The organism is Frigoribacterium sp. AC759 (genome assembly GCF_979256015.1).
On record NZ_CEEDMT010000003.1, the window covers coordinates 56637 to 169924 of the forward strand.

Sequence of the window (113288 nt, forward strand, 5' to 3'; positions counted from 1 at the left end):
GTCGTCCACTTCGCCGCGGAGTCGCACGTCGACCGTTCCGTCCGCGACGCGTCGATCTTCGTCGAGACGAACGTGCTGGGCACCCAGCAGCTCCTCGACGCCGCCCTGCGCAACGACCTGAAGCGCTTCGTCCACGTCTCGACCGACGAGGTGTACGGCTCGATCGCCGAGGGGTCGTGGGCAGAAGACCGCCCGCTCGAGCCCAATTCGCCGTACTCCGCCTCGAAGGCGGGCAGCGACCTCCTGGCCCGCAGCTACCACCGCACCCACGGCCTCAACGTCTCGATCACGCGCTGCAGCAACAACTACGGCCCGTTCCACTTCCCCGAGAAGGTCATCCCCCTCTTCGTCACGAACCTCATCGACGACAAGCACGTCCCCCTCTACGGCGAGGGCAACAACATCCGCGACTGGCTGCACGTCGACGACCACACGCGCGGGATCGCCATGGTGCTCGTCGACGGCCGCGCGGGCGAGATCTACAACATCGGCGGTGGCACCGAGCTCACCAACCGCGAGCTGACCGAGATGCTGCTCGAGTCCACCGGCAAGGACTGGTCCTACGTCGACCGCGTCGCGGACCGCCTCGGCCACGACCTCCGGTACTCCGTCGACATCTCCAAGATCCGCGACGAACTCGGCTACGAGCCTCGCGTCCCGTTCGCCGACGGACTCGCGGAGGTCGTGCAGTGGTACCGCGACAACCGTCAGTGGTGGGAGCCCCTGAAAGAGCGCGCGGCCCTCTGATGAGCACTCCGCAGAACCTCCGTTACCTCGTCACCGGCGCCCGCGGCATGCTCGGGTCCGACCTCCTCGAGGCTCTCTTCGGCCGCGAGGTGACCGTGCTCGGTCGCGCCGACCTCGACGTCACGGACCGCGACGCGGTCTTCTCCGCGGTGGCCGGGCACGACGTCGTGATCAACGCCGCGGCCTACACGGCGGTCGATGCGGCGGAGACCGACGAGGAGGCGGCCCGAGCCGTCAACGGGACCGCAGCCGGTCTGCTCGGCGAGGCCACCGCCTCCTCGGGGGCGAGACTCGTCCAGGTCTCGACCGACTACGTCTTCGACGGCACCGCCACGGAGCCCTACGCGGAGTCCACTCCCCTGGCTCCGGTCAGTGCCTACGGCCGCACCAAGGCCGAGGGCGAGCGCCTGGCCCGTGAGGCCAACCCCGACGGCACCTACATCGTCCGGACGGCCTGGCTCTACGGGCAGCACGGTCCGAACTTCGCGAAGACCATGCTCCGCCTGGCATCCACCCACGACACGGTGAGCGTCGTCGACGACCAGATCGGTCAGCCGACCTGGACTCTCGACCTCGCCGAGCAGATCGTCCGACTCGTCGACTCCGACGCACCGGCCGGTGTCTACCACGGCACGAACGGCGGTCGCGCGAGCTGGTTCGACTTCGCCCGTGCGGTCTTCGAGACCGCCGGTCTGGATGCCGACCGCGTGAAGGCGACCGACAGCTCGAGCTTCGTCCGCCCCGCCCCCCGCCCGGCGTTCAGCGTCCTCGGCCACGACGCGTGGACCGCTGCCGGCCTCGCTCCGCTGCGTCCGTGGGACGAAGCACTCCACGACGCCGCCGCGAAGGGGGTCTTCTCGTCCGATGACGACACTCCGAGTGGTCGTTGACCAGGTCCTCGCACCCGTTCCCGGCGGCATCGGCCGCTACACCGTCGAGCTCACGCGGAGTCTCATCGCGAACGCCCCGCGAGGGTGCGACGTCGAAGGCGTCGTGGCGGCCCACCCGCAGGCGGAGTACGACCGGCTCACCGATCTGATCCCCGGTCTCTCCGGGCTGGCCAAGGCGCCGCTCGGTCGGCGGGAGCTCTCGCTCGCCTGGCAGACCGGACTCGCCGGGCTCCCCGGGCGGGGCATGGTGCACTCGACGAGCCTGCTCGCACCGCTGTTCCGGCACGACCGTGCGCTCGAGCCCGCGACGCAGACCGTCGCGACCATCCACGACACGGTCCCGTGGACCCACCCGCACACGCTCACCCCTCGCGGTGTCCGCTGGCACAAGGCGATGGCCCGGCGCGCGCACCGGTTCGCCGACGCCGTCGTCGTCCCGACCCATGCGGTGGCCGACGAGCTCTCCGAGCGCTTCGACTTCGGCGATCGCCTCCGCGTCATCGGCGGCGCCGTCAGCCGGGACCTCACCGTGCCCGCCGATGCAAACGCCGTCGCCGACGAACTGGGTCTGCCCGAGGCCTACGCCCTCAGCATCGGCACGCTCGAACCACGGAAGGGCATCGAGCCCCTCATCCAGGCCATGGGACACCCCGACGCCCCCGACATCCCGCTCCTCATCGTGGGGCCGGCCGGTTGGGGCGACGTCAGCATCGCGGACATCGTCGCCCGCGAGAACCTGCCGGAGGACCGCGTGCGGTCGCTCGGCTTCGTCAGCGACCAGCAGTTGGCCGTGCTGCTGCAGCGCGCGACGGTCTTCGTCTTCCCGAGCCTCGCCGAGGGCTTCGGCCTGCCGGTGGTCGAAGCCCTGAGCCTGGGCACCCCGACGATCATCTCGGACACTCCGGCCCTCGTCGAGGTCGCGGCCGACGCCGCGGCCGTCGTGGCGCGAGACGACCCCGAGCACTACCCCGAGCGCCTCGCTCAGGCCATGTACCAGATCGTCAACGACGTCGAGCTCAGCACGCGGCTGGGAGTGGTCGGCATCGACCGCTCGCACGCCTTCAGCTGGTCGGACTCGGCGGACAAGGTCTGGCAGCTGCACGCCGACCTCTAGACCCGTCGACCCGATCCGTCGGGGCTCGGCCGACGGGGTCGAGTCCGGACGGGCGGAGGCCCGTCAGGCCACGAGCGAGCAGCGCGAGGCCCGTCCGCCCGCGAGCGAGCAGCGCGAGGCCGGTCAGCCCGCGGCGGACGCGGTCGCGGCGGCGACGTCGGCGCGGATGATCGTGTAGTCGGGGTAGACGTTGTCGTAGGTCGGAGGCACGATCTCGAGGTCGCCGATCTCCTGCCCCTTCGTCTTCAGCGCCAGCTCGACGAACGCGCTCAGCGCTCCCCGAGGGATGTCGGTGTCGACGGTCTGCACGCCCGCGCTCGCGACCGCCTGGAACTTCGCCAGGACGGTCGTCGGCTGGAACTGGGTCAGCAGGGCCTGCTGCACCTCACGCTGTCTGACCATCCGGTGGTAGTCGTCCGATCCGTGCCGCGCTCGGGCGTACCAGAGGGCGTGGTAGCCGTCGAGGGTCTGTCGGCCGGGCTCGATCCACCCGTCGACGTTGATGGGCTCACCGGCCGCGTCGACGCCGCCGTTGATCGGGAGACGACCCTCGGTGTTGTCGACCTCGATGCCGCCGAGAGCGTCGATCAACTGCGCGAAGCCCTCCATGTCGATCAGCACGTAGTACTGCAGGGTCAGACCGGTGACGCCGGACACGGCGTCGCGCATAGCCTCGACCCCGGCGTTCGAGCCGTTCTGTTCGGCATCGGGATAGAGCTCGGGGTGCTCTTCACCGTAGGTGTAGAGGTAGCTGATCAGGCAGTCGTCACCGCAGGAGTACCCGTCCGGGTAGACGCCCCAGAGCGGCGATCCCTCGGAGAAGGGCGAGTTGTACAGATTGCGGGGGATCCCGATGAGCGTGGCCGCCCCGGTCTCGGCGTCGATGCTCGCGACCGAGATGCTGTCCGGACGCAGCCCCGTGCGATCGGCCCCCGCATCGCCGCCGAGCAGCAGGATGTTGTACCGGCCGTCGACGGGGTCGGCCGCCTGGGCCTGAGAGGTGAAGAGGTCGTTGAGCAGCCCGTGCTGCACACCCGAGAGATAGGCGCCCCAGGCGGCCGGGCCGACGGTGACGAAGAGCAGCAGGGCCATCACGCCCGCCAGGAAGCCGCGCGACGTCGGATTCGTACGGACGATGCGGAGGAGTCTGAGGGTGTCGAGGGTCAGCACGACCCACAGCACCGCGAAGTAGACCAGGTAGACCTGCACGATGGTCAGGGCCACGACGCTCGTCGCCATCTCGATCAGGGGGCGGCGGAAGAACAGCGCCGAGAGCAGCACGACGACCAGCACGGCCCAGAAGACGAGGGTCGAGGCGAGCCCGATCCGACCCAGTCGCCGGTTGCCGGCCAGGACCTGGGCGGAGCCTGGCACGAGCACGTTCAGCACGACCAGCACCCAGGCCCGCCGGGTCATGAACGGCTCCGACCCGAGGTCGGGGTTGCGGACCGGCAGAGCCGTGCTCACAGCGACCGCTGCAGGGCCGTGTTCTTCTCCTCGACGAGCTCGCCGAGGCTGGTCGCGTAGTCCGTCAGCCGGGCGGCGAGGCCCGGGTCGGAGACCCCGAGGATGCGCGCGGCGAGGAGGCCGGCGTTGGCCGCCCCGCCGATGGAGACCGTCGCGACCGGGATGCCGGCCGGCATCTGCACGATCGACAGCAGGGAGTCGAGACCGTCGAGCTTCGCCAGGGCGACGGGCACGCCGACGACGGGCAGGGTGGTGACCGAGGCGAGCATCCCCGGGAGGTGCGCCGCGCCTCCTGCACCCGCGATGATGACGCCGAGACCGCGCCCGGCGGCCTCGCGCCCGAACCGGATCATCTTGTCGGGCGTGCGGTGCGCGGAGACGACCTCGACCTCGTGCGCGATGCCGAACTCGGAGAGGATCTCGGACGCGCTCCGCATCGTCGGCCAGTCGCTGTCGGACCCCATGACGATCGCGACCCGCGGCGGCGTGCCGGGATCGTTCGCGACGGAGGGGGCGAAGGAGGCGCGGTTCGGGTCGGACACGAGCTAGAGGATAGCGTCAGCCCTCGAAGAACGCCGCACCGGCGCGCGCCCGGTAGGTCGCCTCGTCGAGGTCGTCGCCGGTCGCCGTCACGTGCCCGACCTTCCGACCGGGGCGCGGGTCCTTGCCGTAGTCGTGCACCTTGACCGACGGGTGATCCGCCATGAGCGCGGGGAGCCGCTCGGCCAGGGTGCCCGCCTCGGGCCCTCCGAGCACGTTCACCATGACGCTCCAGGCGTCATGCGGTCTCGTGTCGCCCAGAGGGAGGTCGAGGACGGCACGGAGGTGCTGCTCGAACTGACTCGTCGTCGATCCGTCGATCGTCCAGTGCCCCGTGTTGTGCGGGCGCATCGCCAGCTCGTTGATCAGCAGGCGGTCGTCGTCGGTCTCGAACAGCTCGACGGCCAGCACGCCCGTCACCCCGAGCCGCTCGGCAACCGTGCGCGCGATGGCCTCCGCGGCCTCCGCCAGACGACCCGCGCTCTTCGGCGCCGGCGCGATGACCTCCGCGCAGACGCCGTCGCTCTGCACGCTCTCGACGAGGGGCCAGGCGACGATCTGACCGCTCGGGCGGCGGGCCACCGACTGAGCGAGCTCGCGGCGGAAGTCGACCAGCTCCTCCACGAGCAGTGCCTCTCCGTCGGCCAGGTCGGCGAACCAGTCGTCAGCACCGTCGGCCTCGCGGACGACCCGCACGCCCTTGCCGTCGTAGCCGCCGCGGGCAGTCTTGACGACCGCGCTGCCGCCGTGCTCCGCGAGGAACCGGCCGAGCGCCTCGGCGTCGCGCACGGCCGCCCAGTCGGGCACGGGCAGACCCAGCTCGCTGAGCCGACGGCGCATGACGATCTTGTCCTGCGCGACGGCCAGCGCCTCGGGCGACGGGTGGACGGCGACGCCGGCGTCGACGAGCGCCCGGAGGACGTCCTGCGGGACGTGCTCGTGGTCGAAGGTCACCGCATCGACGTCGCGGGCGAAGGCGAGGACCGTCTCGACCTCGTGGTAGTCACCCACCTGCGTCGCGGCGAGGCGCGCCGAGCTGCCCTCCGTCTCGGCCAGGACGCGGATGTCGAGTCCGAGATGGATGGCCGGGGGGACCATCATGCGGGCCAGCTGCCCGCCTCCGATCACGCCGATCCGGTAGGCCATGGTGTCTCCTCGATGCGGGCGTCCGTCCCGGACCCGGCGCGGGGCCGGTCCGAGAGGGGCGCGGTAGAATCTTCCGGGCTCGTCGAGCCCTCCCCATCTTGGCCGATACCCCGAGGAGGCGCATGCGCCGGCTCGCCCTGCAGCTCGTCCGCTACGGCACCGTCGGCGCCCTCGGGGTCGTCGTCGACCTGGGTCTGTTCAACGTCTTCCGGGCGACGGTCTTCGACCCGGAGCGCATCGCGGCCGGGCCGCTACTCGCCAAGGTCGCCTCGGGAGTCATCGCCATCGTCGTCGTCTGGCTGGGCAACCGGTACTGGACGTTCCGCGCGACGCGTCGCAGCCGCGCCCTCCGCGAGGCCGTCGAGTTCTTCGGCGTGGCGCTCGGAGGTCTCCTGATCGGGCTGGCCTGCCTCGGGGTGTCCCACTACGTGCTCGGATTCCGATCGGCAGCGGCCGACAACGTCTCGAGCAACGTCGTCGGCCTCGCCCTGGGCTCGGTCTTCCGGTTCACGCTCTACAAGCTCTGGGTGTTCCACCCCGCGCGGACCGGCATCGAGGCTCAGGGGCGGCCGAGTCCCCTGTAGTCGAAGCCGGCCGCACGCCAGGCCACGGAGTCGAGCGTGTTGCGGCCGTCGACGACGCGAGGGTGCGACACGAGTCCGGCGACGACGGCCGGGTCGAGCTCACGGAACTCGGTCCACTCGGTGAGGACGAGGACGACGTCGGCGTCGCGGAGCGCCGACTCGACGTCCGTCGCGTACTCGAGCTCGGGCGCCACGCGACCGGCCGTGGCGTTCGCCTCGGGATCGAACGCGGTGACGATCGCGCCGCTCGCCCGGAGGCGGCGCGCCACGTCGAGCGCGGGCGAATCGCGGACGTCGTCGCTGTTCGGCTTGAAGGCCAGCCCCAGCACCGCGACGCGGGCACCGGCGAGGTCGCCGACGAGCTCGCCGGCCAGCGCGACGACGCGATCGCGACGACGGAGGTTGATGGCGTCGACGTCGGCCAGGAAGGCGAGCGAGTCGAGGCCGAGCTCGTCGGCTCGGGCCTGGAACGCCCGGATGTCCTTCGGGAGGCAGCCACCGCCGAAGCCGATGCCGGCGTTGAGGAACTTGCGACCGATGCGCGCGTCGTAGCCGATGGCGTCGGCGAGCTGGGTGACGTCGGCGCCGGTCGCCTCGGCGACCTCGGCCATGGCGTTGATGAACGAGATCTTCGTGGCGAGGAACGCGTTGGCCGAGACCTTGACGAGCTCGGCCGTGGCGTAGTCGGTGACCAGACGCGGCGTCTCGGCCGCGAGCGCGGTCGCGTAGACGGCGTCGAGCTGGGCGGCGGCCCGCTCGCCGGTCTCGCCTCGTGCGACGCCGTAGACGAAGCGATCGGGGGTGAGGGTGTCTTTGACGGCGAAGCCCTCGCGGAGGAACTCGGGGTTCCAGGCCAGATCGGCCCCCGAGGAGGCGCGCACCAGCTCGGAGAGGCGACTCGCCGTCCCGACCGGGACGGTCGACTTGCCCACGACGAGGTCGCCGTCGGCCAGGTACGGGAGGAGCCCCTCGACGGCCGCGTCGACGTAGGTGAGGTCGGCCGCGTGGCTGCCCTTCGTCTGCGGTGTGCCGACGGCGACGAAGTGGACCTCGGCGCCCGCGGCGTCGGCGAGATCCGTCGAGAATCGGAGCCGACCCGAGTCGAGCGCCCGGCCGAGGACCTCGGGGAGGCCCGGCTCGAAGAAGGGGGCGCGCCCCGCCGACAGCTCGGCGACCTTGCGCTCGTCGACGTCGATGCCGACGACCTCGTGCCCGAGCTCGGCCATGCAGGCCGCGTGCACGGCGCCGAGGTAGCCGCAACCGATCACAGAAATACGCATGGAGACACCTTTTGTCGTTCGAGGGTCGGAACGGGTCTAGTCGCCGTTCCAGAGGGGCGCCCCGTCCACCGGGGCCGATTGGTCGTGCTGCCGCCGCTGCGCGACGAAGTTCGTGTTCGATTCCATCATGTCGTGAAGAGTGGACTGCACGAGGTCGGCCCCCGGCACGTCCCACAGCACGACGGGCCGATCGAGACCGCTGTTGATCAGGACGTCGCCGCTGCGGAACAGACTCTGCACGCCGTTCTTCCTGACCGTCAAATCGTAGCCGCGGCTGTGGAGGAGCTCCTGGCGGGTCCGGACGAGCAGCCCCCGCCGCAGGATGATGCGACGCGTCGTGATGACGTAGTGCCGACCGAGCCACACCAGCAGGGGGACGAGCCAGACCAGCACGATGAGCACCCCGGCGGCGGCGAAGACCAGCGTGTTCTGCCAGTCGGCGTCGAAGCGCCCGCCGAGGTACCCCGTCGCGGCGCACACCGCGACGAGCGCGACCGACGGCCAGAACATGACGCGGGAATGCGGCCGGAGGCGCGCGACGACGGCCTCGGGGGCCTGCTGGTCGGCGGTGCTCATGGGGTCATTCATAGCGCAGGTGGGTGACGTCGCCGCTGGACACCGCCGCATCGGCCCCTGTGCGGGGTCGGACCACCAGGCGTCCGGTCGGGTCGATCGCGACGGCGACGCCGTGCAGATCCGTCCCGTCGGGCAGCTCGACGCGGACGTCGCGCCGCAGGGTCGAGCAGTCCGTCGAGACGCGGGCGTGGAGTCCGGACGCCATCGCGTCGCCCCCGTGCTCGACGAGGGTGCCGAAGAGACCGAGGGTCTCGTCGAGGAACGCGGCCAGCACCCGATCGGCGAGGTCGGAGGCGGCGCCGTCGACCCCGTGCAGCGACAGAGACGTGGAGGTCGGAGTCGGCAGGCGTTCCGCCGGCACGGTGAGGTTGACGCCCACGCCGATCACGACTGCGCCGTCCGGTCGGGCCTCGGCCAGCACACCGCAGATCTTCCGGCCGTCCACCTGCACGTCGTTGGGCCACTTGAGACCGACCTCGCCCCGACCGGGCGCCACCAGGGAGGCGAGGGAGGCGCGCATCGCCACCCCGGCCAGCAACGGCAGCCAGCCGAGGGACGACCCGTCGAGCCCCCTCGCGTCGAGCAGCACGCTCGCCGCGAGGGTCTCGTCGGGCGGTGCCGACCACGAGCGGTCGAGTCGCCCACGGCCCGCGGTCTGACGCAGGGTGGCCACCACGCCGCCGTGACGGGAGTCCGTTCGGGCGACCAGGTCGGCGTTGGTGGAACCTGTCGTCCCGACGTGCTCGAAGAACGGGCTCCGTGCCGAGCTGAGTGGGAAGGTCATCGCGTCAGCCTAGGCCGGACGGCGCCGGGTGTTCACGGAACCCACCACGGACGATGCTCCCCACGCGTGGAAACCTCCAACGGTGTCGGACGACGTGGTCAGTAGAGTGAGGCGGGTGACCTCCGACACGACGCCCTCCCCCGAGACCACCGCCGGCACCGAGCCCGACCTGCACACCACCGCGGGCAAGCTGGCCGACCTCCGGGCGAGGTACCACGAGGCCGTGACGGCCAGCGGCGAGGCGGCCGTCGCCAAGCAGCACGCCAAGGGCAAGAAGACCGCTCGCGAGCGCATCGACCAGCTGCTCGACCCCGGCTCGTTCGTCGAGCTCGACGAGTTCGTCCGCCACCGCACGCACGCCTTCGGCATGGAGGCGAAGCGCCCCTACGGTGACGCCGTGGTGACCGGCACCGGCACGATCCACGGTCGTCAGGTGGCCGTCTACAGTCAGGACTTCACCATCTTCGGCGGGTCCCTCGGCGAGGTCGCCGGCGAGAAGATCATCAAGGTGATGGAGCTCGCTCTGAAGACCGGCGTCCCGATCCTCGGCATCCTCGACTCGGGCGGCGCCCGCATCCAGGAGGGGGTCGTCGCCCTCGGCAAGTACGGCGAGATCTTCCGTCTGAACACGGCCGCGTCGGGTGTCATCCCGCAGATCTCGCTGATCATGGGCCCGGCCGCCGGAGGCGCGGTGTACTCCCCCGCGTTGACCGACTTCGTCATCATGGTCGACAAGACGAGCCACATGTTCGTCACCGGCCCCGACGTCATCAAGACGGTCACCGGAGAGGACGTCGGCTTCGAGGAGCTCGGCGGCGCGCTGACGCACAACAAGATCAGCGGGGTGTCGCACTACCTCGCCAGCGACGAGGACGACGCGCTCGACTACGCGCGCTCGCTGCTGTCGTACCTGCCCGACAACAACCTGTCCGAACCGCAGGTCTTCGACCGGGCCGTCGAACTCGAGACCACCGACCACGACCGTGCGCTCGACACGATCATCCCCGACAGCCCGAACCAGCCCTACGACGTGATGACCGTCATCGAGCACGTCGTCGACGACGGCGAGTTCCTCGAGGTCCAGCCGCTGTTCGCGCCGAACATCGTGATCGGCTTCGGCCGCGTCGAGGGTCGCTCGGTCGGCATCATCGCGAACCAGCCCTCGGCGATGGCCGGCACCCTCAACATCGAGGCCGGCGAGAAGGCCAGCCGCTTCGTGCGGTTCTGCGACGCCTTCGGCATCCCCATCCTCACGCTGGTCGACGTCCCCGGCTACCTGCCGGGCACCGATCAGGAGTGGACCGGCGTGATCCGCCGCGGGGCGAAGCTGCTCTACGCCTACGCCGAGGCGACGGTGCCCCTGGTGACCGTGATCACCCGCAAGGCGTACGGCGGGGCCTACATCGTGATGGGTTCGAAGCAGCTCGGCGCCGACATCAACCTCGCCTGGCCGACGGCCGAGATCGCCGTGATGGGCGGCCAGGGCGCCGTGAACATCCTCTACCGCAACGAGATCAAGGCCGCGGAGGCCGCGGGCGAGGACGTCGCGGCCGTGCGCAGCCGCCTGGCGAAGGAGTACACCTACAACGTCGCGAGTCCGTTCCTCGCAGCCGAGCGCGGCGAGCTCGACGGGGTCATCGAGCCGTCCGCCACCCGCGTCGCCGTCATCAAGGCCCTGCGGGCCCTCCGCACGAAGCGGGCCGCACAGCCCGCGAAGAAGCACGGGAACATCCCCCTGTGAGCGGACGGCACGCCGCGCTCCCGGTCGACGGAGACCCGCGCGAGGTCCTCGCCGATCCCGCGCCCGCCCTGCCCGTCATGCTGACCATCGTCTCGGGGCGTCCCACCGACGACGAGCTCGCGGCCATCACGGCCGTCCTGGCGGCCGGCGAGGCCGCGGCGGCCGCGGAGCAGGCCACCCTCCTCGTGCCGCAGCCCGAATCGGCGTGGACGCGCTCGAGACGTCGCCCCCGAGGGCCGTTGACCGTCGGACCGGGCCACTGGCGCTCGTTCTCGGGCTGATCGACCCGACCCGCGCCTCCTCGGCGCCGTTGTCCCCCGCGCGTCATGCGGCTCCGGGTCGACAACCCGGCACATCGGCACCGTTCCGGCCACCCGAACAGGGGTAGACGAGGTTATCGTCCCCTGGTTGTCCCCCTAAATGTCGACTTTGCACTCGGTGCGACGACGGGCATCATTGTTCTTGCTAGGTGTAACTCTTCGAGTCGCACCACCGTTTGAGAATCAACTAGGGTAAGCGGGTTCTCAATCGGGGGCGGGTCAGGGCGGCATTCGGGTTGCCGCCCTGATCCGAAATCTTCCAGAAGGGCCGGACATCGTCCGGCCCTTCTTCTTTTCGGGCGTTCAGGCCGAGAGGGTCCTCGGGATCTGCAGCCAGAGCTGGACCTCGTCGTCGTCGCCCTCGTCGTCGTCCGACGTGCTCGAGAAGCCGCGCCCCAGGGCGCTCGAACTCGGATCCGGCGATCCGAGCCCGACCACGGTCACGGCGTGGTCGCCCCCGCCCGGCACCGTCCTGATGACGATGCGATCGGCGACCGAACCGTGCAGCGCATCGGCCAGAGTCCGATGGATGCGCGCCAGATCCGCACCGTCGACGTCATCGAGGCCGCCCTCGTCGAGCAGGCTCACGACCGCCCCGCGCCGACGAGCCGCCATCACCTCGCGCCGCACGTCGTCGTCGAGCAGACGTCGACCGCGGATCTCGTCTCGGATGGCGCCCTCGAGGTTCAAGCACTCGCGCCGCTGCTCGGCGCTCAGATCGCCGTCCTGAGACACGATGGCGAGCAGCATCGGACGGGCCGTCCGTCCGGTCTGCAGCAGGCGGTACTGACGCTCGTTGACATGGGCCTCCTGGGCCGCCTGCCAGTCGGCCGCCTCGTGCTCGGCGAGGATGAACTCCCGCGTCTCGCGACTCGCCCGCGTCAACGACGACGACATGGCGGTGGCGAACGCGACCCAGGTCACGCTGCCGATCACGCCGAGATCGGCGAGGGTGTCGGCTCCGCTCCAGGCCGCACCGTGCAGCGCCATGAAACCCACCCCGAGCCAGGCGAACGCCTGCCGGTGACGCGTGGCGACGATGACCATCAAGGTGCCGATCGCGGCCACGTACCACGTGGCGTAGCCGTTCCTCCCCGCCGCGTCGAGCTGCGACGTGATCTGCAACGGGATGACGATGCTCACCGCCAGTGCGAAGGCCGCGATCCAGACGGGCATCGCCGGCCCCCTGCCCGGCCAGAGCGCGGCGACGGTCGCCGCCGCGTACGCGACCATGCAGGCGACGACGGGCCAGGGATCGTCGAACCGGTCGAGCGAGACCGAGGCCAGCACGAGGTGGTAGCAGGAGAAGACGGCGGCCAGCAGCACGATGAGCCATCGCGGCACGGAGACCCTCATGAGAGCCGTCCCGGCAACGGCGGAGTGATGTCGCCGCTCGGCCACAGCAGACGGACGATCGTGCCGTCGCCCGGCCGCGAGTCGATGCAGGCACGTCCGCCGGCGTTCCGCAGGCGCTCGACGATGGAGACCCGGACGCCGAGGCGCTCCCCGGGGACCACGGCGGGGTCGAAGCCGTGCCCGGTGTCGCCGACCTCGATCAGAGCCCCGCCGTCCGGGCCCGAGTGGATGCCGACCCATCGACGGACACCGTCCCCGTGGCCGGCGTGCTGCGAGCTGTTGACGAGGGCCTGCACGGCGGCGCTGTACAGGGCCTCGGCCGCGGCGGACGGGACGCTGCACCCCATGAGGTCGCCCACCTTCAGATCGACCGACACCCCCATCTCGGAGCTCACGACGGCGAGCCGCTCGCGCAGGGACTCGAGGGTCGTCGTCGATTCGTCGAACGGCGTCGCCGCCGCCGCCGAGGCGAGGTGCGCCACGGCGTTCCGGGCCATGTTCGTCGCCAGGACGCGCTCGTCGGGCGAGTAGGCGCGAGCGGCCTGGATGAACGTCGTGAGGACGCTGTCGTGCACGATCGCGTCCACCTGGACCCGCTCGAGCTCCGTCGCGTGCTCGCGGATGGCGTTCGAGTAGCGCGCGACGGCGAGAGCCTGCGCCGCATCGACGTTCGCGGCCGCCTGCCGCAGGATCACGACCAGGATGAGCACGGCTCCCCCGAGCAGCACGGCGTAGGTCGAGTCGAGGGCGGCGTGCGCCAGCGACACCGCGCCTCCTGAGGGGGTCAGACGGATCAGGCCGTAGACCAACGGGGCGACGAACAGGTACCCGACCGCGATCCAGGCTGTGAACGCGTACGCGGCCGCAGCCGTCGCGACGGTGCAGAGGTACCAGAGCCACGGCACCGACGTCTGCACCGCGCTGGGGTCGTTCACCGCCAGCGGCCAGGTGATCAGCGCGATGAGGTACGAGATGGCGACGAAGGCCGCAGCGGTCTCGGCGCCGCGGACGACGATGCTCGCGACGGCGACGGCGACGAACCCGCCGAAGATCGAGATGCCGATGAACCACGCCCACGCTTCTTGCATGGACCCGATCTGGTCGACCATCGACGGGATGGTCTGCACGCCGAAGACGATGCCGCCGGCCCCGACGACCCGGCCCACGACCTTCTCGAGGAGCGCCCGACTGATCGGGTTCCGTGACGGACGCGGCGGCGCCGTCGGCCCGACGGAGGCCTGGTCAGCGACCATCCCCGCCGTCCGCGTCGAGACCGGGGAGGATTCCGTCCTCGACGGCACGGCGCAGCAGGTCGACCTTGGTCGGAGCGGGACGACCCACCTCGACGTACTTGACGCGGATCCGGTCGAGGTACTCGCGCGCGGTCGAGTACCCGATGCCGAGCTGCTGCGCGGCGAGCTTGAGCGGCAGTCCCGAGGCGTAGAGGTGCAGGATCTCGCGCTCGCGCCGTCCGAGCTGCGCCTTCGCGAAGTCGCGGTCGGCGTCGATCGCGCTCGCCCACTCGAGGTTGTTCAGCACGTCGCCGCGGGCCACCGTCGCGACGGCGGCCATGACCGTCTTCGTGGCGGACGACTTCGGGATGACGCCGGCGGCGCCGGCGGCGAGCGCCTCGCGGACGGACGCGACGCGGTCGGCGATGCTGTGCACCAGGACGGCCGAGCCGGTCGCCTGGACGCGCTTGACGTTCTCGGTGACGGTAGAGCCGTCGCCGAGCGACAGATCGAGCACGACGACGTCGACCTCACGGCCAGAGAGGTTCTCGACGAGCTCTTGCACGCCGGCGGCCGTCAGCACGACCTCGAAGCCCTCGTTCTGGCACGCCGCCTGGATGCCCAGCCGCACCGACTCGTGATCGTCGACGATCGCGACGCGCACGGGCACGGTCGTCGGGGCGGGCTTGTTCGGATCAGTCGATGTCTCAGACACGGTGTTCCTTCGCTCGGCGTGCGTCCGGGCCCCTGGAAACCCCGGGCGTGCACGGGCCCCATCGTATCGGCATATCGGTCGGGGCTCGGGGTCCGGGGCTCGGGGTCCGCGTCGACGGGTCAGGCCCGGACGAGCCGCGCGACCGTCTCGACGTGGTGGGTGTTGGGGAAGAGGTCGTACGCGGCGAGCGCGTCGACGTCGTACCCGAGGTCGCGGAACAGGGCGATGTCGCGGGCCAGGGCGACCGGGTCGCACGCGACGTACACGATCTGGGCCGGTACGAGCCCGGCGATCTCCGTGACGACGTCTCGACCGGCGCCCGACCGCGGCGGGTCGAGCACCACGGTCGAGGCGGCGTAGCGACCACGGTCGAGGGATCCCGCCTGGGCGGCGGTCTGGCGGATCCAGCGCTCGACCCGCCCGGTCACCGCCGAGGCGCCGAGCCAGTCGGCGAGGTTCTCGGACGCGTGCTCGGTGGCGCGTTCGTCGCTCTCGACGCTGGTGATGCGGGTCCCCGCGCCGAAGGCGTCACCGACGGCCGCGGCGAGCAGGCCGACGCCGCCGTAGAGGTCGAGGTTCGCGGCCTTCGGGTCGAACAGGTCGGGTCGGATCGACTGCTGGACGGCCTCCGTCAGCGTCGTGGCGGCCTCGCGGTGCACCTGCCAGAAGCCCCGGTCGTCGAGTCGGAACTCGCGGTCGCCGACCGTCTCGTAGATCGTGGTGCGCGACTGGTCGCCGATGACGAGACGGGCGCCGCCGACGCTCGGGGCCAGCACGTCGATGTGGGCCTCACCCGGGAAGGCGTCGCCGAGCGGCGCCGCCTCGACGAGCTCGGGAGTCGCGAGCGGGAGGTCGTCGACCTGCACGACCGTGTGCGACCGTGCCGCGTACGGCCCCGTGCGTCCGTCGGCGTCGACGTGCAGTCGCACGCGCGTGCGCCAGCCGGTGCCGCCGCGCTCGTCGTCACCCGGCAGGGCCGCGACCTCGACGTCGGACCGCTCGGCGTCGAGACCGCCGGTGCGGGTCAGCGCATCGCGGAGAACCTGCCTCTTGAGCTCGCGCTGATGGGCCAGGTCGATGTGTCCGAACTCGGCGCCGCCGGCCCGCGCCGAGGGGTCGACCTCGACCGCGGCGGCCGACCAGACGTGAGGCCTGCGGTGCTCGCTCGCCTCGACGACCGACACGGTCTCGGCACGCCAGAACGACTTCTTGCGGTCTTCCGTGATGCGCGCCACGACCCGCTCGCCCGGCAGCGTGTCCGAGACGAAGACGACGCGGCCGTCCAGTCGCGCCACCGAGATCCCCCCGTGTGCGATGCCCGTCACGTCCAGTTCGACCTCTCGGCCCTGCATGTCTCCCATACGACGAGTCTGACAGGCTGGTCGACATGACCGTTCCCCTCTTCCTGGCGAGCACCTCCCCGGCCCGTCTGTCGCTGCTCCGGTCGGCTGGCGTCGAACCCGTCCTGATCAGCCCCGGGGTCGACGAGGAGGCGGCGGTCGCCGTCGCCGAAGCGGCCGCGGGTCGGGCGCTGACGGCGGCCGAGACGGTGGCGCTGCTGGCGAGGGCGAAGGCCGAGGCCGTGCTCGACACCCGGCGCGACGGCCTCCCCCTCGACGGGCTCGTCCTCGGCGGCGACTCCGCCTTCGAGTTCGACGGCGAGGTGCACGGCAAGCCCCACGAGCCCGCGATCGCCCTCGAGCGCTGGCGGCGGATGGCCGAGATCGGTCACGGCACCCTCTGGTCGGGTCACTGGCTGATCGACCATCGGGGCGGGGCGCCCCGTCGGAGCCCCGAGCACCCCGAAGGAGGCGCGGGTCGGGTCGCGAGCGCGACGCTCACCTTCGCCGACGATCTCGACCCCGACGAGCTCGCCGCCTACGTGGCCACGGGTGAGCCCCTCGAGGTGGCCGGGGCCTTCACCATCGACGGGCGAGCGGCCGCCTTCATCACCCGCATCGACGGGACGCCGAGTGCCGTCGTCGGCCTGTCGCTGCCGGAGCTCCGAGCCATGGTGCGCGCGTTCGGCGTGCCGTGGCACGAGCTCTGGAACTCGTCGACCGCGGGTCTCTTGTAGAACTCGTCACGCGCCTCCGGCGCCTTTTTGTGCACGTCAGCCAAAGACCGGTGAGAGGTGCCCAATAGGCTGAGGGACTATGCCGCGTATCAGCAAGGTCCTCATCGCCAACCGTGGAGAGATCGCCGTCCGGGTGATCCGGGCCGCGCGTGACAGCGGCATCGGCTCCGTCGCCGTCTACGCCGACCAGGATCGCGACGCCCAGCACGCCCGCCTCGCCGACGAGGCCTACGCGCTCGACGGCTCGACGAGCGCCGAGACCTACCTCGTCATCGAGAAGATCCTCTCGGTCGCCCGGCGCTCGGGCGCCGACGCCGTGCACCCCGGCTACGGCTTCCTGGCTGAGAACGCCGACTTCGCCCGCGCCGTCCAGGCGGCCGGCCTCGTCTGGATCGGGCCGTCGCCCGAGGCCATCGAGCAGCTCGGCGACAAGGTCTCCGCGAGGCACATCGCCGAGCGCGTGGGCGCGCCCCTGGCCCCCGGCACGCTCAACCCCGTCTCGGGTGCCGACGAGGTGCTCGCGTTCGTCGACCAGCACGGACTCCCCGTCGCCATCAAGGCGGCCTTCGGCGGCGGGGGTCGCGGCCTCAAGGTCGCCCGGACCCGCGACGAGGTCCCCGAGATGTTCGACTCGGCGACCCGCGAGGCCGTCGCGGCGTTCGGCCGGGGCGAGTGCTTCGTCGAGAAGTACCTCGATCAGCCGCGTCACGTCGAGACCCAGTGCCTCGCCGACGAGCACGGCAACGTCGTCGTCGTCTCGACGCGCGACTGCTCGCTGCAGCGTCGGCACCAGAAGCTCGTCGAGGAGGCCCCCGCGCCGTTCCTGACGGACGAGCAGACCGCCGCGCTGTACGAGTCCTCGAAGGCCATCCTCCGCGAGGTGGGCTACGTCGGCGCCGGCACCTGCGAGTTCCTCATCGGCAAGGACGGCACGGTGTCGTTCCTCGAGGTGAACACGCGCCTGCAGGTCGAGCACCCCGTCTCCGAGGAGGTCACCGGCATCGACCTCGTCCGCGAGCAGTTCCGTCTGGCCGAGGGCGGCGTGCTCGACTACGACGACCCCATCGCCCGCGGGCACTCGTTCGAGTTCCGGGTGAACGGCGAGGACGCCGGTCGCGGCTTCATGCCCGCCCCCGGCCCGGTCCACGTCTTCAAGGCCCCGGGCGGGCCGGGCGTGCGCGTCGACAGCGGCGTTCAGGCCGGCGACGAGATCAGCGGCTCGTTCGACTCGCTGCTCGCCAAGCTGATCGTCACCGGCCCCACGCGTGAGGTCGCGCTCGAGCGTTCGCGCCGGGCCCTGGCCGAGTTCGAGGTCGCCGGGCTCCCCACCGTCCTCCCGTTCCACCGTGCCATCGTCGACGACCCGGCCTTCGCGCCGGCCGACGGCGCCCCGTTCTCGATCTACACCCGCTGGATCGAGACCGAGTTCGACAACACCATCCCCGCCTGGAGCGGCGAGGCCGAGGCCCCCCGACCCGACGACGAGCGCACGACCGTCGTCGTCGAGGTGGGTGGCAAGCGGGTCGAGGTCTCGCTGCCGGCCGGTCTCGGTGCCCGCACCGCGCCTCCTTCGGTCGCCCCGAAGCGCCGCGGGGCCTCCCGCTCGGGTGTCGTGACGGCGACCGGCTCGTCCGTCACGTCGCCGATGCAGGCCACCGTCGTGAAGCTCGCCGTGACCGAGGGTCAGCAGGTCGTCAAGGGCGACCTCGTGCTCGTGCTCGAGGCCATGAAGATGGAGCAGCCCGTCGCCGCCCACCGCGACGGCGTCGTCTCGGGGATCGACGCCACGGTCGGCCAGACCGTCTCGTCGGGTCACGTGCTGCTCAGCATCGACTGATCGCCCCCGGCGCCCTCCTCCCCCGATCCGGTGCAGCGCATCCCGACTCAGGGAGGAGCGCCGAGGAGGCGCGGGTCGAGCAGGTCGGGACGGCCGCAGACTCTAGAGTGGTGGGCATGTCCGAGACCACCATGCACCCGCTCGACGACCGCGCCGCAGACCCCTTCGAGGTCGCCCGCACCGCCGCCGCCGAGATCGCCGACAAGACCGGCGTCGCCCACCACGACATCGCCCTGACCCTGGGCAGCGGCTGGGCCAAGGCCGCCGACCTGATCGGCGAGACCGTCGCCGAGGTCCCCGCCACCGAGATCACCGGCTTCAGCGCGTCCGCGGTCGTGGGTCACACGGGCTCGATCCGCAGCATCTTGCTGCCGTCGGGCAAGCACGCGCTCGTGATCGGCGCCCGCACGCACTACTACGAGAACCACGGCGTCCGCCGGGTGGTGCACAGCGTCCGCACCGCCGCAGCGACGGGGGCCACCACGATGATCCTCACGAACGGCGCCGGCGGCATCCGCGAGACCTGGAAGCCCGGCACTCCCGTCCTGATCAGCGATCACATCAACCTCACGGCCGACTCGCCCCTCGAGGGCGCGACCTTCATCGATCTGACCGATCTGTACTCGAAGCGGCTGCGCGACGTCGCCCGGTCGATCGATCCCTCGCTCGACGAGGGCGTGTACACGCAGTTCCGCGGGCCGCACTACGAGACCCCCGCAGAGGTGCAGATGGCCAAGGCCATCGGTGGTCACATCGTCGGCATGTCGACGGCGCTCGAGGCGATCGCGGCCCGTCAGGCCGGCATGGAGATCCTCGGCATGTCGCTCATCACGAACCTCGCGGCGGGCATCCAGACCACGCCGCTCAGCCATCAGGAGGTGCTCGAGGCCGGCCGCGAGGCCGAGCCCGTGATCAGCGACCTCCTCGCCCGCATCGTGGCCGCGCTGTGAGCCGTACCGCGCAGACCGGCGGCGACGCACTGCTCGCCCTCGCCGTCGCCTGGCGCGACCAGGACCCCGACGTCGAGACCCGCGACGAGCTCGACGCCCTGATCACGCGGGCCCGCGACGGCGACGCCGACGCGGCCGACGACCTCGGCGACCGCTTCACCGGGCGCCTCCAGTTCGGCACGGCCGGGCTGCGCGGGGCCCTCGGGGCCGGTCCGCAGCGCATGAACCGCGTGCTGGTCGCCCAGGCCGCCGCCGGTTTCGCGGCGTTCCTGACCGGGCGCGAGAGCGAGCCGTCGATCGTCATCGGCTACGACGGGCGCAGGAACTCCGACGTGTTCGCCCGCGACACCGCCGAGATCATGGCCGCGGCGGGCGTCCGGGCCACGATCCTCCCGCGGGCGCTCCCCACCCCCGTGCTCGCCTTCGCCGTCCGTCAGCTCGACGTCAGCGCCGGCGTGATGGTCACGGCGAGTCACAACCCGCCGCAGGACAACGGCTACAAGGTCTACCTCGGCGGCGTCGACGACGGATCGCAGATCGTGTCGCCCGTCGACGGCGAGATCGCCGCCCGCATCGACGAGGCCGCGCGATCGTCGGTCGCCGACATCGCCCGATCCGACGACTACAGCGTGGCGGGTGACGACCTCGTCATGGAGTACGTCCGACGGACGGCCGCCGTCGCCGGCACCTCGTCGACGGGCCGCCAGCCGAGGGTGGTCTACACGGCCCTGCACGGCGTCGGATGGGAGGTCGCGCGCCGGGTGTTCGCGACCGCCGGGTTCGCCGAGCCGATCCCCGTCAGCGAGCAGAGCGCCCCCGACGCTGCGTTCCCCACGGTCGCGTTCCCCAACCCGGAGGAGCCCGGCGCGATGGACCTCTCCTACGCCACGGCCGACCGGGTCGGCGCCGACCTGATCATCGCGAACGACCCCGACGCCGACCGTCTCGCCGTCGCCGTCCCGTCAGAGGGCGGCTGGCGTCGACTGAGCGGCAACGAGGTCGGAGCGATCCTCGGCTGGCGCGCTGCGGAACGCGCGCGGCGCACCGACACCGACGGCACGCTCGCGGCGAGCATCGTCTCGTCGCCGGCGCTCCGCGAGATCGCCCGGGTCTACGACCTCGACTACGTCGACACGCTCACCGGCTTCAAGTGGGTGTCGCGGGTCGGCGGCCTCCTCTACGGCTACGAGGAGGCGCTCGGCTACCTCGTCGACCCCGAGGTCGTCCGCGACAAGGACGGCATCTCGGCGGCCGTCGACCTGCTCGCCCTCTCCACCGAGCTGCACACGGCGGGCTCCAGCCTGGGCGAGCACCTCGTCGCGTTCGACGAGCGGTTCGGGGCCTACGCCTCGGCGCAGGTCTCCCTCCGCGTCGACGACCTCGCGACGATCGGCGCCCTCACATCGCGCCTCCGGCAGTCGCCGCCCTCGACGATCGGCTCACGACGCGTCGACCGCGTCGACGACTTCCGCGACGGATTCGGTGCGTTCCCCGCCGGGGACATCCTGCGGTACTGGCTGACCGACGGCTCGAGGGTCATCGTGCGCCCGAGCGGCACCGAGCCGAAGCTCAAGGTCTACATCGACGCCTCGAGCACCGAGGGCGATGCGATCACCAGACGCGCAGCCGCCGAGGCCGCGGTCGCCGACCTGGAGGCGGGGATGCGCGCGCTCCTGGCCTGAGGGTCGGGGGCGCGCAGCCCGGGCGTCGCTCAGCCGAGCGACTTCTGCAGCTTCTCGGTGAGCTCCTGCTGGTCGAAGTGGTTCTGGATGACGATCACGTCGGCGAATGTGCTGCCGATCGCCTCCACGAACTCGGCCGAAGTCAGGATGACCTGCGCGTCGTCGGCGACCGTCGAGATGGAGCCGATGTCGGCGGCCACCACGTCGGCCTCGATGTCGAGACGGGCGAGCACCCGCTCGGCGTTGACCTTGAGGATTCCGCTGCTGCCGATGCCGGCCCCGCAGATGGTGACGATCTTCATGACATGGCTTCCGTCTCGGTGCAGCAGGGGTCGGGGCCGGCGCTCAGGCCGGGACGCCCATCAGGCGTCTGATCTCGTCCGAGGTCGTGGCCGCGGCCAGAGCCGGGATCACCGTCTCGTCGTTGAAGACGTTCGCGAGATCGGCGACGGACTCGAGGTGAGCGCCGACGGTCGGCAGAGCGAGACCCAGCACGACCGAGACGGGGTCGTTGTGCGGATGCCCGAAGGGCACCGGCTCGGCGAGGGTGACGACGGCGAGGCCGTCGCGGACGACGCTGTCACCCGGTCGCGCGTGGGCCAGGGCGAGCCCCGGGGCGATGACGACGTACGGGCCGTGCTCGTCGATCATCCGCTCCATCTCGTCGCCGTAACCCTCGAGGGCCGCGCCCGAGGCGACGAGTGCCGCACCGGCGACGTGGACGGCCTCGCGCCAGTCGTCGACCCGGGTCGCGATGACGATGGCGCTGTCGGGCAGCGGTGGGAGCGCCACGTCAGACCGCCTCGAAGCCGCGCACGATGCGGTCGGCGAGGTCGTCGCGGTCCTCCAACGGCAGGAACGACGCCGCGGCGGCGTTCAGCTGGAACGCCTGCAGGTCGGACAGCGAATAGTCGAACGCCTGCGTCAGCAGGGCGAGCTCGCGACTGAGGCTCGTGCCGCTCATGAGGCGGTTGTCGGTGTTGACCGTCACCCGGTAGCCCAGCTGGTAGAGCAGATCGAACGGGTGGTCGTCGAGGTCGGCGCCCCAGGCCGAGATCGCCCCGGTCTGGAGGTTCGACTGCGGCGACAGCTCGAGCGCGATCTCGCGGTCGCGGACCCACGCCGCGATCGGCCCCAGCTCGACGGTCGTCTGGTCGCCGCGGTTGCGGACGACCCGGATGTCCTCTGCGAGGCGGACCCCGTGACCGAGACGCAGCGCCCGGCCGTCGAGGAGGGCCCCGCGGATGCTGTCGAGGCCGTCGGCCTCGCCGGCGTGCACGGTGACGGGGAAGAACTCACGGGCCAGGAGGTCGAACGCGGCTCGATGCGCCCCGGCCGGGTGCCCCTCTTCGGGCCCGGCGATGTCGAAGCCGACGACCCCCGTCTCGCGGTGACGGACCGCCAGTGTGGCGATCTCGAGCGAGCGGTCGCCGTGCCGCAGGGCGGTCAGGATCTGACCGACCGACAGCTCGTGCCCGCCGTCGGCGAGTTCGTCGACCGCATCGTCGATCCCCGACTGGACGGCGGCGACGGCGTCGTCGAGGGAGAGACCACCGCGGAGGTGCTGCTCGGGCGCCCAGCGGATCTCGGCGTGGACGACGCCGTCGGCCGCGAGGTCGAGCACGAACTCGCGGGCCACGCGCTCGAGCGCGGCGGCGGTCTGCATGACCCCGACGGTCACGTCGAACGTGGCGAGGTAGTCGGGCAGATTGCCGGCCGACGCCGACTCGACGAACCAGCGTCCGAGAGCCTGCGCCCCGCCCTGCACCGGCAGATCGAGACCCGCCTCGGCGGCCAGCTCGACGACGGTCTCGGGGCGGAGGCCGCCGTCGAGGTGGTCGTGCAACGACACCTTCGGCAACGAGGCGAGCCTCGGCCCCCCGTCGGGCATGCGGTAGTCCTTGTCCGGTGCGCTCATACGGCTCAATCTACTCGCGCCCGCGACCTCGGATCTGGACGCCGCCTGCTACGCGATGCGCTCCGCGACGATGCGGCGCGCAGCCGGCGCCTCGTCGCCGATCGCCCAGCCGCCCTGGACGGCCTCGAGGGCGCGGTCGAACCGCTCCGGCTCGTCGGTGTGCAGGGTGAAGAGCGGCTGCCCCGCCACGACGGCGTCGCCGGGCTTGGCGTGCAGCTCGATGCCGGCCGCGGCCTGCACCGGGTCCTGCTTGCGCGCCCGCCCCGCACCGAGCCGCCAGGCCGCGATGCCGAACGGCAGGGCGTGCTGCTCGGTGAGGAACCCGGAGCGCTCGGCGGTCACGACCTGGGTCTCGCGGGCGGTCGGCAGCTCGGCGTCGGGGTCGCCGCCCTGTGCTCGGATCATGCGGTTCCAGGCGTCCATGGCGCGCCCGTCGTCGAGGGCGGCCTCGACGTCGGCGTCGGGCAGACCCGCCGACGCGAGCATCTCGCGCGCGAGGGCGACCGTCAGCTCGCGGATGTCGGCGGGTCCCCCGCCGGCGAGGGTCTCGACCGATTCGCGCACCTCGAGCGCGTTCCCGATGGTGAGACCGAGCGGGACGTTCATGTCGGTGAGCAGCGCGGTCGTGGCCACGCCGGCGTCCGTTCCGAGGTCGACCATGGTGCGAGCGAGCAGACGCGACTGGTCGATGTCCTGGATGAACGCCCCCGAGCCGAACTTCACGTCGAGCACAAGCGCGGCGGTGCCCTCGGCGATCTTCTTGCTCATGATCGACGACGCGATCAGCGGGATGGCCTCGACCGTGCCCGTGATGTCGCGCAGGGCGTAGAGCTTGCCATCGGCGGGCGCGAGCCCCGAACCGGCCGCGCAGACGACCGCGCCGCTGTCGGCCATGATCTCGCGCATCCGGTCGTTCGAGATCGACGCCTGCCAGCCGGGGATCGACTCGAGCTTGTCGAGGGTGCCGCCCGTGTGACCGAGGCCGCGACCCGAGAGCTGCGGCACGGCGACGCCGAACGAGGCCACGAGCGGAGCGAGCGGCAGCGTGATCTTGTCGCCCACTCCCCCGGTCGAGTGCTTGTCGACGGTGGTCTTGCCCAGACCCGCGAAGTCCATGGTCTCGCCGCTGCGGATCATGGCGAGGGTCATGTCGCGGATCTCGCGGCGCTCCATCCCGTTCAGGAAGATCGCCATCGTCATCGCGGCCATCTGCTCGTCGCCGACGTAGCCCCGGGTGTACGCGTCGATCAGCCAGTCGATCTGGGCGGTGCTGAGCTCGCCCGACCCGCGCTTGACGCGGATGAGGTCGACGGTGTCGAACGGTTCGACGATGCTGGCCATGATTCTCCTTCGGTGCTGGCGGCTCCCCGGATCCGGTGGCGCGCCTCCGGAATGATGTCAGAACGACGGGAGGAGCAGGGCACCGAGGAGGCGCGGGTCGCCCCGCGCGGTCTGGTTACGGTCGCGAGTCCCTGAACTCGTCGAGCTGGCGGGGCCCGAACGCGTCGGGGATGACCTCGTCGATGGTCTTGAAGCCCGAGACGGTGTCGAGCACCATCGAGGCGTCGGAGTGCTCGTAGAGCAGCTGACGGCATCTGCCGCACGGCATGAGCACGTCGCCGTTCCCGTCGACGCAGGCGAAGGCCACGAGGCGCCCGCCGCCCGACATGATCAGATCGCTGACCAGCGAGCACTCGGCGCAGAGCGTGATGCCGTACGAGGCGTTCTCGACGTTGCACCCCGACACGAGTCGCCCGTCGGTGGTCAGCGCGGCCGCACCCACCGGGAACTTCGAGTACGGGACGTACGCCTTGGCCATCGCCGAACGGGCGGCGTCGCGGAGCGCGGACCAGTCGGTGCTCTCGACGACGCTCACGACTTGATGTAGGGCTTGCCGGACGCCGCCGGACCCCTGGACTGCCCGACGAGACCGGCGACGGCGAAGATGGTCACGATGTACGGCAGCATCAGCATGAACTCGCTCGGGACCGGCGAGCCGATGGCGCCGAGCACGTTCTGCAGATTGCTCGCGAAGCCGAAGAGGAGGGCGGCGAGAGTGGCCCTGATCGGATCCCAGCGACCGAAGATGACCGCGGCCAGCGCGATGAAGCCGGCTCCCGCCGTCATCTCCTTCTGGAAGTTGCCCAGCGAGCCGAGCGTGAAGTAGGCACCGCCGAGCCCGGCGATCGCCCCGGCCAGCGAGACGTTCCAGAAGCGCGTCGCGTTGACCTTGATGCCGACGGTGTCGGCGGCCTGCGGGTGCTCGCCGACCGAACGGAGGCGGAGACCCCAGCGGGTGCGGAACAGACCGTAGAACACCAGCGCGATGGCGATGTACATCAGGTACACGATGATCGTCTGGCGGAAGAACACCGGCCCGACGATCGGGATCTGGCTGAGCACCGGGATGTCCAGCTGCGGGAACCGCACGCCGCGGCTCAGCGACTCGGAGCGCGCCAGCACCTGCGAGTACAGGAAGCTGGTCAGACCCGTCACCAGGACGTTCAGCACGACGCCGACGATGACCTGGTCGACGATGTAGCGGATGCTGAAGACGGCCAGCACCATCGAGACGAGCACGCCGGCGATCATGGCGCCGACGAGACCGACGTACGCCGATCCGGTCGCCGAGGCGACGAGGGCCGACACGAAGGCGCCGGCCAGCAGCTGACCCTCGATGGCGACGTTCACGACGCCCACCCGCTCGGAGATGACTCCGCCGAGGGCTCCGAAGATGAGCGGGGTGCTGAGTGCCAGTGCACCGAGCAGCAGGCCGGGCACGGGGATCGTCGCGCCGGCGCTCGTCCAGGTGAGGAAGGCGACCAGGAAGAGCACGCCGAAGACGGCGACCAGCCAGATCGGCACGCGCTGCGCCCGGACGACCAGGGCGACCGACGCCGCCGTGAGGAGCGCGAGCACGATCGAGAGCACGAGACCCGTGGCTTCCGAGGGCAGAACCGCGTCGGGCAGGGCGAAGAAGTCGCGTGCCGTGGCGAGTCGGAAGGTGCTCGAACCGTCGCGTCCGAAGCCGACGAAGAGGACGAAGGCGATCACCGTGAAGATGGCGAACGCGATGGGGGCCTTGTAGCTGCGGCTCACCGCACGGGCCAGATCGGGCGACGCGGCGGCGGGTGCCGTGGTGTCGGGACTGAGGGTGCTCACTTGGTGACCACCGCCTCCTTGGTCGAGGCCTTGCGCACGGGACGGGCGCCCGGGGCCGGCAGACGGAAGATGCTGCGGACGAGCGGCGGGGCCGCCACGAACAGCACGATGAGGGACTGCACGACGAGCACGATGTCGATCGGCACGCCGTTGGCCGCCTGCATCGAGTAGCCGCCCGCCTTGAGGGCGCCGAACAGGATGCCGGCCGCGAAGACGCCCCAGGGGCGCGAACGACCGAGGAGCGCGACGGTGATGGCGTCGAAGCCGATCCCGGCGTCGATTCCCGACGTGAAGCCCGAGGTGAGCGTGCCGAGCACCTGCGTCGACCCGGCGACACCGGCCAGCGCACCCGAGATGAGCATCGCGTACAGGTAGATGTTCTTGACGTTCATGCCGGCGGTGCGGGCCGCGTGCGGGTTCTCGCCCACCGCCCGGAACCGGAATCCGAGCGTCGACCGGTTGATCAGCCACCAGACGGCGGCCGTGATCGCGATCACGAGGATGAAACCCCAGTTCAGCCCGTAGCTCGGACCGAACAGATCGGGCAGGATCGCCGTCTCGAGGGTCGCGGGCGACTTCGGGTTGTTGCTGCCGGGGGCCTGGAGCAGACCCTGCGTGCGGAGCATGAACGCCAGCAGGTAGAAGGCGATGTAGTTCAGCATGATCGTCAGGATCACCTCGTGGGCGCCGGTGCGGGCCTTGAGGAGACCGACGATGCCGCCCCACAGGGCACCGGCGGCGATGCCCGCCGCGAGGGCCAGGGGCAGGTGCAGAGCGAGCGGGAGGTGGAACGAGAAGCCCACCCAGCCGGCCGCGGCGGACGCCATCAGCATCTGACCGCGGGCGCCGATGTTGAACAGCCCGACCCGGAACGCGACGGCGACCCCGAGCCCGGCGGCGATCAGGGGCACGGCGTAGTTCAGGGTCTCGGTCAGCGGCCGGATCCCGTTCGCGAAGCCGTCGACCCGGAAGTTGTACACCGCACCCTGGAACAGCGAAGAATACGACCCGCCGACCGCCGACCCGAAGGCCTGGAGGAAGTCCGTCGGGCGCGAGAAGAAGTAGCCCATCGTGCTCTGGACGTCCTGATCGGTGAAGCCGATCAGGAGACCCGAGACGATCAGGGCGAGCACGACGGCGAGCACCGAGATCGCGGCGTTGCCGGTCGTGAGCTCCCTCAGGAGGCGCGACCCGCGCGAGTCGCCGCCCTCGGCGCCGGCACCGGGCGTGGCGCCAGGCGTGCTCGGGGGCGTCGTGCCCGACGTCGTGGTGGTGGCGTCGCTCACGCTGCCTGCTCCGTTCCGTGCGGCATCTCGCCGGCCATCATGAGCCCCAGCACCTCGCGGGGCGTGTTCGCCGGCACGATGCCGACGATCGTTCCGCGGTACATCACCGCGATGCGGTCAGCCAGAGCGGCGACCTCGTCGAGCTCGGTCGAGACGACGATCACGGGGACGCCGCGATCGCGCGTCTCGACGATGCGCTTGTGGACGAACTCGATCGAACCGACGTCGATCCCCCGGGTGGGCTGCGCGGCGACGAACAGTCGCAGATCGCGGCTGAGCTCGCGTGCCAGGACGACCTTCTGCTGGTTGCCGCCCGAGAGGCGACCCGCGGGAGTCGCGATGCCCTGGGTGCGGATGTCGAACTCGCGCACCTTCTCGACCGCGAAGGCGGCGAGCTGCGCGAGCTTCAGCGAGCCGCGCTTCACGAACGGACCGGACTGCGAGCGGTCGAGCATGAGGTTCTCGGCGACGGTGAACTCGCCGACGAGTCCGTCCTGGTTGCGATCCTCCGGGACGAAGCCGACGCCGGCGTCGAGCACCTGGCGGACGCTGCGCCCCGTGATGTCGTTGCCGTCGAGCGACACGCGGCCCTCGACACGGGGCTGCAGACCGAGGATGGCCTCGGTCAGCTCGGTCTGGCCGTTGCCCTGCACGCCGGCGATCGCGAGGATCTCGCCGCGGCGGACCTCGAACGAGACGTCGTCGACGACGACCTGCCCGATGGGGTCGACGACACGGAGGTTCTCGACCACGAGAGCCGCGTCGCCGGGCTCGGCCGGGGACTTCTGCACGGTCAGCTCGACGGCGCGACCGACCATGAGCGAGGCCAGCTCGGCGTTCGAGGCGCTCGGCTCGGCCTCGCCGACGACCTGGCCGAGACGGATGACCGTGATGCGGGTCGCGACCTCGCGGACCTCGCGCAGCTTGTGGGTGATGAAGACGATGGCCGTGCCCGCGTCGCGCAGCTGACGCATGATGACCATGAGCTCGTCGGTCTCCTGCGGGGTGAGCACTGCCGTCGGCTCGTCGAAGACGAGCACCTTGGCGTCGCGCGACAGGGCCTTGATGATCTCGACCCGCTGCTGCACGCCGACGGGGAGCTCCTCGACGAGCGCGTCGGGGTCGACGTCGAAGCCGAAGCGGCTGCTGATCTCGCGGACCTTCGCCCGGGCGGCTGCCAGGTCGAGCAGACCGCCGGCCTTCGTCTGCTCGTGGCCGAGCATGACGTTCTCGGCCACGGTGAACACGGGGACGAGCATGAAGTGCTGGTGGACCATGCCGATGCCCGCGGCCATCGCGTCGCCGGGGCCTGCGAAGTCCTGGACGACGTCGTCCAGGAGGATGTCGCCCTCGTCGGCCTGGTACAGGCCGTAGAGGACGTTCATCAGAGTCGACTTGCCGGCGCCGTTCTCGCCGAGCAGGCAGTGGATCTCACCCGGCTCGACCGTCAGGCTGATGTGGTCGTTGGCGGTGAGTGCGCCGAAGCGCTTCGTGATGCCCCGCAGTTCGAGCTTCATCTCAGGTGTCTACCTCGGGTCGGGTGATGGGTAGGGCGCCGGGGCACGTCGGGTCGGCGTGCGGCCGGAGGCGTTGCGAGGGCCGGGAGCGACGGGGTGACCGTCGCTCCCGGCCCTGGGTCAGTCGATGCTAATCGATGACGGGTGGTGCGTCGTTACTCGGTGAGGGCGGAGGGCGACTCGACCTCGATCGAACCGTCGATGATGCCGGCCTCGATGTCGTCCAGCTCGTCCTGCAGGCCGGAGTCGACCTGGTCCTCGTAGTCGTGGAACGGCGCGATGCCGACGCCGTCGTTCTCGAGCGTGCCGACGTAGGGCTCGTTCGTGAAGTCGCCGGAGGCGGCCTGGCTGGTGACGTCGTCGGTCGCCTGCTTGATGCCCTTGAGCACGGAGGTCAGGAACAGGTCGCTGTTGGCGCTGTCCGTCTCGTAGGTGTCACTGTCGGCGCCGATCAGCACGATCTCGTCGCCCGAGTCGCGGATCGCCTCGGCGGCGCTCTGGTAGATCGGTCCGCCGACGGGCAGGATCACGTCGGCGCCCTGCTCGATCAGCGTCTGGGCGCTCTGCTTCGCGACCGTGCCGGCCTCGAACCCGCCCGTGAAGGTGCCGGTCTGGCTCGCGACGTCCCAGCCGACCGTCTTGACGTCGGCGTCCTTCTGCTCGTTGTAGTACTCGACGCCGTCCGCGAAGCCGTCCATGAAGATGGTGACGGTCGGGAACTGCATGCCGCCGAAGGTGCCGACGGTGCCGGTCTTCGTGAAGCTGGCCGCCGCGTAGCCCGCGAGGAACGCCGCCTCCGAGGTGTTGAAGGTGATGGGACGGACGTTCTCGGCGTCGTTCGCCGCGTCGTCGATCGTCGCGTAGTCGATGTCGGGGTTCGCCGCCGCCGCCGTGCCGGTCGCGTCGGAGAGCGCGAAGCCGACCGTGACGATCAGGTTGCAGCCCTGCGAGGCGAGGTTGGTGAGGTTGGCGTCGTAGACGGTCTCGTCGGCGGACTCGACGGTCTTCGGGGTCGCACCGATCTCCTCCGCGGCCTCGGTCAGGCCCTCGAAGCCGAGCTGGTTGAACGACTTGTCGTCGAACCCGCCGGCGTCGGACACCATGCAGGGGACGAAGTCGCTCGAGGCGCCGTTCGACGAGCCGCCCTCGGACTCTTCGGGAGCCGAGGCACAGCCGGCCAGGATCGCCGCGGTGCCGAACAGGGCGATACCGCTGAGCACGGCCTTGCGCGCAGTTGTAGTCAAGTTGTCCTCCAAGATGCAGCCCGGCAGCTGAGCCGGGCACGTATGGCTGTCAGGTTACTCATTGCGACGAGCGCTCACGGCCGTCCCGGTGCAGTGATGCCGTCCCGTTACACAAGCGGGACCGGCGCGAAACGAAGACGAAACGAAGCGACGCCGCGATGGGTCAGAGGACGTCGCTGCGACCGCTGAGCTTCAAGGCGTCGACGACGGACTTGACCCGCTGGGCGTTGGCCGTCGTCGTGACGAGCAGGGCGTCGGGGGTGTCGACGACGATGATGTCGTTCACGCCGATCAGCGAGATCAGCCGGTCGCTGCCGGCGACGACGATGCCGCTCGACGCGTCGGCGAGCACCCGGGCGTTCTCGCCCAGGATCGCCAGGTCGCTCTTGCGCCCGCCGGAGTGCAGCTTGGCGATCGAGGCGAAGTCGCCCACGTCGTCCCAGTCGAAGTCGCCGGGCACGACCGCCAGCCGCCCTGCCGCCGCAGCGGGTTCGGCCACCGTGTAGTCGATCGCGATCTTCTCGAGGGCGGGCCAGACGGCGTCGACGACGGCGCCGCGCCGCGGGGTGTCCCAGGCCTCGGCGAGCTCTTCGATGCCGGCGAGCAGAGCGGGATCCGTCTGACCGAGCTGCTCGAGGAGGCGGTCGGCGCGTGCGATGAACATGCCCCCGTTCCAGAGGTAGTCGCCCCCGGCGACGTACGCCTCGGCGGTCTCGAGGTCGGGCTTCTCGACGAACGACTCGACCATGCGCGCGGACGGCGCGCCCTCGACGGCGAGCGGCCCGCCGACGTGGATGTAGCCGAAGCCGATGGCCGGCTCGGTCGGCGTGATGCCGATCGTGGCGATGTACCCCTCGTCGGCGACGACGATGGCCTCGCGGACGGCGCGCGCGAAGCCGCGGGTGTCGGCGATCACGTGATCGGCGGCGAACGAGCCGACGATCACGTCGGGCTCGCGGCGTCGGAGGATGGCGGCCGCGAGTCCGATGGCGGCCGTGCTGTCTTTCGGCTCGCTCTCGAGCACGACGTTGTGGTCTTCGAGGTCGGGCAGCTGGCGCTCGACCGCGGCGCGGTGCGCCCGGCCGGTGACGACCATGATGCGCTGCTCGCCGTTGAGCGGCGCGAGGCGGTCCCAGGTGCCGCGCAGCAGGGTCGAGCCGCTGCCGGTGAGGTCGTGCAGGAACTTCGGGGCGTCGGCGCGGCTCAGGGGCCAGAGCCGTGAGCCGATCCCGCCGGCCGGAATGATGCTGTAGAACCGGTCGAGGCTGCTCTGGGTCGTCATCCCCCCACCCTACTGAGGGCACCGCGCCGGGCCGCGCCGTCGGCCGCCGGTGGACGACGCGGTCACCCGTCCGCTCACCCGGGCGTTCACGCAGCCGCCATCCGTCGGCCACGGCGTCGAGACGAGGACGACACGTCGCGGCGTCAGCCTGGGCTCACCGCGAGCCGAGGAGCACCGTTTGAGAGTCGTCGTCGTGACCGAGAGCTTCCTCCCGACCGTGAACGGGGTCACGACCAGCGTGCTCCGCGTGCTCGACCATCTCGCCGCCCGGGGTCACGAGGCCCTGATCATCGCCCCCGCCGGTCGCGGGCACGACTCGTACGCCGGGTTCCCCGTCCACCGGGTGCCGTCGGTGGCCTACCGGCAATTCCCGGTGGGGCTGCCCAACCCCCTCGTCGCCGGCGCCATCGCGGCCTTCGCACCCGACGTGGTGCACGCTGCGTCGCCGTTCCTCCTCGGGGCCCAGGCCATCTCCGCGGCAGCGCGTCTCGGCGTCCCCAGCGTCGCCGTCTTCCAGACCGACGTGGCGCGGTACGCCTCGACCTCCGGGCTCGGGGCGACCGCCGCCTCCTTGGTCTGGCGTCTCGTCCGGCGGATCCACGAGCAGGCGACGCTGACCCTCGTGCCGTCGACCGCCTCCCGGCGAGACCTCGAGGCCGTGGGCGTCCGCCGCCTGGCGACCTGGGGACGAGGCGTCGACTCGGTCCGGTACCACCCCAACAACCGGCACTCGCCCGAGGCCGCGGCGTTCCGGGCCGGGCTGGCCCGCCCCGACGAGGTCGTCGTCGGCTACGTCGGGCGCCTCGCGGCCGAGAAGGAGCTCGACCGGCTCGCCGCCCTGCGCGGCGTCGACGGAATGCGTCTGGCCGTCATCGGCGGAGGCCCGAGCCTCCCCGGGCTGCGCCGTCGCCTCCGCCACCTCGACCCGGTCTTCACGGGACCGCTGCACGGCTCCGAGCTCGCCACGGCCTACGCCGCGCTCGACGTCTTCGTGCACACGGGCACGACCGAGACCTTCGGTCAGACGGTGCAGGAGGCGCACGCCAGCGGACTGCCGGTCGTCGCACCGGCCGCGGGCGGGCCCCTCGACCTGGTGCGGCACGGTGTGGACGGCTACCTCGTCGACCCCCGACACGACCACTCGCTCCGCCGAGCCGTGCGCCGCCTCGTCGAGGAGCCCGAGCTGCGCGCCCGATTCGGCGAGGCGGGGAGGCGCGCTGTCGTCGGCCGCACCTGGGAGCGCCTCGGCGACGAGCTGCTGGAGCACTACGCCGACGCCCGCCGATCGGTGCACGCGCCCCTGCCCGCGGCCCTCCGACGCGCCGCTCCCGACCGTGATCGCGGTGTCTCGACATCGAACTAGTTAGGCGGGCCTTGGCGGCGCCGCGACGGGCCTCGAACATAGACTGAGGGCGTTCTGAGAACACACACGGCGGACACGGCTGTCCTCTCCCGATGACAGCCCGACCCGCCCCAGTCCGCGAGGAGGGCCGCTCATGGCCGAGCAGTCGACGGAGACCCTGCCCCCACCGGCAGGCCGACGGGGAGCACCCGAGATCGGCGCGCCACGCGGCAAGAACCGGCTGGCGGGCACGCTCTACCGTGGTCGCGAGGGCATGTGGTCGTGGGTCCTTCACCGCATCACCGGTGTCAGCATCTACTTCTTCCTGCTGGTGCACATCCTCGACACGGCCCTCGTGCGGATCAGCCCCGAGGCGTACAACGCCGTCATCGGCACCTACAAGAACCCGATCATGGGGCTCGGCGAGACGGCGCTCGTGGCGGCGATCCTGTTCCACGCGCTGAACGGCCTCCGCATCATCCTCATCGACTTCTGGGGACCCGGCACCAAGCATCAGCGACTCCTCTTCTGGATCGTCATCGGCGTGGCCGTCGTCCTCTTCGCGGGCTTCGCCCCCCGCCACCTCATGAACGTCTTCTCGGAGTAGCACGATGACCACCGAAACCATCGAGGCCCCCCGCTCGGCCCGACCCGCCTCGCGCAGCAGCAACCTCGAGAAGTGGGGCTGGATCTACATGCGGGCGAGCGGCGTCGTCCTCGTCGTCCTCATCTTCGGCCACCTCTTCATCAACCTGCTGGCGGCGGAGGGCGGCATCAAGGCCATCGACTTCGCCTTCGTCGCCGGCAAGTGGGCGTCGCCGTTCTGGCAGGTCTACGACACCCTCCTGCTCTGGCTGGCCCTGATCCACGGCTCGAACGGCATGCGGACGATCGTCAACGACTACGTGTCGAAACCCGCCGTCCGCAAGGTGCTGCTCGGCGCCCTGCTCGTCTCGGCCGTGGTGCTGCTGACCCTCGGCACCCTCGTCATCTACACGTTCGATCCGTGCCCGGCCGGCGCCCCCGCCGACCTGCTGCCCTCGATCTGCTCGTAGGCGACCGGCCCGACCCGCGCCTCCTCAGCCCCACGCCCGCACCACATACCGACGGAAAGCACCGTGACCACACCTTCTCCCGCTCCTGAGAGCACCGTCGTCGACGGCATCCACTACCACCAGCACGACATCGTCATCGTCGGAGCAGGAGGCGCGGGGATGCGAGCGGCCATCGAGGCCGGTCCGAACGCCAGCACCGCCGTCATCTCGAAGCTCTACCCGACGCGGTCGCACACGGGCGCCGCTCAGGGCGGAATGGCCGCGGCCCTCGCCAACGTCGAGGACGACAACTGGGAGTGGCACACCTTCGACACCGTCAAGGGCGGCGACTACCTCGTCGACCAGGACGCCGCGGAGATCCTGGCGAAGGAGGCCATCGACGCCGTCCTCGACCTCGAGAACATGGGTCTGCCCTTCAACCGGACCCCCGAGGGCAAGATCGACCAGCGCCGTTTCGGCGGCCACACGGCCGAGCACGGCAAGAACCCCGTCCGTCGGGCCTGCTACGCCGCCGACCGCACGGGTCACATGATCCTCCAGACGCTGTACCAGAACTGCGTCAAGCACGGCATCAACTTCTTCAACGAGTTCTACGTGCTCGACCTGATCATGGGCGAGATCGACGGCGAGGAGCGCCCCGCCGGCGTCATCGCCTACGAGCTGGCGACGGGTGACCTGCACGTGTTCCAGGGCAAGGCCGTCATCTTCGCGACCGGCGGCTTCGGCAAGATCTACAAGACGACGTCGAACGCCCACACTCTCACCGGCGACGGCGTCGGCATCATCTGGCGCAAGGGCCTCCCCCTGGAGGACATGGAGTTCTTCCAGTTCCACCCGACCGGTCTCGCCGGGCTCGGCATCCTGCTCAGCGAGGCGGCCCGAGGCGAGGGCGCCATCCTCCGCAACAGCGAGGGCGAGCGCTTCATGGAGCGCTACGCACCGACCATCAAAGACCTCGCACCGCGAGACATCGTGGCCCGGTGCATGGCCACCGAGATCCGCGAAGGACGCGGCGGCGGCCCGCACAAGGACTACGTCTACCTCGACATCACCCACCTCGACCCCGCGGTGATCGATGCGAAGCTGCCCGACATCACCGAGTTCGCCCGCACCTACCTCGGTGTCGAGCCGTACACCGAGCCCGTGCCCGTGCTGCCCACGGCGCACTACGCGATGGGTGGCATCCCCACCAACGTTAAGGCGGAGGTGCTGCGCGACAACACCACCGTCGTGCCCGGTCTCTACGCCGCGGGCGAATGCGCCTGCGTCAGCGTCCACGGCTCGAACCGACTCGGCACCAACTCCCTGCTCGACATCAACGTCTTCGGCAAGCGCGCCGGGAACAACGCCGTCGAGTTCGTGAAGGACGCGCCGTTCGTGCCGCTCCCCGACGACCCGGCGGGCTTCGTCCGCGGGCTCGTCGCCGACGTCCGCGCCGCGACCGGCACCGAGCGCATCGCCACGCTGCGGAAAGAGCTGCAAGACAGCATGGACCGCAACGCCCAGGTGTTCCGCACCGAAGAGACCCTCGACGAGGTGACCCACGTCATCGCCGATCTGCGTGAGCGGTTCAAGAACATCAGCGTGCAAGACAAGGGCAAGCGGTTCAACACCGACCTGCTCGAGGCGATCGAGCTCGGGTTCCTGCTCGACCTCGCCGAGGTCGTCGTCTACTCGGCCCGGTCGCGACAGGAGAGCCGCGGCGGGCACTTCCGAGAGGACTACCCGACGCGCGACGACGAGAACTGGCTCGTGCACACCATGGCCTATCTGACGGGCGACCCCCACTCGTCGCTCGCCGGCGACCACATCCGCCTCGACACGAAGCCCGTCGTGATCACGAACTACCAGCCGATGGAACGGAAGTACTGACATGAGCACCGCAGTCCTCGAGAACTCCCCCGCAGGGGCCGACGCGATCCCGACGTTCACCGCCACGCTCATCATCCGACGCTTCGACCCCGAGGTCGACTCCGAGCCGCGCTGGCAGGACTTCGACGTCGAGGTGCTGCCCACCGACCGGGTGCTCGACGCCCTGCACCAGATCAAGTGGGAGCAGGACGGCTCGCTGACCTTCCGCCGCTCGTGCGCCCACGGCATCTGCGGCTCGGACGCCATGCGGATCAACGGCCGCAACCGTCTCGCCTGCAAGACCCTGATCAAGGACCTCGACGTGACGCAGCCGATCTACGTCGAGGCCATCAAGGGTCTGCCCCTCGAGAAGGACCTCGTCGTCGACATGGAGCCGTTCTTCCAGTCGTACCGCGAGATCCAGCCGTTCCTGATGGCCTCGTCGAAGCCCGAGAAGGAGCGCATCCAGAGCGCCACCCAGCGTGCGCGCTTCGATGACACCACCAAGTGCATCCTCTGCGCCGCCTGCACGTCGAGCTGTCCCGTCTTCTGGACGGACGGGCAGTACTTCGGCCCCGCCGCGATCGTGAACGCGCACCGGTTCATCTTCGACTCCCGCGACGAGGGCGCTCAGGTCCGACTCGACATCCTCAACGACAAGGAGGGCGTGTGGCGGTGCCGCACGACCTTCAACTGCACCGAGGCATGCCCCCGCGGCATCCAGGTGACCCAGGCGATCGCCGAGGTCAAGCAGGCCGTGCTGCGAGGTCGCGCCTAGTCGCCGAAGACATGCAGATTAGAGGCGCCGGGCTGTCGAGCCCGGCGCCTCTCGTGCATCCGAGAAGCGCCGTCGGTCGGCGGGCGCACGGTGCGGGGCCGTTCAGTCGTCTTCGACGATGCAGACGGCGTCCAGAGCGAGAGCCAGCCGGAGCGCGACCGACACACCGGCTTCGCCGTCCTCACCGAGCGGCGCGATGGCATCGACCCAGAACACCGGGAGGCGCACCTCCGGCGGATCGGTCAGCAGGCGCTCGATCTCACCCGACGTGTTCAGCTCCTGGGCGCCGTAGACGGTCAGCAGAGCGCGGCCTCCGCGGGCGAAGACCTGATGGGCGGTCGCTCCATCGATGGGGCGCACCCCGTACGACTCGTCGACCGCGTGCGCGGCGCTCGCGAGATCGAGCCCGTCGGGAGCCTGAGGACTCAGGATGGTGATCTCACGAGGCACTGTCGTCACGCCCCTCCTCCATGTCGCCAGCTTCGGAACCGCTCGCCTCGCCCTGCACCCTGCTCTCGTCGAGGAGGTCGAACTCGTCGAGGTCCTCCTCCCACGCCTGCAGGAGGGGCGGCGAGACCAGGGTGGCGAGACGCTCCGGTCCCACGGCCTCGAGGGTCTGATGCAGTGCGTCCCACCCGGGCGTGCTGGCGTCACCGAGCGGCACGACGAAGGCCGGCAGGCTCGGGCGGCCCACGACCCGGACGGTCTCGCCGGTCGGCAGCGCGGTCAGGTCGAGCCCGAGACGCTTGACGGACGGCGCTCCGATGAGCAGTGCGACCGGGTTGGGCGGCGGGTAGGTGACGGCGCAGACGCAGCGATCCACCTCGCCCTCCCGTGCGACCACGAGGGCGAAGGTCGGCAGGCTGTCCCGGGCGATCTCGGCGAGGGCGCCGGTCAGCCGGTCGATGCCCGCGTCGAGGGAGTCTCCGTCGGCGGGGTGGACGACGTCGACCGTGATCGACATCGTCTCCTCCGTCCCGTGCTCGGTGACCCGGGCGGTGACGGTGGCCGACAGATGCGGGCCCTCGACGAGCATGCGGAGGGGCTCCGGCGCGGCATGGCGGGCGTGCTGGGTGAGAGCCCATCGATCCCAGGCGGACAGCATGGGCTCGGTGACGCCCCACGAGACGGGGAGCGAACCGGACACAGCCTGCGAGATGGTCTCGAGCGCGCCTCCCAGGCTCATGTCGTGGGCGGGGAGGTGGAGGACGGTGAGATCGATCGTCAGCTGCACCCTCGTGTCGACGGCCGGACCGATCTCGGGGAACTCCACCTTCTCGACGCCGAGCTCCTCCACGGGGATGCCGGCGTCGTCGACGGCGTCGTACGGACGACCGGTCAGGCCGTCTCGCAGATCTCCTCGGTCGTCGTGGACGACCCAGGCGGCACCCGCCTCGACGAGGGCCGACCGGAGACCGACCGTCAGACGGGAGCGCTCGCTCGATACGAGCACGACCCGCCGTCGGTGCCTGCGACGCCGGAGCAGATCGGCCATGGGAGGGCTGAGGCGGAGGACCCGGCCCCGACCGTCGACTCGGACGACGCGCGCCGTGACGGCGTCGACGAGCGGATGTCGAATAGGGGTGCCCACCCGTCCAGTGTGCTCCGCGGGCGCCGGTCGGGTCCGTTCGGACCCGGACTCGCAGGCGGCGTCCATGCAGCGGACGGGAAGTCCCCCCGTGCGAGGGGCCTCGCGGCGACGGTGGGCACCTAAGCTGGTGAGAGCTCCTCACGGGACGTCGTCGACTCCCGCGTCGGCGCCGACCACGACCCCGAACGAGAGGCCGCGACCCATGGACGTCACCCGCCAGCAGCAGTTGCAGAACGACATCACCGCGACATTCGCCGAGTCGCTCGCCGGTCACGACTGGGCGGAGGCGACGTTGTTCCTGCTCGAGGTCGGCTCGACGTCGCGCGTGTGGGTCGACGCGCTCGACGCCGCCGGCGGCGCGAAGCAGGGCCTGAGCATCCCCGACGTCGCCGCCGCGGGCTCGCGCCTCCGCGAGGTGATGGCCGACCCCGAGAAGGGCGCATGGTTCTCGTTCGCCCTGACGCTGACCAGCGACGGGTCGTTCACGGCGCGCTTCACCCTCGACCGTCGCGTCTACGACAACCCGGCGTCCCCGTTCGAGCCGGGTCCGGCCGGCGAGGTGCCGACCGACGCCGACTACGCGGCCGACCTCGAGCGCTTCCCCCGCAGCGCGAAGTACCGTCCGACGTGGGCACCCGCCGTCGCAGGCAGCTGAGCGGATGACCTCGGCACGGGGCCGGTGAGTTCGCGGCGGGTCGGTGCGCAGCCCGTCGGACGGCAGCCGGACGGGCCGTGAGCCGATCGGACCCCGGCCCGACCGGCCCGCTCGACTACAGGCCTGCGGCGACCGCCTCGGCGGCCTCGCGCGCGCCCGGCGCCGTCGTCGCATCGATCGCAGCCGCCGCCAGGGCGCGCGCCTGCTCGATCGTGTACTTCGACAGCTCGAGGCGGACGTCGGCCAGGGCGGCCGGGGTCATCGACAGCGTCGTGGCCCCCAGTCCGACGAGCACGACGGCGAGCAGCGGGTCGGCCGCCGCCTCGCCGCAGATGCCCACGGGCTTCCCCGCGGTCGCCCCGGCGTCGCCGAGAGCCCGGACCAGGCGGAGCACGGCGGGGTGCCACGGGTCCTGATACGACGCGACCGAGCCGAGCATGCGGTCGGCTGCGAGCGTGTACTGCGTCAGGTCGTTGGTGCCGATGCTGACGAAGTCGGCGGTGCGGAGCACCTGGTCGGCCAGCACCGCGAGCGAGGGCACCTCGGCCATGACCCCGACGGTCTTGAGTCCGAGCTCGCGACCGAGGGAGACGAAGTACTCGGTCTCCTCGGCGTCGCTCACCATCGGCGCCATGACCCAGAGGTCGGCCGTCGTGGCCGCCTGGGCCTCGGCGAGCGCGGTGAGCTGATCGCGGAGGATCTGCTCCTTCACGCGGAGGGCGCGGAGCCCCCGGAGCCCGAGGGCGGGGTTCTCCTCGTGGGCGTCGTTCAAGAAGCTCAGCGGCTTGTCGGCACCGGCGTCGAGCGCGCGGACGACGACCTTCTTGCCGGGGAACGCCTCGAGCAGCGCCGTGTAGCTGGCGGTCTGGCTCTCGACGGTCGGGGCGGTGGACGACCCGAGGAAGAGGAACTCGGTGCGGAACAGGCCGACGCCCTCGGCCCCGAGCTCGACGGCGCCGGCGGCCTCGTCGGGCGAGCCGAGGTTGGCCAGCAGGGGCACGGCGTGGCCGTCGGCGAGGGCGCCGTCCGTCAGCGGGGCGGCTGCCGCGGCGCGGCGGTCGGCGATGCGCTGCTCCGCCGCGGCGATCTCGTCGGCTGCGGGGTCGACGGTCACGACGCCCGTGGCCGCGTCGGCGACCACCACGGTGCCGTCGACGAGGTCGAGGGCTCCGGTGACGCCGACGATGGCGGGGATCGACTTCGAGCGGGCCAGGATGGCCGTGTGCGAGGTCGGTCCGCCGTCGCGGGTGATCAGTGCGAGCACCTTGTCGAGGTCGAGGAGGGCGGTGTCGGCGGGCGCGAGGTCGGGCGCGACGAGCACGAAGGGGGTGTCGCTCTCGGGGACGCCGGGTGCCGCGACTCCGCGGAGGGATGCGATGACGCGCTGGGCGACGTCGCCGAGGTCGGTGGCGCGCTCGGCCATGTAGCCGCCCATGCCGACGAGCATCTCCTGGAAGGCCGCGAAGGCCTCGAACACGGCCCGCTCGCCCGTCGCGCCGTCGGCGATGCGCTGCTGGACGTCGTCGGAGAGCGTGGGGTCTTCGGCCATGAGCGCCTGGGCGTCGAGGACGTCCTTCGCCTCGCCGCCGGCCTTCTCGCCCCGTGCCGACAGATCGGCGGCGACCGAGCGGAGCGCCCGGGTGACGTCGGCGAACTCGGCGTCCGCCTCGGCGGTCCGTTTGTCGCTGCTCGGCTCGGGCAGCGGATCCGGCATCCGGAGGATCGGGCCGACGGCCACTCCGCGTCCGACGCCAACGCCCTGTAGTGCCACTGTGAGACCTCTTCGTTTCGGTGAGTTCGGATGCCGGGCACGGGCGGTGACCCTGTGCCGCGCGGTCGCGTGCCATCGTACGCGAGGCGCACGGGTGCGTGGTCCGGACGCGAGCGTCGCGCACCCCTACCCTGGTGCGATGCGACGACGACCGGACGACGAGCGGTCGATCGACGACCCCGTGGCCGGAGACGACGCCGACGCCCGGTCGAGGGTCGGCCGCGTCACGACGGCGCGGCCCGTGCGAGTGGTCGGCCGCTACGTCGGAGCGAAGGGCCCGCTGCTCGCCGCCGGTCTCACGTACCAGGCCCTCTTCGCGCTGTTCGCGGGCCTCTGGGTGGGCTTCTCCGTCGCGGGCTTCGTCGTCTCGGGCGACGAGGCCCTCCGCGACCAGCTGGTCGTCTTCATCCGCTCGGCCGTCCCCGGCCTGATCCAGGACGACTCGGGGGCGGGGGTGGTCGACCCCGACGCCCTCCTCGACGCCACCGTCTTCGGCTGGACCGGCGCGATCGCGTTCGTGGGTCTGCTCTTCTCCGCCATCACCCTCTTCGGCGGGATGCGCGACTCCGTCCGCACGATCTTCCGTGCGCCATCGCCGGCCACCCCGTTCCTCCGACTGGTGCTGCGCGACCTGGCCCTCGCCCTCGCCTTCGGCGCCGCCGTGGTCGTCTCGGCCACGGTCTCGCTGCTCAGCACCACGGCGGTGCGCTGGGCCCTGCACCTGCTCGATCTGTCGACCACGTCGGCCGCGTCCGTCCTGCTGCTCCGTGTCACGGCGCTCCTGCTCGTCTTCGTCTTCGACGCTCTCGTGCTCGCCGCGCTGTTCCGGGTGCTGGCGGGTCTGCACATCCCCGGCCCGCGCCTCCTCGTGGGGTCCGCCCTCGGCGCCGCGGGCTTCGTCGGTCTGACGGTCGTCGGCGGGACCCTGCTCCGCGCGACGGGCGCCAACCCCCTCCTGGCGTCGTTCGCGGCGGTCATCGGTCTGCTGATCGTCATCGATCTGCTCTGCCAGGTGCTGCTGCTCGCCGCGGCCTGGATCGCGGTCGGCATGGACGACATCGGGGTGCTCGCCGACCCGCACCAGGAGGCCGAGCGCCTGCGCCTGCTCGAGGAGGAGCGGCTGGCCCAGGAGGCGCGGGTCGCCACCCGCTCCCGGCGTGCCGTCGCGGCCGTGCGGGGCCTCGTCTCCCGCCTGCCCCGTCCCTCCCGACCGCGCGGCGACGGCGACGGTGGCCGCCGGTAGTGTTCTGCGCATGGGAACACGTCTCCGCCTCGCCTCCGTCAACGTCAACGGCATCCGGGCCGCGTACCGCAGGGGCATGGGCGACTGGCTCGCCGAGCGCGACGTCGACATCCTCACGCTCCAAGAGGTGCGCGCCTCGACCGACGACCTCGAGGGCCTGCTCGGCCCCGAATGGAACGTCGTCCACCACCCCGCGACGGCGAAGGGCCGCGCGGGTGTGGCCATCGCCTCCCGCGGGGCGGCCTCCGTGCACCGCGTCGAGCTCGGCGACGACGACTTCGACAGCGCCGGGCGGTGGATCGAGGCCGACTACGACGTCGACGGGACGATCGTCACGGTCGTCAGCACCTACGTGCACTCGGGCGAGGTCGACACCCCCAAGCAGGACGAGAAGTGGAGATTCCTCGACGCGATGACCGCCCGGCTGCCGCAGCTGGCGGCGCACAACGCGCTCTCGGTCGTGACGGGCGACCTGAACGTCGGTCATCGCGAGCTCGACATCAAGAACTGGAAGGGCAACGTCAAGCGGGCCGGCTTCCTCCCGCGCGAGCGCTCGTACTTCGACCGGTTCCTCGGCGAGGCCGGGACCGAGATCGAGACGGTGGACGGCACCGGCGGCAGCGGACTCGGCTGGGTCGACGTCGGGCGCCGGCTCGCGGGCGAGGTCGAGGGGCCGTACTCGTGGTGGTCGTGGCGCGGCCAGGCCTTCGACAACGACACCGGTTGGCGCATCGACTACCACCTGGCGACGCCCGCTCTCGCGGCCAAGGCCGAGAACCACACCATCGATCGAGCGCCGTCGTACGCCGAGCGCTGGTCCGACCACGCACCCGTCGTCGTCGACTACGACATCTGATCTCTCCGACCCCCTGAGGACGTCATGACCGGCACCACCCCCTCCCCCGCATCCGCCGCCTCCGAGACGGTCGAGCCCCCTCGCGGCGCCGGCCGCCCCCGGCTCTTCTCCGGCATGCAGCCCTCCGCCGATTCGCTGCACATCGGCAACTACGTCGGGGCCCTGCTGCAGTGGCGCGAGCAGCAGTCGACCCACGACGCCCTCTTCTGCGTCGTCGACCAGCACGCCATCACCGTCGCCCAAGATCCCGCGACGCTCCGCGAGTCCACCCGGCGGACGGCCGCCCAGTACATCGCCGCGGGCATCGACCCGTCGCTGTCGACGCTGTTCATCCAGTCGCACGTGCCGGCGCACGCGCAGCTCGCCTGGGTGCTGAACACCCTCACCGGCTTCGGCGAGGCCAGCCGCATGACGCAGTTCAAAGACAAGGCGGCCAAGCAGGGCGCCGACTCGGCCTCGCTCGGCCTCTTCGCCTACCCCACGCTCATGGCGGCCGACATCCTGCTCTACGGCGCCGAGGTGGTGCCCGTCGGCGACGACCAGCGTCAGCACGTCGAGCTGACACGAGACCTCGCCACCCGCTTCAACTCCCGGTTCGGCACGACGTTCGTGGTGCCCGAGGCCACCATCCAGAAGGAGTCGGCGCGGGTCTACGACCTGCAGAACCCCGAGTCGAAGATGAGCAAGTCGGCGGCCACCGAGTCGGGTGTGGTCTGGATGCTCGACGAGCCGTCCCGCACGGCGAAGAAGATCAAGTCGGCCGTCACCGACACCGAGCGCGAGATCCGCTTCGATCGGGGCGCCAAGCCCGGGGTGTCGAACCTGCTGACGATCCAGTCGGCGTTCACCGGGCGCGCCATCGCCGATCTCGAGCACGACTACACCGGCCGCGGCTACGGCGACCTCAAGAAGGACGTCGCCGAGGTGGTCGTCGAGACGTTCACGCCGATCCGGGCGCGCGCGCTCGAGCTGCTCGACGACCCCGCCGAGCTCGACCGCGTGCTGGCCGGCAACGCCGATCGCGCGAACGAGCTCGCCCAGTCCACCCTCGACACGGTGTACGACCGCATCGGCTTCCTGCGCAAGGCCTGATCGTGCAGCCCTTCGTCCTCGAGTCCGACGCCGTGCGTCTGGCGGTGCCCGAGCGGGCCGACATCGCCGCCATCGTCGACGCGTGCCGCGACCCCGAGCTGCAGAGGTTCACGACCGTCCCCGTGCCCTACGACGAGTCCGACGCCGAGTTCTTCCTCCGACGGATCGTCGATCACGGCTGGTCGACCGGGCGCGAGTTCACCTGGGGGCTCCGGTCTCCCGGGTCGTCGCTGCTCGTCGGCATGATCAGCCTGCGCTTCGCGGACGACGACATCGGCTTCTGGACGTCACCCGCCCATCGGGGTCGAGGTCTCATGACGGCCGCGGTCGCTCTCGTGGCCGACTGGGCGTTCGCTCACGGCGGGGTCGACGAGCTCTACTGGGAGGGGTTCGTCGACAACGACGGCAGCGCCGGCGTAGCCCGATCGACGGGGTTCCGGTACACCGGCGACGCCCCGGGTCTCCATCCTGCACGCGACGGCTCCCATCCGCTCTGCCGGACGGCTCGACTCCGTTCGAGCGACGACCGGTCGGTGAAGCCCGGGTGGCCCGTCGGCGTCTCCCCCTCGGAATACTCGCGCGACCCTGCGGTTGACACCCGTGGCCTCGACGAACCGATCGGCGAGACCGAACCGGAGAGACCATGACCACGCCCTCGAGCGCGTACGACGACGCCATGCGGCGAGCGCTCGAGCTGGCTCTCCGCGGCACGTCCCTCGGCCCCAACCCCCAGGTCGGGTGCGTCCTCCTCCGCCCCGATCTGACGGTGGCGGCCGAGGGATGGCACCGCGGCGCCGGGACACCGCACGCCGAGGTCGACGCGCTCTCGAGGCTCGCGCCGGGCAAGTCCGCCGTCGGCCTCACGGCCGTCGTCAGTCTCGAGCCCTGCGATCACACCGGCCGGACGGGCCCCTGCAGCGAGGCCCTGATCGGCGCCGGGGTGTCGAGGGTCGTCTACGCCGTCTCCGATCCCGGCGAGTCGTCCTCGGGTGGTGCCGAGCGCCTCCGGCGGGCCGGGGTCGAGGTCGTGGCGGGCGTCCTCCGCGACGACGCCGAGGAGACCATCCGCCCCTGGCTCGTGGCGACCCGTGCGGGTCGCCCGTTCGTCACCCTCAAGTGGGCCTCCAGTCTCGACGGACGCGCCGCCGCGGCCGACGGCACCAGCCGGTGGATCACGGGCACGGCCGCCCGACAGCACGTGCACGAGCAGCGGGCCGCGCACGACGCCATCCTCGTCGGCACCGGCACCGTCCTGGCCGACGACCCCGGGCTCACCGCGCGCGGCGACGGCGGCGAGCTGCTCGCCGACCAGCCGCTGCCCGTCGTGGTCGGCCACCGGCCCGTCCCGGCCGACGCCGAACTCCGGAGACACCCGAGGGCTCTCGTCGAGACCGGCAGCCGAGACCTCGAGGCCGTGCTCGCCGACCTCTACGGGCGCGGCGTCCGCAGCGTGTTCGTCGAGGGCGGCCCGACCGTCGCCAGCGAGTTCGTGCGACGAGGCCTCGTCGACGACTACCTCGTCTACCTCGCCCCGACGCTCCTCGGCGGACCGCGCACGGCCCTCGGCGATCTCGGTGTGGCGAGCATCGACGGTCAGGTCCGTCTCGTGACGACCCGCGTGACCCCCCTCGGCGACGACGTCCTGATCGTCGCCCGCGCCCAGCCCCGGAGAACACCATGACCGCCTCGCCCGCCGCCTCGCCCCAGATCACCTTCGAGGTCGAGACCACCGTGCCGACCCGGCACGGCACGTTCGCCTTCCGCGCGTACCGCGACATCGTCACAGGGGCCGACCACGTCGCCGTCGTCGCGACCGGCCCCGACGGTCGTGCTCCCGGCGACGGAGCGCTCGTGCGGGTGCACTCCGAGTGCCTGACCGGCGAGGCCTTCGGGTCGCTGAAGTGCGAGTGCGGTCCGCAGCTCGACGCCGCCCTCGACACGATCCACGAGCACGGCGGCGTGGTCGTCTATCTGCGGGGCCACGAGGGCCGCGGCATCGGTCTGATCGACAAGCTCCGCGCCTACCGGCTGCAGGAAGACGGTCTCGACACCCTCGACGCGAACCTCGCCCTCGGGCTGCCGGCCGACTCCCGGCAGTACGGCGCGGCGGCCGATGTGCTGCGCGACCTCGGCATCCACGAGATCCGGCTGCTCAGCAACAACCCGGAGAAGAGCCGCCAGCTCGTCGAGCACGGCATCGCCGTCTCCGAGCTCGTGCCCCTCGTGGTCGGCGTCGGCACGTTCAACGAGGGCTACCTCGACACGAAACGCGACCGCATGGGCCACCAGCTGCCCGGGCACCTCCCCACCGACGGCTGAGCACCACTCACGAAGGCGCTAAACTGAACGACGGCTGTCACGAGCGGCCACACCCCACCGGCGTCGTGCGCCCCTGCTGATCCCCGGCCGACGCACGTCCACGACCGAGCCCCTGCGTGCCCCACCCGGCCCCGCTCCGCCGTCGTCGCCGGCATCGTCCTCCCCGCCGCTCCGGAGTCCCCCCATGTCGTCATCAGCCGTCGCCTCGTCGACGCAGCCCGCACCTCCTGCCAACAAGCGCTCGCGCGTCATCATCGCGAGCCTCGTCGGCACGTCCATCGAGTTCTACGACTTCTACGTCTACGCGACGGCCGCCGTCCTCGTCTTCCCGACCGTCTTCTTCGCGAACGACGACCCCGCCGTCGCGCGCCTCGCCTCGTTCGCCGTCTTCGGCGTCGCCTTCATCGCCCGACCCGTCGGCTCGATCGTGTTCGGCCACTTCGGCGACCGCATCGGCCGCAAGGGCACCCTCGTCGCCTCCCTCCTCACGATGGGCATCGCGACGGTGCTGATCGGCTGCATCCCCGCCGGCACGACGCCCGGCTGGGCCGTCGCGGGCCCCGCGTGCCTCGTCGTGCTGCGCTTCTGCCAGGGTCTCGGCCTCGGCGGCGAGTGGAGCGGCGCGGCGCTGCTGGCGACCGAGAACGCCCCGAAGAACCGACGGGCGATCTACGGCACGTTCCCCCAGCTGGGCGCGCCGATCGGCTTCATCATCGCCAACCTGCTGTTCGTGCTGCTGAACACCACCCTGACCGAAGAGCAGTTCATGGCCTGGGGCTGGCGGCTGCCGTTCCTGGCGAGCGCCCTGCTGGTGATCATCGGGCTCTACGTCCGCTTCAAGCTGATCGAGACCCCGGCGTTCCAGAAGGTCGTCGACTCGGGTTCGGTCGCGAAGCTGCCCCTGGCCCGCGTCTTCACGACGAGCTGGCGCCCGCTGATCCTCGGCACGTTCATCATGCTGGCCACGTACACGCTGTTCTACCTGATGACGACCTTCACCCTGACCTTCGGCACGGCCGATGCCGCCGGCGACCCGGCGGGTCTCGGCATCCCCCGCACGCAGTTCCTGTGGATGCTCATCCTCGGGGTCGTCTTCTTCGGCGTCTTCACCCTCGTCTCCGGGCCGCTCGCCGAGAGGTACGGGCGACGGGCGATGCTCATCTGCGTCACGGCCGGCATCCTGGTGTTCGGGTTCCTGTTCGCCCCGCTGTTCACCGGCGGCGTGCTCGGCGCGCAGGCACTGCTGATCATCGGCTTCGTGCTGATGGGGCTCACCTTCGGTCCCATGGGCGCGGTGCTGCCCGAGCTGTTCCCGACCAGCGTCCGGTACACCGGCTCGGCGATCAGCTACAACGTCGCGAGCATCCTCGGCGCGGCCGTGGCCCCGTTCATCGCCGTGTGGCTCTGGACGGCCGCTGGCGGCAGCACCTGGCTCGTCGGGCTCTACCTCTCGTCGATGGCCGCGCTGACGCTCGTCGCGCTGATCCTCAGCCGCGAGACCCGCGACGTCGACTACGAGGCCGTCGACTGACAGGTGCCGGGGCCGCCGACGAAGTACGGTCGTAGCAGGCGGTCCGTCGGCCGCCCCGGTCACCCGCCGCGCGCCGCGCGGCCTCCAGGCACGAGAGGCACCATGAGCTCCGACACGAGCGCGCGCACCCCGACGAACCCCGCCGAGGAGGCGCGGGTCGACCCCCCGAGGGCGCGCCGCGGTCTCGGACGCCGTCGCCCTCCCGAGGGGCCCCGTGCCACGTTCCGTCAGCTGCTGCCGTACCTCTTCGAGCACAAGAAGGTCATGACGGTGATCATCGTGCTCAGCGTGCTGGGCGCCGCGGCCTCGCTCGGTCAGCCGCTGCTCGTGCAGCGGGTGATCGCCGTCGTCGAGCAGGGCGGGGCCCTGGGCTCGCTCGTCTGGGCCCTCGTGGGCCTCGTGGTCGTGGCCGGTCTGCTGAGCGGGTTCCAGCACTACCTGCTGCAGCGCACCGGCGAGGGCGTCGTGCTCTCCAGCCGGCGCCGCCTCGTCGGGCGCATGCTGCGACTGCCGGTCAGCGAGTTCGACTCCCGCCGCACGGGCGACCTCGTCTCGCGGGTCGGTTCGGACACCACGCTGCTGCGCGCCGTCCTGACGCAGGGCCTCGTCGAGGCGATCGGCGGCAGCCTCACCTTCATCGGCGCCCTGGTCGGCATGTTCCTGATCGACCCCGTGCTGCTCGGACTCACCGTGCTGGTCGTCGCCGTCTCGGTGCTCGTCGTCGTGTTGCTCTCGGGGCGCATCCGGGTCGCGAGCCGACAGGCGCAGGAGAAGGTCGGAGACCTCACGGCGGCCGTCGAACGGGCCATCAGCTCGGTCCGCACCATCCGGGCGTCGGGGGCCACCGAGCGCGAGGTCGCCGCGGTCGAGCTCGACGCCGTCGGGGCCTACGAGCGGGGGCTGCAGGTCGCCCGGATCTCGGCGCTCGTCGTGCCCATCTCGTCGATCGCGCTGCAGGCCTCGTTCCTGGTCGTGCTCGGAGTCGGGGGCTTCCGTGTCGCCAGCGGCGCCATCGAGATCGCGTCGCTGGTGTCGTTCGTGCTCTTCCTCTTCCTGATGATCATGCCGCTCGGCCAGGCGCTCGGCGCCGTCCTCAGCGTGAACCAGGCGCTGGGCGCCCTCGGTCGCATCCAGGAGATCCTCGACCTCCCGTCGGAGGACCACGACGACCGCCGCACGGCCGCCGACCTCGCCGGTGTCGCCCGCGTCGAGACCACCGACGCCGTGACCTTCGACGACGTGCACTTCCGCTACCCCGCGGCACCGGACGCAGCGGCCGGCGGGGTCGACGGCGTCTTGCCGGACGACGACCTCACTGTGCTCCGCGGGGTCAGCTTCTCCGTCCCCGCCGGCGGGCGCACCGCTCTGGTCGGGCCGTCGGGCGCGGGCAAGAGCACCATGCTGGCGCTCATCGAGCGCTTCTACGACCCGACGGCGGGAGTCGTTCGGATCGACGGGGTCGACCTGCGCGCCCTCGACCGCGACGAGCTGCGCTCGCGCATCGGGTACGTCGAACAGGACGCCCCCGTGCTCGCCGGCACCATCCGCGACAACCTGACCCTCGGCTCGCCGGGCGCCACCGACGACGACTGCCGACGGGTGCTCGAGGCCGTGAACCTCACCGCGGTGCTCGATCGCGGCGACGAGGGCCTCGACGCGCAGGTCGGCGAAGACGGCGTCATGCTCTCGGGCGGCGAGCGCCAGCGTCTCGCGATCGCCCGCACCCTGCTCTCCGCCCCGCCCATCCTCCTGCTCGACGAGTCGACGTCGAGCCTCGACGGCGTCAACGAGCAGCGTCTGCGCGGCGCGATCGACGCCGTGGCGGAGGACCGCACGCTCATCGTCATCGCCCACCGACTGTCGACCGTCGTCGACAGCGACCAGATCGTCGTCGTCGACGGCGGGCGGGTCGTCGGGGTCGGCACGCACTCCGAGCTGGTCGTCAGCACGCCGCTCTACCGCGACCTCGCGAAGCACCAGCTGCTCGTCTAGCGGCGAGCCGGGGCCGCCGGGGCCGCTGGGGCCGCTGGGGCGCGAGGGTCAGCGGGTGCCGCGCCGCGCCTCCTCGATGACCTCGAGCGCTGCGACCGCGTCTCGCGGGTCGACGGGCACCTCGGCCTCGCCCCGCAGCGCTGCGGCGAGTCGGCCGTAGAACAGCGGGTAGCGGCCCCGCTCGGTGGGCACCACCCGGGCGTCGTCTCCGACGCCGATCGTGCCGTGCCGTGCCGGGTCGACGAGTCCGTAGGCGTCGTCCGCAGGCGACAGACCGTCCGCGAGCTGCGCCTCCTGCGGGTCGAGACCCGAGACGACGTAGGCGCCCTCCGATCCGAGCACCCGGAGGCGCGGGCCGGGCTGCGCGGCCACGTGACTCATCCAGAGACGCGAACGGACGCCGCTCTCGTGGCGCAGCGACAGCAGGACGTCGTCGTCGGCCGTCGCGGTGGGCCGACGCGTCGCGATCTCGGCGTGCACGTCGGAGACCGGGCCGAAGAGCCGCAGCGCCTGGTCGACGAGATGCGGGCCGAGGTCGAAGAGGATGCCGCCGCCGTCGGCGACCGTGGCGGAGGACTTCCAGCCCGCGCGGTTCGCGGTCTTCCACGGCTCGAAGCGGGACTCGAAGGTGTGCACGTCGCCGAGCGCCCCGTCGGCGATCAGCCGCGACGCCGTCAGGTAGTCGCCGTCCCATCGGCGGTTCTGGTAGACGGTGAGCAGTCGGTCGGAGCTCTCGGCCTGCGCGATCAGCGCGCGAGCCTCGGCGGCGGAGGTCGCCACCGGCTTGTCGACCACGACGGCCGACCCGGCACGGAGCGCCTCGGCGGCCACGTCGGCGTGCGTCGCGTTCGGGGTCGCGACGACGACGAGGTCGAGCCCCATGCCCGCGAGGTCCGCGCTGGAGGCCACGACCGCTGCGGCGGGGTGCCGATGCGCAGCGTCGGCCGCGCGATCGGCGTCTCGCGTGACGACGGCCGCCACGTCGTACTCGGGGTCGGCGGCGAGGAGGGCGCCGTGGAACACCCGCCCGGCGAGCCCGAAACCGACGATGCCGACCCGGATCGGCGCCCCGCTCACGACTCGACCCCGAGATCGGAGCGGGTGACGAGCGTCGCGCCCGCCTCCGACATCTCGGCCAGTGCGGCTTCGCTCGAGACGGGGGCGACACCGGCGACGAGATCGGTCACGACCCGGACGGCGAGCCCGGCGGCCACGGCGTCGAGCACCGACGCCCGCACGCAGTGGTCGGTGGCCAGCCCGACGACGTCGAGCGAGTCGACGCCCCGAGCCCGGAGCACCTCGGCGGCGCTCTCGCCGTCGGCCGTCACGCCCTCGAACGCCGAATACGACGGGCTGCCCGTGCCCTTCGTGAGATGCACGTCGATCGACGACGCGTCGAGCGCCGGATGGTAGTCGGCGCCGGTCGTGCCGCGGACGCAGTGCACCGGCCACGAGTCGACGTAGTCGGGCTGCTCGGAGAAGTGCCCGCCGTTGTCGCTCTCGGCCTCGTGCCAGTCGCGGCTGGCCAGCACGAGGGCGTAGTCGCCTGCCGCGAGCGCCAGGTGCTCGGCGACCCCCTCGGCGACGCGGGTGCCGCCTGCCACGCCGAGCGCGCCTCCTTCGGTGAAGTCGTTCTGGACGTCGATGACGAGGAGTGCTCTGACCATGCGCTCATTCTCCTGACAGATCGGCGCCGCAGCGGTACACGGCCGCCGTCAGCGTGTCGAGTGCGCCGCGGGCGTCGTCGCGCACGTCGCCGATCGCGTAGAACGCGAAGGCGAGTCGGGTGCCGTCGGCGGAGTCGATGCTGCCCGCCAGCGTGTAGGCCGTGTCGATCCAGCCCGTCTTCGCGTGCACGGAGCCGGCCGCGACCGCGTTGTCGCCGGTGAAGCGACTCGCGAGGGTGCCCGTGCGCCCCGAGATCGGCAGCGCGTCGTAGACGACGCCGAGGCCGTCGCGGCGGTCGGCCACGGCGATCATCAGCCTCGCCACGACCGTCGAGGGGACCGCGTCGTTCTCGCTCAGCCCCGACCCGTCGATGATCGTCGTGGTCGAGGTGTCGAGCCCGTACGTCGACGACAGCACCGAACGGTAGAGGGGCGTCAGCGAGGCGGACGACCCGTCGGCGCCCGACGCACGCGACGAGGTCCGTGCGAGCATCTCGGCGAGCGTGTTGTCGGAGGTGGGCAGCAGCTGCGAGATCAGGGTGGAGACGGGCTGCGACGCTACCTCGCCCAGCACGGTGGCGCTGCTCGAGGCGCCCTGCGACATCGCCGCGGTGTCGGCCCCCGCGACCCCCGCGGAGACCAGCGCGGCCCGGAAGGCGTCGCCGGCGCGAGCGACGGGGTCGGTGCTGCGCGGGCTGGTCTGCGCGGCGGGGTCGGCCCGGTCGCCGTCGACCATCAGCGCCGTCACCTCGGAGTGGTAGCCGATGGTCTGTTCGGAGCGCTTCCAGGAGGGGTCCCACTCGTCGGCCTGACTCCAGTAGGTGGCGTCGAGAGTGATCCGCGAGACGGGGGCGTCGCCCAGCCGGGTCTTCACCTGCGCGGCGAGGTCGGCGAGCGTCGGCGCCCCGGCGTACACGCTGCCGCCGGAGGGGACGGCGCTGAGCGTGGCGTCGCCACCGCCGACGAGGGCGATCGCGCCGCTGCCGACGTCGCCCGTCACCCTGGTGGTCAGACGATGGTCGGGCCCGAGCACCGCGAGGGCGACCGCGCTCGTCAGGGTCTTGAGGACGCTGCCCGTGCGGGCGGGCGTCGATCCGTCTCGGTCGAACAGCACCTCGCCGGTCGCGGCGTCGACGACGGTGCCCTCGAACTGCGCGAGGCGGGGGTCGGCGGCCGCGGCGGCGACCGAGCAGGAGCGCACCGGGGCCGCCGTCGGAGTCGCGGTCGGCGTCGGGGTCGTCGGGGCCACGTCGGGTGCCGCCGACGGGGTGTCGGCCGCCGTGGGCTCGGGTGTCGCACGGGGCGAGTCGGCCGGCGACGAGGTCGAGACGGTCGGCTCGCCCGGCGTCGTGATGGCCCCGGCCGCGACCGCTCCCCCCGCCAGCAGGGCGATCGCGGTCACGACCGCGGTCACGCGCACCCCGCGGGGGTGCTCGTCGAGGAGGTGCGCGAGGGTTCTCCGCGGACCGCCGCGTCGGTCACGCGGACGTTCTCGGGGTGCGTGGTCGTCCATCGCAGCCAGTGTACGAAACCGTCGCCGCGCCTCCTACCCGTGCCTGTTACTCGCCGGGATAGCGGACCCCGATCTGCTTCCGCATCTCGTCCATGGTGCGCATGACGTCGACGATGCCCTCGGCCGTGAGCAGGGGGCTCTCGGTCTCGCCCGCCGAGACGACGCGGTCGAGTTCGATGGCCTGGTGGTGCATGCCGCGGAGGGACCCCTCGTCGGAGTCGAAGCGCTCGATGACGGCGTCGTCGCTGTCGTACACGGTGAAGCCGACGGGGGTGTACCAGGTCGCGTCGATCTCGACGCGACCGGCCGTGCCGTGCACGACGGCGACGTTGTGCCCCGTCGAGTCGAGCGCCGAGTACAGCTGCGCCGAAGCGCCGCTCGCATAGCCGAGGGTCACCGAGTGGCGGGCGTCGACGCCCTGGTCGCTGAGGACCCCGACGGTCGCGATGTCGGTCGGGGCGCCGAGCAGATCGTGGGCGAACGACACCGGGTAGACGCCGAGGTCGAGCAGCGCGCCGCCGCCGAGCGCCGGGTCGTTGAGGCGGTGGCGCGGGTCGGTCGGCAGGGACTGCAGGTGCACGGCCGTCAGGAGGCGCACCTCGCCGATGGTGCCGGATCGCACGATCGCCCGCAGTCGCGCGCTCTGCGGGAGGTAGCGGGTCCACATCGCCTCCATCGCGACCACGCCGGCGGCGGACGCGGCGTCGAGGACCGTCTGCGCCTCGGCGGCGTTGACGGTGAAGGCCTTCTCGACGAGCACGTGCTTGCCGGCGGCGATCGCGAGCAGGGCCTGCTCGGCGTGGAAGACGTGCGGAGTCGCGACGTAGACGGCGTCGACGGTCGGGTCGGCCACGAGGTCTTCGTAGCTGCCGTGCGCGTGGTCGATGCCGAACCGGCCGGCGAACTCGTCCGCCTTGGCCTGGTCGCGCGAACCGACGGCCGAGACGGCCAGGCCGGCCCCCAGCAGGTCGGAGGTGAAGGCCTGGGCGATGCCGCCCGCGCCGAGTATTCCCCATCGAATCGTCATGACACCTGTCTACCAGCCGCCCGGTCGGACTCCGACACCCTCAGTTGCGCGATGCGCGCCTCCAGCAGGTCGGCCGTGACGGCCAGCTCGACCGCCCAACGCCCCGGGTCGGACGACCACCTCATCAGATCGAGCAGCTCGTCCTCGTCGATGAGTCGGAGGGAGGCGACCCTGTCGGCATTGCGCTCCATCCGCAGGTCGATGAGCGGGACGCCCGTCTCGTACTCGTCTCGCTCGGCGTGGACGAGCTCGTGCGCGAGGACGGACCGCTCGAGCGCGCCTCGCATCCGGGGCTTGATGAGGATGGCGCCGAGCTGGGGTACGTACCTGCCGAAGTCCGCTCGAAGCGGGTACTCGATGATCGGGACCCCCAGATCCGCCGCGTGCTCCCGCGGTACGTACTGAGTCACGGTGTGTGGTCGTCCTCCTCGACTTCGTGGGCGTCGCTCTTGGCCGCACTCGGCAGCGACTCGATGTCATCTTGACTGGAGCCACTGACAACGGCCCATGCAGGGTGATCGACCGGGGGCGCGGAGGCGTCCGCCGCCGAGCTGACCCTGCGGAGCATCTCGCGGGCGATCTCGAGGTCGGTGAAGTCCGTGATCTGCAGGGCTCGCGGAACGCTCAGCGTGCCCTCGATGTCGCCTGGCCGGAGGTAGCCGGCGGCGACGAGGGCCAGGAAGGGGCTGACCCCGTAGGCCCGTGCCACTCCGATGACCTGCTCCGCCTTGGGCTGCACCTCGCCCGAGACCCATCGACTCACGGTGGCCGTCGAGACGCCCGCGACACGGGCGATCTCGGATTGGTTGGGTACTCCGGCTTCGGGGCCGGCGATCGCAGTGAGGAAGGCCGGCCAGGTCTGGGTGATCACGAGGAGACGCTACAGGTCTCGCTGCATACGTGCAACGCATTTCCATATACGGAGCAGCAGCCTTGTGGGCATCCTGTCGCGACACGCCGCGTTCCGCCCGTGGGACGCCGTTGCACACGTGGATATACGCCGTAGTGTTCCTCGCATGAACAAACCATCCGCACATGCAACACCGACCAGGGTCGACCGTCTGGTTCTGGACGTCGTCGCTCTGCACGAGCTGCGAAGGACTCACCAGATCGAGTCCGACGCCGAGCTGGCCCGGATGATCGGCGTCGACCGGACGACCCTCGCCCGGGTCGCAGCAGGCGGTCCGCCGTCCAACGGCTTCATGGCCCGGACCAAGCTGCTCTTCCCCTCGGCACCGCTCGACCGGCTCTTCGTCGTCGAACGACTGCTCGCCACCCGCCATCAGGTCGGGTCGGCACCACTCGGACTCCGCCACCGCTGAGTCCCGTGCACGCTCGCCACGACAACCGAGCACCTGCTTCCCCACACGGGGAGCGGCTCAGCGACCGCTGAGCCGAAGAAAGAGAAGAAACGGAGATTCACATTCCTGAATGGGGAGGCCACACGAATGGCCAGATACCCGCCTCGGCACTCGTACCCGTGCCGGCGACCCTCACCGGTTCCGGCTATCTGCGAAGCGACGCCGCCAGGCAGTACACCGCACTGAACAGTGCATTCCAGGCTCAGTTCGGGGCAGACCTCGTCATCACCGAGGGCTACCGGAGCTACGAGCGTCAGAAGTACCTCTACGACGGCTGGCTCAACGGTCAGCCGGGCTTCAACTACGCAGCAGAACCCGGAACGTCGAATCACGGGTGGGCGACCGCCTGCGACTTCGGCGCCGGCGTAGCCAGTTACGGCACACCTCAGAAGGCCTGGATGGACGCCAACGCGCCCACCTTCGGCTGGTCACCGACCGGCAACGGCTTCCCCTCCCGGGAGCCGTGGCACTTCGACTACATCCGGGCCTACGAGCCCATCACCGCACCTCCGACAGATACGAAAGAAGAAGACATGGACAAGCTCTACATCATCACTCAGGGAACCACGAGCCGCTGGGCTCCCGGCAGCAAGTTCCTCATCTCGAACGGACGCAGCCGGCTCGTGTCGACCGCCGATCTGGCCCTCGTCGGCCTGGCGCTCTCGGACGGCATCGAGGTCACGACATCGGAGATGGGTCGCGTGCTCGCGCTGCACAGCATCCCCGATTCGGGCAGCGTGTCGATCAACGACTTCGACCGCTACCGCAACATCAGCCTCGCGCTGAACGCGGACTCCCCCACCCCGAACATCCAGTACACCGTCTCGAGCAACCTCGAGGCCGTGAAGTCGGGTGTCGGAGCGATCCGGACCAAGGTCGGCGCCTGACGGACGACGACGAGGGAGGCCTCCGCTTCGGCGGGGGCCTCCGCTTCGGCGGGGGCCTCCCCTCCCTCTCCGGGGAGGAGCCGTGACCCTCCACCCCGTCGGCCCCTCGAGCTACGGCTCGCTCCGGGGTGTCGTCCAGTACGTGACGGACGAGACCGTCGCAGCGCAGGTCAATTCGCTCATCGCCGAGTCCGCCGGCGTCTTCGCGGACGGCGGCATCCTGTCGGTGAACGAGGGGCTCCGCTCACGACGCGACCAGGAGATCAAGCGGGCCGCATGGGAGGCGTTCGTCGACGGCGGCCCCTGGGCCCCGCTCGCGGCGGTGCCCTACACGTCGTCGCACGACCAGGCGCAGGGCGCCGGCCTCGACTTCGGCATCACACTGCCCGACGGGCGGAACCGGGCGCTCGAGGACGACCAGGCGGCCCACGCGTGGGTCGTCGCACGCGGACGCCTCCGAGGCATCAGCCATACGGGAAGGGACTTCCGACCGACGCCCGAATCCTGGCATTTCACCGGCGGATATCCCGCCTCCCTCAACCCCATCGATCCCGAGGAGGTCGACATGACACCAGAAGAGAAGAAGCAGCTCGCCGCCGTCCTGGACGCGGTCACCACGACGAAGAGCGCGGTCGGACGCGTCGAACGCCGCCAGGTGGTGATCGTCGACGCAGTTGTCAAGATCAAGGTCGCCGTGGGCGACGTCCGCCAGAAGGTCTTCCGGATGGCCACGACTCGGAGGCCGCCGGAGGACGGATCATGACCCCGGCCGACGAGCGGACCGCGACCGACTCCGAGGCGCAGCCGCCCTCCGTGCATGCCATCTGGTTCACGACCCAGCGCGTGCTGCGGACCATCGTCGCGGTGGGCATACCCGTCTTCCTGAGCTTCGCCCTGGTCCTGCCGCTGGTCATCGAGGCATTGGGGCTGCCCGTGTCCTCGGCGCTCTACGGGTGGCTCGTCGGGTTCGCCGCGACCACCACAGCGGTCGCGGGAGCGATCACCCGGGTGATGGCGGTGCCGGCGGTCAACAGCTGGCTCATGCGGATCGGACTCGGATCGGTGCCTCGCCCGACCGATCGGAACACGCGACCGGCGGAGCATTGACGACGACGCTCGTCATGGGCTCAGACGACGGAAGCCCCGGTCGGTGACGACCGGGGCTTCTGTGGAGCCGCTTTGGGGAATCGAACCCCAGACCTTCTCATTACGAGTGAGACGCTCTACCGACTGAGCTAAAGCGGCGGATACCGGCCATGGCCGACAACCAGTGCCTGTCGGCACGAATAGATACTGTACCGGATTCTCAGAGTTCGCGTGACACGAGGCGCCGCAGGTCGGCGAAGCTGTCGTCCATCCGGGCGCGGAGGCTGAACCGGTAGTCGCCGAGGTGCTCGACGTCGTCGTCTTCGATCCATTCGGCCCAGGCGTGCCGCAGCGTGGCGATGACCACGAGCGCGACGAGGTGGGCCCGGCTCGCCACAGCCGCAGCGCCGTCGGCCCCGTCGGAGCCGTCGATGGTCGACGCGAGGCCCCCGTCGGCTGCGAGCCGCTGGGCGACGACCTCGGTCACCCGTTCTTCGAACACGCGGACCGACGCCATCCGCCGTGCGAACAGCTCGGGGTACGCGCGCAGCACGGCGCGGCGCCGCTGCACGAGCTCTCGGTCGCCGGTCGCCGTCGTCGCGGCGTGGTCGAGGAGGTGCACCAGACCGTCGAGGAGCGACCCGTCGTGATCGGAGACGAACGCCTCGAGCTCGGCCCCGTCGGAGAGCTGCGGCGGATCTCCGACCACGGCCTCCTCCTTGGAGGTGAAGTAGTTGAAGAACGTGCGGGGCGACACGTCGGCGCGTCGACTGATCATGTCGACCGTGACGGCCTCGAGGCCGTGCTCGTTGATGAGATCGAGCACCGCGACCTGGATCGCCCGCCGCGTGGCCAGGCGCTTTCGCTCGCGGAGGCCAGGGGCGGCGGTCGGGTCGCTCATCCGGCCATCTTGCCTCACCTGACCGCGTGTCTGCTGATGGCGACGAGCATGGCCTCGAGTGCGAGGACCGGCGACACGTTCGACTCGATGCGACGGCGGGCGACCGCGATCGCGTCCATCACGGCGAGGGTGCTGGCCGGCGAGGAGGCGCGGGTCGCCTCGTCGAGACGCCCGCGCATGCTCTGGTTGACGGGGTCGTCACCGACGCCGAGGTGCAGGAGCAGGACGTCGCGGTAGAGCGAGAGCAGGTCGACCATGATGCGGTCGATGCCGTCGCGGAGGCTGCGCGTGGCACGGCGCTTCTGGTCGTCGTCGAGCGCCCGCAGCTGACTGCGGAGCGCCGGAGGCACCGTCCCGCCCGGCTCGACCCCGAGGGAACGCAGCGCACTGGCCCGCTCGTCGGCGTCGCGTTCGGTCGTGATGGCCTTGGCGTCGTCGCCGGCCACCGCGAGCAGCGTCGCCGCCGCCTGCACGGCGTCGGACACCGAGCGGATGGCGAGCGCGGTCTCGAGCGTCCGTCGGCGACGGTCGCGCGCCTCCGGGTTGGTGGCGAGTCGGTGCGCCATGCCGATGTGACTCTGAGCCTCGCGGGCCGCGACGACGGCCGTCTCGTGATCGACTCCGTCGCGACGCTCGATGAGGGCCGCGACGTCGGCCACCGAGGGGACGCGCAACCGCACGCCACGGACCCGCGACCGGATGGTCGGGATGAGATCGGCCTCGCTGGGCGCGCAGAGGATCCAGACCGTGCGAGGCGGCGGCTCCTCCAGCGCCTTCAGCAGGAGGTTCGACGTGCGCTCGGTCATGCGGTCGGCGTCCTCGATGACGACCACCCGGTAGCGCCCCACCGACGGGGAGAACTGGGAAGCCGCGACCAGGGTGCGGACCTCGTCGATGGTGATGATGATGCGCTCGGTGCTCAGCACCGCGAGGTCCGGGTGCGAGCGGGCCCCGACCTGACGGATGGTCGCCTCGGCATCCTCGTCGCTGCGGGCCAGGAGCGCCGCAGCGAACGCGTAGGCGAGATTCGACCGCCCCGAGCCGGGCGGGCCCGTGATCAGCCAGGAGTGGGTCATCGACGAGTTGCCCGGTTCGGTCGAGGCCGCCGCACGCAGCGACTCGATGGCGTCGGCCTGACCGGTCAGGCCGTCCCAGAACGACGGTGTCGACACGGTCACTCCAGGAGGCCGGCGACTCGGTCGCGGATGAGCGACGCGATCTCCGCCTGCGGCAGAGACGCGTCGACGACCACGAACCGCTCGGGTTCGGACTCGGCCACAGCCAGGTACGCGGCACGGACGCGCGCGTGGAAGTCGGACTTCTCGGACTCGAGCCGGTCGTACTCTGTGCGGGCGCTGTCGAGCCGACGTCGCCCCTCGGCCTCGTCGAGGTCGAGCAGGACGGTGAGGTCGGGGGCCAACCCGTCGACCGCCCATTCGGACAGCGATCGGATCTCGTCTCCGCCGAGGACCCGGCCGGCACCCTGGTAGGCCACCGACGAGTCGATGTACCGGTCTTGCAGGACGACGTCGCCCCGCTCGAGGGCGGGCCGGACCAGCGTCTCGACGTGGTGCGCCCGATCGGCGGCATACAGCAGGGCCTCGGCACGAGGGGCGATGTGACCCCGACGATGCAGGACGATCTCGCGGAGCTCGAGCCCGAGGTCGGTCCCCCCGGGCTCTCGCGTCCGCACGACGGACCTGCCGCTCTCGACGAGCCAGGCCTCGAGCAGACCGGCCTGCGTGGTCTTCCCCGATCCGTCGCCGCCCTCGAGCGTGATGAAGAGGCCCGCCACTACTCGGGCTTCTTCGCAGCTGCCGGCTTCTCGGCCGCAGCGGGCTTCGCCGCAGAGGGCTTCTTCGCAGCAGCGGCCTTGGTCGCGGTCGCCTTGGTCGTGGTCGCCTTGGTGGCGGCCGCGGGCTTCTTCGCGGCCGGCTTCTTGGCAGCCGGCTTCTTGGCGGCGGGCTTCTTGGCCGCCGGCTTCTTCGCAGGCCCCTTGGCGCGTTTGTCGGCGATCAGCTGCACGGCGCGCTCGAAGTCGACCTCCTCGACGGTCTCGCCGCGGGGGATGGTCGCATTGGTCTCGCCGTCGGTGACATAGGGCCCGAAGCGACCGTCTTTGACCTTGATGGGCTTGCCGCTGACCGGATCGGCCTCGAACTCCTTCAGGGCGCTGCTGGCGCGCTTGGCACCGTACTTCGGCTGAGCGTAGAGCTCGATCGCACCGGCCAGGTCGATGTCGAAGATCTGATCCTCGCTGGTGAGCGACCGCGTGTCGGCGCCCTTCTTCAGGTACGGGCCGTAGCGGCCGTTCTGCGCCTGGATCTCCTCGCCGCTCTCCGGGTCGACACCCACGACACGGGGCAGGTCGAGAAGCCGGAGGGCGGTCTCGAGATCGACGGTGTCGACGTCCATGCTCTTGAACAGCGACGAGGTCCGCTCCTTCGGAGCGGCCTTCTTCGCCGGGGCCTTCTTCGGCTTCGCCCCGGTGCCTTCCGTCGCAGCGGGCGCGGGGGCCTCGACGACCTCGCCGGTGGCGGGATCCGCATCGACCTCCTCGGGAGTCCGCTCGGTCACGTAAGGGCCGAAACGGCCGTCTTTCGCGATGACCTCCTTGCCGCTCTCGGGATTGACGCCGAGCACGCGATCGCCGATGACGGGCGCGTCGATCAGCTCGCGAGCCTTCGCGGCGGTCAACTCGTCGGGAGCGAGGTCCTCCGGCACGTTCACCCGACGCGGAGTCTCGGGATCCGAACCCGGCGCCTCGAGGTAGGGGCCGTACCGTCCGATGCGGAGGGTGAGCCCCTCGCCGAGCGGTATGGAGTTGATGTCCCGTGCGTCGATGTCGCCGAGGTTGTCGACCACCTTGCGGAGACCACGGTGCTGCTCGTTGCCGAAGTAGAAGCCGTTGAGCCAGTCGACCCGATCGGCGCCGCCCCCGGCGATCAGGTCCAGGTCGTCTTCCATGCTCGCGGTGAAGTCGTACTGGACGAGGTCGCCGAAGTAGTCCTCGAGCAGTCTCACGACCGAGAAGGCGATCCAGTTCGGCACGAGCGCCGTGCCCCGAGGGGTCACGTAACCGCGGTCGACGATGGTCGACATGATCGCGGCGTAGGTCGACGGGCGACCGATGCCCAGCTCTTCGAGCGTCTTGACGAGGCTCGCCTCCGTGTAGCGGGGAGGAGCGCTCGTGTCGTGGCCCTTGGCCTCGACCGCGTCGAGGGCGAGGTTCTGCCCGACCGTCAGGGGCGGGAGCTTGGCGTCGGCCGGCTCGGCCGAGCCGTGGCGGTCCTCGTCGCGTCCCTCTTCATACGCGTTGAGGAACCCGCGGAACGTGATGACGGTTCCCGATGCGGTGAACTCCGCCAGGGTGCCCGCGCCGCTGCGCGGGGTGATCCCCTCGACTGCATCGGGGGTCGTGGCCGCCACGACGACGGACGCCGTGGATCCCTTGGCATCGGCCATCTGCGACGCGACCGTGCGCTTCCAGATGAGGTCGTAGAGCTTCCAGTCGTTGCCACGGAGGGTGGTCGACATCTCGGACGGCGTGCGGAAGGTGTCGCCCGACGGGCGAATCGCCTCGTGCGCCTCCTGGGCGTTCTTGCTCTTGCCCGTGTAGAGGCGGGGTTTGGCCGGAACGGTCTCGGCACCGTAGAGCTTCGACGCCTGGTTGCGGGCCGCATCGATCGCCTGCTGCGAGAGCGACGGCGAGTCGGTGCGCATGTAGGTGATGTGGCCGTTCTCGTAGAGCGACTGCGCGACGCTCATGGTCTGACGAGCCGAGAAACGCAGTTTCCGCGCCGCCTCCTGCTGCAGGGTCGACGTCGTGAACGGCGCTGCCGGACGACGCGTGTAGGGCTTCGACTCGACGGAGGTGACCTCGATCGTGACGCCGGCGGACTCGAGGGCCCGTGAGAGGGCGAGCGCGGTCGACTCGTCGAGTGAGACGGACTCGTTCTTCAGCTGCCCGCGGTCGTCGTAGTCGCGACCGCTCGCGACGCGTGAGCCGTTGATCCGAACCAGCTTCGACGAGAACGGGACCGACTCGGTCGAGGGCTCGAAGGTCGCGGTGAGGTCCCAGTAGGTGGCGGAGACGAAGGCGAGACGCTCTCGTTCGCGATCGACCACGAGTCGTGTCGCAGCCGACTGGACGCGACCGGCGGAGAGACCGGGGCCGACCTTCCGCCAGAGGACGGGCGACACCTCGAACCCGTAGAGACGGTCGAGGATGCGGCGGGTCTCCTGGGCGTCGACGAGCGCCGTGTCGAGCTCACGGGTGTTCTCCTGCGCCTTCTGGATGGCGTCCTTCGTGATCTCGTGGAAGACCATCCGCTTGACGGGGACCTTGGGCTTGAGCTCTTGCAGCAGGTGCCACGCGATGGCCTCGCCCTCGCGGTCCTCATCAGTCGCGAGGTAGAGCTCGTCGGCCGTCTTCAAGGCGCGTTTCAGATCGGAGACGGTCTTCTTCTTGGCGTCGGACACGACGTAGTAGGGCTCGAAGCCGTTCTCGACGTCGACGGAGAACTTGCCCAGCGAGCCCTTCTTCAGCTCGGGCGGCAGGTTCTTCGGCTCGATGAGGTCGCGGATGTGGCCGACGGATGCGAGGACCTCGTATCCGCTGCCGAGGTACTGGGCGATCGTCTTGGCCTTCGCGGGCGACTCGACGATGACCAGTTTCTTCGTGCCTGGCACGGGACTCCTTGGATTGTGGAACGTAGACGGCCGATCGAGACCGATCGGCGAGGCCGTCGGGGACGACGTCCCCTCCGGCGAGGGCGACGTGGTGGCTGCCGACAGGCACACCATACACACACCGCACGCGCGACTCGCTCACGGCGTCGCCGGTGACCCGACTGCCTCGGCGGGTGGCGGACCCGCCGTCGCGGACGCCGCCACGGGCAGGAGACCGAGTGTGCTCGACACCCTGACGGTGACGATGGATCCGTCCGTCTCGCAGGCCACGAGGGCGGCCCGGTTGGCCTCGGCCGCCCGGCTCGCGGCATCGCAGACGACCCCGGCCGTCAACCCTGAGGCCACGTCGGCGCCCGCCAGGGCCGAGGCGTCGGCGGCCCCCGCCACCCGACTGCGCTCGACCAGGACCCGCGCCGTGCCCGTCACGGCGAGCACCAGCGCGACGATCATCAGCAGCAGTCCCACGGCGACGACGGACGCCGATCCCCCGTCGTCGCCGGGCAGGAGGCGCGGGTGCGGTGTCGAGGTCATCCGCCGGCCCTCGGGGCGCAGCTCCGACCGGTCAGCTCGAGACCCTCGACGGGCCCGAGTGCCACCACCCGCGTGAGCCGGATGCAGACCAGCTCGCCCTCCGACGACGTGGAGACGCTTGCGCCCGGTGCGAGAGCCGCGAGCGTCGCCGGCACGGCGTCGCCGCCGCCTCGGGCCGTCTGCCGCGCGACCACAGCCGCGGCGTCCGACAGGCGGATGGCCTGCATCCCCGCGCCGGCGCCCACGAGGGCGAGACCGACGACGGACAGGAGCGCTGGCACCACCACGGCGAACTCGGCCGTGACGCTGCCGACGTCGGACGGGAACCGGCTGCGCCCCGGTGCGACGCAGGCCATGTCAGCCCACCGTCAGGGCGGACCGGACGAGATCGGACAGGGTGCCCCGCACCTCGTCCGAACGCATGATGACGACCAGGAGACCGGCGAACCCCACCGCGGCCATGATGACGATCGCGTATTCGGCGGTCGCCGCGCCGTCGTCGGCCGCGAGCAGGCGACGGAGCGGGCCGGCGCGGCGACTGCCGTCCCGGCCGGTGAGGACGGTCGTGTTCCGGGTGTCGAGGGCGGGATGCGGTGTCATGGGGTTCCTTACTCTCTGCAGGACCACTCGGTGTGGCGTGGTCCGAGTCTCCGGCGTCGCCGCGACCGACCGGCGTCGGCACCGGCGCCGCTGGGGATCGGTCTCACCAGCTCGCCGTTGTGGAGGAGACGAGCGAGACGACGAGCGGCACGACGGCGACGACCAGGAACGCCGGCAGGACGCAGAGGCCGAGCGGCAGCATGAGGGTCGACCCGAGTCGTGCGGCGGCCGACTGGGAGTCCGCGGCACTGCGGAGTCGCCGTTCACGGGCGGTCGCCCGGAGCAGCTCACCGGCGGGGGCACCGGCCCGGCGCGAGAGATCGAGCACCTCGAGGCAGTCGCGCTCGGCGCCGTCCTCCGCTGCCACCCCGGACCCGTCCGCATCAGCCGACGGGAGCAGCTCGAGGGCGGACCGCACGAGCGCGAGCCCCGAGTCCCACGACGCACCGCCCGAGACCGCGACGGCCAGCAGTTCCAGGCGCAGACCGGGGACGGGCCCCTCGGGCGTGGCACCGCGGACGAGTCGTGCGTTCCAGGCCCGAGCGAGGGCCACGAGGCCCGCGCCGACCGCGAGGCAGCCCCAGCCGACGGGCGTGCCGACCAGCACGCCCGCCGTGTCGAAGCCCATGCCCATGGAGAACAGCAGACCCACCGGCGGCAGCGCCAGCACGATGCGCCCCGTCGAGCGAGGCCCGCTCAAGGCGACCTCGACGTCGCGTCGCGCCGCCTCGGCTGCGCGAAGGCCCGCCACGAACGTCCGCAGGCAGTCGGCCAGGGGCGCACCGCTGCGCTCCGCGACGAACCACGCACAGGCGACCTGCCGCCAGTCGAGCTCGTGACGCGGGCCGTCGGGCGCGCGTGCGAAGGGTCGTCCGCCCAGAGCGGCCGCGAGCGCCTCCGAGATCGGCATGCCGGTCACGGCCTCGGTCGCGACGGCGAACGTCACCTCGCGGACGGGCCCCGGAGGCTCCGACTCGGCGACATGCCGCCAGGCCGAGGCCGGGACGACGCCGGCGGACAGCAGCACGGCGACGCGCTCGACGACCGTCGAGGCGGGGGTGACGGTGACGAGACGGCGCCGCCGCTCAGGCGGCACGACGAGCGAGCCCCGCCCGAGCCGTCAAGGCGCCGTCCGCATCGAGCACGAGGTGCCCGATCTGGGCGAGACGCCGACCCTCGGCGGTCCGCTCCAGATGGAACACGGCGTCGAACGCGCTGACGGCCTGTCGCGCCAGCGCCGCGGGGCTGAGCCCGGCGACCGCGCCCAGCGCCTCGAGACGGGCGGGGACATCGGCCAGACCGTTCGCGTGCAGAGTGCCGGCACCTCCGTCGTGCCCGGTGTTCAGGGCCGACAGCAGATCGCGCACCTCCACTCCGCGGCACTCCCCCACCACGAGTCGGTCCGGGCGCATGCGCAGCGCCTCGCGCAGCAGACGGGCGAGATCGACTCCACCGACGCCCTCGAGGTTGGGCTGACGCGTCTCGAGCGAGACGACGTGCGGATGATCGATCCGGAGCTCGGCCACGTCCTCGATGGTCACGATCCGATCGGTCGGATCCGCTTCGGCGAGGAGACTCGACAGGAAAGTGGTCTTCCCCGCCCCGCCCGCCCCTGTGATGAGGATGTTCGCGCGCCGGCCCACGCACCTCCTGACCTCGCTCTCGTCGACGTCGTCGAAGAACCCCTGCGCGGAGAGCCCGTCGAGCGTGAGGGGCGTCCGGCGCGGCAGGCGGATGGAGAGGAGGGTGCCCGCCGTCGACACGGGCGGCAGGACGACATGGACCCTGATGCCGGCGTCGAGGCGCACGTCGACGCAGGGGCTGGCCTCGTCGACGTGTCGACCGCCCGCCGCCACGAGTCGTACCGCGAGATGCCGTGCGACGTCGTCGGACAGGTGGATGCGACCGTCGGGCAGGAGGCCGTGGCCGCGATCCACCCAGGTGCCCCCTCCGCCGTTCACGAAGACGTCGGTCACGCCCGGCTCGTCGATGATCTCGCGCAACGGGCCGAAGGGAGCCCCGCGAGACGAGCCGGGCAGGCTCTGTACCCCGTTCGCGCCCGTTGTACCCCGATGATCGAGACGGCCGCGCGACGCCGCGGGGACGAAGCGCCCCAGGTCGACTCCGCGGGTGACCGACGGGTGATCGACGGGACGCGGCGAGGGGGCGGCAGGGGCGGCCGAGAGGGTGGTCGAGGTCTGGATCGGAGTCATAGCCGGACGCTAGAGGACAGGCCACCGGAGCAGACGGTTCGGTGCAGCGCCTGGGGACGACGACTGCATGCCGACGATGTGGAGGGGTGATCGCCCTCACCCGCGGAGGGTGATCTCCGGGTTAAACGAAGAGGGGCGGCGCCGATTGGGGGGAACCGGCGCCGCCACCGCAACACGCGATTGGGGGGAATCAACGCATTGCGAGTCGGAACTGAATCCGACTGCGTTAACTGTACCCCAGGATGGGCCCGCCTCGCCACGCGCGACACGTCGATCTTCCGTGATCGGACAGGCCTACCCGGAAAGACCCCGGGGGTAGTCTCGCTTCCTGTGCGGGTCAGCCCGCGCCTCCCGCAACGACGCGAAAGGTCCTACATGGCCGACGGAACCCCGACCCCTCCGAGAGAGGCGTCCACGTTCGCCCCCGACCCGGTGTTCGCCTCGAACGCCGTCGCCACCCGCGATCTGGCCGATCGCGCGCACGCGGACCGGTCGGCCTTCTGGGCCGAGCAGGCCGACGCGTGCGTGACCTGGGGTCGCCGACCGACCGAGACCCTCGACTGGTCCGATCCCCCGTTCGCACGGTGGTTCGCCGACGGCACGCTGAACGTCGCCTACAACTGCCTCGACCGCCACGTCGAGGCCGGCCACGGTGAGCGCGTCGCCCTCCTCTGGGAAGGCGAGCCCGGTGACGCACGCGCGGTCACCTACGCCGAGCTGACGGCCGACGTGAAGCGGGCCGCCAACCTGCTGTCGTCGCTGGGCGTCGGGCCGGGCGACCGGGTGGTCGTCTACCTGCCGCAGATCCCGGAGGCGGTGGTCGCCATGCTCGCGGTCGCCCGGTTGGGCGCGGTGCACTCGGTCGTGTTCGGCGGCTTCAGCGCCGAGAGCCTCCGCGCACGGATCGACGACGCCGAGGCCACACTGGTGATCACCGCCGACGGCGGGTGGCGGAAGGGCAGCGTCTCGCCCCTCAAACCAGCGGTCGACGCGGCACTGGCGCTCGGCGGGCGGTCGACGGTCGAGAACGTGCTGGTGATCAGGCGGGGCGAGAACGCCGTCGACTGGGTGGAGGGGCGTGACCTCTGGTGGCATGAGGCCCTCGAGGGCGTCGAAGCGGAGCACACCGCCGAGATGTTCGAGGCGGAGCATCCGCTGTTCATCCTCTACACCAGCGGCACGACGGGCAGACCGAAGGGCATCCTCCACACGTCGGGCGGTTACCTGACCCAGGTCGCCTACACGCACAGGAACGTGTTCGACCTCCGCCCCGAGACCGACGTCTACTGGTGCACCGCCGACGTGGGCTGGATCACCGGGCACAGCTACGTCGTCTACGGGCCGCTCGCCAACGGGGCGACACAGGTGCTCTACGAGGGCACACCCGACTCCCCCGGCCCCGGGCGCTGGTGGGATCTCGTCGAGAAGTACGGGGTGACCATCCTCTACACGGCGCCCACGGCCATCCGCGGGTTCATGAAGGCGGGGCGCGAGATCCCACAGGCTCGCGATCTGACGTCGCTGCGCCTCCTCGGATCCGTCGGCGAGCCCATCAACCCCGAGGCGTGGCTCTGGTACCGCGAGGTGATCGGGTCGGGGACGACGCCCATCGTCGACACCTGGTGGCAGACCGAGACGGGCGCGATGATGATCTCGCCCCTGCCCGGAGTGACGACGACGAAGCCCGGCGCCGCCCAGACCCCCGTGCCCGGCATCGTCGTCGACGTCGTCGACGACCAGGGCGTGCCGGTGGCGAACGGCGAGAGCGGCCTCCTCGTGGTCACGGAGCCCTGGCCGTCGATGCTCCGCGGCATCTGGGGCGACCGCGACCGGTACGTCGAGACCTACTGGGGCCGCTTCGGCGACCGCTACTTCGCCGGAGACGGCGCCCGACGCGACGACGACGGCGACATCTGGCTGCTCGGCCGCGTCGACGATGTCATGAACGTCTCGGGGCATCGCCTGTCGACCGCCGAGATCGAGTCGGCGCTGGTGTCGAATCCGCTCGTCGCCGAATCCGCCGTCGTCGGAGCCGCCGACGAGACCACGGGTCAGGCCGTCGTCGCGTTCGTCGTTCTCCGCGACAAGAAGAGGCGGAGCGTGACCCCCGAGGAGGCGGTGGCCCGGTTGCGAGCGCACGTCGCCGACCGCATCGGCGCCATCGCCCGCCCGCGCACGATCGTGCTGGTCGACGAACTGCCGAAGACCCGCTCGGGCAAGATCATGCGACGACTCCTGCGCGACGTCGCCGAAGGACGCGAGGTCGGCGACACCACGACGCTCGCGGACTCGGCGGTGATGGGGGTCATCACCGCCGAGATGCGCTGAGCCGCAGGGTCAGGCCAGGGGGCGGACCTCGAGGACGATCTCGACCTCGACGGGCGAGTCGAGAGGGAGGACGGCCACGCCGACCGCGCTGCGGGCGTGGATGCCCGCGTCGCCGAACACCCGGCCGAGGAGCTCGGACGCGCCGTTGATCACACCGGGCTGACCGCTGAACGCCGGGTCGGAGGCGACGAAGCCCGTCACCTTGACGACGCGCACGACGTCGTCGAGCGAATCGAGCACGGAGGCGGCCGCCGCGAGGGCGTTCAGTGCCGACGTGGCCGCGTACTCCTTGGCCGCGGCGGGGTCGACCAGACCATCGCCCTCACCGACCTTGCCCGTCGCGGGCAGAGCGCCGTCGACGAAGGGCAGCTGACCCGCCGTGTAGACGTACGAGCCGGTGCGCACGGCGGGGACGTAGGCGCCTGCGGGCGTCGCGACCGCGGGGAGAGCGAGCCCCAACTCGGCCAGACGGGCGGCGACGTCGGCCATCAGTCGTCCTGCTTCTGACGCTTGAACCAGGCGACCGGGCCGCCCTCGGGCCCCTGCGTCACCTGCACGAGCTCCCAGCCGTCACTCCCCCAGTTGTTCAGGATCGCGGTGCTGTTGTGCACCATCAGCGGCGTCGTCATGTACTCCCAAAGGACCATTTGTCGTTCCGTTCAGCTTGGTTTTCCGGGTTGTCACTTACCCTGATCTTATGTCTGACCCAAAATCGAAGCCGACGTCCGTCGTCGGCGCGCTCTTCGGCTTCGTCGGCTTCAGCGTCCTGGCCGGTCTGCTCGTCACCATCGGTGTGACACCCGCCATCGCCGTCGCCGGCATGACCGCATCCAGCTCCATCGGCGTCTTCGAGTCGATCCCCGAGTACATCGAGATCGGAAAGCTGCAGCAGCGCAACGTGCTGTACGGCAAGCAGAACGGTCAAGACGTCCCCTTCGCGACGCTCTACGCGCAGAACCGCGTCGCTCTGAAGTGGGAAGAGGTCTCCCCCAATCTCAAGAACGCCGTCGTCGCCGGTGAGGACCGCCGCTTCTACGAGCACGGCGGTGTCGACCTGACGTCGTTGGTCCGAGCCGGAGTCGGCTCACTCGCCGGCGGGCTCGGAGAGAGCGGTGGCGGCTCGACCCTGACGATGCAGCTGGTGCGGAACATCCGCCTGGCCGAGGCGCAGGGTCTCACCGGCGACGAACAGGCCAAGGCCATCAAGGAGGCCAAAGAGGTCAGCATCGACCGCAAGCTGCAGGAGATGAAGTTCGCCATCGGGCTCGAGAAGAAGTACAGCAAGGACGACATCCTCCTCGCGTACCTGAACATCGCGTACTTCGGCGACCAGGCGTACGGCGTCCAGGCGGCCTCGCAGCACTACTACAACAAGGCGGCGTCCGACCTGACGGCGACCGAGGCGGCCAGCCTCATCGCCATGGTGCAGTATCCCGAGAAGCGCAACCTCGGCACGCCCGACAACTACCAGGGCAACGTCGATCGCCGCAACGTCATCCTCGCCAGCATGCTCGGCGAGAAGTACATCGATCAGGAGACCTACGACGCAGCTGTCGTGGCGAACCCCGCCGACTACGTCAAGCTGACCACCCCGTCGCAGGGCTGCACCGCGGTCACCGCAGCAGGTGCGCAGCAGTTCTGCGACTACGTCAAGAAGAGCATCAAGGACATCCCCTCCCTCGGTGCCGACGCGGAAGAGCGCGAGGCCAACTGGAGCACCGGCGGCTACAAGGTCTACACGACCATCAATCTCGACCTGACCGCGAGCGCCCGCGCCCAGATCGACCGCTACGCACCTCCGACCGAGTCCGCGCTCATCCTCGGCAGCGCCGTCAACTCGGTCGAGGCCGGCACCGGTCGGGTCATCGTCATGGCCCAGAACCGCAACCTCAACGAGGACCCCGAGGTGACCGACCCGAACGTCACGGCCATCAACTACAGCACCGACAAGCCGTACGGCGGTTCGGGCGGGTTCCAGACCGGTTCGACCTACAAGCCGTTCACGCTCATCGACTGGCTGCAGAACGGCCACGGCCTGAGCGAGTCGGTCAACGGCAGGCCGCGTCCGTTCACCCCCATGACCTTCGGGGGAGAATCGCTCAGCACTGTCAGCTCGGACTTCCCGCAGGGGTTCGCACCGAAGAACGACGACGGGCGCAATCCGGGCTACGTGACCGCACAGCGCGCCACCGCGCTGTCGATCAACACCGCGTACGCCGCGATGGCCCAGAAGCTCGACCTGCGCGACATCCGGGACGTGGCCACCTCGCTCGGTGTGCACCGTGCCGATGGCACGGAGCTCCAGTACCAGAACCCCTCGTCGTTCCTCGGGACAAACGAGATCGCTCCGCTCACGATGGCGGCCGCCTACGCCGGCATCGCCGCCGGCGGCAAGTACTGCAAGCCGATCATCGTCGACCAGATCGTCGACGCCGACGGCCAGAAGATCGGCGGTCAGCCGCAGGAGTGCAACCAGGCGCTCGACCCCGAGATCGCCGCGGCCACCATCCAGGGCATGTCGCAGCTCTGGTCGAACGGCGGCACCGGCGTCGGAGGACTCCCCTACGACGGCTACCCCGAGATCGGCAAGACGGGCACCACGACCGAGAAGGACCAGATCTGGTTGATCGGCTCGACGAGCAAGCTCGCCACGGCCGTGTGGATGGGCAACGTCAAGGGCAAGGTCAGTCTCCGGTCGGCCTACTCGCCTGCGACCGGGACGACCTACGCCAACGCGCGTGCCGGTTTCTTCCGTGACGTGCAGACGGTCAACAACACCGTCTACCCCGGCACCGCGTTCCCGGTGGCGGATCCGTCGGTCGTCCGCGGCACCTCCTCCCTCAGCGTCCCCGACGTGACGGGGAAGACGGCCGAAGAGGCCGCCACCAGCCTGCGGGCTCTCGGACTCTCGTACGTCGACGGTGGTCGCCAGAAGTCCGAACAGCCCCTGGGCACCGTGACGACGACCAGCCCCAGCGCCGGTTCGCGCGTCTCGTCCGGCACCTCCGTGACGGTCTACACGAGCGACGGCGGCAACGCGGTCACGGTCCCCGACGTGGTCGGCGACTCGTTCGACGACGCGGTGTCCGCGCTCGCGGGCACGGGCTTCGAGGCGGCCAACGTCTCGGTGGCCGGGTACGTGAAGGGCTCGGCCGACAACGTCTGCCAGGTGGTCGCCTCCGACCCGGCCGCCGGCTCCACCGTCGACCGGACCGGCCCGGTGCGTCTGCAGCTCTACGGCGATGCCGAGGGCAAGGACCCCGGGAACTGCACATGAGTCCACTGAGTCCTGCTCGGACGACGGCCGCGACCGCGATGGTGGGCGCGGCCGTCGGCCTGGGCGCCTTCGCCTGGGGTTCGCTCGTCGAACGCAACCGGTTCACGGTGCGGCACGAGGTGCTGCCCATCCTCGAGGCCGGTTCGCGCAGTCTCACGATCCTGCACCTCAGCGATCTCCACCTCGCGCCCTGGCAGACCGAGAAGCAGGAGTGGGTGCGGGGTCTCTCGGTCTACGAGCCCGATCTCATCGTCAACACAGGCGACAACATCGGGCATGTGGACGCCCACGAGGCCCTCGAGTACACGCTCGAGCCGTTCCGGGACGTCGCGGGCGTCTTCGTCCACGGGTCGAACGACTACTTCGCCCCCACACCGAAGAACCCCCTCGCGTACTTCGGCGGACCCAGCAAGGCCCACCGCACCCCCACGCCGCTCGACATCGCCCGCATGGAGTCGTTCTTCACCGGTCTCGGCTGGCTCGACCTCAACAACACGGCCAGAGCGATCGAGGTCCGGGGATCGAGACTCGAGTTCTTCGGCGTCAACGACGCGCACCGAGGGTGGGATCGTCTCGATCGCCTCCCTGGCGCCCTGGACGATCTGCGAGAGAACGTCGGCTGGCAGGACGACCGCGGCGGGCCCGAGCCGGTGAGCATCGCGCTGACCCATGCGCCCTATCAGCGGGTGCTGAACTCGTTCGTCACCAACGGGGCCGACGTCGTCTTCGGCGGGCACACCCACGGCGGCCAGGTCCGTGTGCCCGGATACGGTGCGCTCGTCACGAATTGCGACATCCCCCGCAGCAAGGTCAGCGGCCTCAGCACGTGGAGCCACGCACGACGGACGGCTCACCTCGAGATCTCCGCCGGTCTCGGGACCTCTATCTACGCCCCCGTCCGGTTCGACTGCCGTCCGGAGGCTGTCGTCGTCACCCTCACGGCCTGACATGCGGGCCGCCGGTGTCGACGGCATCGGCGGTCATGACCCACGCGATTCGTTTGCTACCATGGTCAGGTTGCTCCGGTCGCAGAACATCGCGGCCAGTCATATCGGGGTGTGGCGCAGCTTGGTAGCGCGCCTCGTTCGGGACGAGGAGGTCGTGGGTTCGAATCCCGCTACCCCGACGATGTGATCAGTTCCACCTCGAAGACGCCCGCCGCTCTGTCACGACAGAGAGGCGGGCGTCTTCTCGTCTCCCCAGTGGCGCGGGCCGTCGACCCGGCCACGTGCCGTGCCGTGCCGTGCCGCTCGACGATCTCGCCGACGACGGGCGCTAGGGTGATCCGGTGAATGCAGTGATCCGGTTGGCCCGAGCCAACCCCTCAGCCCTTCGATTCCTCGTGGTCGGCGGCATCGGGTTCGTCATCACCATGGTGATCAACTACGGCCTGAAGCTCTTCGTCATCCCCCAGCACCCCGTGACGGCCCTCGCACTGGGCATCATCGTCGCGACCGTCGTGTCGTACTGGATGAACAAGAAGTGGTCGTTCGACGACCGCGGCGACCGCCACACCGCGCACGAGATGCTGCTGTTCGTCGTCGTCAGCGTCATCGGCGTCGGCCTCAACTCGGCCCCGCTCTACCTCTCCCGCTACGGCCTCGGTCTCGAGGTCCCCAACGTGTCGTTCGCCACGCAGGAGGTGGCGGACTTCATCAGCGGCCCGATCATCGGCACGCTCATCGCCATGGTGTTCCGCTACTGGGCCATGAACAAGTGGGTGTTCCCGAAGGGCGCCGAGCTGGCGGACGTGATCTCCCCCACGTCGCCTACGGCGGTCGTGTCGACGGCAGGTCGACGATGACCGCCGCCGACGGAACCGGGGCCGCTCCCTCCGTCCTGGTCATCATCCCGACGTACGACGAGGCCGAGAACATCGGTCGCGCGGTCGCGAAGCTGCGCGAGGCGGTGCCCGCTGCGCACATCCTGATCGCCGACGATGCCAGCCCCGACGGGACGGGCGACATCGCCGACGGCATCGCCGCGTCCGACGGCAACGTGCACGTCCTCCACCGTCGGTCGAAGGACGGCCTCGGGGCCGCCTACATCGAGGCGTTCGGTTGGGGCATGGCCCGCGGGTACGACGTCCTCGTCGAGTTCGACGCCGACGGAAGCCACCCCGCCGAGACCCTGCCGGAGATGCTCGACGCGCTGCGACGGCTGCCGGCCCCCGGGCTCGTCATCGGCTCACGATGGATCAAGGGCGGGTCGGTCGTCAACTGGCCGCTGCGTCGCGAGCTGCTGAGCCGCGGCGGCAACCTCTACTCGCGCATCGCGCTCGGAATCCGGGTCCACGACGCCACGGCGGGATTCCGGGCGTACAGCACTCCCGTGCTGGCCGGCATGCGGCTCGAAGAGGTCGAGTCACGGGGCTACTTCTTCCAGGTGGACATGACCCTCCGCACCATCGACGCCGGTCACCCCATCGCCGAGGTGCCCATCGTCTTCCGTGAACGCGAGGCGGGTGTCTCGAAGATGAACGGCGACATCGTGACCGAGGCCATGGCCAAGGTGACACGCTGGGGCGCAGCCCGATGGTGGCGTCGCCTCACCCGCCGCCCTCTGCGCCGCTGAGAGCCGCTCAGAGCCGCTGAGAGCCGCTCAGGCGCTCAGTCGGCCGCCGCTCTCGGCGAGGTAGCACGCGCCGCAGAGCGACTCGTAGGTGACCTCGTGGCCGTCGATGGCCACCTGGTCGCCGTCGAAGACGAAACGCCCGTCGATCGTCCGGGCGTTGAAGACCGCCTTGCGACCGCACCGGCAGATCGTCTTCAGCTCTTCGAGCGAGTGCGCCACCTCGAGCAGGCGACGACTGCCCGGGAACGCCGTCGTGCGGAAGTCCGTCCGGATGCCGTAGGCCAGCACCGGCACGCCCTCGAGGATGGCGATGCGGAGCAGGTCGTCGACCTGAGCCGGCTCCAGGAACTGGACCTCGTCGACCAGCAGACAGGCGATGTCGCTGCCGGTCGCCTCGCGCACCCGCGCCCGCTCGGCGCAGAAGACGTCGAGGACGTCGTCGCCGGGCGCGAACGCGACGTCCGCCGTGCGGCTGACCCCGAGTCGCGAGACGATCTGATCGTCGCCCTTGGTGTCGACGCGCGGTTTGGCGAGCACGACCCGCTGACCGCGCTCTTCGTAGTTGTACGCGGCCTGCAGCAGGGCGGTGCTCTTGCCGCTGTTCATCGCCCCGTAGCGGAAGTAGAGCTTCGCCACTACTGCAGGTAGCCGTCTTCGGCGGCGCGGCGGATCAGCTCGGACTTCTTGCTCGCCGGTCGGTTCGCCTTCGCGTACTTCTCGCGGACGCGGCGCAGATAGGTCTTCGCCGTCTCGTACTGCACGTTCATCTGCTGCGCGACCTCGTTCGTGCTGAACCCCGACACGTAGAGGCGGAACGCCTCGGACTCGCCGGCGCTGAGCTTGGGTCGACTCTGGTTCGTGGCCCCGACGGGCAGCGGCCGCCAGTCGCGCTGCGGCGACGCGTCGCGAGCGACGCCCATGACCTGCCGAGCGGCGTCCATCACCTCGCGCATCGGCAACGACTTCGACAGGAACGCCGAGGCCCCTGCCTCGAGCGCACGCTCGCGAGACTCGCGGGTGTCGAGACTCGACAGCACGATGACCTTCGCACCCGCGGCACGGCAGGTGCGCACCCGGGCCTCGATCGACACGGGCTCTTTCAGCTGGAAGTCGAGGAAGACGAGATCGGTGGGGAAGTTGTCGCTGTGTACCAGCTGCAGCCAGGTGTGCGCCGTCAGCACCAGGTCGAAGTCGAAGGCGTTGACGTTGATCCAGCTCGAGAGGCTGTCGAGCAGCACCTCGTGGTCGTCGAGGATCGCGAGGCGGACCCGCCGCGTCGACGGGTCGCCGCCCGAGGGGCCGACGGTGTTCCACGACGGGGCCGCCGCGGGTCGCGAGTAGCCGGGGCGGTGCGACGAGCGGTCGCTCGACTCAGTGCTGGTCATAAGAAAACCTTAGTGTCAGGAGGGGAGGGCTCAGATCGACCACGAGGTCGTCGTAGACGACGCGGACGACGGCGAAGTAGGGGGCGAGCCGGTTGCGGACGGCGAGGTCGGGCGCCCGGGTGGCGACGGTCAGACGGATGTCGACCCGCGCCTCCTCGGCTCGCACCGCGATGCGCACGTCGGACGCGTCGACGACACCGGTGTCGGCGAACGCCACGAGGAGGGCGCGGAGGGCGGTCCGGTGGTCGTCGGCCATCTCGCCGGCCAGGTGCTCGGGGTCGTCGACGACTCCCCCCACCGCGACCGCCGGTGCCGTGAGGAGCTGCTCGAGCCAGCTTCGGTCCGCTTCGGCCACCATCGTCCCGCGCAGCGTCTCGGCGATGGCGCGAGCGCGCCGGCTGTCGTCAGCGGTCACCTCGCCGGCCTCGATCAACCCCGTGAAGAACGGCACGACGTCGCGGTTGAGGATGGTCACGCGGTCCTGCTGCACCGACCGGGCGATCCCGGCCCGCAGATCGGCGGTGCCGGCCCGACGATACGAGGAGGCGCGCTCGACCCAGTGGTCGACCAGCATCACGAAGGTGGCCGAGAACGTCGCCCCGGCCGACGTGAGCGCGAGCACGGGCGTCACCGCCACGACGACGTAGAGGACCGCCGGGAGACCCGCGGCGAACGAGGGGCTCTCGACGACCACCACGATGCCGATCACCGACGCCAGGATCAGGCCCGCGATCCCGATCTCGCGTCCGGGCCGGTACGGCGCCAGGCCGAGGATCAGCACGCCGACCGAGACGGACGTCCAGTCGTCTCGGACCATCTCGTTGTGGCCCGCCGTCGAGACGACCGAGAGCACGACCACCGCCGCGAGCAGCACGACCATCACCACGACGTGAGGTCTCCGGAACGGCGCACGCGCGGGCCGGGACCCGTGCACCAGCACCGTCGCGGCCGCCGCCAGAGCGCCGAGCGCGGCGATGGCTGCGGGCCACGAGGCGACGTCGGCACGGACGACGACCGTCACCACGACGGCGTAGAGGACGGCGGCCAGCCCCGCGATGACGGTCAGGGGGCCGGCGCTGAGCGCACCGAGCGGGTCGACCTGCTGCGGCGTCCGCTCCCGGCGGCTCACGCCGCCCCTCCGGCGATGGTCCGCCCGGCGCCGGGAGCGCCGTCGACCGGGCCGCCATCGACCGGGCCGTCACCGGCATGACCGCGCGCGTCGGTTGCCGACACGGCACCGGTGGCGGCGGACGTGCCTATCGGCACCCGGATGACGACGCTCGTGCCACTGCCCACGGACGACCAGATCTGCACCTCGCCGCCGACCCGCTCCATCCGCGCCTGCACGGAGTTCTTGAGCCCGAGACGGTCGGCGCCGGTGCCCTCGACGTCGAAGCCGACCCCGTCGTCGATCACCATGACGGAGACGTCGTCCGCGTCGCCGTAGACCACGACCTCGGCCCGGGTCGTCCCGCTGTGCTTCTCGACGTTCGCCAGGCACTGCGCGACGGCGAGCCCGAGGGCCTGCGCCTGATCGGCGCTCAGCCGGGCCACGGCGGTCACGTCGCCGGTCACGCCGATCTCGAGCCCGGCCTCGCGGGCGGACTCGACGGCGAGGGCGAGCTCGCTCCGGTGCCAGTCCCGGGGCATGCCGTCGGACGCCCGACCGGCCAGCCACTCCTGCCCGACGAGCGTCTCGATGTCGGCGGACATCGATTTCGCGATCCGCGGAGCGAGCGGCCCGGGAGGGGCGGAGGCGACGGCCGCGAGATGACTCAGGACGGTGTCGTGCAGCAGGGCGGCGGCCTGCTGCTCGATGTCGTGGCGGATGCCCTGCAGCTGCTGGTCGAGAGCGGCCCGGTGCAGACTGGGCTGCGCGCGCCGGGCACGGTCTCGGGCGATCACACCCCAGCCGACGGTGACGACGACCAGCAGATAGGTCAGGGCCGTCGCGACGTCGAACTGCGAGGTCTCACCCGTCTGCCACGTGGCGGCCAGGGTCGCCACCTCGCCGAGGACGACCGCGATCGTGGCCCAGACGAGACCGAGCCGCGGCTGGCGGCCGCTGCCCGCCACCAGGATGAGGGCGATCTTGGGCAGCGAGAGCGAGAAGGCGTCGGACGTCCGCACGGCCGGTATCTGGGCCAGGATCGTGACGGCGTACCAGTACGTCGCCGCCGAGCCGATGGCGAGGAAGGCGGCCATGGCCGACGCCGTGCGTCGACGCTGGAGGACGACGCTCATCGCGACGAGGGTGCAGATCGCGACCAGGGCGGGCCAGAGGATGTACCCGGGGCCGGTCGCCTGACTGATGACGAGCACGAGCGACGCGCTGGCGAGCACCACGCAGGCCATGACGTAACAGGCTCGGGCGACTGCGCGACCGGTGCTCTGCGGAGCCAGGTGAGCCGGGAGGCCGAGCAGCATGCGGCCTCCTTCTCGTCGACGGGCTGACTGAAGAAGTATGCCTGAACATGGACTTCTTCTGTACCCCGTTATCGAGGGGTGTCCCCGGGTATCGCCCGGAACACGCCTGTTTTGTGCCCCGACCGGGCACGGATGTCAGAACAGCCGAGGATGCGCGGTGCGAGCTCCGCCCGGCAGCTCGGCCGCGAGAAGGGCGCGCGACCCGGCGATCGCCTCCGCCCGGTCGCCCAGGGCGTCGTGCACGCGGGAGCGGGTCGACCCGGTCGACGGGTCGGTGCGCCCGCGTTCGAGGCCGTACTCGGCCAGCAGGGGCCGCAGCCGTGCGGCCAGCCACTTGCGGTACCCCGTCGGCGCATAGGTGCCCCGCGAGTAGAGGTCGGTGTACCGGTCGAGCACCTCGGGATGCTCGCGGCCGAGCCAGGCGAAGAACCACTCTTTGACACCGGGCTTCAGGTGGAGGGCGCTGTACATGACGCTGGTGGCCCCCGAGTCGCGGACCGCCGACAGCGCTGCGCGCAGATGGTCGACGCCGTCGGTCAGATGCGGCAGCACGGGCATCATGAAGACCGACACGTCGAGGCCGAGGTCGCGTGCCGCGCGGACGGTGGCGAGCCGTGCGGCCGTCGTGGGGGTGCCGGGTTCGAGGGACTGCTGGAGCTCGTCGTCGTAGATCGCGATGGACATCGAGATGTCGACTGGCACCTGCTGCGCCGCCTCGGCCAGCAACGGGAGGTCGCGACGCAGGAGCGTGCCCTTCGTCAGGATGCTGAACGGCGTGCCCGACTCGGCCAGGGCCGCGATGATGCCGGGCATCAGGCGGTATCGACCCTCGGCCCGTTGATACGGATCGGTGTTCGTGCCCAGGGCGACAGGGGCGTGCTGCCACGACGCTCGCCTGAGCTCTCGGGACAGCACCTCGGCGACGTTGACCTTCACCACGATCTGGCGGTCGAAGTCGTCGCCGCCGTCGAGATCGAGGTACTCGTGCGTCGGTCGGGCGAAGCAGTAGACGCAGGCGTGACTGCACCCGCGATAGGGGTTGATCGTCCAGCCGAAGGGCAGAGTCGAATCGCCGCCCGGCACCCGGTTCAGCGCGCTCTTCGCCAGGATCTCGTGGAACGTGATGCCGTCGAACTCGGGCGTCGTGACCGAACGGACGACCGACGACAGTCGCACGAGCGGCGGCGACGCGTCGTCTTTCTCGACATCGACACCTTGACCGCTCCACCGCATGCGCTCAGTCGAACACATGTTCGAACAGGAGTCAAGCCGACCCCGTCGACCCGATCAGGCGTGGATGTTCAACGCCTCGGCGGTGGCCCACAGGGTCGCCGCCGCCTTCGCCTCGTCGGTCGCGAGCGGCGTGCCGTAGGTGGGTACCATGCGACGGAGAGTCGGCTGCCACGCCGACATCCGCGACGGGAAGCAGCGTTCGAGGACGTCGAGCATGATGGGCACGGCCGTCGAGGCCCCGGGCGAGGCACCGAGCAGCCCCGCGATCGAGCCGTCGGCCGCCGAGACGACCTCGGTGCCGAACTGGAGCACCCCGCCCTTCTTCGCATCCCTCTTGATGACCTGGACGCGCTGACCGGCGGTGATGCGGTACCAGTCCTTCGGGTCGGCGTCGGGCACGAACTCGCGGAGCGCCTCGAACTTCGTGCTCTTGCTCGCGGCCAGCTGACCGACCAGGTACTTCACCAGCGAGAGGTTCGCGAGCCCGGCACGGATCATCGGGTAGAGATTGTGCGGCCGGATCGAGGCGAAGAGATCGAACCACGACCCGCTCTTCAGGAACTTGGGGCTGAACCCGGCGTACGGGCCGAACATGAGGCTGGCCTGCCCGTCGACGACCCGGGTGTCGAGGTGCGGGACGGACATCGGCGGCGAGCCCACGGCGGCCTTGCCGTAGACCTTCGCCTGATGCCTGGCCACGATCGCCGGGTCGTCCGTGCGCAGGAACTCCCCGCTGACCGGGAACCCGCCGAACCCCTCGATCTCGCGGATGCCCGACTTCTGCAGGAGGTTGAGGGCTCCCCCGCCGGCTCCGACGAAGACGAACGCCGCCTCGATCTCGAACGCGGCACCCGACTTCGGGCGGACCGAGATCGTCCACCCGCCGCCGGCGCGGCGCTTCAGACCGGTCACCCGGTTCCCCAGGCGGAGCCGGGCACCGGAGGACTGCAGGTCGGAGACGAGGAGGCGCGTGAGGCTCCCGAAGTCGACGTCCGTCCCCGCGGCGATCCGGGTCGCCGCGATCGGCTGGCCGAGTGGCCGCCCGGAGGCGAGCAGCGGCGCCCACTCGGCGATGCGCTCGCGATCGGTGCTGAACTCGAGCCCCTGGAACAGCGGGTGGTCGCGGAGAGCCTCGAAGCGCTTGCGGAGGTACTCGACGTTCTTCTCGCCCCAGACGAAGCTCATGTGCGGACTCGAGTTGATGAACGCCTCGGGCTCGGGCAGGGCGCCCTCGGCCACGAGGAACGACCAGAACTGCCGCGAGACCTGGAACTGCTCGTTGACCTTGACGGCACTGCTGGTCTCGATGGACCCGTCGGCCCGCTCGGGCGTGTAGTTCAGCTCGCACAGGGCGGAGTGCCCGGTGCCCGCGTTGTTCCAGGGGTTGCTCGATTCGAGGGCGACGTCGTCGAGTGCCTCGATGATCTGGATGGACCAGTCGGGCTCGAGCTGCTTGATCATGGCGCCGAGGGTGGCGCTCATGACGCCACCACCGATGAGGGCTACGTCGACGGGCTTCTTCGCATCGTTCACGAGCGCCAGTCTAGGCCCCGGGCCTCGCGGGCCCGCCGGGCGCCCGGGCGGGGTGTCTCGATGTCGAGACAACGACCCGCCCGGTCAGACTCCGACCGTGGTGGTGCGCTCGGCCGCGACGATCTCGGCGATCTGAACCGCGTTGAGCGCCGCGCCCTTGCGCAGGTTGTCGTTGCTGATGAAGAGCGCCAGCCCGCGGTCGCCGGGCACGCCCTCGTCCTGACGGATCCGCCCGACGTAGCTCGGGTCGGTGCCGGCCGCCTCGAGCGGCGTCGGGACGTCGGTCAGCACGACCCCGGGCGCGTCGGCGAGCAGCTCCTTGGCGCGGGCGGCGGTCAGCGCGGACGAGAACTCGGCGTTGATCGACAGCGAGTGCCCGGTCAGGACGGGCACGCGCACGCAGGTGCCGCTGACTCGCAGATCGGGTCGCTCGAGGATCTTGCGGCTCTCGTTGCGCAGCTTCTTCTCCTCGTCGGTCTCGTCGAGACCGTCGTCGACGATGCTGCCCGCGAGGGGGATCACGTCGAAGGCGATCGGTCGGACGTACACCTCGGGGGCGGGCATCGTCACGGCCGAGCCGTCGTGCACGAGCCCCGCGGCGTCCTGCTCGAGAGCGGCCCGCGCCTGACCGAGGAGCTCGTCGGCGCCCTTGAGCCCACTGCCCGAGACCGCCTGGTAGGTGCTGACGATCAGTCGCTCGAGACCGGCCTCGGTGTCGAGCACCTTGAGCACGGGCATGGCGGCCATGGTGGTGCAGTTCGGGTTCGCGACGATGCCCTTGACGGCCTGGCCGATCGCGTGCGGGTTGACCTCGCTGACGACGAGCGGCACCTCGGGGTCCATCCGCCAGGCGCTCGAGTTGTCGATGACCAGGGCGCCGGCCGCGGCGAAACGCGGTGCGTGCGCCCGCGAGCCGGTGGCGCCGGCCGAGAAGAGGGCGATGTCGAGACCGGTCGGGTCGGCGGTCTCGATGTCCTCGACGACGATGTCGGCACCGCGGAACGGCAGTGTGGTGCCGGCGGAGCGGGCCGTCGCGAAGAACCGGATCTCGGCGAGCGGGAAGTCGCGCTCGTCGAGCAGTCGTCGCATGACCTTGCCGACCTGACCGGTCGCGCCGACCACGCCGACGCGCAGACCTTCAGCCATCGTCTTCTCCTGGGGTGTCTCGGTGGTGCGGTGGGTGTTCACGGGGCAGGAGGCGCGGTGCGGGCCGCGCCGCGCCTCCTCGGTGTTCTGCTGGTCGCGTCAGCGGCCGGTGCCGGCGTGGACCACGGCCTCGACGTCGCCGTCGAGTCCGAACGCCGTGTGCACGACGCGGAGGGCGTCGTTGAGGGTGTCGGCCCGGGTGACCACCGAGATGCGGATCTCGCTGGTCGAGATCATCTCGATGTTGATGCCCGCCTCGAACAGCGCGGTGAACAGCTGCGCCGAGACACCGGCGTTGGTGCGCATGCCGGCGCCGACGAGGGCGAGCTTGCCGATCTGATCGTCGTACTGCAGCGACTCGAAACCGCTCTCGGCGCGCTCGGACTCGAGCGCCTGGAGCACGACGGCGCCCTCGGACTTCGGGAGCGTGAAGGAGATGTCGGTGCGACTCGTCGAGGCGGCCGAGATGTTCTGCACGATCATGTCGATGTTCGCACCGGTCTTGGCCACGGTGCGGAAGATCTGCGCCGCCTTGCCGGGCACGTCGGGGACTCCGACGACGGTGATCTTGCCCTCGCTGAGGTCACCGGCGACACCGCTGATGATGGGCTCTTCCACGTTCTCTCCCTCTTTCGGGTTGACGACCAGGGTTCCCTCGTTGTTGTTGAACGACGAGCGGACGTGCAGGGTGACGCCGTGACGCCTGGCGTACTCGACGGCACGGATGTAGAGCACCTTCGACCCCGCCGCGGCGAGTTCGAGCATCTCCTCGCTCGTGACCCGGTCGAGCTTGCGCGCCTTGGGGACGACACGGGGGTCGGCCGTGAAGATGCCGTCGACGTCGGTGTAGATCTCGCAGACGTCGGCGTCGAGGGCGGCGGCCAGCGCCACCGCGGTGGTGTCGGACCCGCCGCGGCCGAGGGTGGTGATGTCGCCCGTGCTGCGGTTGAAGCCCTGGAACCCGGCCACGATGGCGATGTAGCCGGCGTCGAGGGCGTCGCGGATCCGCTTCGGGGTCACGTCGACGATGCGGGCCTTGCCGTGCTGGGCGTCGGTGATCATGCCGGCCTGGCTGCCCGTGTACGAGCGCGCCTCGACGCCGAGGCTGCGGATCGCCATGGCGAGCAGCGCCATGCTGATGCGCTCGCCCGCGGTGAGCAGCATGTCGAGTTCGCGCCCCCCGGGGATCGGGCTGACCTCGTTGGCCAGGTCGAGCAGCTCGTCGGTCGTGTCGCCCATCGCGCTGACCGCCACGACGACGTCGTTGCCGGCCTTGCGGGTCTCGACGATGCGTTTCGCGACGCGCTTGATGCTCTCGGCGTCGGCGACGGACGACCCGCCGAATTTCTGCACGATCAAGCTCACGGTGACTCCAGAAGAGGGAACGGCGCGTCGGATCTACGTCGCGCCTGCGTCCGCCGATTCTATTCGGTGCCGCGGGCGTGTGACGCACGGTGGACCCGGGGTCGGAACGGACCGGGCGGGCCGACCTCCGCTCCCCTACGGTTGACGCATGCCCGACGCCTCAGCAGAAGCCCGCCAGACCACCAGCAGGGTGCAGAACAGCCGCCCCCTGAAGACCCTCGCGCGGGTCGGCTTCGGCATGAACGGCGTGCTGCACATCCTCATCGGGGTGATCGCCCTGCGGATCGCCTTCGGGGGCGGTGGCGAGGCCGACCAGGGAGGCGCGCTCGGGGAGCTCGCATCGCGCCCGGCGGGCATGGCCCTGCTCTGGGTGATCGTCGTCGGGCTGTGGGCTCTGGGTCTCTTCCAGGTCCTGGAGGCCGCTCTCGTCCGGGGGACGGACAAGGAGGACTGGGCCGCCCGGGTCAAGGAGGGTGGCAAGGGCGTCGCCTACCTCGCGGTCGGCTTCACGGCGTTCACGTTCGCCCGGGGCGGATCGAGCGACAGCTCGGATCAGACGGAGTCGCTGAGCGCCCGACTGCTGGCGACTCCGGGCGGCGTCGTGCTGCTCGTCGTGGTGGCCCTGATCGTGGTCGGCATCGGCGGGTACATGGTCGTGAAGGGGATCCGGCAGAAGTTCCGGGAGGACCTCGTCGTGCCGTCGGGCCCGTCGGGTCGGGTCACGATCGCCCTCGGCGTCGTGGGCTACGTCGCCAAGGGGATCGCGCTCGTCGTCGTCGGCGTCCTCTTCGGGGTGGCTGCCGTGCAGGCGGATCCCGACGAGGCGTCCGGTCTCGACGGTGCCCTGAAGGCCCTCGCCGAGCTGCCGTTCGGGACGATCGTGCTGACTGCCGTGGCGTTCGGACTCATCGCCTTCGGTCTGTACAGCTTCGTGCGGGCGCGTCGCGCACGACTCTGATCGGGCCTCACTCGGTGACGAGCCGGCGCCCTTCGAAGGCCCGGCCGAGGGTGACCTCGTCGGCGTACTCGAGGTCGCCGCCCACCGGCAGGCCGGAGGCGAGTCGGGTCACCCGGAGACCGAACGGCGAGAGCATTCGCGACAGGTACGTCGCGGTGGCCTCTCCTTCGAGGTTCGGGTCGGTGGCGATGATGACCTCCTGGACGGTGTCGTCGGCGAGACGCTGGACGAGCTGCCGGATGCGCAGATCGTCTGGTCCGATGCCGTCGATGGGGCTGATGGCCCCGCCGAGCACGTGATACAGCCCACGGAACTCGCGCGTCCTCTCGATCGCCTGGACGTCTTTGGCCTCTTCGACCACGCAGATGGTGGCCGGCGAGCGTCGGGGGTCGCGGCAGATGCCGCAGGTCTCCTGTTCGGTGACGTTGCCGCAGATCTCGCAGAAGCGCACCTTGGTCTTGACGTCGACGAGCAGCTCGGAGAGCCGGGTGGTGTCGAAGTTCTCGCTCTGGAGGATGTGGAAGGCGATGCGCTGCGCCGACTTCGGACCGATGCCCGGCAGTCTGCCGAACTCGTCGATGAGCTCTTGGACGATGCCCTCGTACACGACTACTCGCTTCTCTGAGGCGTGACGCGGGGAGCGATCGTCTCTTCTTCGATGAACTGGGCGTTGAGGATCTCACGGACGACGGCCTCGCCGTACCTCGAGTTGGCGGGGATGCCCCGTCGGGGGTCGCCGGCGGCCGCCCGGCGCTCGGGCGCGGAGGCGCCGGACCGTGACGGTTCGCTCGGTGCGCCCGCACCGGACGTCGAGACCCTGCTCGATGCCGACGACGACGTCGGACCATCCGACGGACGACCGGTCGCGGGTGGTGCCGCGACGGGTGCCGGATCGGCGTCGATCCGCGGGGCTCCGCCGTCGGGTTCTTCGGTGATGTGCTCGGGCTCGTCGGGTTCGGGCGGCGCCGTCTGCGGGATCGCCGCGACGTCCCACCCGGTGACGGGCGAGGCGGCCTGACGGGCTGCCGGTCGTGCGGCCGCGGGCGCCGGCGCTGCGGGCGCTCGGCTCGGCGCCGGGGGCTCGGTGACCGCGGGTTCGTCTGCAGGGGGCTCGGCGGCGGACGGCTCGGCGGCCGAGGGCGCCGGTGCGTCGGCCGGCGACACGGGGTTCGACGTCGCCGGGGTCTCCGTCGGCGCCGGGGCCGGGCGTGACGGCGCACCCTCGACCCGCGCGATGTACTTGACGGTCACGCCGAGGACGCTCTGGATGGCGCGTCGGAGGTGCTCGCTGACGCCTTCGCCCGCGCCTTGCGGCTTCTTGAAGTTCTCGACGTCACTGGCGCTCGGGAAGGTCAGGGTGAGGACGTCGTCGGCGTAGGCCTGCACCGTCGCGGTGACGACGACCATCCACGCGGTGCGCTTGGCCTTCTCGACGACCTCGACGATCTCGGGCCAGCTGTCGCGCATCTGCTGCAGTGTGACCGGGGCCGTCGACGATGCGCGCTCGGCCGGGTCGGCGGGGACGCCGTCGACCACGGGCGGCGTCTGTGCCCACGCCGCCGAGTGGGCCGCCGTCGGCGCGGCCGGAGCCGACGGCGTCGACTGTTCTGCCTGCCTGGGCTGTGCCGCCTGCGCCGGCTGTGTGTCTGGGTTCGGGTCTGGGGTCTTGGCACCCCAGGCGGCCGAAGCCGTGGCGGCGACGGCACCGGGTACCGGCCCGGCGACCGGGGTCGACTCGACCGCGGGTGCCGGCGTGCGAGCCGCCGCGGGGGGCTGAGTCGCACGGGACTCGGTGCGTGCGGCGGCGGCGGGCGACGAGGTGCGAGCGGTGGGAGGCGCACCCGCGACCGACGCCTCGACGCCCTCGACGCCGACGCGACGCTCGAGGCGCTCGACCCTGGCCAGCGCCCCGCGTTCGGTCTCGTCGGCCTCGGGGACGAGCACCCGGGCGATCATGAGCTCGAGGTGCAGACGCGGCGACGTCGCCCCCGTCATGTCGGTGAGGGCGCGGTTGACGACGTCGGCGGAGCGGGAGAGCTCGGCGGCGCCGAAGGACCGGGCCTGGTGCAGCAGGCGGTCGAGCTCGTCTGCGGTGATGCCACGGAGCACGGCGGAGGCCCCGTCGGCCGTCGCGCCGACGACGATCAGGTCGCGCAGTCTCTCGAGGAGGTCTTCGACGAAGCGACGGGGGTCTTGCCCGGTCTGCACGACCCGGTCGACGGCCGCGAAGGCGGCCGCGCCGTCGTGCGCACCCAGGGCCTCGACGACCTCGTCGAGGAGGGAGGCGTGCGTGTAGCCGAGGAGGGCCACGGCACGTTCGTATTCGATGCCGCTGTCTTCGCTGCCCGCCATGAGCTGGTCGAGCAGCGACAGGGTGTCGCGGACGGAGCCGCCGCCGGCGCGGACCACGAGGGGCAGCACGCCGGGTGCGGCGTCGACCTTCTCGGTCGCGCTGAGCTGCTGCACGTAGTCGAGCATCTGCGCCGGGGGGACGAGACGGAAGGGGTAGTGGTGCGTGCGCGACCTGATCGTGCCGATGACCTTGTCGGGCTCGGTGGTCGCGAAGATGAACTTGACGTGCTCCGGCGGCTCTTCGACCACCTTGAGCAGGGCGTTGAAGCCCTGCGGCGTGACCATGTGGGCCTCGTCGAGGATGAAGATCTTGAAGCGGTCGCGAGCCGGCGCGAAGATGGCGCGGTCTCGGATGTCTCGGGCGTCGTCGACGCCGTTGTGACTGGCCGCGTCGATCTCGATGACGTCGAGCGAGCCGCCACCGTCTCGGGCCAGCTCGACGCAGGACGGGCAGACGCCGCACGGGGTGTCGGTGGGCCCCTCGGCGCAGTTGAGGCAGCGGGCGAGGATGCGGGCCGACGTGGTCTTGCCGCACCCGCGGGGACCGCTGAAGAGATAGGCGTGGTTGACGCGGTTGGTGCGGAGGGCCGTGCGCAGAGGATCGGTCACCTGCGTCTGCCCGATGAGCTCGGAGAAGTTCTCTGGCCGGTAACGGCGATACAAGGCGGTGACCACGGGACCAGAGTAGCCGGGGCCACCGACAGCGGACTACTCGCGAGAGGGCCTCGCCCGCGACTGCGGACGAGGCCCTCTCTCGATGGGCGGCGACGACGAGGTGGGTGAGTCCCCCGTCGTCACCGACCCCGGCTCTAGCGCATCGTCGTCCCGATCCTGCTGCGGCGACGGGAGGCCAGCAGCATCCCGAGGCCGAGCACGAGGATGCCCGTGCCGGTGGCCGCCCAGGGCAGGGCGTCCAGTCCCGTGTAGGCGAGGGTGCTGCCTCCGGTGCTCGGGCGCCCGCCCGCCCCGACGACGATGCCCGCGCCTCCTTCTGTTCCGACCGCACCCGCTCCGACGGCCGCGTCGACGACCACGAACTGCGTGCTGTCGTTCTCCGGCTCGACCAGCGATGAGTCGCTGCCGGTCAGTTCGACGCGGTGCAGTCCCAGCTCGAAGTCGGCGCCGACGGCGAACCGGAACGTGACCGTCCCGTTCTCGTCGGCGACCTGCGAACCCAGGGGGATCGGCGTCGATCGGACGACCGCGCTCACCGTCTCACCGGGGACGAAGTCGGTGCCGTAGACGGTCTGGACGACTCCGGTGCCGCGGACGATGCGCTTGATCTGGACCGTGGAGGAGTGGTCGCCAGAGAGCGCGTCGGGCGTGGTGCCGGTGCCGGCGGTGTCCGTGCCGGCGGTGTCGGTGCCAGTGGTGTCGGTACCGGCGGTGTCGGTGCCGGCCGTGTCGGTGCCGGCCGTGTCGGTACCGGCGGTGTCGGTGCCGGCCGTGTCGGTACCGGCGGTGTCGGTGCCGGCCGTGTCGGTCGCCGTGCCGACGACGTCGGTGCCCGCGGTGTCCGTCGCGACCGTGCCGACCACGTCGGTGCCGACCGAGGCCACCACGTCCGTGCCGACGACATCCGTGCCGGCGGTGTCCGTCGCGATGGTGCCGACGACATCCGTGCCGAGCGTGCCGACCACGTCGGTGCCGGCCGAAGCCACCACATCCGTGCCGGCGGTGTCCGTCGCGAGCGTGCCGACCACGTCGGTGCCGACCGAGGCCACCACGTCCGTGCCGAGCGTGCCGGTCACGTCGGTCGCCAGCACATCCGTGCCGAGCGTGTCGACGGCCGTCCCGAGAACGTCCGTGGCGATGACGTCAGTACCCAGCACATCGGTGCCGAGCACGTCCGACCCCGCCGTGTCCGTGGCGGTGCCGATCACGTCGGTGCCGATCGAGTCGGTCGCCGTCCCGACGATGTCCGACCCGGCCGAGTCCGTCGCGATGGTGCCGACGATGTCCGTGCCGGCGCTGTCCGTCGCGATGGTGCCGATGACGTCGGAACCCGCACTGTCCGTCGCGACCGTGCCCACGACGTCCGTTCCCGCACTGTCCGTCGCGACCGTGCCGACGACGTCCGTTCCCGCACTGTCCGTCGCGACCGTGCCGATCACATCCGTGCCGGCGGTGTCCGTCGCGAGCGTGCCGACCACGTCGGTGCCGACCGAGGCCACCACGTCCGTGCCGAGCGTGCCGGTCACGTCGGTCGCCAGCACATCCGTGCCGAGCGTGTCGACGGCCGTACCGAGCACGTCCGTGCCGATGACATCAGTACCCAGCACATCGGTGCCGAGCACGTCCGACCCCGCCGTGTCCGTGGCGGTGCCGATCACGTCGGTGCCGATCGAGTCGGTCGCCGTCCCGACGATGTCCGACCCGGCCGAGTCCGTCGCGATGGTGCCGACGATGTCCGTGCCGGCGCTGTCCGTCGCGATGGTGCCGATGACGTCGGAACCCGCACTGTCCGTCGCGACCGTGCCGATCACATCCGTCCCGGCGGTGTCCGTCGCGACCGTGCCGATCACGTCGGTGCCGACCGAGGCCACCACGTCGGTGCCGATCGTGGCCACCGAGTCCGTGCCGAGCGTGTCGACCGCCGTCCCGAGCACGTCCGTGCCCGTCACGTCGGTGCCCACGACATCGGTGCCGAGCACGTCGGTGCCCGTCGTATCCGTCGCCGTGCCGGCGATGTCCGTACCGATCGAATCGGTCGCCGTGCCGACGATGTCCGATCCGGCCGAGTCCGTCGCGATGGTGCCGACGACGTCCGTGCCGGCGCTGTCCGTCGCGACCGTGCCGATCACGTCGGAACCCGCACTGTCCGTCGCGATGGTGCCGATGACATCCGTCCCCGCGCTGTCCGTCGCGATGGTGCCGATGACGTCCGTGCCGGCGGTGTCCGTCGCGACCGTGCCGACCACGTCGGTGCCGATCGACGCCACGACGTCGGTGCCGATCGTGGCCACCGAGTCCGTGCCGAGCGTGTCGACCGCCGTACCGAGCACGTCCGTGCCCGTCACGTCGGTGCCCACGACATCCGTGCCGAGCACGTCCGTGCCCGTCGAATCCGTCGCCGTGCCGGCGATGTCCGTACCGATCGAATCGGTCGCCGTGCCGACGATGTCCGATCCGGCCGAATCCGTCGCGACCGTGCCGACGATGTCCGTGCCGGCGCTGTCCGTCGCGATGGTGCCGATCACATCCGTCCCCGCACTGTCCGTCGCGATGGTGCCGATCGCATCCGTCCCCGCGCTGTCCGTCGCGACCGTGCCGATCACGTCCGCACCAGCGGTGTCCGTCGCGATGGTTCCGATCACATCCGTCCCCGCGCTGTCCGTGGCGATCGTCCCGACGGCGTCCGTGCCGGCGCTGTCCGTCGCGACGGTACCGGTCGCATCGGTGCCGAGGACGTCGGTGCCGAGGACGTCGGTGCCGAGGACGTCCGTGCCGACATCGGCGGTCTCGACCTCGATCGTGACCGCTTCACCTTCGACGAACACCGTCCCGTCGAGCGACTGCTCGGGCGTGATGTCGTACGTCCCGACGCCGACGCCGGTGAAGGTCGTCGTCCATTGTCCGTCCGTGTTCACCGCGGCCTGAGGGGCCCCTGCTCCGAGCGAGACCCGCACGGTCGCGCCGGGCTCCGCGGTCCCGGTGACGGTGACGTCCGTCGTGCTCGTGGACGTGGCCACGACGACGGGTGCCGAGCCGTCGGGGCTCGTGATGACGACCGGTGCGGCGAGCCGCACGTCGATCACGGTGGTGACGGCGGCCGAAGGAGCCCCGGTGCCGACGGTCTGGGTGGCCGAGACGGTCTGGTCCGGTCCGACGGCGACGCCCGGGACCACGACGCTCCACGTTCCCGTGGCGGTGGCCGTCGTCCGAGCGATCGCGGAGCCGATCGTCACGGCGATCACGGCGTCCGGTGCGGACAGACCGCCCACCGTCACCGCGGCCTGCGTGGCGGGGCCGAGGACGACGAACTCGTCACCGGCGTCGGGGGTGTTGATCGTCAGGGCGTCGAGCGCCTGCGCGTTGACCGTGGCGCTGGCCAGGTCGACCACCGCGCCGGAGCCCGCACCGTCGGGCAGGATCGCCAGACGCAGTGCACGGACGGTCGAGGCACCGGTGTCGGTGCCGTCCGGGTCGCGGAAACCGGGACCGGTCTGCGAGTTCACCGTCACCGAGACGAGGCTGTTCACGACGTCGAGCACGGGACTGAGGACGTCGCCGACTCCGCTCGTCGCCGCGGAGAGGACATCCCCCACCGCGTCGAGCGCGGTCCCGTCGAGCGCGGGCGCGAGCACCGGCCGCGTTATGCCGGGCAGCGCGACCTCGACGGCGTCGGAGACGGCTGTGAGCACGACGCCGTTCAGGAGGGCCCGGAGCGGCACCAGGAGCAGCTCGACCGCGGGATCCGAGTTCGGCAGCGGCGTCAGCGTCGACGTCGCGACCGGCCGGGTCGGGTCCGTCCCGAGCAGGGCGCCGAGCGTCGTGTCGACCCTGATGGTGAGCGTGGCGAGGGGCGCCGTGGTGGCGGCCCCGAACAGCGGGGTCACCGACACGGTCGGAGTCGTCGTGACGACCGCCTGGACCCGAGTCGTGTCGATCGCCCCGGTGATGGCGGTGCTCAGCGAGTCGGGCAGGGTCGTGTCGAAGATGGTCGACAGCGCCGTCTGGAGCTCCGCCTCGACGGCGGCTCCCGTGAGCAGCTCCGTGTTCGCCGGCAGGTCGTTCAGCGACTGCAGCTCGGCGACGTCGACCGTGACCTCACCGGTCGACAGGTCGACGGTGACGGGTCCGCTGGTCAACGGCGCCGAGAGGACGGGAGCGGTCGCGGCGGGCAGATCGACGCTCGCCGTGACGGCGGCCTGCGTGTCGGCCAGGGTGAGGGTGCTCCCCAGCACCGACAGCGCACCGCGGACGGGTGCGAGGACACCCGTCTCGATCGTGTCGGGGAGATCTGCGGTCGCGCCGTTGGCCGAGTCGTTCAGGTCGTCGATGGTGGTCGTCAGATCGCCGGTGAGCGCCTCCACCGCCGGGCTGTGCAGGGCGATCGTCGCTCCGTCGACCTGGTACTCGCTGTCGACGGTGTATCCGGTGCTCGTGCGGGTGGCCTCGGCGCGAGACGAGATCGCGCCGATCTCGAGCGCGAGCTCGTCGGCGAGACCGGCGATCTGGGCCTGGGTCAGGAACCCGGTGAGGTCGAGGGACGCCTGCTGGGCCGGCGTGCCGTCACCGGCCTGCACGAGACCGCCCTCGGTGATGAGCCCCGAGGCCGCCACCGATCCGCTCGGTGTCGCCGAGCCGTACTGGGACACGGCGCCCAGGTCGAGGATGCCGTTGTCGCCGAGCAGCTGCACGCCGCCCTGGATGCGGAGCGTCTGCAGCGCGGTGAGGTCGAGCGGGTCGACGACCGGGGCGGACGTCGTGCCCGAGTACGACGAGTAGGCGCCCCCGAGCTCGGCGACGTCGTCGACGTCGACGATGCCGCTCCCGCTGAGGAAGAGCCCTTCCGCCTCGGAGACGTCCGGTGGTGCCGCCTGGGCGGGGACCACCGTCGCGGTGACGACGAGCGTCCCCACGGCGACGGCCGCCCCCCAGAGTCCTAGCGTGCCCAGGGGGCCGCGGTGAGTGAGTTGTCGCACGGGTGCCTCTTTCTGGCGGGCCTCGGGCCCGCCGGCTGATCCGACTCCCCCGGTGGTTGGCCGAGGGTGTGCTGTGGTGCAGGTGGTGGTGTCGCGTGGTCGCCTCGCTAGGTGACGGCGGGCGACGTCCGATCGCTCGGCGCGCCTTCGGGCAGCTCGCCGATCCCTCCCCTCGATCTCGAGATCCTGGCCCGGGCGGTCCGGGCGCGTTCCGCGACGAACACCGCGGCGCGCTGGAAGGTGACCGTCCGGATGAAGATCATGTCCGCCGCGAGCATCGCGAGCGAGAACAACGGCAGGCCCATGAAGAGGCCGATCCCGATGTGCATGCCGGTCACGCCGAGCAGGCCGACGACCCTGGTCCAGCGCCGCAGCAGCAGGAACGGGAAGAACAGCTGCACCGCGACGGCGAACCAGGTCGCGAACGCGACGAGGACGCCGCTGGCGGTCAGCAGACCGCTGAGGGCCGGCCAGGGCGCGAATCGATCGACGTGCAGCGGGTAGTAGATCGCCGTGCCGTCTCGCCAGAGCTCGCCCTGCACCTTCGACAGGCCCGCCACGACGTAGACGACGAAGAGCTGACCCGCAACGGCCACGAGAGCCCCGTTGTGCAGCAGCGTCGAGACCCAGCCCGCCTCCTCACGGGCCCGGGCGACCCATCGGGGACGCGAGGCGACCGCGGCACGACCCCGCGCCTCCTGCCGGCTCCTCCGACGCGCGTCGAGCGACCAGACGCGCGAGAGGTCGGTGAAGCAGAAGTAGAAGAGGAACAGCCGGACGGCGTTGTCCGTCTGGTCGACGGCGAGCACGTTCGAGGCCGCGAGGCTGGCGTACAGCCAGAGCGTCGCGATCGCGGCGACGCGGGCGTGCCAGCCGAGGAGGAGCGCGAGGGCCGACAGCCCCAGCGCGACGTAGCCGATCCAGAACGCCGGGCCGCCCACCTGCGCCGCGTCGAAGATCACGAACGGGAACCCCCAGTTCGACGACCGGTTGAGCGGCTCGGACCAGCCTGACGCACCTCCCCAGGTGTACGACGCCGTGCTCGCGTTCGCGAGCACGAAGAGGAGGATGCCCAGGCCGGTGACGATCCGCGCGGCGGCGACGCCGTGGAGCGCCTTCCGGCCGTCGAGGAACCACCACTCGAGACGCCCGGCGAGCCGGGCCCAGGAGGCGCGGGCGACGTCCACCACGGCGCTCACGACCGACCCCCGGGGCCGTACAGCACGTCGATGGCGCCCTGGTCGAGCGTCGAGTCGGGCAGCGGCGAGCGCCATCCGCCCGTCACGAAACGGAACTCGGGGTTCGGGGCGGGGTCGGCGCGCTGCTCGAACGGGGTGACGGGAGTGATGCGGACCCGGACCTGGACGTCGTCGACCTCGCCCCACTGGGCCGTGGCCACCGCGGAGGCGATGCGGTTCAGGGCGTCCTCGTAGTCGACGTACGACCGGACGGCGCCGTCGCCGGCGGAGGACGTCGCGGCGAGGTCGTCGACGAGCTCCTGCCGCCAGTCGCCGTCGGTGAGGGTCTGCCCCACCGCGGGGCCGGCCTCGTCGCCGAGCGCCTGATAAGCCCGGAAGTACCCGCGGGCCAGCGAGAAGTTGGTCAGGTAGGTGCGCGACGGCACGAGGTGGTGCGTCACCCCGTTGGCGATGTCGCGATCGGTGATCGTGAACCACTCGGTGGCCGCGCTCTCGCCGGTCGGGACGGCGCGGACGTCGAGCGAGATGTCGCTCGAGACCGGATCGGGGGCGAAGACGGACCAGCTCTGCTGGAAGAACGGCAGCATGTACCCGCGCAGGGTCTCCTCCCCGACGGCCGCCCGGACCGGGTTCGCGGCCGACGACCACAGCAGCGTCGCACCCAGGTGGCCGACGAGCAGCACGACCACGAGACCGAGGGCGATCCGCGGCGCCACGGGGCGACGAGTGTCTCTCCGCCTGCTGCGGCGCGCTCCCCCGCGGGTGGACGAGCCGGACGCGCCCGAGAGCGGAGACGGTGAGCCGACGACGATGGTCGGCGCGGGGTCGCCCGGGGTAGGGGTCGACGAGGCGTTTCTGATCCTGTGCGACGTCACGGTCGCGGTCCTCTCGGGTCGATCGATCTCGTTCCGCCGTGGTGAGGGGCGGGACAACCGGCCTTGGTGAGGGGCCGGATCGCGTCGTGGTGAGCGGCGCGTGGTCGACGTGGTTGGCGTCGACGTGCCGTCATCCTATGCGGAGGTGCCGCCGATCCGCACCCCGCGAACAGGGGGGACCTCGACGGACGGCGCCCCGAGACGAGAAAAGACCCCTCACGCACCCGCCAGAGCCCGGTTACCCTTGCTGCATTTCTGCCCTGGGGGAGTTGGCCTGGATGGCGCCACGTGAGGAGCCTCGAGAAGTTTAGCGGCATCTGAGTGCCCGCCGCGACCCGGGGTGTTGCCTGGTGACATGAGAATCGTCATCGCCGGAGGACACGGCAAGATCGCCCTGCTCCTCGAACGCCGACTCGCCGACGCCGGGCACGACCCCGTGGGCATCGTCCGCAACGCAGACCACACCGCCGACCTCGAGACAGCCGGCGCCCGTGCGCTCGTGCTCGATCTGGAGAAGACCGACGTCGACACGCTCGCCGGCCACCTCGACGGGGCCGACGCCGTCGTGTTCGCCGCCGGTGGCGGGGGCGGCAGCGGTGCCGAGCGCAAGCTCACCATCGATCGCGACGGCGCCGTGCTGCTGGCCGACGCCGCCGAGAAGGCCGGAGTCGGTCGCTACGTCATGGTCTCGGCCATCGGCACCGACGACTTCGACCCGGCCCGCGCCGAACTGCCCGCCGAGAACGACGACGACGTGTACCAGGTGTACATGCGCGCCAAGAGCGAGGCCGACGCGGACCTCCGCGGTCGCGACCTCGACTGGACGATCGTCCGCCCCGGCGGTCTCACCGACGACGCCGGCACCGGTCTCGTCACCGTGGGCACCACCGTCGACCGCGGCACCATCCCCCGTGCCGACGTGGCGGAGATCATCGCCACGGCGCTGATCGAGGGCACGGCCGTGAAGACCCAGTTCGAGGTCGTCTCGGGCGACGCGACCGTCTCGGACGCTCTGGCGACCATCAAGTACTGACCCGCGCCTCCTCGGTCGTCGGGGAGACCACGAAGGGCCCCGGAGGCGCAGCTCGCGCTCCCGGGGCCCTCTCGCGTCTCAGATGGTTCAGACGAGCGCCGCGGACTGCCGTGCGATCTCGAGCTCCTCGTTCGTCGGCACGACGAGCACCTTCACGGCCGACCCGTCGGGCGAGATGAGGCGCGCCTCGCGGGACGCCAGCTCGTTGCGGTCGTCGTCGACGTGGATGCCGAAGAACTCGAGCCCCGCCAGGGTGCGTCGGCGCAGCAGAGCGTTGTTCTCGCCCACTCCGGCGGTGAAGACCACCGCGTCGAGCCCGCCCAGCTGGGCGACGTACGCGCCGATGTAGTGCCGCAGGCGGTGCCGGTACACGGCGAGCGCGGCCTCGGCCACGGCGTCGCCGCGAGAGGCGCTGTCTTGCACGTCGCGCATGTCGCCGCTGCCGGTGAGACCCAGCAGCCCGGACCTCTTGTTGAGCAGCGTGTCGAGCTCGGCGACGTCGAGGCCGGCCTCGCGGTGCAGGTGGAAGACGGCGGCGGGGTCGATGTCGCCCGAACGCGTGCCCATCACGAGACCCTCGAGCGGGGTCATGCCCATGCTCGTGTCGATCGAGCGCCCGCCGTCGATGGCGGCCGCCGACGCCCCGTTGCCGAGGTGCAGCACGATGGTCTTCAGCTCGGCGAGGGGCCGCCCGAGGAACTCGGCCGTCTTCTCGCTGACGTACTTGTGCGACGTGCCGTGGAACCCGAACCGGCGCACATGGTGTCGCTTGGCCAGGTCGGCGTCGATGGCGTAGGTGTACGCCGCGGGGGCCAGCGTCTGGTGGAACGCGGTGTCGAAGACGGCGACGTGCGGTACGTCGGCGAAGGCCTTCTTCGCCGCCCGGATGCCCTGCAGGTTGGCGGGGTTGTGGAGGGGCGCGAGGGTGGAGAGCCGATCGATCGCCTTCTCGACGTCGTCGGTCACGATGGTCGCCCGGTCGAACTCCTCGCCGCCGTGGACGACGCGGTGCCCGACGACCACCGGCGGGTACTCGTCGAACGACGGCCCGTCGGCCTCGAACGCGCTGAGCATCGCGGCGAAGCCCGCGGCGTGGTCGGCGATCGGCTGCGAGTCGTTGCGCGTCTCGTCGCCCGTGACCTCGTTGCGGTGCCTCGTCGACCCGACGCTGTCGCCGATCCGCTCGACGAGACCGCTCGCGAGGGTCCGCTCGCCGTCGAGCTCGATCAGCTGGTACTTGAACGACGACGAACCGGAGTTGACGACGAGGACTGCGCTCACGAGGGGTTCCCTTCGGGGGTGGATGCGGGGGTGGGGGCTGCGGCCTGGGCGCTCTGCGTCCCGGCCTGGATGGCCGTGATGGCGACGGTGTTGACGATGTCGCCGACCAGCGCGCCGCGGGAGAGGTCGTTGATCGGCTTGCGGAGGCCCTGCAGGATCGGCCCGATGGCGACGGCCCCGGCGCTGCGCTGCACCGCCTTGTAGGTGTTGTTGCCGGTGTTCAGGTCGGGGAAGATGAACACCGTCGCGCGGCCCGCCACCTCGGAGTAGGGCATCTTCGCCGCCGCGACGGTCGGATCGGCGGCCGCGTCGTACTGGATGGGCCCCTCGACCAGCAGGTCGGGTCGGCGTTCGCGCACGAGCGCCGTGGCCGCCCGCACCTTCTCGACGTCGGCGCCGGAGCCGCTGTCGCCGGTGCTGTAGCTGAGCATCGCGACCCGTGGTTCGATGCCGAACTGCTCGGCGGTCTGCGCCGACGAGATGGCGATGTCGGCCAGCTGCTCCGCCGTGGGGTCGGGGATGACGGCGCAGTCGCCGTAGACCAGCACCCGGTCGGCGAGCGCCATGAGGAACACGCTCGAGACGACACCCACGTCGGGCAGGGTCTTGATGACCTCGAACGCGGGTCGGATCGTGTGAGCCGTGGTGTGCTTCGCGCCCGAGACCATCCCGTCGGCGAGTCCGAGCTTGACCATCATCGTGCCGAAGTACGAGACGTCGGTGACGGTGTCCATCGCCATCGAAGCGGAGATTCCCTTGTGGGCGCGCAGCTTGGCGTACTCGGCGGCGAAGCGCACCTGCAGGCTCGGGTCGAAGGGATCGAGCACCCGGGCGTCGGCGAGGTCGAGCCCCAGCTCGGCGCCGCGGGCCCTGATGGCCGTCTCGTCGCCGAGCAGCGTGATCCGCGCCACACCCCGCTGCAGCAGCGTCGACGCGGCGCGGAGGATGCGGTCGTCGTCGCCCTCGGGCATGACGATGTGCTTCGCGGCGCCGCGCGCCCGCTCGAGCAGCTGGTACTCGAACATCAGCGGCGTGACCACGCCCGAGGGGCTGACCTGCAGGAGGCGCAGCAGCTGCGCCCCGTCGACGTGCTTCTCGAAGAGGGCGAGCGCGAGGTCGTACTTGCCCGACGAGTCGGCCGCGAGCCGGCCTCGGGTCTGCGTGATCGCGAGCGCGGTGTCGTAGGTGCCCATGTCGTTGTGGGCGATGGGGAGGGGGCTGTCGAGACCGGCGATGAGCCGGTCGACCTGCGGAGCCATCTCGAATCCGCCGTTCAGCACGATGCCGGCGAGCGAGGGGAACGTCTCGGAGGCGTGGGCGAGCACCGTCGCGACGAGCACGTCGGACCGGTCGCCGGGCACGACGACGATGGCGCCCTCGGTGAGCCGCGGCAGCACGTTCTCCATCGACATGGCGGCCACGACGACCCCGACCGCCTCACGGTCGAGAAGGGCCTCGTCGCCGCGGATCATCGTCGCGCCCGTCGCCGCGAGGACGGCGCGGACGGTCGGGGCCACGAGGAGGCGGTCCTCCGGCAGGGCCCAGACGGGCACGTCGGCGGACGGCGTACCCGCAAGGGCCTCGCCCACGCCCGCCACGACCTCGTCGAGGCGATCGGGCCCGACGCGGTTCGCCACGACCCCGAGCAGACTCGCGTGCTCGCTGCGCAGCTCGGCCGTCGTGACCTCCGCGACCTGACGCATCTCGGCGCCATTGCGTGCGGTGCCCCCGTCGGAGCTGCGCCCGCCGAGCACGAGCAGCACCGGCGCACCGAGGTTCGCGGCCACCCGGGCGTTGAACGACAGCTCGGTCGGGCTGCCGACGTCGGTGTAGTCGGAGCCGATCACGACGACGGCGTCGCACTGGCGCTCGACGGCGGCGAACCGGCTGACGATGGTCGCGAGCGCGGCATCGGGGTCGGCATGCACGTCGTCGTAGGTGACGCCGACGCACTCGTCGTAGTCGAGGTCGACCCCGTCGTGCGCGAGCAGCAGTTCGAGCACGTAGTCGCGCTCGGCCGTCGACCGCGCGACCGGTCGGAACACCCCCACGCGACCCAGCTCGTGACTGAGGGTGTCGAGCACCCCCAGCGCGATGGTGGACTTGCCGGTGTGGCCTTCTGCGGACGTGATGTAGATGCGAGTCGACACGACGACCACATTAGGGCGGTCGGCTCGGAGGCCGCGGTGAACGGGGGTGAGCGCCCGCCGGCCGCACCCCTAGGCTCTCGCCATGGAGATACGACCTGCGACCGAATCCGACCTGCCCGGCGTGCTCGAGATCCACGCGGACGCCGTGGCGAACTCGACCGCCATCTGGACGGACGAACCGCCGACCCTCGAGGGGCGACGCGAGTGGCTGACGAACCACTCCGAGGCGGGCCGCGCCGCGCTCGTCGCCGTCGACGGCGACCTCGTCGTGGGCTACGGCAGCTACGGCCCGTTCCACGCGAAGGAGGGCTACCGGCACACCTGCGAGAACAGCGTGTACGTCCGCCCGGGCCATCAGGGGTCGGGCATCGGGCGCAGCCTGCTCGAGACGCTCATCATCGAGGCGACCGCAGACGAGCTGCATGTCATGGTCGCCCTGATCGAGGCCGAGAACGAGGCGTCGGTCGGGCTGCACCGCTCACTCGGCTTCGTCGACGCCGGCGTGCTGCGCGAGGTGGGCACGAAGTTCGGCCGCTGGCTCGATCTGCGCTACATGACCCGCGCGCTCAGCTGACCCGCGCCTCCTGAGCTGCGAGGGCGACGGAGGGCCTCCGGCGCGGCGTCAGTCGCGGGGCTTGTCGAACCGGGCGCCCTCGGGCTTCGGCGCGAGCAGCGTCATGACGAAGACGGCGATCGAGCCGAACGGCACGAGGTACAGGAACTGGAAGAAGCCGCTGAGCCCGACGTCGTGCAGCCGCCGTGCGGTCAGCGAGAGCGTGCCGACGAGCAGCACCAGCCACAGCACGAAGTTGAGGATGACGAGCGGGACGAAGATCGCCAGCGGCGGGTCGGAGACCGCCTGGCCCGAGGCGTCGACCGTGCTGCCGATCGAGGCGACGAGACCGGTGATCGTGATGAGGACGAACGACACGACACCCTGGACGAGCGCGAACCACCAGTACTCGCTGCGACTGGCCCGACCCGAGTAGTCGAAGAACTTGCGGAAGAACCGCGACACGGCCGCGGTGAGCGGGGCGTCGTAGTAGGGGGCCCAGAGCGGCGGCGGACCCTGCATCGCCGACTCGTGCTCACCGGGCTGAGGGGCCTGATAGGCCGGCGGCTGGTCGGGCTGCGGCTCGTAGGGCTTCGGCTGGTACGGCTGCGGCTGCTTGTCGGTCATGGTGTTCCCCCCGGATCGGTGACGCTCGTGCGACAACCGTAGCGCGCCTCCTCGTCGGGGCGACGACGAGAGCCCCCGGCATCCTGAGACGGATGCCGGGGGCTCTCGTGGTCGTGCGGCGGAGGATAGGGGATTCGAACCCCTGAGGGCTTGCACCCAACACGCTTTCCAAGCGTGCGCCATAGGCCACTAGGCGAATCCTCCAGGAGGCGCGGCGGATACCGGCGCGCGACCTCGATCACTCTACCGGATGCGCGCCCGACTCCGTGACGACGGGGCGGCTGCGACGCCCGCGAGCCGTCGCCCGGGGCGCCCACCCGCCCGCACGCCCGCGCCGACGTAGCATCGACGCATGGACTCCCTCGCCTCGTGCCGCGTCGACGCGTGGCTGTGGGCCGTCCGCATCGTCAAGACGCGATCCGCGGCGACGGCGGCCTGCCGCGCCGGGCACGTCCGAGTGGGCGGCGAACGCGTCAAGGCCGCCCAGACGGTGCGACCGGGCGACGAGGTGCGGGTGCGTCTCGGCGGGTTCGAGCGCATCCTCGTCGTGCGCCAGTGCCTCGTGAAGCGGGTCGGCGCGCCGGTCGCGGCCCTGGCGCTCGACGATCTGACTCCCCCGCCGCCCCCTCGCGAGGAGGTCGCCACGGTCGCCGTGCGCGATCGCGGCGCCGGTCGACCGACGAAACGCGAGCGGCGCGAACTGGAGAAGCTGCGCGACCGCTGACCGCCTCCTGCCGATCGGCGGTGATCGGCTCGGATCCGCACGGATCGGTCGGTACGGCCGGGCATCTCCCTCTATGATCGAGATTCCGACGACGCCCGCTTGGGGGCGGGCAGAAGTCGCTGTGAGACCCTCGCGGTCGCACGGAACGGCGTCGTCGACCGAGGGGTGAGCTGATGCCGATCGTCGCGAGAGACGACTACGCCCTGTTCGTCGAGCCTCGACGCTCGGTGGCCGTCAGCGCCATGCTCACGGGCCTCGCGGCGATCGTCCCCGTCGGTGCCGCCCTGCTCTGGCTCACCTGGCCGTCCGGTCTCTGGCCGGTGATCGTGGCTCTCGGCGTCGTCGTGGTCGCCCTCGGTCTCGCCGCCTACCGGCGCTACCGCCTGTCGTTCGCCGCCCTCGACGCCGAGCACTTCGTCAAGCGCGGATGGCTCCCCGGCTCGGTGCGGGTCCGCCGCGATCGGGTCTCCGAGGTCGTGGTGGTCAGCACCTACCTCCCCAACAGCACCGACACGGTGCTGCAGCTGGTGGCCTTCGACGCCGTCGGGGTCCGGCTGTTCCGCATGCGCGGCCACTACTGGCCCGACGAGGCGATCGTCGCCGTGCGCGACGCGCTCGACGTCGCCTCCACCCTCATCGACAAGCCGATGTCGCTCCGCCAGTTCTTCCGGCGGTACCCGCACGCCCGCTACTGGTACGAGGGGCGTCCCGGGCTCACCGTGCCGGTGATCGTCGGCCTCTTCGCGCTGGCCTCGGGTGCGCTCGTGCTCGTCTACGGCACTCTCGCCTGACGCACCGCCGCGCCACCTGTGCTCAACGGCGGCGCAGGGTGCCGAATATCCCCTTGACGACCTCGCGCACGATGGCCCTCCCGGCGCTCGATCCCAGCACGTCGCCGAGCACTCCCCCGCCGCCCTCCCGCGACGACGACCGGGTCCCCGAGGAGGTGCGGGTCGCCGCCCCGCGCCCCGCCCGTCGCCCGGCCGCCGCGCGCTCGGCCCGCTCGAACTCCTTCTGCTGACGTTCGTACTCGGCCTGGGCCGCCTTCCGCTCCCGTTCGGCGGAGGCCGCGGCCTTCGCGTCGGAGCGCTCGCGCGCGGCGGCCTCCTTCAGCTGGGCGTCGATCGTCGTCTGACGAGCCGCGGCGTCGGTGCGTTCGCGGGCGTCGAGCGCGGCGGCCTCGAGCCGGCGGGCCAGCATCTCGCGGGCCGAGTCGCGGTCGATCCCGGCGCCGTAGACCGGCTGCAGCGGCGAGGCCGCCACCGACGCCCGCATCGTGTCGGCCGGTGTGGGCGACATCGATCCGCGCGGCGCCCGGAGGCGGGTCCAGGCGACCGGGCTGGGTGCCCCGCGCTCGTTCATCACGGTGACCACCGCCTCCCCGGTGGCCAGGGTCGTCAGCACCTCGGCGAGGTCGTACTCGCTCGTCGGGTAGGTCGAGACCGTAGCGCGGAGGGCCTTCGCGTCGTCGGGCGTGAACGCGCGCAGCTGGTGCTGCACCCGCGAGCCGAGCTGGGCGAGCACGTCGGCGGGGACGTCCTTCGGGGTCTGGGTCACGAAGACGATGCCGACGCCCTTCGACCGGATCAGCCGGACGGTCTGGACGATCTGCGCCGTGAAGTCCTTCGACGCGTCGGCGAAGAGCAGGTGGGCCTCGTCGAAGAAGAAGACGAGCTTGGGCACGTCGAGGTCGCCGACCTCGGGCAGGTCGTTGTAGAGGTCGGCCAGCAGCCACATCAGGAAGGTCGAGAACAGGGCCGGCCGGTCGTGCACCCCGGGCAGCTCGAGCAGGCTCACCACGCCTCGGCCGTCGGCGGTCGTCCGCAGGAACTCCGCCGTGTCGATCTCGGGCTCGCCGAAGAACGCGTCGGCCCCGCGGTCGGCGAACGTGATCAGCTCGCGGAGGATCACCCCGACGGTCTGCTTGCTCAGACCGCCGAGGCCCTCGAGCTCCCCCTCGCCCTCGTCGCTGGTCAACCAGGTGAGCACCGCCCGCAGATCGGCGAGGTCGAGCAGCGGCAGCCCCTCCTGCTCGGCGTAGTGGAAGACGAGCCCGAGGCTGGACTCCTGCGTGTCGTTGAGGCCGAGCACCTTGCCGAGCAGCAGCGAGCCGAACCCGCTGACCGTGGCACGGACGGGGACGCCCGTGCCGATGCCGCCGAGCGCGAAGTACTCGGTCGGCGTGCCCTCGGGCGACCAGTCCTGACCGATGCCCCGGGTGCGCGCCGAGAGCTTCTCGGAGGGCTCGCCCGGGGTCGCGATCCCCGAGAGGTCGCCCTTGACGTCGGCGGCGAAGACCGGCACGCCCGCAGCCGAGAGCTGCTCGGCCATCACCTGCAGCGTCTTGGTCTTGCCGGTGCCGGTCGCCCCGGCGACGAGTCCGTGCCGGGCGAGCATGCCGAGCGGGATGCGCACGGGCACGTCGGGCAGGGCGTCGCCGTTCACCAGGGCGCCGAGCTCGAGCGCGGGGCCGTCGAAGGCGTACCCGGCACGGACGGCGTCGACCGCCGACGGGGACAGGGGGCCGGTCGACAGCGGGGCCGTCGACAGCGGGCCGGTCGGCGTCGTCGCCGAGGCCGACGTCGAGGCCGACGACTCGGCCGCCTCGCCGGCCGCCGCCTGCACCGTCGACTCGACCCGCTCCTCCTCGACCGCCTGGGCCTCGGCGTCGGCCGCCAGCCGTTCCGCCCGCGCGAGCGCCGCCTCCGCGTCCTGCTTCGCCTTCTCGGCGGCGGCGACCGCGGCGGCGGCCTCCGCCCTGGCCTGCTCGAGTGCGTCCGTCATGGCGTCAGCCTAGGCACGCGGAGGCGCGGAGTCCGGGCGAGTGCGTCCACTGCGGTCGCACCTGCACGCCCGCGTCGGCCGGACCCGCCCGGAACGGGCTCAGGCGCGGCGCTGCCAGACCCAGCCCAGCCCCCGCACGCGCTCCTGCTCGTCGAGCAGCCGGTGCGCGACGGGCGCCCAGAGGACGACTGCCACCCCCGCCCCGATCAGCAGCCCGCCGATGGTGTCGGTCAGCCAGTGCGCGCCGAGGTACGTGCGGCTCAGCAGCATCGCGATCGTGTACAGCACGCCGGCCACCCAGACCCACACGCGGCGGAGGACCACGCCGAGCACGACGGCGAGCGTCGCGGCGTTCGCGGTGTGCCCCGAGGGGAACGACCCGTAGTCGCTGACGACCATGATCTCGGCCGGCCGCGCCCGGCCGAAGGCGTGCTTGACGATCTGCACGACACCGGCGCTGAGCGCGCACGCCGCGATCCAGTAGACGGCCGCCCAGGGGCGTCGACGCAGCAGCAGCAGGGCCATCACCCCCAGGGGCACGACGAAGACGCCGATCACCCCGGCGCCGATCACGTTGAAGACGAGCGAGGGGACGTCCCAGAACGGGTGGCGGTGCTCGACGAGCTCGCCCATGAACTCCTCGTCGATCGCGATGGCGCCCGAGCGAGCCGTGATGACGACTCCGAGCAGCAGCACGACGCCGATGGCGCCCAACGCGCTGAAGACCCACCAGCGTCGCTGGACGCGCCGGGCCACACGTTCTTCGGACGGTGACGCGGGTCTCGGGGCCAGGGGGTCGGTGCGCATCCCCAGAAGGTACCCGCACCGCGGGGGTCGGTGGCCGAGGAGGCACCCGCACCGCGGGGGTCAGTGGCCGAGCGCCGGCACCGTCCGCGGCCGCACCAGCAGCCAGAGGCTCGCGATGGCGACGCACGACGTCGCGATCATCACGCTGCCCATCGGCACCGCCGAGCCGATCCCGAGGAACCCGACCACCGGCGAGATGAGACCGGCCAGTCCGAAGTTCAGCGCGCCGAGCAGCGACGCCGCCGTGCCCGCCTCCTTGCCGTGGTTGGCCAGACCGAGCACCTGGACCTGGGGGAACGAGAACCCGCAGGCCGCGATGAAGAACCAGAGCGGCACGAGGATCCCCACGAGCCCCGCCCCCGCCGAGTCGAGCACGACGATGGCCGTGGCCGACACCAGCAGCACGATCGTCGAGCAGGCGAGGATCCACTGCGGCCCGACGCGGCGGGCGAGCCGCGAGCTGATCTGCACCCCGGCGACGATGCCGAGGGAGTTGACCGCGAAGAGGTAGCCGTACTGCTGCGGATCGAGCCCGTACACGTTCTGGAAGAGGAACGACGAGGCCGACAGATACGAGAACAGGCCCGAGAACGTCATCGCCCCGATCAGGGCCACCCCTACGAAGATGCGATCGCTGAACAGCGCCTTGTACCGCTGCCCCAGCGTCGTGTGCCCGGCCTCGAGCCGGCGGGCCGGCGGCAGCGTCTCGACGATGAGGAAGATCGCGGCGATGATGACGAACGCGCCGTACGCCACGAGGAACACGAAGATGCCGCGCCAGCTGGTGAACCGCAGCAGCTGCGACCCGAGCACGGGGGCGACGATCGGGGCGAGCCCGTTGACCAGCGCGAGACGCGACAGCATCCTGATGAGCGGCAGTCCGCCGAACAGGTCGCGGACGGTGGCCATCGCCACGACCCCGCCGGCCGCGGCCCCCATGCCCTGCAGCACGCGGAACAGCCCGAGCAGCTCGATCGACGGGGCCGCGGCGACCCCGATGCTCGCGAGGATGTGCACGGCCGTCGCGACGATCAGGGGCAGGCGGCGACCGACCTTGTCGCTCCACGGGCCGACCAGCAGCTGACCGACTCCGAAGCCGATGGTGGTCGCCGTGAGGGTCAGCTGGATCACGCCGCTGTCGACCGCGAACTCCTCGCGCAGCTGCGGGAAGGCCGGCAGGTACAGGTCGATCGTGAACGGACCGAGGGCGGTCAGCGCGCCGAGCACGATGACGTAGACGAGGCGCTGACGGCGGGTGAGCGAGTCACCGGGGTGGACGACGGTGGTCACGGGGCTCCGAAACATGAGGACGAGGAGGGGCGGGCGAGCCCGGTGCCCGGCCGCGCCACGGTGCATCGAATCGTTTCGAGCGCACCGCGCGACGGCAGGGGCGGGAGATCACGGGAGGGTGACGGTCGATGCCGATCCACGGACGCCGTCGACGACAAGCGTACCGCGACGACCCCGGGGCGGGACGATGCGCGAGCGGTGCCGCCACGGCGCCCGCCACCGGGTCCGCCGGGAGGACGCCAAGGTCTAGGCTCGGGTCAGTCCGGCGCGGCCGGGCCCCGCACCGCGCCACAGGAGGCCCCCATGGTCGACGCCCGAATCGTCCAGACGACCCGATCGCTGCACACGGCGATCGTCGAGCTCGCGTCGAACCAGCCCGTCTCGGGCATCACCGTCGCCGACGTGACCCGGGCCGCAGGCATCAACCGGGCCACCTTCTACAGCCACGCCACCTCGCCGGGCAGTCTTCTCGCCTCCGTGCTGACCCCCGAGCTCGACGCCATCCGCCGCGACGACGCCGACCTGCGCGCGCGGCCGGGCGCCGACCCCGAGGCCGTGACGCGGCTCGCCGTCGAGAGGGTCGTCGACCACGTCGTGCGCTACCGCGACGTGTACCGTCTCGCACTGCCCGACCGGCTCGACGCGTCGATCCACCAGACCCTCGCCGAGCACTTCGCCACGACGTCGCTCGCCCACATCGAGGCACTGCCCGCGGGCACGGCGCCCGACGGCATCGCGCCGCACATCGCCTCGGGCTTCTTCGCGCACGCCCTCGTCGGCGCCATCGAGGCGTGGCTCGGCGGCCGCCGCACGAGCCGACGGACGCTGCTCGACACCATCACGTCGATGATCCCGGCCTGGTGGCACTGACCGCTCCGTCGCCTTCCCCCGGCACGGCGAACGTCGCCGGCCCGAGACGCAGCGCCCCGCTCGTCAGAGGCTCGCAGCGGATGCCGCCCCGACCGCGCAGGGCCCGGAACGCCCCCGGCGCCAGCACGACGTCCATCCATGCGCAGGGGTTGGCGGGGCGGTTCGCCCGCAGCAGCACCGGCCCATCCCCCGAGTCGATCGAGAACGTGAGACCGGTCAGCGCATCGACGTCGACGCCGCGCAGCACGATGTTCCGCCGTGTCGCCGCGGCGTCCAGGGGCCCGGAGCCGAGGAGGCGCGCGACGGTCTCGAGGGACTCCGCCGCGAACACGGTCACCGACGCCGCCCGATGGGCGGGTCTCGCGAAGTAGCGGTCGCCGACCACGCCGAGGCCGGCCCGCAGCTCGAGCCGGTCGTGCGTCTCGACCCCGGTCGCCGGCTCGGGTCCGTCGGACGGTCGCCCGACGTAGCGGGAGCGGGGCGACGCGAGCAGCAGCTCGACCGTCACGCTCGTGACCGTGCCGACCCGCGCCTCCTCGTGCATCCGATCACGATAGCGAGTCCGGGTACGGCGAGAGCCGACCGCCCTGACGGACGATCGGCTCTCGGGTGGTGCGGTGGTGCGGTGGTGCGGTGCTGCGATTACTTGGTCAACGGGCCCAGCGTGGGGTCGTTGGCGTAGGCCTCGGCGGCGTTGTCCTTGGTGACGATCTGCGGGGGCAGGAGGTACGCGGGGACGACCTTCGAGCCGTTGTCGTACGACTCGTCGTCGTTCGTCTCGGCGGTGTCGCCCTCGGAGACCGAGGTGACCATGGCGACGGCCTGCTTGACCAGGTTGCGGGTGTCCTTGTTGATCGTCGAGTACTGCTCGCCGGCCATGATCGACTTGACGGACTCGACCTCGGAGTCCTGACCGGTGACGACGGGGACGTCCTTGCCGGCCTGCTTCACCGAGGTGATGATGGCGCGGGCGAGGGTGTCGTTCGGGCTCAGCACGCCGTCGAGCTCGGTGTCGGTGTAGGTGCTGGTCAGCAGCGAGTCCATGCGGCGCTGGGCGTTCTCGGCCTTCCAGCCGTCGGTCGCGGTCTGCTTGATCTCGGTCTGACCCGAGCCGACGACGACGGTGCCGTCGTCGATGGCCGGCTGCAGCACGCTCATGGCGCCGTCGAAGAACACGGCCGAGTTGGCGTCGTCGGACGAGCCGGAGAACAGCTCGATGTTGTACGGGCCCTCGGCCTTCTTGGCGGCCATGCCGTCGAGCAGGGCCTGGCCCTGGAGCTCGCCGACCTTGAAGTTGTCGTACGCGACGTAGTAGTCGACGTCTTCGGTGTTGAGGATCAGACGGTCGTAGGCGATCACGATCGCGCCGGCGTCGTGCGCCGCCTTGACCTGCGTGCCGAGCTGACCGCCGTCGGCCGCGCCGATGACGATGACCTTCGCACCCTTGGTGACCATCGACTGGATCTGCTCCTGCTGGTTCGCCACGGTGCCGCTGGCCGCTGCGTACTGCACGTCGGGCTCGAAGCCCGCCGCCTCGAGGTCCTCGTTGAAGAGGTCGCCGGCCAGGACCCAGTTCTCACTGGTCTTGGCAGGCAGGGCGACGCCGACGATCGAGCCCTGCTCGAAGCCGGAGGCGGCGTCGCCGGAACCGGCGTCGGTGCGGGCGGAGTTCGAGCAGCCGCTCAGGATCAGCGTCGTTGCTGCGGCGACCGCCATGGTCGCCAGCGCGATTTTGCGCATGCTGTGTCTCTTTCTCGTGAGTGAGGTGGTGCGGGTGGGCCGCCGAGCGGCGGTCCGAGGGAGGCGCGACCGGCCGTCGATGGACGGTCGCGCTGGGAAGCGGGTCTAGTTGGGGGTCGTCGAGTTCGGACGCTGCACGTCGGTCACGTCGCCGTTGGGGGTGAGGACGGGGCTCGCGGAGTCCGTCGAGGGCCCGACGCCGTTCTGCGTGCCGGCCGCGGACTGGGTGGCGGCCGGTGCCGCGACGCCGTTCTTGTCGCGGTTCAGCCCCCGGGTCAGGAAGCCCGTGATGGACGGGCGGCCCTGGCTCTTGTTGTAGACGTCGACGGCCACGGCGATCAGCAGCACGAGGCCCTTGATCATCTGCACCTTGTCGGAGCCGACGCCGAGCAGCTGGAGACCGTTGTTCAGCACGGCGATGACGAAGCCACCGACGATCGATCCGGTCACGGTGCCGATCCCGCCGGCGACGGCCGCGCCGCCGATGAAGACCGACGCGATGGCGTCGAGCTCCCAGTTCAGGCCGTCCTGCGGGCCGGAGGCCCCGGCACGGGCGACGTAGATCATGCCCGCCACGGCGGCGAGCACCGACATGTTCATCATGACCAGGAAGTTCACCCGGCGGGCGTTGACGCCCGACAGCTCGGCGGCGTGCGAGTTGCCGCCGACCGCGTAGATGTGACGACCGAAGATCGTGTTCTGGGTGATGAAGCCGTAGACCAGAACGAGCACGCCGAGGATGATGCCCGAGATCGGGAAGGACGTTCCGACCCGGCCGCCGCCGAAGAGCGTGGCCGCGTACAGGATGATCGCGACGAGCACGGCGACCTTGACGAGGCTGACCCACATCGGCGCCATGTCGGAGCCCATGGCCTGCTGCTTGCGACGCAGGCGGAACTCGCGCCAGACGACGACGGCTGCGAGGACGAGACCGAGCAGCAGGGTCGCGTTGTTGTACCCGGTGTTCGGGCCGAACTCGGGCAGGTAGCCGGCGCCGATGACCGTGTAGCCCTCGGGGACGGGCAGCGTGACCGCGTTGCCGACGAACTGGTTCGCACCGCGGAAGAGCAGCATGCCCGCCAGCGTCACGATGAACGCGGGCACCCCGACGTAGGCGACCCAGAAGCCCTGCCAGGCGCCGATCGCCGCACCGACCACCAGGCCGAAGACGATGGCGACGGGCCACGGGAAGTTCCAGGTGGTCATCGAGGTCGCGACCATGATGCCGACGAACGCGGCGACCGAGCCGACCGAGAGGTCGATGTGGCCGGCGACGATGACCATGACCATGCCGATCGCGAGGATCAGGATGTACGAGTACTGGCTGACCAGGGCGATCAGGTTGGGCGGGTCGAGGGTGAGTCCGCCCGTGAGGACCTGGAAGATCAGGATGGCGACCACCAGGGTCGCGATCATCCCGAACTGGCGGGCGTTCGACTGGTTGCCGCCGAACACCTTCTTCAGGTCTTTGATGCCACTCATGCGGCGTTCTCCTTCTTCTTGGACGTCATTGTTCTCATCAGCGTCTCGGCGTCGGCCTCGGACGCGTCGATCTCGTTCGTGACGGTGCCCTCGAAGATCGTGTAGATCCGATCCGAGAGACCGAGCAGCTCGGGCAGCTCGGACGAGATCACGATGACGCCCTTACCCTGGGCCGCGAGCTGGTTGATGATGTTGTAGATCTCGAACTTCGCGCCCACGTCGATGCCGCGGGTCGGTTCGTCGAGGATGAGGATGTCGGGGTCGGTGAACATCCACTTCGCCAGCACGACCTTCTGCTGGTTGCCGCCCGAGAGCTTCGCGACGCCCTCGTCGACGGTCGGCGTCTTCACGCGGAGGCTCTTGCGGTAGTCCTCGGCGATCGTGTGCTCCTGGTAGCGGTCGACGACCGAGCCCCGCGAGATCTTCGACAGCTTCGCCGACACCGTCGAGCGCTTGATGTCGTCGAGCAGGTTGAGCCCGAGCACCTTGCGGTCTTCGGAGACGTAGGCGAGCCCGTTGTCGATCGCGTCGCGCACGTTCTTGATCTCGATCTCGCGACCGTCCTTCACGATCGTGCCCGAGACGAACTGCCCGTACGAGCGTCCGAAGACGCTCATCGCGAGCTCGGTGCGACCGGCGCCCATCAGCCCGGCGAGACCGACGATCTCGCCGCGACGCACCGTGATGTTCGACCCCTTGCAGACGAAGCGCTCGGCGGTCTGCGGGTGACGCACCCACCAGTCCTTGACCTCGAAGAGCACGTCGCCGATCTTGGGGGTGCGGTCGGGGAACCGGCTCGCCAGGTTGCGGCCGACCATGCCGCGGATGATGCGGTCCTCGTTGACGCCGTCGGCCTTGACGTCCAGGGTCTCGATCGTCTTGCCGTCTCGGATGATCGTGATCGAGTCGGCGATGGCCTCGATCTCGTTGAGCTTGTGGCTGATCATGATCGACGCGATGCCGCGGCCCTTGAGCCCGCGGATGAGGTCGAGCAGGTGCTGGGAGTCCGCCTCGTTCAGCGCGGCCGTCGGCTCGTCGAGGATGAGCAGCTTGACGTTCTTGTTCAGCGCCTTGGCGATCTCGACGAGCTGCTGCTTGCCGACGCCGAGGTTCTTGATGGCGGTGTCGGGGTCGTCCTTCAGGCCGACCCGGGCGAGCAGGTCGATGGCGCGCAGCTTGGCGGTCGACCAGTCGATGGCGCCGAAGCGCGTGGGCTCGTTGCCGAGGAAGATGTTCTCGGTGATCGAGAGCTCGGGGATCAGCGCCAGCTCCTGATGGATGATCACGATGCCGGCCGACTCGCTCGACTTGATGTCGCGGAAGCGCATCTCGTCGCCCTGGTAGACGATGTCGCCGGTGTAGGTGCCGTACGGGTAGACACCCGAGAGGACCTTCATCAGGGTCGACTTGCCAGCGCCGTTCTCGCCGCAGATCGCATGGACCTCGCCGGCCCGGACCTGCATCGACACCGCGTCGAGGGCCTTGACGCCGGGGAACTCCTTCGTGATGCCGCGCATCTCGAGGATGATCGGGGACTCAGCCACGCGCGCCACCCCCGCGGGTTCCGCTCGTCGTGATGTGTGCACCGGGCACGCTGACCTCCACGTTTCGACTTCTCTGTCGGTCCGCCGCTCCCTGAGGGCGTGGCGGGCACTGTCTGTTCGGCGTCGGGCGGCGACCCGCACCAGAGGCTCCGGATCGTTGCGGTGACTGAATGTGACCGTTCACACCGCGACTGGAGCAAAGCTAATCCTGAGAAAGCCCCGTGTCAAACGCCGTGGCCGATCTGTTATGAAGCGGTGCCGAGCCGGTCGACGGTCGGGCCGCGGACAGGCCGCCGAGGAGGCGCGACGACGCTCCCCGCACCCCTCCCGTCACAGGAACCACGGCCGGTCGGTCGAGGCGCGGACGATCAGCTCGGCGGCCAGCAGGGTGCGGTCGATCACCTCGTGCCCCTCGAGTTCGCCGATGACGAGCTCGACCGCGCGACGCCCGATCAGGTCGAAGTCCTGCCGGACGGTCGTGAGCGGGGGCCACAGGTGCGCCGCCGTGGGCGCGTCGTCGAAGCCGACGACGCTGACCTCGCGCGGGACGTCCACGTCCGCCTCGCGGAAGGCGTGCAGCAGCCCGACGGCCATCAGGTCGTTCGCCGCGAACACGGCCGTGAAGTCGCGGCGCCGCAGCAGCTCCTTGCCGGCGAGGTAGCCGAAGTCCGCCGTCAGGTCGCCGAGGATGGGCGGCTCGATCGAGAGCTCCGCCTCGCCCATCTCGAACAGGAACCCCTGCATGCGCTCGTCCGCCTCGATCCAGTCCTGCGGGCCGGCGACGTGGACGATGTGGCGGTGACCGAGGTCGATGAGGTGCCGGGTGGCCAGGCGGGCGCCGGCGAACTGGTCGACCGACAGGCTGTGCGCCCGATTGCGCTGCGTCGAGTCGAGGGCGACGATCGGCACGTCGAGGTCGAGCTCGTCGATGACGTCGAAGAACTTGCGCTGCGGCGCGATGACGATGATCGCCTCGACCGCCTGACTGGTCAGCAGGTCGAGGCTCGCGCGGACGTCGTCGTCGGCTCGCGTCGTGCTGGCGATGCTCAGCCGGTAGCCGGCCGCCCTCGCCTCCGCCTCGACCGCGTTGACCATCGTCTGCGGGCCGAAGTGGACGTTCTGCAGGGTGAGCACGCCGATGGCGCGCGAACGGCTGGTCACGAGGGCCCGGGCCGCCTGGTTCGGGCGGTAGCCGACCTGCTCGATCACGTCGAGGACGCGCTGCCGTGTCGCCGGGCGGATGCTCGGGCTGTCGTTGAGGACCCGGGAGACGGTCTGATACGAGACGCCGGCCAGAGCGGCGACGTCACGGATGTTGGGAGCACGCACCTTGTCGATGTCAGGCTTCACCGTGGCTCCGTCGCTCTGTCACGAGCGGTGTGACCGTACACATCGCTGTCTGCAGACCATTATGCAGTTCTGCGGGCCGCGTCTCGACCACGGGACGACGACGGCAGGAGGCGCGGTTCACGTCCGTCGAGGCACCGCGCGCCCGCTGAGCACCAGCGCCAGCAGCGCCACGGTCGAGCCGATCGCGAAGCAGGCGGCGAACGCGTACGGGCTCGACGCCCCGCCGAGCAGGCCGAAAGCGCCGCCGGCCACGGCGAGCGCCACGGCCGAGCCCGCCGAGTCGGAGATCGTCAGGGCGGAGCTGTTGAAGCCCCGGTCGGACCCGGTCGACAGCGCCAGCGTCAGCACCGAGAACCGCGGGTACATGAAGCCCATGCCGAACCCGGCGAGGGTCCAGGTGGCGATGAGCGCACCCGGCGCGAGACCGAGGAGCGGGGTGAGCGTGGCGACCACGAGTCCGCCGAGCACGAGCACGATGCCGATGCGGATGCCCGTCCGCTGCGGGACCCGCTCGCCGAGGCGCCCCTGACTCCAGCTCGCGAGGGCCCAGCCGAGCGCCCCCGCCGTCAGAGCGGTGCCCGACGCGGACGAGCTGAAGCCGTAGCGATCCTGGAGGAGGTAGGGGATGTAGACCTCGCTGGCGAGGAACGCCGCCCCGACGAGACCGCGGAGGAGCACCAGGGTCGGGAGACCGGCGCGAGCACGCAGGGTGCCGGGCGGCAGCAGCGGACGCAGGGCGATCGCGAGGGCGG

The 113288-nt window shown here is 71.0% G+C and carries 103 protein-coding genes, 3 tRNA genes, 1 other RNA gene and 1 pseudogene (2 of these 108 cut by a window edge); 40 read left to right on the forward strand and 68 right to left on the reverse strand.

The window, feature by feature from the left end; all coding sequences use genetic code 11:
* The 3 genes in view from rfbB to ACZ6JE_RS04735 are tightly spaced (each overlapping or abutting the next) and all read left to right on the forward strand, a layout consistent with a single transcriptional unit that may run on beyond the window.
* A protein-coding gene (gene rfbB, locus ACZ6JE_RS04725; RefSeq protein ID WP_192058531.1) for a dTDP-glucose 4,6-dehydratase crosses the window boundary here: on the forward strand, nt 1–747 show its 3' portion. Its footprint begins 237 nt before the window's first position; only the last 747 of its 984 coding nucleotides appear in the window; its start codon lies off the left edge, out of view; it ends in the stop codon at nt 745–747.
* Nucleotides 747–1637, forward strand: coding sequence for a dTDP-4-dehydrorhamnose reductase (rfbD, locus tag ACZ6JE_RS04730; protein WP_243213598.1), 891 nt, complete (start codon nt 747–749; stop codon nt 1635–1637). Before rfbB ends, rfbD begins: the two co-directional genes overlap by 1 nt.
* Nucleotides 1612–2751 (forward strand): glycosyltransferase family 4 protein, encoded by a 1140-nt coding sequence (locus ACZ6JE_RS04735; protein WP_192058536.1) that lies wholly within the window; start codon nt 1612–1614, stop codon nt 2749–2751. Before rfbD ends, ACZ6JE_RS04735 begins: the two co-directional genes overlap by 26 nt.
* 123 nt (nt 2752–2874) lie before the next feature.
* Here ACZ6JE_RS04735 and ACZ6JE_RS04740 read toward each other — a convergent pair whose 3' ends face one another.
* The 3 genes from ACZ6JE_RS04740 to ACZ6JE_RS04750 are packed head-to-tail and all read right to left on the reverse strand — an operon-like array spanning nt 2875 to nt 5904.
* Entirely contained in the window at nt 2875–4218 is a 1344-nt protein-coding gene (locus ACZ6JE_RS04740) for an LCP family protein (protein WP_464318329.1), read from the reverse strand.
* Nucleotides 4215–4760, reverse strand: coding sequence for a 5-(carboxyamino)imidazole ribonucleotide mutase (gene purE, locus ACZ6JE_RS04745; RefSeq protein ID WP_320476889.1), 546 nt, complete (start codon nt 4758–4760; stop codon nt 4215–4217). The genes ACZ6JE_RS04740 and purE overlap by 4 nt, the downstream gene beginning before the upstream one ends.
* Nucleotides 4761–4776: 16 nt before the next feature.
* Nucleotides 4777–5904: a 5-(carboxyamino)imidazole ribonucleotide synthase gene (locus ACZ6JE_RS04750; RefSeq protein WP_464318330.1), complete on the reverse strand. Its 1128-nt coding sequence runs from the start codon at nt 5902–5904 to the stop codon at nt 4777–4779.
* A gap of 122 nt (nt 5905–6026) precedes the next feature.
* Here ACZ6JE_RS04750 and ACZ6JE_RS04755 point away from each other — a divergent pair, with 122 nt between their 5' ends.
* Entirely contained in the window at nt 6027–6488 is a 462-nt protein-coding gene (locus ACZ6JE_RS04755) for a GtrA family protein (RefSeq protein ID WP_320478998.1), read from the forward strand.
* Here ACZ6JE_RS04755 and ACZ6JE_RS04760 read toward each other — a convergent pair.
* Genes ACZ6JE_RS04760 through ACZ6JE_RS04770 form a run of 3 tightly spaced genes read right to left on the reverse strand, consistent with a single transcriptional unit; the run spans nt 6464 to nt 9128 of the window.
* Nucleotides 6464–7768 carry a UDP-glucose dehydrogenase family protein gene (locus ACZ6JE_RS04760; protein WP_464318331.1) on the reverse strand — a complete coding sequence of 435 codons (1305 nt, stop codon included), beginning with the start codon at nt 7766–7768 and terminating at the stop codon, nt 6464–6466. The genes ACZ6JE_RS04755 and ACZ6JE_RS04760 overlap by 25 nt on opposite strands.
* 36 nt (nt 7769–7804) lie before the next feature.
* Nucleotides 7805–8344: a PH domain-containing protein gene (locus ACZ6JE_RS04765; RefSeq protein WP_192058545.1), complete on the reverse strand. Its 540-nt coding sequence runs from the start codon at nt 8342–8344 to the stop codon at nt 7805–7807.
* A gap of 4 nt (nt 8345–8348) precedes the next feature.
* On the reverse strand, nt 8349–9128 hold the full coding sequence (locus ACZ6JE_RS04770; RefSeq protein ID WP_464318332.1) for a biotin--[acetyl-CoA-carboxylase] ligase: 780 nt from the start codon (nt 9126–9128) through the stop codon (nt 8349–8351).
* A 115-nt stretch (nt 9129–9243) separates the two neighbouring features.
* Between ACZ6JE_RS04770 and ACZ6JE_RS04775 the strand changes: the two genes are divergently transcribed.
* Together ACZ6JE_RS04775 and ACZ6JE_RS04780 are read left to right on the forward strand one after the other, a co-directional pair.
* Nucleotides 9244–10869, forward strand: a complete 1626-nt coding sequence (locus ACZ6JE_RS04775; RefSeq protein WP_192058550.1) for an acyl-CoA carboxylase subunit beta — start codon at nt 9244–9246, stop codon at nt 10867–10869.
* On the forward strand, nt 10866–11150 hold the full coding sequence (locus ACZ6JE_RS04780) for an acyl-CoA carboxylase subunit epsilon (protein WP_371740646.1): 285 nt from the start codon (nt 10866–10868) through the stop codon (nt 11148–11150). Before ACZ6JE_RS04775 ends, ACZ6JE_RS04780 begins: the two co-directional genes overlap by 4 nt.
* Before the next feature lie 342 nt (nt 11151–11492).
* Here the strand turns inward: ACZ6JE_RS04780 and ACZ6JE_RS04785 are convergent, their stop codons facing one another.
* From ACZ6JE_RS04785 to ACZ6JE_RS04800, 4 genes are all read right to left on the reverse strand, one after another.
* A complete protein-coding gene (locus ACZ6JE_RS04785; RefSeq protein WP_464318333.1) occupies nt 11493–12533 on the reverse strand; it encodes a hypothetical protein in 1041 nt (346 codons plus the stop codon).
* Between the two features lie 8 nt (nt 12534–12541).
* Nucleotides 12542–13798: an ATP-binding protein gene (locus ACZ6JE_RS04790; protein ID WP_463463111.1), complete on the reverse strand. Its 1257-nt coding sequence runs from the start codon at nt 13796–13798 to the stop codon at nt 12542–12544.
* Nucleotides 13788–14492 (reverse strand): response regulator transcription factor, encoded by a 705-nt coding sequence (locus tag ACZ6JE_RS04795; protein ID WP_463463112.1) that lies wholly within the window; start codon nt 14490–14492, stop codon nt 13788–13790. The genes ACZ6JE_RS04790 and ACZ6JE_RS04795 overlap by 11 nt, the downstream gene beginning before the upstream one ends.
* 119 nt (nt 14493–14611) lie before the next feature.
* A complete protein-coding gene (locus ACZ6JE_RS04800) occupies nt 14612–15853 on the reverse strand; it encodes a class I SAM-dependent RNA methyltransferase (RefSeq protein WP_464318334.1) in 1242 nt (413 codons plus the stop codon).
* 26 nt (nt 15854–15879) lie between these two features.
* Between ACZ6JE_RS04800 and ACZ6JE_RS04805 the strand changes: the two genes are divergently transcribed.
* The 4 genes from ACZ6JE_RS04805 to ACZ6JE_RS04820 all read left to right on the forward strand — a co-directional run bounded on the left by ACZ6JE_RS04805 (nt 15880) and on the right by ACZ6JE_RS04820 (nt 21038).
* Nucleotides 15880–16569 carry a Maf family protein gene (locus tag ACZ6JE_RS04805; protein ID WP_464318335.1) on the forward strand — a complete coding sequence of 230 codons (690 nt, stop codon included), beginning with the start codon at nt 15880–15882 and terminating at the stop codon, nt 16567–16569.
* Nucleotides 16570–16648: 79 nt separating this feature from the next.
* A complete protein-coding gene (locus tag ACZ6JE_RS04810) occupies nt 16649–18406 on the forward strand; it encodes an acetyl/propionyl/methylcrotonyl-CoA carboxylase subunit alpha (RefSeq protein ID WP_192058564.1) in 1758 nt (585 codons plus the stop codon).
* A 116-nt stretch (nt 18407–18522) separates the two neighbouring features.
* Complete coding sequence (locus ACZ6JE_RS04815; protein WP_320478992.1) at nt 18523–19356, forward strand: purine-nucleoside phosphorylase; 834 nt, start codon at nt 18523–18525, stop codon at nt 19354–19356.
* Nucleotides 19353–21038: a phospho-sugar mutase gene (locus ACZ6JE_RS04820; RefSeq protein ID WP_464318336.1), complete on the forward strand. Its 1686-nt coding sequence runs from the start codon at nt 19353–19355 to the stop codon at nt 21036–21038. The genes ACZ6JE_RS04815 and ACZ6JE_RS04820 overlap by 4 nt, the downstream gene beginning before the upstream one ends.
* Nucleotides 21039–21067: 29 nt before the next feature.
* Here the strand turns inward: ACZ6JE_RS04820 and ACZ6JE_RS04825 are convergent, their stop codons facing one another.
* From ACZ6JE_RS04825 to ACZ6JE_RS04870, 10 genes are all read right to left on the reverse strand, one after another.
* Complete coding sequence (locus tag ACZ6JE_RS04825) at nt 21068–21340, reverse strand: PTS sugar transporter subunit IIB (protein WP_192058570.1); 273 nt, start codon at nt 21338–21340, stop codon at nt 21068–21070.
* Nucleotides 21341–21383: 43 nt separating this feature from the next.
* Nucleotides 21384–21830 (reverse strand): PTS sugar transporter subunit IIA, encoded by a 447-nt coding sequence (locus tag ACZ6JE_RS04830; protein WP_320476898.1) that lies wholly within the window; start codon nt 21828–21830, stop codon nt 21384–21386.
* A 1-nt stretch (nt 21831) separates the two neighbouring features.
* Nucleotides 21832–22956: an adenosine deaminase gene (locus ACZ6JE_RS04835; RefSeq protein ID WP_243213618.1), complete on the reverse strand. Its 1125-nt coding sequence runs from the start codon at nt 22954–22956 to the stop codon at nt 21832–21834.
* A 48-nt stretch (nt 22957–23004) separates the two neighbouring features.
* Complete coding sequence (locus tag ACZ6JE_RS04840; RefSeq protein WP_464318337.1) at nt 23005–24297, reverse strand: thymidine phosphorylase; 1293 nt, start codon at nt 24295–24297, stop codon at nt 23005–23007.
* Between the two features lie 115 nt (nt 24298–24412).
* Nucleotides 24413–24832, reverse strand: a complete 420-nt coding sequence (locus ACZ6JE_RS04845) for a cytidine deaminase (protein ID WP_464318338.1) — start codon at nt 24830–24832, stop codon at nt 24413–24415.
* The gene (locus ACZ6JE_RS04850; RefSeq protein WP_464318339.1) at nt 24829–26118 is read right to left on the reverse strand and encodes an ABC transporter permease; all 1290 of its coding nucleotides are present in this window, start codon (nt 26116–26118) and stop codon (nt 24829–24831) included. Before ACZ6JE_RS04850 ends, ACZ6JE_RS04845 begins: the two co-directional genes overlap by 4 nt.
* Entirely contained in the window at nt 26115–27404 is a 1290-nt protein-coding gene (locus ACZ6JE_RS04855; protein WP_192058582.1) for an ABC transporter permease, read from the reverse strand. The genes ACZ6JE_RS04850 and ACZ6JE_RS04855 overlap by 4 nt, the downstream gene beginning before the upstream one ends.
* Nucleotides 27401–28921 (reverse strand): ABC transporter ATP-binding protein, encoded by a 1521-nt coding sequence (locus ACZ6JE_RS04860; protein ID WP_192058584.1) that lies wholly within the window; start codon nt 28919–28921, stop codon nt 27401–27403. The genes ACZ6JE_RS04855 and ACZ6JE_RS04860 overlap by 4 nt, the downstream gene beginning before the upstream one ends.
* Nucleotides 28922–29076: 155 nt before the next feature.
* Nucleotides 29077–30165, reverse strand: coding sequence for a BMP family lipoprotein (locus ACZ6JE_RS04865; protein WP_192058586.1), 1089 nt, complete (start codon nt 30163–30165; stop codon nt 29077–29079).
* Between the two features lie 163 nt (nt 30166–30328).
* Nucleotides 30329–31447, reverse strand: coding sequence for a mannose-1-phosphate guanylyltransferase (locus ACZ6JE_RS04870; protein ID WP_320478989.1), 1119 nt, complete (start codon nt 31445–31447; stop codon nt 30329–30331).
* 178 nt (nt 31448–31625) lie between these two features.
* Between ACZ6JE_RS04870 and ACZ6JE_RS04875 the strand changes: the two genes are divergently transcribed.
* The 5 genes from ACZ6JE_RS04875 (at nt 31626) to ACZ6JE_RS04895 (ending at nt 36473) form a co-directional block, all read left to right on the forward strand.
* Nucleotides 31626–32810 (forward strand): glycosyltransferase family 4 protein, encoded by a 1185-nt coding sequence (locus ACZ6JE_RS04875; protein ID WP_464318340.1) that lies wholly within the window; start codon nt 31626–31628, stop codon nt 32808–32810.
* Nucleotides 32811–32943: 133 nt separating this feature from the next.
* Complete coding sequence (gene sdhC, locus ACZ6JE_RS04880; RefSeq protein ID WP_192058591.1) at nt 32944–33396, forward strand: succinate dehydrogenase, cytochrome b556 subunit; 453 nt, start codon at nt 32944–32946, stop codon at nt 33394–33396.
* A gap of 4 nt (nt 33397–33400) precedes the next feature.
* On the forward strand, nt 33401–33844 hold the full coding sequence (gene sdhD / locus ACZ6JE_RS04885; protein ID WP_192058593.1) for a succinate dehydrogenase, hydrophobic membrane anchor protein: 444 nt from the start codon (nt 33401–33403) through the stop codon (nt 33842–33844).
* Between the two features lie 63 nt (nt 33845–33907).
* The gene (gene sdhA / locus ACZ6JE_RS04890; protein ID WP_192058595.1) at nt 33908–35716 is read left to right on the forward strand and encodes a succinate dehydrogenase flavoprotein subunit; all 1809 of its coding nucleotides are present in this window, start codon (nt 33908–33910) and stop codon (nt 35714–35716) included.
* Between the two features lies 1 nt (nt 35717).
* Nucleotides 35718–36473, forward strand: a complete 756-nt coding sequence (locus ACZ6JE_RS04895; RefSeq protein WP_192058597.1) for a succinate dehydrogenase iron-sulfur subunit — start codon at nt 35718–35720, stop codon at nt 36471–36473.
* 102 nt (nt 36474–36575) lie between these two features.
* On the opposite strand, the gene ACZ6JE_RS04900 is transcribed toward ACZ6JE_RS04895, so the two are convergent.
* Both ACZ6JE_RS04900 and ACZ6JE_RS04905 read right to left on the reverse strand, forming a co-directional pair.
* Nucleotides 36576–36932 (reverse strand): hypothetical protein, encoded by a 357-nt coding sequence (locus ACZ6JE_RS04900; RefSeq protein ID WP_192058600.1) that lies wholly within the window; start codon nt 36930–36932, stop codon nt 36576–36578.
* Nucleotides 36913–38064 (reverse strand): DUF6177 family protein, encoded by a 1152-nt coding sequence (locus ACZ6JE_RS04905; protein WP_464318341.1) that lies wholly within the window; start codon nt 38062–38064, stop codon nt 36913–36915. Before ACZ6JE_RS04905 ends, ACZ6JE_RS04900 begins: the two co-directional genes overlap by 20 nt.
* A 202-nt stretch (nt 38065–38266) precedes the next feature.
* On the opposite strand from ACZ6JE_RS04905, the gene ACZ6JE_RS04910 reads away from it, so the two are divergent.
* Complete coding sequence (locus ACZ6JE_RS04910) at nt 38267–38719, forward strand: hypothetical protein (RefSeq protein WP_464318342.1); 453 nt, start codon at nt 38267–38269, stop codon at nt 38717–38719.
* Between the two features lie 115 nt (nt 38720–38834).
* Here the strand turns inward: ACZ6JE_RS04910 and ptsP are convergent, their stop codons facing one another.
* Nucleotides 38835–40490, reverse strand: coding sequence for a phosphoenolpyruvate--protein phosphotransferase (gene ptsP / locus ACZ6JE_RS04915; protein WP_320478987.1), 1656 nt, complete (start codon nt 40488–40490; stop codon nt 38835–38837).
* 139 nt (nt 40491–40629) lie between these two features.
* On the opposite strand from ptsP, the gene ACZ6JE_RS04920 reads away from it, so the two are divergent.
* From ACZ6JE_RS04920 to ACZ6JE_RS04955, 8 genes and pseudogenes are all read left to right on the forward strand, one after another.
* Entirely contained in the window at nt 40630–41733 is a 1104-nt protein-coding gene (locus ACZ6JE_RS04920) for a YihY/virulence factor BrkB family protein (protein ID WP_192058609.1), read from the forward strand.
* Nucleotides 41734–41743: 10 nt separating this feature from the next.
* Nucleotides 41744–42589, forward strand: coding sequence for an exodeoxyribonuclease III (locus ACZ6JE_RS04925; protein ID WP_464318343.1), 846 nt, complete (start codon nt 41744–41746; stop codon nt 42587–42589).
* 24 nt (nt 42590–42613) lie between these two features.
* On the forward strand, nt 42614–43681 hold the full coding sequence (gene trpS / locus ACZ6JE_RS04930; protein WP_320478984.1) for a tryptophan--tRNA ligase: 1068 nt from the start codon (nt 42614–42616) through the stop codon (nt 43679–43681).
* 2 nt (nt 43682–43683) lie between these two features.
* The gene (locus tag ACZ6JE_RS04935; protein WP_464318344.1) at nt 43684–44328 is read left to right on the forward strand and encodes a GNAT family N-acetyltransferase; all 645 of its coding nucleotides are present in this window, start codon (nt 43684–43686) and stop codon (nt 44326–44328) included.
* Nucleotides 44325–45362 (forward strand): bifunctional diaminohydroxyphosphoribosylaminopyrimidine deaminase/5-amino-6-(5-phosphoribosylamino)uracil reductase RibD, encoded by a 1038-nt coding sequence (ribD, locus tag ACZ6JE_RS04940; RefSeq protein ID WP_464318345.1) that lies wholly within the window; start codon nt 44325–44327, stop codon nt 45360–45362. The genes ACZ6JE_RS04935 and ribD overlap by 4 nt, the downstream gene beginning before the upstream one ends.
* A pseudogene (gene ribA, locus ACZ6JE_RS04945) lies at nt 45347–46000 on the forward strand (GTP cyclohydrolase II); the annotation flags it as partial. The gene ribD and the pseudogene ribA, both read left to right, overlap by 16 nt.
* Nucleotides 46001–46184: 184 nt before the next feature.
* Entirely contained in the window at nt 46185–47531 is a 1347-nt protein-coding gene (locus ACZ6JE_RS04950; protein WP_464318346.1) for an MFS transporter, read from the forward strand.
* Between the two features lie 102 nt (nt 47532–47633).
* Nucleotides 47634–49523, forward strand: coding sequence for an ABC transporter ATP-binding protein (locus tag ACZ6JE_RS04955; RefSeq protein ID WP_464318347.1), 1890 nt, complete (start codon nt 47634–47636; stop codon nt 49521–49523).
* Nucleotides 49524–49571: 48 nt separating this feature from the next.
* Here the strand turns inward: ACZ6JE_RS04955 and ACZ6JE_RS04960 are convergent, their stop codons facing one another.
* From ACZ6JE_RS04960 to ACZ6JE_RS04985, 6 genes are read right to left on the reverse strand one after another with little or no spacing between them, the layout of a single operon-like run.
* Nucleotides 49572–50600, reverse strand: coding sequence for a Gfo/Idh/MocA family protein (locus tag ACZ6JE_RS04960; protein WP_320478980.1), 1029 nt, complete (start codon nt 50598–50600; stop codon nt 49572–49574).
* Entirely contained in the window at nt 50597–51190 is a 594-nt protein-coding gene (locus ACZ6JE_RS04965) for an isochorismatase family protein (RefSeq protein ID WP_192058628.1), read from the reverse strand. The genes ACZ6JE_RS04960 and ACZ6JE_RS04965 overlap by 4 nt, the downstream gene beginning before the upstream one ends.
* A 4-nt stretch (nt 51191–51194) precedes the next feature.
* On the reverse strand, nt 51195–52703 hold the full coding sequence (gene dacB, locus ACZ6JE_RS04970) for a D-alanyl-D-alanine carboxypeptidase/D-alanyl-D-alanine endopeptidase (RefSeq protein ID WP_464318348.1): 1509 nt from the start codon (nt 52701–52703) through the stop codon (nt 51195–51197).
* 46 nt (nt 52704–52749) lie between these two features.
* A complete protein-coding gene (locus tag ACZ6JE_RS04975; protein ID WP_320476913.1) occupies nt 52750–53730 on the reverse strand; it encodes a Gfo/Idh/MocA family protein in 981 nt (326 codons plus the stop codon).
* Entirely contained in the window at nt 53727–54140 is a 414-nt protein-coding gene (locus ACZ6JE_RS04980; protein WP_192058635.1) for an ImmA/IrrE family metallo-endopeptidase, read from the reverse strand. The genes ACZ6JE_RS04975 and ACZ6JE_RS04980 overlap by 4 nt, the downstream gene beginning before the upstream one ends.
* Nucleotides 54137–54601 carry a helix-turn-helix domain-containing protein gene (locus tag ACZ6JE_RS04985; RefSeq protein WP_464318349.1) on the reverse strand — a complete coding sequence of 155 codons (465 nt, stop codon included), beginning with the start codon at nt 54599–54601 and terminating at the stop codon, nt 54137–54139. The genes ACZ6JE_RS04980 and ACZ6JE_RS04985 overlap by 4 nt, the downstream gene beginning before the upstream one ends.
* Before the next feature lie 145 nt (nt 54602–54746).
* Here ACZ6JE_RS04985 and ACZ6JE_RS04990 point away from each other — a divergent pair, with 145 nt between their 5' ends.
* The 4 genes from ACZ6JE_RS04990 (at nt 54747) to ACZ6JE_RS05005 (ending at nt 57085) form a co-directional block, all read left to right on the forward strand.
* Nucleotides 54747–55052 (forward strand): hypothetical protein, encoded by a 306-nt coding sequence (locus ACZ6JE_RS04990; RefSeq protein ID WP_192058640.1) that lies wholly within the window; start codon nt 54747–54749, stop codon nt 55050–55052.
* Nucleotides 55053–55210: 158 nt separating this feature from the next.
* Complete coding sequence (locus ACZ6JE_RS04995; protein WP_192058642.1) at nt 55211–55978, forward strand: M15 family metallopeptidase; 768 nt, start codon at nt 55211–55213, stop codon at nt 55976–55978.
* 82 nt (nt 55979–56060) lie between these two features.
* A complete protein-coding gene (locus ACZ6JE_RS05000; RefSeq protein WP_464318350.1) occupies nt 56061–56741 on the forward strand; it encodes a M15 family metallopeptidase domain-containing protein in 681 nt (226 codons plus the stop codon).
* On the forward strand, nt 56738–57085 hold the full coding sequence (locus ACZ6JE_RS05005; RefSeq protein ID WP_192058646.1) for a hypothetical protein: 348 nt from the start codon (nt 56738–56740) through the stop codon (nt 57083–57085). Before ACZ6JE_RS05000 ends, ACZ6JE_RS05005 begins: the two co-directional genes overlap by 4 nt.
* 62 nt (nt 57086–57147) lie before the next feature.
* Here ACZ6JE_RS05005 and ACZ6JE_RS05010 read toward each other — a convergent pair.
* The 10 genes from ACZ6JE_RS05010 to ACZ6JE_RS05055 form a co-directional block, all read right to left on the reverse strand.
* A tRNA-Thr gene (locus tag ACZ6JE_RS05010) sits at nt 57148–57223 on the reverse strand.
* A 61-nt stretch (nt 57224–57284) separates the two neighbouring features.
* Nucleotides 57285–57965, reverse strand: coding sequence for a TetR/AcrR family transcriptional regulator (locus ACZ6JE_RS05015; RefSeq protein WP_320476920.1), 681 nt, complete (start codon nt 57963–57965; stop codon nt 57285–57287).
* Nucleotides 57966–57979: 14 nt separating this feature from the next.
* On the reverse strand, nt 57980–59143 hold the full coding sequence (locus tag ACZ6JE_RS05020) for a DNA polymerase III subunit delta' (protein WP_243213642.1): 1164 nt from the start codon (nt 59141–59143) through the stop codon (nt 57980–57982).
* Entirely contained in the window at nt 59140–59760 is a 621-nt protein-coding gene (gene tmk / locus ACZ6JE_RS05025) for a dTMP kinase (protein ID WP_464318351.1), read from the reverse strand. The genes ACZ6JE_RS05020 and tmk overlap by 4 nt, the downstream gene beginning before the upstream one ends.
* A complete protein-coding gene (topA, locus tag ACZ6JE_RS05030; RefSeq protein WP_464318352.1) occupies nt 59760–62657 on the reverse strand; it encodes a type I DNA topoisomerase in 2898 nt (965 codons plus the stop codon). The genes tmk and topA overlap by 1 nt, the downstream gene beginning before the upstream one ends.
* Before the next feature lie 138 nt (nt 62658–62795).
* Nucleotides 62796–63188: an Rv3654c family TadE-like protein gene (locus ACZ6JE_RS05035; RefSeq protein WP_192058654.1), complete on the reverse strand. Its 393-nt coding sequence runs from the start codon at nt 63186–63188 to the stop codon at nt 62796–62798.
* On the reverse strand, nt 63185–63544 hold the full coding sequence (locus ACZ6JE_RS05040; RefSeq protein WP_320478975.1) for a TadE family type IV pilus minor pilin: 360 nt from the start codon (nt 63542–63544) through the stop codon (nt 63185–63187). The genes ACZ6JE_RS05035 and ACZ6JE_RS05040 overlap by 4 nt, the downstream gene beginning before the upstream one ends.
* A gap of 1 nt (nt 63545) precedes the next feature.
* Nucleotides 63546–63788 carry a DUF4244 domain-containing protein gene (locus ACZ6JE_RS05045; RefSeq protein ID WP_192058658.1) on the reverse strand — a complete coding sequence of 81 codons (243 nt, stop codon included), beginning with the start codon at nt 63786–63788 and terminating at the stop codon, nt 63546–63548.
* A 103-nt stretch (nt 63789–63891) separates the two neighbouring features.
* Nucleotides 63892–64884: a type II secretion system F family protein gene (locus ACZ6JE_RS05050; protein ID WP_464318353.1), complete on the reverse strand. Its 993-nt coding sequence runs from the start codon at nt 64882–64884 to the stop codon at nt 63892–63894.
* Complete coding sequence (locus ACZ6JE_RS05055) at nt 64874–66001, reverse strand: TadA family conjugal transfer-associated ATPase (RefSeq protein WP_243213644.1); 1128 nt, start codon at nt 65999–66001, stop codon at nt 64874–64876. The genes ACZ6JE_RS05050 and ACZ6JE_RS05055 overlap by 11 nt, the downstream gene beginning before the upstream one ends.
* A gap of 375 nt (nt 66002–66376) precedes the next feature.
* On the opposite strand from ACZ6JE_RS05055, the gene acs reads away from it, so the two are divergent.
* Complete coding sequence (acs, locus tag ACZ6JE_RS05060; RefSeq protein ID WP_464318354.1) at nt 66377–68329, forward strand: acetate--CoA ligase; 1953 nt, start codon at nt 66377–66379, stop codon at nt 68327–68329.
* Between the two features lie 9 nt (nt 68330–68338).
* Here the strand turns inward: acs and ACZ6JE_RS05065 are convergent, their stop codons facing one another.
* Together ACZ6JE_RS05065 and ACZ6JE_RS05070 are read right to left on the reverse strand one after the other, a co-directional pair.
* Nucleotides 68339–68818: a RidA family protein gene (locus tag ACZ6JE_RS05065; protein WP_243213649.1), complete on the reverse strand. Its 480-nt coding sequence runs from the start codon at nt 68816–68818 to the stop codon at nt 68339–68341.
* On the reverse strand, nt 68818–68976 hold the full coding sequence (locus ACZ6JE_RS05070; RefSeq protein ID WP_192058668.1) for a DUF4177 domain-containing protein: 159 nt from the start codon (nt 68974–68976) through the stop codon (nt 68818–68820). The genes ACZ6JE_RS05065 and ACZ6JE_RS05070 overlap by 1 nt, the downstream gene beginning before the upstream one ends.
* Nucleotides 68977–69026: 50 nt before the next feature.
* Here ACZ6JE_RS05070 and ACZ6JE_RS05075 point away from each other — a divergent pair, with 50 nt between their 5' ends.
* The 5 genes from ACZ6JE_RS05075 to ACZ6JE_RS05095 all read left to right on the forward strand — a co-directional run bounded on the left by ACZ6JE_RS05075 (nt 69027) and on the right by ACZ6JE_RS05095 (nt 74180).
* Nucleotides 69027–71606, forward strand: coding sequence for a transglycosylase domain-containing protein (locus tag ACZ6JE_RS05075; RefSeq protein WP_192058670.1), 2580 nt, complete (start codon nt 69027–69029; stop codon nt 71604–71606).
* Nucleotides 71603–72553 carry a metallophosphoesterase gene (locus ACZ6JE_RS05080; protein ID WP_192058672.1) on the forward strand — a complete coding sequence of 317 codons (951 nt, stop codon included), beginning with the start codon at nt 71603–71605 and terminating at the stop codon, nt 72551–72553. Before ACZ6JE_RS05075 ends, ACZ6JE_RS05080 begins: the two co-directional genes overlap by 4 nt.
* Nucleotides 72554–72658: 105 nt before the next feature.
* Nucleotides 72659–72732, forward strand: a tRNA-Pro gene (locus ACZ6JE_RS05085).
* 162 nt (nt 72733–72894) lie between these two features.
* Complete coding sequence (locus tag ACZ6JE_RS05090) at nt 72895–73410, forward strand: GtrA family protein (protein ID WP_243213652.1); 516 nt, start codon at nt 72895–72897, stop codon at nt 73408–73410.
* A complete protein-coding gene (locus tag ACZ6JE_RS05095; RefSeq protein WP_243213654.1) occupies nt 73407–74180 on the forward strand; it encodes a polyprenol monophosphomannose synthase in 774 nt (257 codons plus the stop codon). The genes ACZ6JE_RS05090 and ACZ6JE_RS05095 overlap by 4 nt, the downstream gene beginning before the upstream one ends.
* 27 nt (nt 74181–74207) lie before the next feature.
* On the opposite strand, the gene ACZ6JE_RS05100 is transcribed toward ACZ6JE_RS05095, so the two are convergent.
* The 8 genes from ACZ6JE_RS05100 to ACZ6JE_RS05135 all read right to left on the reverse strand — a co-directional run bounded on the left by ACZ6JE_RS05100 (nt 74208) and on the right by ACZ6JE_RS05135 (nt 83269).
* Nucleotides 74208–74816, reverse strand: a complete 609-nt coding sequence (locus ACZ6JE_RS05100; RefSeq protein ID WP_192058678.1) for a thymidine kinase — start codon at nt 74814–74816, stop codon at nt 74208–74210.
* Nucleotides 74816–75565 carry a response regulator transcription factor gene (locus ACZ6JE_RS05105; protein ID WP_464318355.1) on the reverse strand — a complete coding sequence of 250 codons (750 nt, stop codon included), beginning with the start codon at nt 75563–75565 and terminating at the stop codon, nt 74816–74818. The genes ACZ6JE_RS05100 and ACZ6JE_RS05105 overlap by 1 nt, the downstream gene beginning before the upstream one ends.
* Complete coding sequence (locus ACZ6JE_RS05110; protein WP_320477859.1) at nt 75552–76694, reverse strand: hypothetical protein; 1143 nt, start codon at nt 76692–76694, stop codon at nt 75552–75554. The genes ACZ6JE_RS05105 and ACZ6JE_RS05110 overlap by 14 nt, the downstream gene beginning before the upstream one ends.
* Nucleotides 76691–77992 carry a sensor histidine kinase gene (locus ACZ6JE_RS05115; protein WP_464318356.1) on the reverse strand — a complete coding sequence of 434 codons (1302 nt, stop codon included), beginning with the start codon at nt 77990–77992 and terminating at the stop codon, nt 76691–76693. Before ACZ6JE_RS05115 ends, ACZ6JE_RS05110 begins: the two co-directional genes overlap by 4 nt.
* 135 nt (nt 77993–78127) lie before the next feature.
* A complete protein-coding gene (locus tag ACZ6JE_RS05120; protein ID WP_464318415.1) occupies nt 78128–79225 on the reverse strand; it encodes an Rv2578c family radical SAM protein in 1098 nt (365 codons plus the stop codon).
* A gap of 54 nt (nt 79226–79279) precedes the next feature.
* Entirely contained in the window at nt 79280–80707 is a 1428-nt protein-coding gene (locus ACZ6JE_RS05125; protein WP_464318416.1) for a malate:quinone oxidoreductase, read from the reverse strand.
* Between the two features lie 135 nt (nt 80708–80842).
* Nucleotides 80843–81904: an aspartate-semialdehyde dehydrogenase gene (locus ACZ6JE_RS05130; protein WP_320478968.1), complete on the reverse strand. Its 1062-nt coding sequence runs from the start codon at nt 81902–81904 to the stop codon at nt 80843–80845.
* A 99-nt stretch (nt 81905–82003) separates the two neighbouring features.
* Nucleotides 82004–83269, reverse strand: coding sequence for an aspartate kinase (locus tag ACZ6JE_RS05135; RefSeq protein ID WP_192058691.1), 1266 nt, complete (start codon nt 83267–83269; stop codon nt 82004–82006).
* 148 nt (nt 83270–83417) lie between these two features.
* Here ACZ6JE_RS05135 and ACZ6JE_RS05140 point away from each other — a divergent pair, with 148 nt between their 5' ends.
* Nucleotides 83418–84227 carry a DUF1206 domain-containing protein gene (locus tag ACZ6JE_RS05140; RefSeq protein WP_464318357.1) on the forward strand — a complete coding sequence of 270 codons (810 nt, stop codon included), beginning with the start codon at nt 83418–83420 and terminating at the stop codon, nt 84225–84227.
* Nucleotides 84228–84234: 7 nt separating this feature from the next.
* Here ACZ6JE_RS05140 and recR read toward each other — a convergent pair whose 3' ends face one another.
* The 6 genes from recR to ffs all read right to left on the reverse strand — a co-directional run bounded on the left by recR (nt 84235) and on the right by ffs (nt 94602).
* Entirely contained in the window at nt 84235–84834 is a 600-nt protein-coding gene (gene recR / locus ACZ6JE_RS05145) for a recombination mediator RecR (RefSeq protein ID WP_192058695.1), read from the reverse strand.
* Nucleotides 84835–84836: 2 nt separating this feature from the next.
* The gene (locus tag ACZ6JE_RS05150) at nt 84837–87254 is read right to left on the reverse strand and encodes a DNA polymerase III subunit gamma and tau (RefSeq protein ID WP_464318358.1); all 2418 of its coding nucleotides are present in this window, start codon (nt 87252–87254) and stop codon (nt 84837–84839) included.
* A gap of 134 nt (nt 87255–87388) precedes the next feature.
* Nucleotides 87389–92227, reverse strand: a complete 4839-nt coding sequence (locus tag ACZ6JE_RS05155; RefSeq protein ID WP_464318359.1) for a beta strand repeat-containing protein — start codon at nt 92225–92227, stop codon at nt 87389–87391.
* A gap of 107 nt (nt 92228–92334) precedes the next feature.
* On the reverse strand, nt 92335–93426 hold the full coding sequence (locus ACZ6JE_RS05160) for an HTTM domain-containing protein (RefSeq protein WP_464318360.1): 1092 nt from the start codon (nt 93424–93426) through the stop codon (nt 92335–92337).
* Nucleotides 93423–94142 carry a DUF5819 family protein gene (locus tag ACZ6JE_RS05165; protein WP_192058703.1) on the reverse strand — a complete coding sequence of 240 codons (720 nt, stop codon included), beginning with the start codon at nt 94140–94142 and terminating at the stop codon, nt 93423–93425. The genes ACZ6JE_RS05160 and ACZ6JE_RS05165 overlap by 4 nt, the downstream gene beginning before the upstream one ends.
* 363 nt (nt 94143–94505) lie before the next feature.
* An RNA gene (ffs, locus tag ACZ6JE_RS05170) (signal recognition particle sRNA small type) lies at nt 94506–94602 on the reverse strand.
* A gap of 54 nt (nt 94603–94656) precedes the next feature.
* On the opposite strand from ffs, the gene ACZ6JE_RS05175 reads away from it, so the two are divergent.
* Nucleotides 94657–95334, forward strand: a complete 678-nt coding sequence (locus ACZ6JE_RS05175; protein WP_192058705.1) for an SDR family oxidoreductase — start codon at nt 94657–94659, stop codon at nt 95332–95334.
* 87 nt (nt 95335–95421) lie between these two features.
* Here the strand turns inward: ACZ6JE_RS05175 and ACZ6JE_RS05180 are convergent, their stop codons facing one another.
* Both ACZ6JE_RS05180 and pta read right to left on the reverse strand, forming a co-directional pair.
* Nucleotides 95422–96615 (reverse strand): acetate/propionate family kinase, encoded by a 1194-nt coding sequence (locus ACZ6JE_RS05180; RefSeq protein WP_243215395.1) that lies wholly within the window; start codon nt 96613–96615, stop codon nt 95422–95424.
* Entirely contained in the window at nt 96612–98765 is a 2154-nt protein-coding gene (gene pta / locus ACZ6JE_RS05185) for a phosphate acetyltransferase (protein ID WP_464318361.1), read from the reverse strand. The genes ACZ6JE_RS05180 and pta overlap by 4 nt, the downstream gene beginning before the upstream one ends.
* An 82-nt stretch (nt 98766–98847) precedes the next feature.
* On the opposite strand from pta, the gene ACZ6JE_RS05190 reads away from it, so the two are divergent.
* Nucleotides 98848–99339 (forward strand): N-acetyltransferase family protein, encoded by a 492-nt coding sequence (locus ACZ6JE_RS05190; RefSeq protein WP_464318362.1) that lies wholly within the window; start codon nt 98848–98850, stop codon nt 99337–99339.
* A gap of 48 nt (nt 99340–99387) precedes the next feature.
* On the opposite strand, the gene ACZ6JE_RS05195 is transcribed toward ACZ6JE_RS05190, so the two are convergent.
* Entirely contained in the window at nt 99388–99945 is a 558-nt protein-coding gene (locus tag ACZ6JE_RS05195; protein ID WP_464318363.1) for a DUF805 domain-containing protein, read from the reverse strand.
* 119 nt (nt 99946–100064) lie between these two features.
* A tRNA-Ser gene (locus ACZ6JE_RS05200) sits at nt 100065–100149 on the reverse strand.
* A gap of 148 nt (nt 100150–100297) precedes the next feature.
* On the opposite strand from ACZ6JE_RS05200, the gene ACZ6JE_RS05205 reads away from it, so the two are divergent.
* Both ACZ6JE_RS05205 and ACZ6JE_RS05210 read left to right on the forward strand, forming a co-directional pair.
* Nucleotides 100298–100669, forward strand: coding sequence for an RNA-binding S4 domain-containing protein (locus ACZ6JE_RS05205; protein WP_192058713.1), 372 nt, complete (start codon nt 100298–100300; stop codon nt 100667–100669).
* Nucleotides 100670–100842: 173 nt separating this feature from the next.
* Nucleotides 100843–101460, forward strand: a complete 618-nt coding sequence (locus ACZ6JE_RS05210; RefSeq protein ID WP_243215387.1) for a hypothetical protein — start codon at nt 100843–100845, stop codon at nt 101458–101460.
* A 22-nt stretch (nt 101461–101482) separates the two neighbouring features.
* Here ACZ6JE_RS05210 and ACZ6JE_RS05215 read toward each other — a convergent pair whose 3' ends face one another.
* From ACZ6JE_RS05215 to ACZ6JE_RS05225, 3 genes are all read right to left on the reverse strand, one after another.
* Nucleotides 101483–103453, reverse strand: a complete 1971-nt coding sequence (locus ACZ6JE_RS05215) for a helicase HerA-like domain-containing protein (RefSeq protein ID WP_464318364.1) — start codon at nt 103451–103453, stop codon at nt 101483–101485.
* Between the two features lie 99 nt (nt 103454–103552).
* Entirely contained in the window at nt 103553–104260 is a 708-nt protein-coding gene (locus tag ACZ6JE_RS05220) for a phosphatase PAP2 family protein (RefSeq protein WP_243214806.1), read from the reverse strand.
* Nucleotides 104261–104320: 60 nt separating this feature from the next.
* Nucleotides 104321–105565 (reverse strand): multidrug effflux MFS transporter, encoded by a 1245-nt coding sequence (locus ACZ6JE_RS05225; RefSeq protein WP_192058721.1) that lies wholly within the window; start codon nt 105563–105565, stop codon nt 104321–104323.
* A 288-nt stretch (nt 105566–105853) separates the two neighbouring features.
* On the opposite strand from ACZ6JE_RS05225, the gene ACZ6JE_RS05230 reads away from it, so the two are divergent.
* Complete coding sequence (locus tag ACZ6JE_RS05230) at nt 105854–106420, forward strand: TetR/AcrR family transcriptional regulator (protein WP_464318365.1); 567 nt, start codon at nt 105854–105856, stop codon at nt 106418–106420.
* Here ACZ6JE_RS05230 and ACZ6JE_RS05235 read toward each other — a convergent pair.
* The 6 genes from ACZ6JE_RS05235 to ACZ6JE_RS05260 all read right to left on the reverse strand — a co-directional run.
* On the reverse strand, nt 106389–106964 hold the full coding sequence (locus ACZ6JE_RS05235; RefSeq protein ID WP_464318366.1) for an MOSC domain-containing protein: 576 nt from the start codon (nt 106962–106964) through the stop codon (nt 106389–106391). The two genes, ACZ6JE_RS05230 and ACZ6JE_RS05235, sit on opposite strands and share 32 nt — an antisense overlap.
* Before the next feature lie 98 nt (nt 106965–107062).
* Complete coding sequence (locus tag ACZ6JE_RS05240) at nt 107063–108160, reverse strand: substrate-binding domain-containing protein (RefSeq protein WP_192058728.1); 1098 nt, start codon at nt 108158–108160, stop codon at nt 107063–107065.
* A 105-nt stretch (nt 108161–108265) separates the two neighbouring features.
* The gene (gene mmsB / locus ACZ6JE_RS05245) at nt 108266–109633 is read right to left on the reverse strand and encodes a multiple monosaccharide ABC transporter permease (RefSeq protein WP_243214811.1); all 1368 of its coding nucleotides are present in this window, start codon (nt 109631–109633) and stop codon (nt 108266–108268) included.
* A 5-nt stretch (nt 109634–109638) separates the two neighbouring features.
* Entirely contained in the window at nt 109639–111159 is a 1521-nt protein-coding gene (gene mmsA, locus ACZ6JE_RS05250) for a multiple monosaccharide ABC transporter ATP-binding protein (protein WP_243214810.1), read from the reverse strand.
* Between the two features lie 357 nt (nt 111160–111516).
* Nucleotides 111517–112536, reverse strand: coding sequence for a LacI family DNA-binding transcriptional regulator (locus ACZ6JE_RS05255; RefSeq protein WP_464318367.1), 1020 nt, complete (start codon nt 112534–112536; stop codon nt 111517–111519).
* A gap of 117 nt (nt 112537–112653) precedes the next feature.
* Nucleotides 112654–113288: the 3' end of an MFS transporter gene (locus tag ACZ6JE_RS05260; RefSeq protein ID WP_464318368.1), read on the reverse strand. It continues 745 nt past the right edge of the window; the window shows 635 of its 1380 coding nt (coding positions 746–1380); its start codon lies off the right edge, out of view — the gene reads right to left on this strand; its stop codon occupies nt 112654–112656.

What these genes read in the sequence shown, in the direction of transcription:
- rfbD (WP_243213598.1), top strand. Translation starts at nt 747, where the DNA reads ATGAGCACTCCGCAGAACCTCCGTTACCTCGTCACCGGCGCCCGCGGC.
- ACZ6JE_RS04735 (WP_192058536.1), top strand. Translation starts at nt 1,612, where the DNA reads ATGACGACACTCCGAGTGGTCGTTGACCAGGTCCTCGCACCCGTTCCC.
- ACZ6JE_RS04750 (WP_464318330.1), bottom strand. Translation starts at nt 5,904, where the DNA reads ATGGCCTACCGGATCGGCGTGATCGGAGGCGGGCAGCTGGCCCGCATG.
- ACZ6JE_RS04755 (WP_320478998.1), top strand. Translation starts at nt 6,027, where the DNA reads ATGCGCCGGCTCGCCCTGCAGCTCGTCCGCTACGGCACCGTCGGCGCC.
- ACZ6JE_RS04760 (WP_464318331.1), bottom strand. Translation starts at nt 7,768, where the DNA reads ATGCGTATTTCTGTGATCGGTTGCGGCTACCTCGGCGCCGTGCACGCG.
- ACZ6JE_RS04765 (WP_192058545.1), bottom strand. Translation starts at nt 8,344, where the DNA reads ATGAGCACCGCCGACCAGCAGGCCCCCGAGGCCGTCGTCGCGCGCCTC.
- ACZ6JE_RS04770 (WP_464318332.1), bottom strand. Translation starts at nt 9,128, where the DNA reads ATGACCTTCCCACTCAGCTCGGCACGGAGCCCGTTCTTCGAGCACGTC.
- ACZ6JE_RS04790 (WP_463463111.1), bottom strand. Translation starts at nt 13,798, where the DNA reads ATGGTCGCTGACCAGGCCTCCGTCGGGCCGACGGCGCCGCCGCGTCCG.
- ACZ6JE_RS04800 (WP_464318334.1), bottom strand. Translation starts at nt 15,853, where the DNA reads ATGGGAGACATGCAGGGCCGAGAGGTCGAACTGGACGTGACGGGCATC.
- ACZ6JE_RS04805 (WP_464318335.1), top strand. Translation starts at nt 15,880, where the DNA reads ATGACCGTTCCCCTCTTCCTGGCGAGCACCTCCCCGGCCCGTCTGTCG.
- ACZ6JE_RS04810 (WP_192058564.1), top strand. Translation starts at nt 16,649, where the DNA reads ATGCCGCGTATCAGCAAGGTCCTCATCGCCAACCGTGGAGAGATCGCC.
- ACZ6JE_RS04815 (WP_320478992.1), top strand. Translation starts at nt 18,523, where the DNA reads ATGTCCGAGACCACCATGCACCCGCTCGACGACCGCGCCGCAGACCCC.
- ACZ6JE_RS04825 (WP_192058570.1), bottom strand. Translation starts at nt 21,340, where the DNA reads ATGAAGATCGTCACCATCTGCGGGGCCGGCATCGGCAGCAGCGGAATC.
- ACZ6JE_RS04835 (WP_243213618.1), bottom strand. Translation starts at nt 22,956, where the DNA reads ATGAGCGCACCGGACAAGGACTACCGCATGCCCGACGGGGGGCCGAGG.
- ACZ6JE_RS04840 (WP_464318337.1), bottom strand. Translation starts at nt 24,297, where the DNA reads ATGGCCAGCATCGTCGAACCGTTCGACACCGTCGACCTCATCCGCGTC.
- ACZ6JE_RS04860 (WP_192058584.1), bottom strand. Translation starts at nt 28,921, where the DNA reads ATGAAGCTCGAACTGCGGGGCATCACGAAGCGCTTCGGCGCACTCACC.
- ACZ6JE_RS04870 (WP_320478989.1), bottom strand. Translation starts at nt 31,447, where the DNA reads ATGACGACCCAGAGCAGCCTCGACCGGTTCTACAGCATCATTCCGGCC.
- sdhC (WP_192058591.1), top strand. Translation starts at nt 32,944, where the DNA reads ATGGCCGAGCAGTCGACGGAGACCCTGCCCCCACCGGCAGGCCGACGG.
- sdhD (WP_192058593.1), top strand. Translation starts at nt 33,401, where the DNA reads ATGACCACCGAAACCATCGAGGCCCCCCGCTCGGCCCGACCCGCCTCG.
- ACZ6JE_RS04895 (WP_192058597.1), top strand. Translation starts at nt 35,718, where the DNA reads ATGAGCACCGCAGTCCTCGAGAACTCCCCCGCAGGGGCCGACGCGATC.
- ACZ6JE_RS04910 (WP_464318342.1), top strand. Translation starts at nt 38,267, where the DNA reads ATGGACGTCACCCGCCAGCAGCAGTTGCAGAACGACATCACCGCGACA.
- ACZ6JE_RS04920 (WP_192058609.1), top strand. Translation starts at nt 40,630, where the DNA reads ATGCGACGACGACCGGACGACGAGCGGTCGATCGACGACCCCGTGGCC.
- ACZ6JE_RS04925 (WP_464318343.1), top strand. Translation starts at nt 41,744, where the DNA reads ATGGGAACACGTCTCCGCCTCGCCTCCGTCAACGTCAACGGCATCCGG.
- trpS (WP_320478984.1), top strand. Translation starts at nt 42,614, where the DNA reads ATGACCGGCACCACCCCCTCCCCCGCATCCGCCGCCTCCGAGACGGTC.
- ribD (WP_464318345.1), top strand. Translation starts at nt 44,325, where the DNA reads ATGACCACGCCCTCGAGCGCGTACGACGACGCCATGCGGCGAGCGCTC.
- ACZ6JE_RS04950 (WP_464318346.1), top strand. Translation starts at nt 46,185, where the DNA reads ATGTCGTCATCAGCCGTCGCCTCGTCGACGCAGCCCGCACCTCCTGCC.
- ACZ6JE_RS04955 (WP_464318347.1), top strand. Translation starts at nt 47,634, where the DNA reads ATGAGCTCCGACACGAGCGCGCGCACCCCGACGAACCCCGCCGAGGAG.
- ACZ6JE_RS04965 (WP_192058628.1), bottom strand. Translation starts at nt 51,190, where the DNA reads ATGGTCAGAGCACTCCTCGTCATCGACGTCCAGAACGACTTCACCGAA.
- dacB (WP_464318348.1), bottom strand. Translation starts at nt 52,703, where the DNA reads ATGGACGACCACGCACCCCGAGAACGTCCGCGTGACCGACGCGGCGGT.
- ACZ6JE_RS04975 (WP_320476913.1), bottom strand. Translation starts at nt 53,730, where the DNA reads ATGACGATTCGATGGGGAATACTCGGCGCGGGCGGCATCGCCCAGGCC.
- ACZ6JE_RS04990 (WP_192058640.1), top strand. Translation starts at nt 54,747, where the DNA reads ATGAACAAACCATCCGCACATGCAACACCGACCAGGGTCGACCGTCTG.
- ACZ6JE_RS05005 (WP_192058646.1), top strand. Translation starts at nt 56,738, where the DNA reads ATGACCCCGGCCGACGAGCGGACCGCGACCGACTCCGAGGCGCAGCCG.
- ACZ6JE_RS05015 (WP_320476920.1), bottom strand. Translation starts at nt 57,965, where the DNA reads ATGAGCGACCCGACCGCCGCCCCTGGCCTCCGCGAGCGAAAGCGCCTG.
- ACZ6JE_RS05035 (WP_192058654.1), bottom strand. Translation starts at nt 63,188, where the DNA reads ATGACCTCGACACCGCACCCGCGCCTCCTGCCCGGCGACGACGGGGGA.
- ACZ6JE_RS05040 (WP_320478975.1), bottom strand. Translation starts at nt 63,544, where the DNA reads ATGGCCTGCGTCGCACCGGGGCGCAGCCGGTTCCCGTCCGACGTCGGC.
- ACZ6JE_RS05045 (WP_192058658.1), bottom strand. Translation starts at nt 63,788, where the DNA reads ATGACACCGCATCCCGCCCTCGACACCCGGAACACGACCGTCCTCACC.
- ACZ6JE_RS05055 (WP_243213644.1), bottom strand. Translation starts at nt 66,001, where the DNA reads ATGACTCCGATCCAGACCTCGACCACCCTCTCGGCCGCCCCTGCCGCC.
- acs (WP_464318354.1), top strand. Translation starts at nt 66,377, where the DNA reads ATGGCCGACGGAACCCCGACCCCTCCGAGAGAGGCGTCCACGTTCGCC.
- ACZ6JE_RS05065 (WP_243213649.1), bottom strand. Translation starts at nt 68,818, where the DNA reads ATGGCCGACGTCGCCGCCCGTCTGGCCGAGTTGGGGCTCGCTCTCCCC.
- ACZ6JE_RS05070 (WP_192058668.1), bottom strand. Translation starts at nt 68,976, where the DNA reads ATGGTCCTTTGGGAGTACATGACGACGCCGCTGATGGTGCACAACAGC.
- ACZ6JE_RS05075 (WP_192058670.1), top strand. Translation starts at nt 69,027, where the DNA reads ATGTCTGACCCAAAATCGAAGCCGACGTCCGTCGTCGGCGCGCTCTTC.
- ACZ6JE_RS05080 (WP_192058672.1), top strand. Translation starts at nt 71,603, where the DNA reads ATGAGTCCACTGAGTCCTGCTCGGACGACGGCCGCGACCGCGATGGTG.
- ACZ6JE_RS05095 (WP_243213654.1), top strand. Translation starts at nt 73,407, where the DNA reads ATGACCGCCGCCGACGGAACCGGGGCCGCTCCCTCCGTCCTGGTCATC.
- ACZ6JE_RS05105 (WP_464318355.1), bottom strand. Translation starts at nt 75,565, where the DNA reads ATGACCAGCACTGAGTCGAGCGACCGCTCGTCGCACCGCCCCGGCTAC.
- ACZ6JE_RS05115 (WP_464318356.1), bottom strand. Translation starts at nt 77,992, where the DNA reads ATGCTGCTCGGCCTCCCGGCTCACCTGGCTCCGCAGAGCACCGGTCGC.
- ACZ6JE_RS05120 (WP_464318415.1), bottom strand. Translation starts at nt 79,225, where the DNA reads ATGCGGTGGAGCGGTCAAGGTGTCGATGTCGAGAAAGACGACGCGTCG.
- ACZ6JE_RS05125 (WP_464318416.1), bottom strand. Translation starts at nt 80,707, where the DNA reads ATGAGCGCCACCCTCGGCGCCATGATCAAGCAGCTCGAGCCCGACTGG.
- ACZ6JE_RS05130 (WP_320478968.1), bottom strand. Translation starts at nt 81,904, where the DNA reads ATGGCTGAAGGTCTGCGCGTCGGCGTGGTCGGCGCGACCGGTCAGGTC.
- ACZ6JE_RS05140 (WP_464318357.1), top strand. Translation starts at nt 83,418, where the DNA reads ATGCCCGACGCCTCAGCAGAAGCCCGCCAGACCACCAGCAGGGTGCAG.
- ACZ6JE_RS05175 (WP_192058705.1), top strand. Translation starts at nt 94,657, where the DNA reads ATGAGAATCGTCATCGCCGGAGGACACGGCAAGATCGCCCTGCTCCTC.
- ACZ6JE_RS05190 (WP_464318362.1), top strand. Translation starts at nt 98,848, where the DNA reads ATGGAGATACGACCTGCGACCGAATCCGACCTGCCCGGCGTGCTCGAG.
- ACZ6JE_RS05195 (WP_464318363.1), bottom strand. Translation starts at nt 99,945, where the DNA reads ATGACCGACAAGCAGCCGCAGCCGTACCAGCCGAAGCCCTACGAGCCG.
- ACZ6JE_RS05205 (WP_192058713.1), top strand. Translation starts at nt 100,298, where the DNA reads ATGGACTCCCTCGCCTCGTGCCGCGTCGACGCGTGGCTGTGGGCCGTC.
- ACZ6JE_RS05210 (WP_243215387.1), top strand. Translation starts at nt 100,843, where the DNA reads ATGCCGATCGTCGCGAGAGACGACTACGCCCTGTTCGTCGAGCCTCGA.
- ACZ6JE_RS05215 (WP_464318364.1), bottom strand. Translation starts at nt 103,453, where the DNA reads ATGACGGACGCACTCGAGCAGGCCAGGGCGGAGGCCGCCGCCGCGGTC.
- ACZ6JE_RS05220 (WP_243214806.1), bottom strand. Translation starts at nt 104,260, where the DNA reads ATGCGCACCGACCCCCTGGCCCCGAGACCCGCGTCACCGTCCGAAGAA.
- ACZ6JE_RS05225 (WP_192058721.1), bottom strand. Translation starts at nt 105,565, where the DNA reads ATGTTTCGGAGCCCCGTGACCACCGTCGTCCACCCCGGTGACTCGCTC.
- ACZ6JE_RS05230 (WP_464318365.1), top strand. Translation starts at nt 105,854, where the DNA reads ATGGTCGACGCCCGAATCGTCCAGACGACCCGATCGCTGCACACGGCG.
- ACZ6JE_RS05235 (WP_464318366.1), bottom strand. Translation starts at nt 106,964, where the DNA reads ATGCACGAGGAGGCGCGGGTCGGCACGGTCACGAGCGTGACGGTCGAG.
- ACZ6JE_RS05240 (WP_192058728.1), bottom strand. Translation starts at nt 108,160, where the DNA reads ATGCGCAAAATCGCGCTGGCGACCATGGCGGTCGCCGCAGCAACGACG.
- mmsA (WP_243214810.1), bottom strand. Translation starts at nt 111,159, where the DNA reads ATGCGCGGCATCACGAAGGAGTTCCCCGGCGTCAAGGCCCTCGACGCG.